We start from the raw sequence: 113,112 nt of genomic DNA on the forward strand, positions 1-113,112 counted from the left end.
CGGCAAATGGCTGATCGAAGCCATTGGCGCGCGGGACTACCCGGTGGTGCAAAACGGCATTCTGCTGATCGCCTGCCTGGTGATCCTGGTGAACTTCGTGGTGGATATCCTCTACGGCTTCGCCAACCCACGCATCCGTCACCAGCGCTGAGATCATGACCATGACTACCTCTACTCCAGTGTCAGCAGTCGATCAGAGCCTGCTGTACCCGTCCCCGTATAAAGAATTCTGGCAAGCCTTCTCCAAGAACAAAGGCGCGGTTGCCGGCCTGCTGTTCATGTTGCTGATCGTGTTCTGCGCGATCTTCGCTCCCTGGGTTGCCCCGCATAACCCCAGCGAGCAATACCGCGACTTCCTGCTGACCCCACCGGCGTGGCTGGAGGGCGGGCAGATGCAGTTCCTGCTCGGCACCGACGAACTGGGGCGTGACTTGCTCTCGCGCCTGATCCAGGGTTCGCGCCTGTCGTTGCTGATCGGCTTGTCATCAGTAGTGATGTCGCTGATCCCAGGCATCCTGCTGGGCCTTTTCGCCGGGTTCTTCCCGCGCTTGCTCGGCCCAACCATCATGCGCTTGATGGACATCATGCTGGCCCTGCCATCGCTGCTGCTGGCCGTGGCGATTGTCGCCATCCTCGGCCCTGGCCTGATCAACACCGTGATCGCCATCGCTATCGTGTCGTTGCCGTCCTACGTGCGTCTGACCCGCGCGGCGGTAATGGGCGAACTGAACCGCGACTACGTGACCGCCGCCCGCCTCGCGGGTGCCGGCCTGCCACGCCTGATGTTCATCACCGTGCTGCCTAACTGCATGGCACCGCTGATCGTACAAGCGACCTTGAGCTTTTCCTCGGCGATTCTCGATGCCGCGGCCCTGGGCTTCCTCGGCCTTGGCGTACAACCGCCAACCCCTGAGTGGGGCACCATGCTGGCTTCGGCCCGTGACTACATCGAACGCGCCTGGTGGGTCGTGAGCCTGCCTGGCTTGACCATTTTGCTCAGCGTGCTGGCAATCAACTTGATGGGTGACGGCCTGCGCGATGCGCTGGACCCGAAACTCAAGAACGCCGCCTGAGGAGATTCCCATGTCACTGTTAGAAATCAAGAATCTCAACGTCCGCTTCGGCGACAAGACCGCCGTACCGGTGGTCGATGGCCTAGACATTTCCGTCGACAAAGGCGAAGTACTGGCGATCGTTGGCGAGTCGGGCTCGGGTAAATCCGTGACCATGATGGCGCTGATGGGCCTGATCGAGCATCCCGGCATCGTTACCGCCGATGCGCTGAACTTCGACGGCAAGGACATGCTCAAGCTGAGCAACCGCCAGCGCCGCCAGATCGTCGGCAAAGACCTGGCGATGGTGTTCCAGGACCCGATGACCGCGCTGAACCCCAGCTACACCGTGGGTTTCCAGATCGAAGAAGTGCTGCGCCTGCATTTGAAAATGTCCGGCAAGCAAGCGCGCAAGCGTGCGATCGAGCTGCTGGAAAAAGTCGAAATCCCAGGCGCCGCCAGCCGCATGGACGCCTACCCGCACCAATTGTCTGGCGGTATGAGCCAGCGTGTTGCAATCGCCATGGCAATTGCCGGCGAGCCCAAACTGCTGATCGCCGATGAGCCGACCACTGCGCTGGACGTGACCATCCAGGCGCAGATCATGGAGCTGCTGCTGGCGCTGCAAAAAGAACAGAACATGGGCCTGGTGCTGATCACTCACGACCTCGCGGTGGTGGCTGAAACTGCCCAGCGCGTGTGCGTGATGTACGCAGGCCAAGCGGTGGAAGTCGGCCAGGTGCCGCAACTGTTCGACATCCCGGCGCACCCGTACAGCGAAGCGTTGCTCAAGGCGATTCCCGAGCACAGCCTCGGCGCCACGCGCCTGGCCACGCTGCCGGGCATCGTTCCCGGCCGCTATGACCGTCCGCAGGGCTGCTTGCTGTCACCGCGCTGCCCGTATGTGCAGGACTCCTGCCGCGCCCAGCGTCCAAGCCTTGACCCGAAAAGCAACAGCCTCGCCCGCTGCTTCTACCCGCTGAACCAGGAGGTGGCGTAATGGCCGTCGTACTTACCGCCCGCGACCTCACCCGTCACTATGAAGTGTCCCGTGGCCTGTTCAAGGGCCACGCCACCGTGCGTGCTCTCAATGGCGTGTCCTTTGAGCTGGAAGCCGGCAAGACCCTCGCGGTGGTGGGCGAGTCGGGTTGCGGCAAATCCACCCTGGCCCGTGCCCTCACGCTGATTGAAGAGCCGTCTTCGGGCTCGTTGAAAATCGCCGGCCAGGAAGTGGCCGGTGCCGACAAGGCCCAGCGCAAGCAATTGCGTAAAGACGTGCAGATGGTGTTCCAAAGCCCGTATGCGTCGTTGAACCCACGCCAGAAAGTCGGTGATCAACTGGCGGAGCCGTTGCTGATCAACACCAACCTGTCCGCCGCCGAGCGCCGCGAAAAAGTCCAGGCGATGATGAAGCAAGTGGGCCTGCGCCCTGAGCATTATCAGCGCTACCCGCACATGTTCTCCGGTGGTCAGCGCCAACGTATCGCACTGGCCAGGGCGATGATGCTGCAACCCAAAGTGTTGGTGGCGGACGAACCGACCTCGGCGCTGGACGTGTCGATCCAGGCCCAGGTGCTCAACCTGTTCATGGATTTGCAGCAGGAATTCAACACCGCCTACGTGTTCATCTCCCACAACCTGGCGGTGGTGCAACATGTTGCCGACGATGTGATGGTGATGTACCTCGGCCGCCCGGTGGAAGTAGGCCCCAAGGAAGACATCTACGCCCGCCCGCTGCACCCTTACACCCAGGCGCTGCTGTCGGCCACCCCGACCATTCACCCGGACCCGAACAAGCCGAAGATCAAGATCGTTGGCGAACTGCCCAACCCGCTGAACCCGCCACCTGGCTGCGCATTCCACAAGCGCTGCCCGTATGCGACCGAGCGATGCAGCAGCGAAGAGCCGCTGTTGCGACCATTGGATAATCGGCAGGTGGCTTGCCACTATGCGGAGCAATTCGTGGCCTGAAGCAACACTGTTCCCCTCTGTGGGAGCAGGCTTGCTCCCAATGGGCACGTGATATCGAGTTCTACCGCCCTTCCCGCCAGATTGCGCATCAGTCTGGCCGGAGGGGCTTTATTTTCGCGCAAACCCAGTGTGGCTCATCCGGGCAATTAAATACTGCTTTTTTTTAACACACTTATTTAGCGCATTATTTTTATTAGCCCATCACAAACGAAACAACGCCTTGAAAGCTTCACTCTCTTTATAGTTTCCGCCTCACTATTGAGACGCCATGACCTTAACTACGCCAACGCTCAGCACAGCACGGCACGGCACGGCACGGCACAGCACAGCAACTTAAACGCTATGTCGCACTCACCACAGAAACAGATTATGCCGACAGTCTAAGATACCCCTTTACTGTCCAACTGTTGGTTCCTTGTCTCGTAATAAAGTCAAAAGCAATCACAGCTTTTTTCCTCGAATTACTAAACATCCCACTTATCCTTCCGGAGACAGTCTCCAATGCAACCCCCCTCGAGTCAAACCCGGCAGACACCTCGGGGCTAACAGGCACGTCAAAGTCCGCAAAATCCAAGCGTTTCATAAAAATGATATGTACACCTGTTGCGTATTGACCCGTACTTGTATCGCGACCGACAAAAACAGCATACGGGTCACTCTCCGAACCAAAATACGCAAATTTATAACGAGGGTCTACGTAAGTACCATTATGACCGGTATATATGAATTCGCCTGTGGCATTACGCAAAAAACTTTCCATATCCTTAATCTCTGACATTACCTTATCTCCACCTTCCAGACGGATCAAATGCCGTCCTTGATTTGAAAGTAGGAGGCCTCTACCCAGACGTCAACTGTCAGACTCAACAGTTGACAATCGGCGCCCCCGGTGAAGTTTCACCACGTGAGTGCATTACGCATTCAACATCCTGTTAACACTGCTGTTGATCCAGACTCAGGCATGCGCATCGGTCTTGTCGGGGGGATTTTTCGTTTTTGCGCGGGACAGCGTATCTCAAGCGTATGGCTTTTTAACAAAACACACAGGGAAGAGTCCGCAGCCCTCCGCTCCTGCCCATGAGGGCCTTAAGCCAGAGCCATTTCGAAGTGTATAGATTGTAAATGCAATTTACTTTTGTTTGATAATCAATATCATTTGAGCACCAAGAGAGCGCTGGATGCTGACCCCAAACAAACGCAATTCAGACGCATCTCGTTCAATCGCCCCTCCTAAAGGACTTTGTGGATATGTCGTCTCACTTCAGGCTCAGCCATCTCTCGCTGGCGTTTATCGCTACCCTTTCGTCCCCCGCGCTGCTGGCGGAGGGTATGGAGAAAGAACGCGATAAAGTGCCAATCGAAGCGACAGACCTGCCTGTAGATGGCACGCCCCAGGCCTTGGTGCTGGGCGAGACGCGCGTGCTGGGCACCGCTGCCGAAGAACTCAAGCAAGCACCCGGCGTGTCGATCATCACCGCCGAGGACATCAAGAAACGCCCGCCCAGCAACGACCTGTCGGAGATCATCCGCCGCGAGCCAGGCGTCAATCTGACCGGCAACAGTTCCAGCGGCAGCCGCGGTAATAACCGTCAGATCGACCTGCGCGGCATGGGCCCGGAAAACACCCTGATCCTGATCGATGGCAAACCCTCCACCTCACGCAACGCCGTGCGTTATGGCTGGAGCGGTGACCGTGATACCCGTGGCGAAACCAACTGGGTGCCGGCCGAAGAAGTCGAGCGCATTGAAATCCTGCGCGGCCCGGCCGCCGCTCGTTATGGCTCCGGGGCCATGGGCGGGGTGATCAACATCATCACCAAACGCCCGACCGACCAATTGCACGGTTCGCTGACCGCCTACACCGCCTTCCCCGAAAATGACGCCGAAGGCGCAAGCAAACGTACCAACTTCAACCTCAGCGGCCCGCTGACCGACAGTCTCGCATTCCGTGTCTATGGCGGACTGAACAAGACCGACGCGGATGACGCCGACATCAACCGCGCAGCTCAAGCGACGCCTGATTCTTTGGTCGCTGGCCGCGAGGGCGTGCGCAATAAAGACGTCAATGGCTTGCTGAGCTGGCAATTCACCCCCGAGCAAACCCTCGACCTGGAAGCCAGCTATAGCCGCCAGGGCAATATTTTCGCCGGCGATACCATGCTCAACGGCGGTGGCGCATTCGTTGAAAGCCTGGTGGGCAAGGAAACCAGCGTGATTCAACGCAGCAGCTTCTCGGCCACGCACCGCGGCGAATTTGACTGGGGCTCGACCCTGGCCTCGCTGACCCACGACCTGACCCGCAATGAGCGTCTCAACGAAGGCCTGGCCGGATCCGGCGAGGGCGCGCCTTCGGCCAGCGCCGGGCGTTTCGAATCACGCCTGCGTAACACCCGGGCCACTGCCGAGGTCAACCTGCCCCTGAGCTTGGGTGCCGAACAGGTACTGACCCTGGGCAGCGAATACCTCTACGAGTCGATGAACGATCCAGGTTCGTTGCGCCCGCAAACTTATGACCCGGGCACCGGCGGCGTCCCCGCCATCCCCGGCGTCAGCCGCAACAGCACCAAGACCACCGCATCGAGCTATGCCTTGTTTGCCGAGGACAACATCGAACTGGGCAGCAAGACCATCATCACCCCTGGCCTGCGCTACGACGACCATGAAGAATTCGGCGGCAACTGGAGCCCCAGCTTCAACGCCTCGCACCAGTTGACCGATGAACTGAGCCTCAAGGGCGGTATCGCCCGCGCGTACAAGACCCCAAACTTGTATCAGTCCAACCCGAACTACCTGCTGTACAGCCGTGGCAATGGCTGCAATGCCAGCGAAGCGAATATGGGCGGTTGTTACCTGGTGGGTAATCGCGACCTGAAGCCGGAAATCAGCGTCAACAAGGAAATCGGCCTCGCCTTCGACAAGGGCACCTGGCGCACCAGCGCGACGTACTTCCGTAATGACTACAAGAACAAGATCAATGCCAGTAACGAGGCGGCGTTCCGCCTGGGCAATGGTCGCCGCGTGCTGGAGTGGGAAAACAGCGGGCCCGCCCTGGTCCAGGGGGTTGAAGGCAACCTGTTCGTAAGCCTGCGCAGCGATCTGGACTGGAACACCAACCTGACCTACATGATCGACTCCAAGGACAAGGACACCGGCGAGCCGTTGAGCATCATCCCCAAGTACACCGTCAACACCACGCTGGACTGGCAAGCCACCGACAAGCTGTCCTTCCAGGTCAGCGGCACCTACTACGGCAAGCAAGAAGCGCCGACACTCAACTCACGCAGCGCCAACAGCTATGACCGCAGCGCCCAGCAGGATGTCGACCCGTATGGGCTGATGGGACTGAGCAGTGGTTATGAGTTCAGCAAAAACTTGAGCGTGCGTGTCGGTATCAACAACCTGCTGGACAAGCGCCTGTCGCGCAAAGGCAATGCCGAGGATGCCGGTGCACAGACCTATAACGAGCCGGGCCGGGCTTACTTTGCGTCGGTAACAACGTCGTTCTGATCGCAATACGCGACCAATAAAAATGCCTTGGAGAACGTCTCCAAGGCATTGCTTGAGGCGCTTTCTTGTGAGCTGACCTAAGTCTGGCTATCGCCGTCCTCCGCGTCGTCAGTGGTGGAGTCGTCGTCGCCCTCGCTGCCGCCCTGGCCTTGATCGCCTGGTTCGGCTTCAGACTTGGCTAACTGCAAGTCCATGCTCTTACCACTCTGCTCCATCGCCGCGCTCTGCACCGGGTTATGCGCCCAGGCCGTCGACATCCCCAACGACAACAGCACCAGTACCTTCATCAACAGCACGATTCGCTGAAAAATACTCATGATCGATTCCCTCCACTCAGTAGGATCCCGCAAGGCAGCGGTCTACCGCCGCCAGTGTTTACGCTAGTCCCGACCCCACGTTTTCGCCAGGCATCAAGTTCGTCGTCGTCGAACCTGGCACTGTCGTGCCCTTTGTTATATGGGGTCTGAGCGTCCTCCTTTGGCGCCGGCTGGGCCTATGGAGCCTTACGGGAAAAACCGGTGAGTTCAGCACTTCCCGAAATGTTGACCTGCTCTCCTCCTATCCTATCCATGGCCGTCAACTGGTAGTCGAACTTTATATAAGCGCGCCCCGCCAGGGAGAACGACTTTATAACCAGCGTCCCTTCCGTCGCCGGCCAGCTGGCATGCGCTTCGCCAGGGTTGTACCACGCATAGACTTTATTGCCCTCTGCTATATCGTAGCTGCGCTCTTCGATATTGAAAAAGTCTAAATAGAAAAACACGCCGCGCCGAGCATCTTTGCTGCTCTCCCCACCGAAAGTAAAATCGGAGCCTTCAGAAAAGAAATACAACGTATCTGCGCTGAAACTTGGGCCGTCTTTAACATACGCGTTAAACGTTCCGGTGGTAGCCAACGCTGCAACAGTTCTCAGTGTTGCCGCGCCATCGAATACGAGCACTGTATCATCACCCTGAAATTGCTTCGCATTAAAGTGAAACGTAAAATCCACTCGAGGATTTTCAGGGAAAGAAATTTCTTTAATTTCCAACTCTCCGGCTTCGTCCTGCAGCGCTACCCACGAATAGCCTGCTCCGGCGTTATACCAAACTGAAATTTTACTTTGTTCAGAAATCTTATGAATGCCGGGTTTAATATTTTTATCACCAAATGAAAAATAAAGACTTCGGCCGTCCTCAGAAAATCCCGCCACTACAAAATTTTGCACATCAGATATAAATGAATACTCCACAGCTTTAAAACCATCCTGCCCACCAATACGTGCAGTTAACTCCCCTTCTATATCCGCCTTCGCTTGCCTGATCATGTCAACACCCTCTTTGCATAAAACCAATCAACGTATATGACTGAGCCTACGGTGTTTTATAGCCTGACAAGCAACATCCCACCACTGTCATTTCTGACAGTAAATCGATAAACCTCTGAAAACACATACAGGGGATGGGCCGGTTGGAGAGAGCAACTTAGGGGCGAGCCCTGGAAACTTTCAACTCATCTCATTGATTAAAAAAGGGCGAAGCCATTGCAGCTTCGCCCTCTCTCAAACGCTCAGACCTTAGTGGTGCTCGCGGGTTGCGCGGAATTTCACATCCGGCCAGCGCTCTTCCATCAGCGCCAGGTTGACCCGGGTCGGGGCCAGGTAGGTCAGGTGACCGCCGCCGTCGACCGCGAGGTTTTCCACAGCCTTGTTGGAAAATTCCTCTAGCTTCTTTTTGTCGCTGCACTCGATCCAACGTGCGGAATACACCGTGATCGGCTCGTAGGAGCATTCGACCTTGTATTCCTCTTTCAAGCGGCTGGCCACCACGTCGAACTGCAGTACACCGACGGCGCCGAGGATGATGTCGTTGCTGCGCTCAGGGAAGAACACCTGGGTGGCGCCCTCTTCCGCCAATTGCTGCAAACCTTGGCGCAGTTGCTTGGACTTGAGTGGGTCGCGCAGGCGCACGCGGCGGAACAGTTCCGGGGCGAAGTGCGGGATACCGGTAAAGCCCAGCGCTTCGCCTTCGGTGAAGGTGTCACCGATCTGGATGGTGCCGTGGTTGTGCAGGCCGATGATGTCGCCGGCGTAAGCTTCTTCGAGCTGTTCACGCTCGGAGGAGAAGAACGTCAGGGCGTCGCCGATGCGCACGTCCTTACCGGTACGCACGTGGCGCATCTTCATGCCTTTTTCGTATTTGCCGGAGCAGATACGCATGAAGGCGATACGGTCGCGGTGCTTGGGGTCCATGTTCGCCTGGATCTTGAACACAAAGCCGGTGAATTTCTCTTCAACCGGTTCCACGGTGCGCTCGTTGGCGACACGCGCCAGCGGGCGCGGTGCCCAGTCCACTACCGCGTCGAGCACGTGGTCGACGCCGAAGTTGCCCAAGGCGGTACCGAAGAACACCGGGGTCAACTGGCCGTCGAGGAATTCCTGCTGGTTGAATTCGTGGCAGGCGCCCTGCACCAGTTCCAGTTGGTCGACAAAACGGTCGTACTCGTCACCCAGATGGGCGCGGGCTTCGTCCGAGTCGAGCTTTTCAATGATCTTGGTTTCGGTACGTTCGTGACCATGGCCGGCGGTGTAGACAATGATGTAGTCGTCGGCCAGGTGGTACACGCCCTTGAAGTCGCGGTAGCAACCAATCGGCCAGGTAATCGGCGCGGCCTTGATCTTCAGGACGGCTTCGATTTCATCCAGCAACTCGATCGGGTCGCGGATATCACGGTCGAGTTTGTTGATGAAGCTGACGATCGGCGTGTCACGCAGGCGGCAAACGTCCATCAGCGCAATGGTGCGTGGCTCAACGCCCTTACCGCCGTCGAGGACCATCAATGCCGAGTCCACCGCCGTCAGGGTGCGGTAGGTATCTTCGGAGAAGTCTTCGTGGCCCGGGGTGTCGAGCAGGTTGACCATGTGGTCGCGATACGGGAACTGCATGACCGACGTGGTAATGGAAATACCCCGTTGTTTTTCCATTTCCATCCAGTCGGAGGTGGCATGGCGGTCGGATTTGCGCGATTTCACCGTGCCGGCTACCGCGATCGCCTTGCCCATCAGCAACAGCTTTTCGGTGATGGTGGTTTTACCGGCATCGGGGTGGGAAATAATGGCGAAAGTGCGGCGTTTCGCGACTTCGGCGGCCTGGTGGGTCATGGGAAATCGCCTGGCAGGTGAGTCAAAAAAGGGCGGCGAGTATAGCGCAAACGCGAGGGTACAGACCACCGTTGAGCCCATTGGGGGTGGCTAAATGCGCCCAAGTGTGGAACCTTTTAAAAGGTCGAGACGTCCACTCCCCTGCTACCGCACTCGGAACAGGGGCTGAAATATCAGCAAGTTAGCCTGACGAGGCTGCGCTCATGGCTTGATCGCATACTGCATTGCCAGTATCGGCGAGCTGCTTTTCGCGAACCTATTCGCCGACAGCCAGGAATGGCATTGCCGCCGGAGAATGTGTTCGCCGACAAAAGAAAAAAAGGAGTCCGCCTGTGGCTATTCGCTATGGCAAAGGGCTGATAGGAGGCGCGGTTGTCGTCGCGCTCCTGGCCCTGCTGGTCCACTGGATCGGCATCAACACGATCGAACTGTACCGCGACGATTTGTTGTTTTACCTGCAAGCTCACCTGATTCTTGTCCTAGTCTCCATGCTGGCAGCCCTGATTGTGGGCGTCCCCGCTGGTATCCTGCTCAGCCGACCCAACATGGTCGGGCGTGCAGAACGTTTCATGCAGATCTTCAACATCGGCAACACCGTCCCTCCCCTGGCCGTACTGGCCATCGCCCTCGGCGTCCTCGGCATCGGCAGCGGCCCGGCCATCTTCGCGCTGTTTCTCGCCTCCCTCCTGCCCATCGTGCGTAACACCTACGAAGGCTTGAAAAACGTCCAGGGTTCCCTCAAGGAAGCCGCCACCGGCATCGGCATGACGCCGCGCCAGGTGCTGTTTCGCGTGGAACTGCCCAACGCCGTGCCGATCATCATCGGCGGTGTACGTGTGGCCCTGGCGATCAACGTCGGCACCGCGCCGCTGGCGTTCCTGATTGGCGCCAACAGCCTCGGCAGCCTGATCTTCCCCGGCATCGCCCTGAACAACCAGCCGCAACTGTTGCTCGGCGCCGCGTGCACCGCGCTGCTGGCACTGCTGCTTGACGGCCTGGTGACCATGGCCAGCCGCCTCTGGCTGGAACGCGGGTTGCGCCCGTCTTAACGCCAGGAAAGGAATCGACATGAAAAAACTAAGCTTGATATTAGGCTGCGTCCTGCTGTTTGCAGGTATTGCGCAAGCCGCTGAAAAACCGCTGATTCGCATTGGCGCCCGGGTGTTTACCGAGCAGACCCTGCTCGCCGAAATCACCTCCCAGTACCTGCGCACCAAGGGCTACGACGCCCGTGTGACGGGTGGCCTGGGCAGCAACCTGGCACGCAGCGCCCAGGAAAGCGGGCAACTGGATCTGATCTGGGAATACACCGGCGTATCGCTGGTGGCCTATAACCACATCGACGAGAAGCTCGACAGCGAACAGTCATACGCCCGGGTCAAGGAACTCGATGCGAAAAAAGGCCTGGTCTGGCTATCGCCATCGCGTTTCAGCAACACCTACGCACTGGCGCTGCCGGAGAAAGTTGCTGAGGAACATCCCGAGATCAACAGCATCAGCGACCTCACCAAAGCCATGGCCGAAGACACCAAGGAACACCGCCTGGTCGCGCTGGACACCGAGTTCGCCAACCGCTCCGATGGCCTGGCGGGCATGGTCAAGCTGTACGACATGAACCTGACGCGCAAGAACACCCGGCAAATGGACGCAGGCCTGGTCTACACCGCGTTGCGCAATGGCCAAGTGTTCGCCGGCTTGGTCTACACCACTGACGGGCGCCTCAATGCCTTTAAATTGAAGCTGCTGGAAGACGACAAACATTACTTCCCCGACTACACCGCAGCCCCGGTGATCCGCCAGGAATACCTCGACAAGCACCCGCAGCTGGCCGCAGAGCTCAAGCCTTTGGCCAATCTGTTCGACGACGAAACCATGCGCCAGCTCAATGCACGGGTCGACGTCGACCATGAAAGCCCCTCCGCCGTTGCCGCCGATTTCCTGCGCCAACATCCAATCAACTAAAAAGGAGAAGACATGGAATTTTTGAACGCCTTTTCCCATCTTGATTGGGCCCAAGTCCTGCACCTGACCTGGCAGCACATCACCCTGGTCGGCATCGCCGTGATTCTCGCGATCTTTATCGGCGTGCCCCTGGGTATTCTGATGACGCGCTTCCCAACCCTCGCAGGTCCCTTGCAAGCCAGCGCCACGGTATTGCTGACCGTGCCATCCATTGCACTGTTCGGGCTGCTGTTGCCGTTCTACTCCAAGTTCGGCCAGGGCCTGGGGCCGATGCCGGCGATCACCGCCGTGTTCCTGTACTCCCTGCTGCCAATCATGCGTAACACCTACCTGGCCCTCACTGGCGTTGAACCAGGCATTCGCGAGGCCGCCAAAGGCATCGGCATGACCTTCGGCCAGCGCCTGCGCATGGTCGAACTGCCGATTGCCGTGCCGGTGATCCTCGCCGGTGTGCGCACCGCCGTGGTGATGAACATTGGTGTGATGACCATCGCCGCCACCATCGGTGCCGGTGGTCTGGGTGTACTTATTCTGGCTTCCATCAGCCGCAGCGATATGTCGATGCTGATTGTCGGCGCCGTGCTGGTCAGTCTCCTGGCCATCTTCGCCGACCTGCTTCTGCAATGGCTGCAACGCTCGCTGACTCCAAAAGGATTGCTCAAATGATCGAACTTCAAAACCTGTCCAAGACTTTTCAAAGCAACGGCAAGACTGTCACCGCCGTCAACGATGTAAGCCTGACCGTCAACGAAGGCGAAATTTGCGTATTCCTGGGGCCCTCGGGCTGCGGCAAGAGCACCACGCTGAAGATGATCAACCGCCTGATCAAGCCCTCCTCGGGCAAGATCCTGATCAACGGTGAAGACACCACTGACCTGGACGAAGTGACCCTGCGTCGCAACATCGGCTACGTGATCCAGCAGATCGGCCTGTTTCCCAACATGACCATCGAGGAAAACATCGTGGTCGTGCCCAAGCTGCTCGGTTGGGACAAGCAAAAATGCCACGATCGCGCCCGCGAACTGATGAGCATGATCAAGCTGGAACCCAAGCAGTACCTGCATCGCTACCCGCGTGAGCTGTCCGGTGGCCAGCAACAGCGTATCGGCGTGATCCGTGCGCTGGCGGCCGATGCGCCGCTGTTGCTGATGGATGAGCCGTTCGGCGCGGTCGACCCGATCAACCGCGAGATGATCCAGAACGAGTTCTTCGAGATGCAGCGCGCGCTGAACAAGACCGTGATCATGGTCAGCCACGACATCGACGAAGCCATCAAGCTGGGGGACAAGATCGCCATCTTCCGTGCCGGCAAGCTGTTGCAGATCGACCACCCGGACACGCTGCTGGCGCACCCGGCCGACGAGTTCGTGAGCAACTTCGTGGGTCAGGACAGCACGCTCAAGCGCCTGCTGCTGGTGAAGGCCGAAGACGCGGCGGACAACGCTCCGTCGGTGAGCCCGGAAACGCCGGTGGCCGATGCGCTGGAGCTGATGGACGAGCACGACCGCCGCTATGTGGTGGTCACCTGTGCCGAGAACAAGGCACTGGGGTATGTGCGCCGTCGCGATTTGCACCGTCAGACCGGTACCTGCGGCCAGTACCTGCGCGAGTTCAACGCCACGGCTGCCTACGACGAGCATTTGCGCATCCTGCTGTCGCGCATGTACGAGTTCAACCGCTCGTGGTTGCCGGTGATGGATGCCGAGCGGGTGTTCCTGGGTGAAGTGACTCAGGAGTCGATTGCCGAGTACCTGAGCTCCGGTAAGTCCCGTGGGGGCAAGACCAGTATTGTTTCGCCTGCCGAGACTGCGCTGGCCTGATCCGCCGCTAACGCAGGCAAGCCAGCTCCCACCGTTGAACTGCATTTATCTGTTGGAATGCATTCCCCTGTGGGAGCTGGCTTGCCTGCGATGAATACACCGCAAATTCATCTGATTCGCCCCATCCGGGGAACATCAATCCGTCACACCGGTCGGTTACATAAGTAGCTGGACTGGGTCCCGCGACGAACGCGTGCAAAAACGCGACATTTTTAGTTGATCCCACGCCCATCAAGCCCTAAAGTTCGCGCCGAACGTCCATGCTGGAAACGATCCATCCGGCTCAAGTACTGACGACGAGACAGCAAGGCCAAGGGAAGCTTAACCCATGGCCTTTTTGCTTTCGGCGACATGCCTTGGGAAGTAGGCGAACCAAAGTGGGGATACGGAGGACGTTCATTTGCACCCATTGCTAATTTCAGTTTGCCCCTAGGAGTCCCCAGCATGTCGATCAACGTCGAAGATTATTTCGCGCGCGCCACCTTTGACAAAATGAAGGCGTTCGCCGACAAGCAAGAAACCCCATTCGTGGTGATCGACACCGCGATGATCAGCCAGGCCTACGATGACCTGCGCGCCGGTTTCGAATTCGCCAAAGTGTATTACGCCGTCAAGGCCAACCCGGCCGTCGAGATCATCGACCTGTTGAAAGACAAGGGTTCGAGCTTCGACATCGCCTCGATCTACGAGCTGGACAAGGTCATGGACCGCGGCGTCAGCGCCGACCGTATCAGCTACGGCAACACCATCAAGAAATCCAAGGACATCCGCTACTTCTACGAGAAGGGCGTGCGCCTGTTCTCCACCGACTCCGAAGCCGACCTGCGCAACATCGCCAAGGCCGCGCCGGGCTCGAAAGTGTATGTGCGCATCCTCACCGAAGGCTCGACCACGGCCGACTGGCCTTTGTCGCGCAAATTCGGCTGCCAGACCGACATGGCCATGGACCTGCTGATCCTCGCCCGCGACCTGGGCCTGGTGCCTTACGGCATCTCGTTCCACGTCGGCTCGCAACAGCGCGACATCAGCGTGTGGGACGCGGCGATCGCCAAGGTCAAAGTGATCTTCGAGCGCCTGAAGGAAGAAGACGGCATCGAGCTGAAGCTGATCAACATGGGCGGCGGCTTCCCGGCCAACTACATCACCCGCACCAACAGCCTGGAAACCTACGCCGAAGAAATCATCCGCTTCCTCAAGGAAGACTTCGGCGACGACCTGCCGGAAATCATCCTGGAGCCAGGCCGTTCGCTGATCGCCAACGCCGGTATCCTGGTGAGCGAAGTGGTGCTGGTGGCCCGTAAGTCGCGTACCGCCGTCGAGCGTTGGGTGTACACGGATGTGGGCAAGTTCTCCGGCCTGATCGAAACCATGGACGAAGCCATCAAGTTTCCGATCTGGACCGAGAAGAAGGGCGAGATGGAAGAAGTGGTCATCGCCGGCCCAACCTGCGACAGCGCCGACATCATGTACGAGAACTACAAGTACGGCCTGCCGCTGAACCTGGCGATTGGTGATCGTTTGTACTGGCTGTCGACCGGTGCGTACACCACCAGCTACAGCGCGATTGAGTTCAATGGGTTTCCGCCGTTGAAGTCGTTCTACGTGTAAGAACGCCGCATATAAAAAACCCATGACAAGTCATGGGTTTTTTTGGCTTCAGGAAAAGGTCGCGGCACGCTGTTGATAGGCATTGGCCATGGCGCGAATCTGCGGCTCATTGGCCAGCGCCAACGCCTTGTGCGCCGTTCGCAGGAATTTGAGATTCCCATGCGCCAACGCCTTGCGCAGCCACTCCAGCGCAGCGTCGATTTGGCCTCTGTGCGCCAGCACCGCCGCATAACTGAACTGCCCCCGAAAATCCCCGGCTTCGGCGGAGCGCCGGTACCATTCAACGGCTGCCTCAAGATCCTTGGGGCAATACTGCCCATCTTCCAGATAACGCCCCAACAGATTCATCGACTTGGCGTGGCCCTGCTCTGCCGCCTGGCGATAAAGCGTCAGCGCCTGGGCCTGGTCTTGCACAACGCCACGGCCGGTCGCCAGCAGGTTGGCATAGTTGTACTGGCCCCAATCCAGGCCGGCCTCTGCTGCCAGCCGGTATTGCCGCGCAGCTGCCGCTTCATCGACGGCGCAACCCCAACCATGCTCCAGGCAACGCCCGGCCATATTGCGCGCCATCACGTGCCCGCCCTGCGCCGCAATCTGGAACCAGCGCAGCGCCAGCGCTTCATCGCGTGCAATACCGCGCCCTTCCAGCAGGATCTGCCCGAGCAACGCCTGGGCATCGACCACGCCTTCCTTGGCTGCGATCAGGATCGCCTGGGCAGCGCGCACCGGGGAATCATCAAGCATGGACTGCAATTGCTCGACGTTGAGCACTTCCTGGCGACGCAATAAAAAGCCCATTTCAGACCTCGACCCAACGGCGCAGCAGGTTGTGATAGGTGCCGGTGAGCTGGATCAGCGCCGGGTGCTCGGGCACGTCACGGGTCAGTTGCTGGATGGCGCCGTCCATTTCGAACAGCAAGGTGCGCTGGCTGTCTTCGCGCACCAGGCTTTGAGTCCAGAAGAATGAGGCATAGCGTGCACCGCGGGTCACGGCGTTGACCTTGTGCAGGCTGGAACCGGGGTACAGCACCATATCGCCGGCGGGGAGCTTGACCCGTTGCAGGCCGAAGGTGTCCTGGATCTCCAGTTCGCCGCCGTCGTACTCGTCGGGATCGCTGAAGAACAGCGTGGACGACAGGTCGGTGCGCACGCGCTCGTGGCTGCCTTTGGGCTGGCGCACCGCATTGTCGATATGGAAGTCAAAACTGCCACCTGCGGTATAGCAGTTGATCAGCGGCGGGAAGACTTTGTGCGGCAGCGCCGCCGACATGAACAGCGGGTTGCTCCACAACCGCTCCAGCATGGCTGCGCCGATCTCCTTGGCCAATGGGTGGCCTTCGGGCAATTGCAGGTTGTGCTTGGCTTTGGCGGACTGATGCCCGGCAGTGATTTTGCCATCGGCCCATTCGGCCTCTTCCAGGGCTTGGCGAATGCGCAGCACCTCCTCGCGAGAGAACAGGCCGGGAATGTGCAGCAACATGAGGCAATACCTGCGATCAGAGAGGCGCCAATGGTATTGATTCTTATCCGCCCTGTAAAACCCGGGGACGAACGAGAACGCAAAATCCGTAACGAAAAAGTGTAAAGAATGTAAATTCGATGCGAATAGCAATATCTCGCAATTGATACAAACTCTTGTTGGCCCTATATTCCGCGGCCTCACATCCTTGGGGAAGGGACACGTCATGTCGCGCACTACGCTAATAACAACCGCCAGTTCACCACGTATGCTGGCCTCGGCCATCGGCGTTGCCCTCAGCGCCAGCTCTGCCGCCCACCTGGCGCAGGCAGCAGAAAACACCGAGCAAAAAGGCGAGCGCAACCCTATCTCCCTCGGCGCCACCAACATTACCGGCCAGGACCAGGACAACACCTCCTATCAGGTGGAAAAAGCCTCGTCGCAGAAATACACCGCGCCGCTGGTGGACACACCGCGTTCGGTCACCGTGGTGCCGCAACAAGTACTCAAGGACACTGCCGCCACGTCGTTGCAGGACGCCTTGCGCACCGTACCGGGCATTACCTTCGGCGCCGGTGAAGGCGGCAACCCCCAAGGCGATCGCCCGTTCATTCGTGGTTTTGATGCCCAGGGCGACACTTACCTGGACGGCGTGCGCGACACCGGCGGCCAGAGCCGCGAGATCTTCGATATCGAGTCCATCGAAGTCAGCAAGGGCCCGAACTCCTCGTTCGGCGGCCGTGGTTCGGCCGGTGGTAGCCTCAACCTGGTGAGCAAAACCCCACAAGCACGGGACTTCACCAACGGCGGCTTCACCTACGGCTCCGACCAGACCCGCCGCTACGTGCTCGACGTGAACCGCCAGTTCCTCGACGACAGCGCCGCCTTCCGCCTGAACCTGATGAGCCACGAACAAAACGTGGCTGGCCGCGATGCGGTGAATTACGACCGCTGGGGTGTAGCCCCGTCGCTGACGTTTGGCCTGGGCACGCCGACCCGCGTCAACCTCAGCTATTACCATATGGAAAGCGACGACCTGCCGGATTCGGGGATTCCGTATGGCTATGGTTCCTCGACCGCCACCGCCCACGCGCACGACAAACCCAACGACGGCGGCGACAGCAACAATTTCTACGGTTTGAAAAGCCGCGACTTCCGCAAGACCCGCGCCGACATCAGCACGATCTCCATCGAGCACGACCTGAACGACAACATGACGCTGAAAAATACCCTGCGCCATGGCAGCACCGGCCAGGACTATGTGCTGACACAACCGGACGACAGCAAACTCAACGTCAACAAGTTCGGCACCGTATGGCGTCGTGCCAATAGCCGTGTTTCCACCACGACCACAACCACCAACCAGACCGACCTGTTCGGCAGCTTCCAGGCGTTGGGTTTCAAGCACAGCTACTCCACCGGCCTGGAATTCACCGGTGAAGAAACCCGTGTCAGCGGCTATACCGTCAGCCCCAACGCCAACCCGGTGTGCAACCCGGCCAAGGGCAGCCTGGGCGGCCAGTGCACCTCGCTCGGCAACCCGAACCCGGACGATGCCTGGAATGGCAGCGTTGCGCGCAACTACATGGGCACCAACACCAAGGCCACCAGCCGCGCCGCCTATGTGTTCGACACCATCGAGCTCGATCCGAAATGGCTGCTGAACGTGGGTTTGCGTTACGACACCTTCGATACCGAGGCCAACAGCAACGCCGTGGCCGGACGCTCCAAGATCAAGGACGACAGCCAGTTCTTCAACTGGCAGGCCGGCCTGGTGTGGAAGCCGCTGGAGAACGGCAGCATCTACGCGTCCTACGCGACCTCGGCCACGCCTGCCGGTGGCCTGATCGGCGAAGGCTCCGACGGCAACCCACTGTCAGCCGGTGCCGCCACCAGCGACTTGCAGCCCGAAGAAACCGTCAACTATGAACTGGGCACCAAGTGGGACCTGTTCCACGATCGCCTGTCCCTGACCGCAGCTATCTTCCGCACCGAGAAGAAAAACACCCGCATCCTGGTGGACGCTCTCACCTACCAGAACGCCGGTGAATCTCAGGTCGACGGCATCGAGTTGTCCGCCAGCGGCAAGATCACAGATCAATGGCAGTTGTTTGCGGGCTACAGCTACCTGGACAGCGAGCTGGTCAAATCCGGCCTGAACGGGCGTAACGGTGTAGTGAGTGCCGGCTCCAACAAAGGCAACCAGATGCCCAACACGCCGAAGAACTCCTTCAGCCTGTGGACCACCTACGACATCACGCCCAAGCTGACCATCGGCGGCGGTGCTTTCTATGTCGATCAGGTTTACGGCGATGTCGGCAACACCGTGTATGTACCCTCCTACACTCGCTACGACGCCATGGCCAGCTACAAGCTGACCAAGAACGTCGACCTGCAATTGAACGTGCAGAACCTGACCGACAAGACCTACTACGACAAGGCATTCTCCACGCACTTCGCCAACCAGGCGGCCGGTCGTACCGCCCTGTTGACCACCAGCTTCCACTTCTAAACGCAATTAATGCTCGACCCAAGGCCCCACGCATCGGATGCGTGGGGCTTTTGTGTGTAAAACAGAATTTTTCTCGATAACCCACGGCATAATGCGCGCCGTGACATCGATATCCAGATCAGCGAGGCGCTCTGACGTGTTGAAGAAAACCCTATTCCAGTTGCACTGGTTTTTCGGCATCACTGCCGGCCTGGTGCTGGCCTTGATGGGGATCACCGGGGCTGCGTACTCGTTCCAGGATGAAATCCTGCGGGCCCTCAACCCCACAGTATTGAACGTACAGAAACGCGAAGCCGGCGTACTGCCGCCTGCCGAGCTGGTGCGCAAGCTGGAGGCCACCGAAGGCAAGAGCGTCGCGATGCTGTGGGTAGAAAGCGACAGCGGCAATGCCGGCCGGGTGTCCTTCACCCCGCCACCGGGGGAGCGTCGTGGCCAGATGCGCTACTTCGACCCGTACACCGGCGACTACCTGGGCGACGCCGTCGGCCAGGACGTATTCGGCTTTATCCTGCAACTGCACCGCTTCCTCGCCATCGGCGACACCGGGCGCAATATCACGGGCGCCTGCACCCTGATCCTGGTGTTTTTCTGCCTCTCAGGTTTGTACCTGCGCTGGCCGCGCCAGGTAAAAAGCTGGCGCGTGTGGCTGACCCTGGACTGGCGCAAAAAGGGCCGCAGCTTCAACTGGGACCTGCACTCGGTGTTCGGCACCTGGTGCCTGCTGTTTTATCTGCTGGCGGCATTGACTGGGTTGTACTGGTCTTATGACTGGTACAACCAGGGCGTGACCAAACTGCTCTCCGATGCGCCGCAGAACGAGCGGATGCGCAAGCGCGGCCCGCCGCCCACAGGCCCTGCCCCGGTGGCCAACTACGAGGCGATCTGGAGCAGCATCTACAGCAACGCCGGCCCCGACCTGAGTGCCTACAATATCCGTATGCCGGCCGTCGCCGGGCAACCGGCCACCGTGTACTACCTGCTCAAGGATTCACCCCATGACCGTGCGCTGAACCAGATCAACCTGGACCCGGCCACCGGTGAGGTCAAATCCCATGACCGCTATGCCAGCAAGAGCCTCAAGGCTCAACTGCTGACCAGCGTCTATGCGTTGCACACTGGCAGTTATTTCGGCCTGATCGGGCGCATCGTGCTCACCGTCAGCTCGCTGCTCATGCCCCTGTTTTTCATCACTGGCTGGCTGTTGTACCTCGACCGTCGTCGCAAGAAACGCCAGGTACGCGAAGCCCGCCAAGGTTTGAGTGCCCCTCACAGCGGTGCGCCGGCCTGGCTGATCGGGTTTGCCAGCCAAAGCGGCTTTGCCGAACAGTTGGCCTGGCAGACTGCCGGGCAATTGCAGGCCGCCGGCGTTGCGGTCAAGGTGCAGCCCCTGGGCAGCGTCAGCCGCGACGACCTCAGCCAATCGCAACATGCGCTGTTTGTGGTCAGCACCTTCGGCGATGGCGAAGCCCCCGACAGCGCCCGTGGTTTCGAGCGCAGCGTGCTCGGCCAGGACCTGCCCCTCAAAGGCTTGAACTACTCGGTACTGGCCCTGGGTGATCGGCAGTACGAGCACTTCTGTGGCTTCGCCCGGCGCCTGCATTTCTGGCTGACCAACCAGGGCGGCAACCCGCTGTTTGCCCCGGTGGAAGTCGACAGCGGCGACGCAGTGGCCTTGCACACCTGGCAACAGCAACTGGGCCAGCTCACCGGTCACGCATCCGCGGCGGCCTGGCAGGCAGACCCGTACGAAAACTGGACGTTGAGCCAACGCCGCCTGCTCAACCCCGGCAGCGTTGGGGCCGATGTCTACCTGCTCGGCCTCACACCGCCCACGCCCAAGCGTTGGCTGGCTGGTGACCTGGTGGAAATTTTGCCGCGCAATTGCCCGTGGGCCGTGGAGCATTTCCTCGACGGCCTCGGCCTGGCCGGCAGTGACGGCGTGTTGATCGACGGCTTGGCACAAACGCTCGATCAAGCCCTGGCCAACCGTCAACTGCCGGACAACCGTGCACACCTGGTCGGCCTGCATGCCCAAGCCCTGGTGGACGCGCTGGTGCCACTGGGTATGCGCGAATATTCCATCGCCTCGATTGCCAGCGACGGCGTGCTGGAACTGATCGTGCGCCAGGAACGCCACCCCGACGGCAGTCTGGGCCTGGGCTCCGGCTGGCTGACCGAACACGCCGACATCGGTTCGGGTATCAGCCTGCGCCTGCGCCGCAACAGTGCCTTCCACCTGCCGGACGCTCCCGTGCCGTTGATCCTGCTGGGCAACGGCACCGGCCTTGCGGGCCTGCGCAGCCTGCTCAAGGCGCGTATTGCCGATGGCCAGCAGCGTAACTGGTTGCTGTTTGGCGAGCGCAATATCGCCCACGATTACCTGTGCCAGGACGAACTGCAAGGCTGGCTCGCCAGTGGCGACCTGGCGCTGCTGGACCTGGCGTTTTCGCGGGACCAGGAAGAGAAGATCTACGTACAGGATCGCCTGCGCGAATCGGCAGATGTGTTGCGCAAATGGCTGGCGGACGGCGCGGCGATTTATGTGTGCGGCAGTTTGCAAGGGATGGCGACCGGGGTTGATCAGGCGCTGGTGGATATCCTGGGCAGTGAGGCGGTGGAGCGCTTGATTGAACAGGGCCGCTATCGCCGGGATGTCTACTGACCCGTCAGGCAATGAAGATCAATTGTGGGAGGGGGCTTGCTCCCTCCCACAGTTTTAACTGCATTCCAATCAGGCAGGTTGCAGTTTTTGCTCAAACACCGAAACGCCATCGAGATCGCGCAAAATGACGGTCAACTCCCCTGTCTGCCCATCAATCTGCACTTCACCAAAAAACTGAAAGCCAGCAAACGGCGAGGTGTTTTGCGCAGGCGGCGCTTTCTCGAACACGACTTGCGGGCCAAAGGTTTTATCCAACGGATTCGGCCCGAAGCTGCCGGCATTCAGCGGCCCTGCCACAAACTCCCAAAACGGCTCGAAATCCTGGAACGCCGCCCGGTCCGGGTGGTAGTGGTGCGCCGCGCAGTAGTGCACATCGGCCGTCAACCACACATGGTTGCGCACCTTCTGCGCACGCAGAAAGCCAAGCAGTTCGGCAATCTCCAGCTCACGCCCTTGCGCCGGGCCGGGGTCGCCATTGGCGATGGCTTCCCAACGCGCCACGCCGGGGCTGACTTCACCGTCGGGCACGCCCAGGCCGATCGGCATGTCGGCGGCGATCACCTTCCATTGCGCCTGCGACGCCTTGAGTTCGCGCTTGAGCCAGTCCAGTTGCTGGCGACCGAGGAAGGGTTTTTCGCCGCCCAGGTTGTCATCATTCGGCCCACGATAGCTGCGCATATCCAGCACAAACACGTCCAGCAGCGGCCCGTAACTGAGCTTGCGATAAATACGCCCGCCGCCGTCGGCACTCTGGCGGCGCATCGGTGAATATTCCAGCCAGGCCTGCCGCGCACGGCCGACCAGGGTATTGATGTCGCGGGTCTGGTAACGCTCATCCAGTTGCTTGCTGGAGGACCAGTTATTGATCACCTCATGATCGTCCCACTGCCAGATCTGCGGCACCTGGGCATTGAAGCGGCGCACGTTTTCATCCAGCAGGTTGTAGCGGTAATTGCCGCGATACTCATCGAGGGTTTCCGCGACTTTGCTCTTGGCCTCGGTGGTGATGTTGCGCCAGATACGTCCGCCTTCGGTGGTCAACTGCGCGGGCACCGGGCCGTCGGCGTAGATGGTGTCGCCGCTGTGGATAAAAAAGTCTGGCAGGCGCAGGCGCATGGCTTCGTAGATACGCATACCGCCAATCTCCGGGTTGATGCCGAAGCCTTGGCCAACGGTGTCGCCGCTCCACACAAAGCGGATGTCGCGACGCTGTTGCGGCTCGCTGCGCAAGTGACCGAACCAGGGCTCGCTGGCGACGCCGGTCTGGGCGTCTTCGAAGTGAACACGGTAGAAGATCGACTGATCGACCGGCAAACCGGTGAGCTCGACACGGGCAGTAAAGTCGGTGCGGCTGTCGGCCAGGGGGGAAACCAAGCGGCGGGGATTGCTGAACACACTGCGCGTATCCCACTCCACCACCATCTTCGCGGGGCGGTCGCTGCGGCTCCAGATCATCGCACGGTCGCCGAGCAGGTCGCCCGATTGCACGCCATCCGTGAGTTGCGGCCGGTCCTTCACCGAAGCGATCACCGCAGGGGCCAGGCCCGGCAACAACAGGCCGGCGCCCACGGCTTGCATCACGCGGCGGCGGCCGAGATCGAAGTGGCTCATGCAGGTGCCCTCTTGAGTATCAAAAGGGCCACTTAAGCATGATGGGATGAAGCGAAGATGACACCGGCCTTACAAACAATGGAGATCCAAATGTGGGAGGGGGCTTGCTCCCTCCCACATTCTGAATCCCATCAGCCCCTGGCAGCAGTGACCGTCAGCTCCACGGCTTCCGGTCGCTTGAGCAGCGCATACACCAACCCCGTCAACACACTGCCCGCCACAATCGCCAGCAAGTACAACAAAGCGTGGTTCATCGCATTCGGAATCACCAGCACAAACAACCCGCCATGGGGCGCGGCCAACTTGCAGCCGAAGTACATCGACAGCGCACCGGTCAGCGCGCCACCGGCGATGCTGGCCGGGATCACGCGCAGCGGGTCTTTGGCCGCGAACGGGATCGCGCCTTCGGAGATAAAGCACAGGCCCAGGATCATCGCGGCCTTGCCGGCTTCGCGTTCAGTCTGGGCGAACTTGCGCCGAGCCAATAACGTAGCGATGCCCATGCCAATCGGCGGCACCATGCCGGCAGCCATGGTCGCGGCCATCGGTGCGCCGCTCGACGCCGCCAGCAGGCCGACAGAAAACGCATACGCCGCCTTGTTGATCGGCCCGCCCAAATCCACGCACATCATGCCGCCGAGCAAAATGCCCAACAGCACCGCGTTGGTAGTGCCCATGGTGCTGAGAAAATCGGTGAGACCCGTCAGCAAACGTGCGACCGGCGGGCCCACCAGGTAGATCATCACCAGGCCGGTGAACAGGCTGGCCAGCAACGGGATGATCAGAATCGGCTTGAGCGCCTCCAGGCTCTGGGGCAATTGCACCGCACGGCTGATCAGCTTGACGCAGTAACCCGCGACGAAACCGGCCAGGATGCCGCCGATAAACCCAGCCCCCAGCGTCCCCGCCAGCAAGCCGCCGATCATGCCCGGCGCCAGGCCAGGACGGTCGGCGATCGAGTAGGCGATGTAGCCCGCCAGCAGCGGCACCATCAGCAGGAATGCCTGGTCACCGACGCTTTTCAGCGCCGCAGCCAAAGTGCCTGGCTGCTCGAAAGCATGGATGCCGAACACAAATGACAAGGCAATCAATAAGCCCCCCGCCACCACCATCGGCAACATGTACGACACGCCAGTGAGCAGGTGCTTGTAGACCCCGGTTTTCTCCGACTTGGCCGGCGCGCCGCTGGCGGCGTTTTCCACCGCGCCTTCAGCCAGGGCTTTGTTAAGGATGGCTTCGGATTGCTTGAGGGCGATGCCGGTGCCACAGCGGTAAATTTTCTTGCCGGCAAAACGCTCGGTGGCGACTTCAATATCCGCCGCCAGCAACACCACGTCGGCCTCGGCGATGGCTTGCGGGCTCAGCGGTGTGCGGGCGCCGACCGAGCCTTGGGTCTCGACCTGCAAGTCGTAGCCCAAGCGCTTGGCGGTCTGCTGCAAGGCTTCGGCGGCCATGAAGGTGTGGGCCACCCCGGTCGGGCACGCAGTAATCGCGACGATACGCGGCGCATTCTTCGCCGATACCGGGGCGTCACTGGCGACATACACCTGGGCCTCTTCAGCGCCCCGGCGCAATACGCCTTCGACATCCGCCAGCGCTTGGGCCGGTGTGGTCTGGAACACGCGTTTGCCGACAAAACGCTGCATATCCACCGGCGTACTGCTGACCAGCAGTACCCACTCGGCATCATCGATCGTGGCTTGGGACAACTGACGTTCCGGGCGCTGCACATCAACGACCTCGACACTGGTGTGCAAGCCCATGCGCTGGGCGGCGGCGTCCAACAAGCGGGCGCACAGCACACTGGTGACCATGCCGTTGGGGCAGGCGGTAACAATGGCTAACTTCATCACAAACCCTCTTATTGTTCTGTCAGCGCGCGTACATCGACGCCGCTTTCCAGGCGCGCCAACTGCGCGTCATCGCTGATGCCAAAACCGATCTGCGTGACGGCCATCGCGGCAATCGCCGTAGCACGGCGCAAGGTGCGCTCGGGGGTATCGCCGCTGAGCAAACCGTGAAGCATCCCGGCCAGCAGCGAGTCGCCAGCGCCCACGGTACTGGCCACCGTCACCTTGGGCGGCGTGGCGTGTAGCGCCGCGCCTGGGCGGTACCAGGTCACGCCTGCGGCGCCGTCGGAGACCACCACATGCTCGACGCCTTGCTGATGCAATTGGCTGATGGCATCGGTGGCGTGACCCAAGGCTTCGGCCAACTCTTCAGTATTGGGTTTGACCAACCACGGGCCCGTCTCCAACCCCAGGCGCAGCGCTTCACCACTGGTGTCCAGGGCGACTTTCAACCCGAGGTCTTTCAACGCGTCCAGCAAACCTTTAAACCACTGCGGGCTGACGCCGCGCGGCAAGCTGCCGGCCACCACCACCGCATCAAACTCCGGGCCAATCATCGCGATCATCTTGAGCAGCGCTTTTTGCGCCTGCTCATCCACCAGCGGCCCCGGTGCATTGATGTCGGTGACACGCCCATCCTGTTCGGCAATCTTGATGTTGCTCCGGGTTTCGCCGGGGACACGGATGAAGGCATCGCCAAACCCGCGGCGCTTGATCAGCGCATTGAAAGCCTGTGGGTTGGCACTGCCGAGGAACCCGCCCACGCTGACGTAATGGCCTAGGTCCGCCAGCACCTGCGCTACATTCACGCCCTTGCCCGCCGCGTGGGTGAGCATCGCTTCACTGCGATTGACCTCACCAGGCTCCAGGCGCGCCAGGCGCACCGTCAGGTCCAACGCCGGGTTCAGCGTCAGGGTCAGAATCTTCGCCATCTACACGGCCTCCACTAGGGCACGCACCTCGGCGGGCGAACCCACCGCCAGTGCTTGTTGCGCCAGGCCCTGGGCCTCGCTCAGACTGAATTCGCGCACCCGCGCCTTCACTTCAGGAATGCTGCGGGCCGACACGCTCAACTCATCCACACCCAGGCCGACCAGCACCGGCACCGCCAGCGGGTCTGCCGCCAACTCGCCGCATACGCCGACCCATTTGCCGTGGGCATGGGCGGCGCGCACGGTGATGTCGATCAGTTGCAAGACCGCTGGGTGCAAGCCATCGGCCTGGGCCGACAGGGTCGGGTGGCCGCGGTCGATGGCCAAGGTGTACTGGGTCAGATCGTTGGTGCCGACGCTGAAGAAGTCGACTTCCTTGGCCAGTACCGGCGCCAGCAAGGCGGCTGACGGCACTTCGATCATGATGCCCAGTTGCAAATCGGCGACCGGGATTTCCAGGCGCAAGCGCTCGGTCATGTCGCGGGCGGCACGCCACTCATCCACGCTGCCGACCATGGGGAACATGATGCGCAGCGGCCGGTTATCCGCCGAACGCAGCAGTGCCCGCAATTGCGCTTCCATGATCTGCGGGCGTTGCAAGGTCAGGCGAATGCCGCGCACGCCAAGGAAGGGATTTTCTTCCTGGGCGATGGGCCAATAGGGCAAGGGCTTGTCGCCGCCCACATCGAGGGTGCGCACCACCAGCGGGCGACCGCCGAGCCCATCGAGGACGCGGCGGTACTCGGCTTCCTGGGTAGCCTCGTCCGGCGCCTGAGGGTGGGCCATGAAAATCAGTTCAGTGCGCAGCAGGCCAATGCCTTCGGCGCCCTGCTCCACCGCACTCGCCACACCGGCGCTTTCACCGATATTGGCGAACACTTCCACGGCGTGACCGTCACGGGTCAGCGCCGGCTCGTGGCGTTGAGCCGAGGCAGCTTGCAAGCGTTGTTCGCGGGTGTCGCGCTCCACGGTGGCGCGTTGCAGGGTAGCGGCGTCCGGGTCGACATGCAGGCGACCGCGCTGGCCGTCGAGCAGCAGTGGCGTACCGGCGCTCAGCAGCAGCACCGCAGCACCAGCACCGACCAAGGCGGGAATCCCCAGGGCGCGCGCGACGATGGCGCTGTGAGCGGTGGCACCACCGCGAGCAGTCAGAATGCCGGCTACGCGGGTCGGGTCCAGACGCGCAACGTCCGAAGGGCCGACTTCATCCATCACCAGAATGTAGGGCTCGCTGGGCTCCTGGGCGGTTTCGACGCCGCACAACTGCGCCAGCACGCGACGGCCGATGTCACGCAGGTCAGCGGCACGCTCGGCCAGCAAGGCATCCTGCAAGGCCTCCTGCTGCTTGGCGGCGGCTTCGATCACGCTCATCCACGCAGCTTCCGCGCTTTCGCCTTGCTTGAGGCGGGTGTCGACTTCGTCGGTCAGCTCCGGGTCGTCGAGCATCTCCTGATGGGTAATGAAAATCTCGCGGATGGCCTTGGCCTGGCTGCGCTCGATCAGGCCCTGGATATCTTTACGCACATCGCCCAGGGCGGTGTGCAGGCGCTGGCGTTCAGTGGCGGCAGACTCACCGCGCAGGGGGTAATCGAACAGCTGTGGAATCTGGATATGCGCCGGACCGATGGCGATGCCCGGCGCGGCGGCGATGGCCTGGATCTGACTGCCGCTCGATGGCGCGCTGAGCGCCGGCTCGATAGCCACCGGAGCAGGCTGGGCGCTCAGGGTCGGCAATGGTTCGACCTCTTCGCCAAGGCCCTCTTCGACCGCGGCCAACAATGCAGGCAGTGCATCGCCGGCAATCGTCGGCTCGGCGACAAACTCCAGCACCTGGCCACGACGCGCACCGAGGCTGAGCAACTTGCTCAAACTTTTGACCGATACCGCGCCCACCGGCCCATCAACGATGCGCACGCGGATATCGCCGTCAAAACTTTTCGCCAGTTGCGCAAGGATCTTGGCCGGGCGTGCGTGCAGGCCGTGGGCGTTGGCCAGGCTGATGCGGGCGCTGGGCCAGTCTGGCGGCAATTCGCCGCCCAGCACTTCCAGCACCGCACGGCTGCTGGTGGCACGCCCCAATTCCTGGCCGCGCCCTTCAATCAACAGGGCACACAAGCGTTCAAGCAAGGTTTGGTGGGCTTCGCCCAGGCTCGCCAGGCAGAACAGGCCGTGCAGCGGCTGGCCGAGGTAGCGCATGGGTTTGTCCGGCGTGACAAACGCCAGGCCCGGGCGCTTGACCGTCTGTTCGCTGTGCAACCACCACAGGCCATCGCCCAGGGGCAACGCGTCGACCTGTTGCAACACCGCAGCAAAACCATTGCTCACGCAGTCGGCCTGGCGCAGCAGGCGCGCACCGCGCCATACCAACTCTTCAAAATCATCGGCAGACACGCCCAGGCTGATCATCTGCGCATCCAGCGCCAGTTCCTGGGGCGCACCTTGCAACAGCTTCAACAACGCTTCGGCACTGCCGGCACGGCGCAACGCCTGGCCGAGATCGGTTTCACCGAGGGCACGGGTCAGCAGTTGCAGCAAGCGCAGGTGTTCGTCGGATTTGGCGGCGATGCCAATCGCCAGGTAGACGATCTGGCCATCACCCCAGTCCACCCCTTCGGGGAACTGCAGCAGGCGCACACCCGTGGTGAACACCTGGTCGCGGGTCTCTGGCGTACCGTGGGGAATAGCGATGCCCTGGCCGAGAAAGGTCGAACCCTGGGCTTCACGGGCTTGCAGGCCGCTCAGATACCCCTCGGCAACCAGGCCATCGGCCACCAGTTTGTCAGCGAGCAGGTGCAAGGCAGCAGATTTATCCACAGCCACCTGGCCCATGGATATCTGCTCTACAGTGAGCTCAAGCATGCCGTTCTCCTAGTTAGTGCGATGTGCGCACTAGGTATTGTTTTGAATAAATCAGCGCGAGACGTTCAAAAATAACTGACTGAGTGGTCAATTGGCAGTAGCCACTCAGCGGCGAACATCGTAAAAATACGCTTGCTGAAACGTTTAATCTAGAATTTATGGCAGATTACGCGTTAATTGCGCAAGCTTGAAGCACCACTCGGCACCTGTCGCGAAACATTGGTCGTGGGCTGGAATCGGTTACGATTGGACAAAATGTCGGGGCACGCTCTAAAAAACAAGGAAATCCCGGTTTGAAACTCAGTGATATTGCACGTCTGGCCGGTGTGTCCGTGACCACCGCCAGCTATGTCATCAATGGCAAGGCCGAACAGCAGCGCATCAGCAACGCAACCGTTGAGCGTGTGCGTGCCGTGGTCCAGGCCCATGGTTTTACCCCCAACCCTCAAGCCGCAGGGCTGCGCAGCCGGCATACGCGCACCCTGGGGTTCATCCTGCCAGACCTGGAAAACCCTAGCTACGCACGCATTGCCAAGCTGCTGGAGCAAGGCGCCCGGGCACGGGGCTATCAGTTGCTGATTGCCAGCTCCGATGACGAAGCCGACAGCGAACGCCAACTGCTGCAACTGTTCCGTGCGCGGCGTTGCGATGCGTTGTTCGTCGCCAGCTGCCTGCCGGCCAGCGATGACAGCTATCGCGACTTGCAAGCCAAGGGGCTGCCGGTGATTGCCATCGACCGGGTGATGGAGCCTGACCAGTTCTGCTCAGTGGTCAGCGATGATCACCAGGCCTGTCAGCAACTCACCAGCAGCCTGCTACAACCGCTGCCCAAGCAAATCGCGCTGATCGGCGCACGTCCCGAGCTGAGCATCAGCCAGGAACGTACTGCGGGTTTTCGTGAAGCGCTGCAAGACTTCACCGGCGAAGTGATCATCGAACAGGGCGAAGCCTTCAGCCGTGACTGTGGCCGACAGCTGATGGAGCAACTGCTGCAGCGCCTGGGGCATTTGCCTGACGCGCTGGTGACTACCTCCTACGTGCTGCTGCAAGGCGTGTTCGATGCGCTGCATGACTTCCCGCTCCGGTCGCGGCCGCTGCGCCTGGGCACCTTTGGCGACACCCAACTGTTGGACTTCCTGCCGCTGCCAGTCAACGCCATGGCCCAGCAACATCAACTGATCGCCGAGACCGCCCTGCGCCTGGCCCTGGCGGCCATCGAAGAAGAGCAGTACCAACCGGGTGTGCATGCAATTGGCCGCACGTTCAAGCAGCGCATTCACGAGGCCTGAACGTGGAGCTGATCGACACCCACACCCACCTGGACTTTGCGGACTTCGATCACGACCGCCCGCAAGTCCTCGCCCATAGCCGTGAACTCGGGATACGGCGTCTGGTGGTACTGGGGGTGTATCAGAAAAACTGGCAGCAGCTGTGGGATCTGGTGCAGCAGGACGACGGTTTGTTCGCGGCCTTTGGTTTGCACCCGGTGTATCTCGATGAGCATCGCCCTGCCGACCTGCTGGAGCTGGGTGACTGGTTGACGCGCTTGCACAGCCATCGGCAACTCTGCGCCGTGGGCGAAATCGGTCTGGATTACTTCCTTGAGCACCTGGATCGCGAGCGCCAGCAAAGCCTGTTCGAAGCCCAGCTGAAACTCGCGGCGGATTTCCAACTCCCCGCCTTGCTGCATGTACGCCGCAGCCACGCCGTCGTGATTGCCACGCTCAAGCGCATCCGTCTACCGAGGGGCGGGATTATTCATGCGTTCGCCGGCAGCATTGAAGAGGCCCGCGAGTACATCAAACTGGGTTTCAAACTCGGTCTGGGCGGCGCCGCCACTTGGCCCCAGGCCCTGCGCATGCACAAGGTACTGGCGCAATTGCCTCTTGAAGCCGTGGTACTGGAAACCGATTCGCCGGACATGGCCCCGGCCATGTATCCCAACCAGCGCAATAGCCCGCAACACCTGCCGGCTATCTGCACCGCCCTGGCTGAGCGTATGGGCATCAGCCCTTTATTGCTGGGTGAGACGAGCACACGCAATGCGTGCGAGCTGTTCAATTGGTAGCGGGCTGATGACCTGCAAGTTCAAGGTCATCCTTTGCCGATAACGGGCATAGCGCACGACCAGCAGATGAATCAACACCGCGACCAGCGAAATGTTCAACTGCCCGATCACGCTGAGCAGCCCCAACCACTCTGCGAACAACGCCATCAGCAAGGTCGCGCACGTCAGCATGATCATGCCGGGCCGCACCAGCGCCCATTGGTCCAGGGCGCGAAACTGACGCAACTGCTTGTGGCAGCACAACTGCAGGCCCGAGTGGCAGTACGCGCAGTCAAACGGTACTTCCATGGCGATGGCGTTCAGTTGCCAAGGCTTGAGTTCAAACGTCATGTTGCACTGGGCACAATGCCCTTTGATGCCGATTGCAGCGGCCATCGTCGTATCCCCTCGTGACCGTGACTGATGAAACAAATTCTCACCCATTCACGTTGCGATAAAACACAGCCCGGCAAATCAGGACAAATGCCACGTGATTCATGACCCCGTCCCACAGAAAGTTCTTACACCCGAAACGCGCCAATCAATTGCTTCAACTCAATGACCTGCGCCGACAACTGCCGGCTGGCCGCTTCGGTCTGTTGGGCGCCTTGTGCTGCATGTTCACCGGCGCGGTTGATTTGGACAATATTCTGGTCGATGTCGTGAGCGACCGCCGTTTGCTGCTCCACGGCAGCGGCGATCTGCTGGTTCTGGTCAACAATCATGCCTACGGCACCGAGGATATTTTCCAGGGCGTGCTGGACCTTTTCCGACTGCCCTACCGTGCCACTCGCCATTTCATGGCTACTGCCCATCGCCTTTACCGCTGCGCCGACGCCGCTGTGCAAGCGGCTGATCATTTGTTCGATTTCTCCGGTGGAATGCTGGGTACGCCGGGCCAGGGTGCGCACCTCATCGGCCACTACGGCAAAACCGCGTCCTTGCTCACCGGCACGCGCAGCTTCGATGGCCGCGTTGAGCGCCAGCAAATTGGTTTGCTCAGCGATGCTCTTGATCACCTCCAATACGCTGCTGATGGACTGGCTATCGGCCGCCAACTGATTGATCACCCGCACCGACTCATCGATCTCCAAAGCCAGGCGTGCGATGCCGCTTTGTTGAGATTGCACCAGCGCCCGCCCGCTGACGGTTTCATCATTGACGCTCTGTGCACTGTTGACCGCCGCCGCCGCGCTGCGCGCCACCTCCTGTGCGGTGGCAGACATCTGGTTCATCGCCGTTGCCACTTGCTCGATCTGGCTGCGCTGGCCGGAAACCGCCTGGTTACTCTGTGCCGAAATCGTCTGCACCTGGCTGGCCTGCAACTCGACCTGGCTGACCGTATGCCCGACGCGCTCAATCAGGTCGTGGATCTTGGCCACGGTGCCATTGAATACCTGGCCCAGGTCTCCCAGCTCGTCGCGGCTGTGGGCGACGAAAGTGACCGTCATGTCACCGGCCGCGACTTTGTCCATCATCGCCCCCAGGCTGCGCAAGGTAGTGCGGGTGGAGACAAAGAAACCTGCATACAAGTAGAAGATCAGCGCAAATACCGCCAACAGGGCCGCGACCAGCAACACCATGTGCAGGCGGTTTTGCGCCAGACGCTGCTCCAGTTGCTGGCCGATGAACGCTAAGGTGGCGTCATCGAGTTGATAGGTCTTGGCCATCAGTTGGCTGACGCCGTCGTAAAAACCTTGCCACGGTGTATCCAGGGTCTCGGCCATTACCACCTGTTCTTCGAACAACTCACTGCCTTGCTTGAGGCTGGCCTGGCTGGCTTGCGCCAAGCTATCGAGTGCTGCGTGCGCGGCGTTGCTGGCGCCCAGCGCGTCCTGCAGCTTCAAGCCGTATTCGCCCTGGAGCTTTTCCACCTGCTGCAGTAATTCGTCAAAGCGCGTACTGGAGGAGGAATTGATAAAGCCCTGGCCCAGGGAATACGCGCCCATCGCGCGGCCCTCACCGAGTATTTGGGTGACCTGTGGGGTGACCGCAGTAACCAGATCGCTAAGTTGGCGCAGGTCACTCTGCGCATCACGGCTCAAGCCGGCTTGGCTGGCGATGATTTGGCTGAGCATCTGGGCCTGGTTGAGTAACTTGCCGATCAACGCCGCTTTGTTGAGCAACGAGGTTTCCTGTTGCTGCGCCTTGAACGCGGCGATCAGCTCGTCGCGCTTGTTTTCAAAAACCTCGACTTGCTCGGGCTGCGTCGCCATGGCGTGCAAACCCTGCAGCCGCTCCAGCACACTTTGCTCCAGGGCAGTGATCTGCGCTTCAAGATCAGCCGCCTTGCCGGACTGCCCGAGGATGACGTTGATCTGCACCTGGTTGTTGAGCGTTTCCAACTCACGACGCAATGCCAGGCTGCTGCCAAGCAGGTCGAGACTTTGCAATTCGACACGGGTGCCCTGGAATTCGCGCCACGAGTCACGCACCAGGTAATAGTTGGTCGCCAGCATCGGCAGCAGGAACAGCACGCTGATCAGGCTGAACTTCATGCCGAAGCTCAGGCGGTTCATCAGCGCGACGGCAGGATAGAGCAAGCTCATCACAGGTGATCTCCCCTTCTTTTATTGTTATTGAGGCGCAGGGCGGCGGCAGATAGCCACTATTTGGCGCTCTGTCTGTATAGCTCAATTCGAAGGGAAGTTTTGTAACGTAAGGTTAACGGCAGATCCGGAGAGCACATGTAGGAGGGCTTGCCCCCGTAACCACGATGCGAAGCGAGCCGCTCTTGATCTTGATCTGCTTTTGATCTTGATTGTACGGACCGGACACATGGTTGACGGGTGTGCGGGGACATGGTGGACACTTTTCGGCGAGCCAACTTCGCCGGAAAGCCATCATGCCTTGGAACACGAGAGATACCATGAGCCTGAAAGAAGAGTTCGTTGCCTTAGCACGGCAGCCCGGCAGTAATAAAAGAGAACTGTGTCGACGCTTCGGCATCAGCCCGCAAACGGCCTATAAATGGCTCAAACGATACGAGATGCAAGGGCAGTCGGGGCTGCAAGAAAAGTCCCGAAAACCAGCTACCAGTCCCAAACTGACCAATGCGGCCCTGGAGGCGGAGGTCGTAGCGCTCAGGCAGGAACATCCGGCCTGGGGCGGACGCACAATCAGCAGCATCTTGAAAAAGCAAATTGCTCCCAGCACAGTAACTAACGTGCTGCACCGACACGACCTGATTCAGCCCGTTCAGAAGGAACAGGAAGCAAAGCTGAGATTTGAACACGATGCGCCTAACGACCTTTGGCAGATGGACTTCAAAGGGCATTTCGCAACTCAAGAAGGTCGATGCCATCCCCTGACCTTGTTGGATGATCACTCGCGATTCAATTTAGCTATTCAGGCGTGTGATAACGAACGCGGGGGCACAGTGAAGGAGAAGATGATTGAGGTATTCCAACGCTTCGGATTGCCCGCTCGTATCAATGTTGATAACGGTCCTCCATGGGGATCGCCGCGCAACCCCGGTGAAATCACAGAGTTAAGTATCTGGTTGATTAGCTTGGGAATCCGGATCAGTTTCAGTCGCCCCTATCACCCTCAAACCAACGGAAAGATCGAGCGCTTTCATCGATCACTCAAGGCGGAGGTGCTTAATGGACGGCAATTTTCCACGATCAAGGAGGCTCAAACCGCATTTGATCAGTGGCGTGAGGTTTATAACCTGCAGCGTCCTCATCAAGCACTGGACTACAAGGTGCCCATGGACCGGTATCGGTCCAGCCCTTGGGCTTACCCGCAGCAGTTATCACCCTTCGAGTACGGGCCGGATGATGTGTCGATCAAGGCGTATCACAGCCGATTTCGTTTTCAGAAACGCTATTTCAGCATCGCCAAGGGCCTGAATGGTCATCACATCGGAATACGACCTAACCCTGAAAAAGACGGTCTCTTTGATGTTTACTTCTGCCATCACTTTCTAAGAACGATCGACCTGAGCAAACCTGACTATGGCCCATAATGTGTCAACCATGTCCCCGCACATGTGTCCACCATGTGTCCGGTCTATACAATCTTGATCTTAAGCGCCCCGTCAAACCACGCTGGCCGGAATTCGACAGGGATTTGGGGGGTAAACCGGCAGGGATGCCGGTTTAGCCGCCCCGCGCCATGGATGGCGCGTGGCGGCGGCCCCCCAAATCACTGGCGGATTACGGGCACACCGAGCCTAAGCGAGGTGCCGAGTGGTGGGGCAAGAGCCCTTTGGTTACTTTGGGGCTCTTTTCCAAAGTGACCCGCTGTAAAAGCGGAACCAACCGTGGCCGTTACCGCAGGAATGGATATGTACTCGGTCTGATCCAGCACCCTGGTCGGCCCGGAGGCCGCCATCGGGAGCAAGCCCCCTCCCACAAGAGGTGTAGATCCCGGTGGTCATCGGGGACAAGCCCACCTCCCACAGTATTCAGGGCAATACAGTCCAGATGGCAAACCCGGCATACCACAACACCGCCGCACGCAGCAGCAGCTCCCACAACCGATCCAGGCTATTGATGCCGTCAGCCCCCACCACTGGAGGAGGGATTTCAGCCGCGGCCAGCCCGACCTTTTCCATCAACTGCGCCGCGCTGATGTCCCAGCTCAGCAGTTCGTGGAGCATCACCCGACTGACCCCGACAAAGTTGCCCACCAAAGCAAAGCTCGCCGCCAACAGGCGTACCGGCAACCAGTCAAACGCGTGACGCAACTGCGCGGCACGTTCGGCCACCAAGGGGTTCTGGCTATGTTCGCTGGCCAGCGCCAACAGCCGGTAGGCCAAAGCCGCCACCGGGCCCAGCAGGAAATACCAGAAAATCACCGCAAAAAAGCTCTGGTACGCCTGCCACAACAGATAGCCCTGGACCCGCTCCAGCAATTGCTCGCCAGTGTCGGCGCCAAGCTTCAGGTCGCGCTCGGCCACATGCTCTGCAGCTTGCAGGTCGCCACGTCGCCAGGCATCACGGAACGGCCCCAGCCCTGCCAATAAATCACCACGGCCCAGGCTATAGATCACCACCAGCATGTGCACCGGTAACGCCAACAGGCCATAGGCCACCGGCTCCAGTACCAACAACAACAGCGCCAGCAACGCTACCGGCAGCAGCACCAGTAGCGTCAGGATCAGCCAGGGTCGCTTGCCCATGCGCGGGCTCGACTCCAGCTTGGCCAGCTCACGCAGCCATCCACCGTCGCGCTGCAACCGCAGGCGCAAGGCCGAGAACTTCTCGATCCACACCGCCAGCACCAACACCAGGAAACTCATTGTTCGTGTCCTCCATCCTGCAGGGCGCCGAGAAAGCGCGCCCAATCAAAAGCGGGGCCCGGGTCGGTCTTGCGCCCCGGAGCGATATCGCTGTGACCACAAATACGTTGGCGAGTGATCTTTGGGTAAGCCTTGAGCAACTGGCGCGTCAGCTCGGTCAGCGCCGCGTACTGGGCATCGGTGAACGGCAGTTCGTCTGTGCCTTCCAGTTCGATCCCCAGCGAGAAATCATTGCACACCTCGCGCCCCTCGAAGCTGGAAATACCGGCGTGCCAGGCCCGGTCCCGGCACGAGACAAATTGCGTCACAGTGCCGTCACGTTCAATCAGAAAATGCGCAGACACGCGTAGGTGGTCGATACCGGCAAAGTAGGGGTGCTCTGACACATCCAGACGATTCTGAAAAAACTCTTGCACCTTGCCCGTGGCAAACTGCGCTGGAGGCAAGCTGATGTTATGCACCACCAACAGCGAGATTTCGCCTTCAGGGCGCTCGTTGAAGTTGGGCGACGGGCAATGACGGATGCCCTGGCACCAACCGCTGGCGGGGTCCAACTGCATACAGGCTCCTGAAATGAGACGAGGTGTTACCAGTATGCCGCGTTCCACCCTGCGGTTGCGATCACTTGCCGCGTTTGAGTTGACGCAGGTCGCCCATCACCGCAGCCAATGCACGCTCGAACAAAGGGCCATCATCCAGCGTGCGCAGCACACCACGCTTGAACGCATGGGCTAACTGGTCGGTAGTTTTTTCCAGAACCTTGAGCCCGGTGCGGCTGACGAAAATACAGGTATTGGCAGGCGGCATGATTGCCGTCAACTTGCAGCGCAGGGTGATTTCCTGATCGTGCTGAAACGCTACCCAGGCGCCGATCTGCAACTGCCTGGCCTTGAGCAGGTCGGGGTCATCATCGGGCAGCGGCGCAACGACGGACGGCGCACCGGTGCCAAGCGTGAAGGACTCACGGACTTCGACCAGCACTTCGGCGCCGTCGCCCCCGCAACACTGAACATGCATGGTCTGCAACCGCCGGAAAAATTCACGGGTGCTGAAAGAGTCGAACGCCGCAGCGGCCAAACCGTCACGCAACGCCTTGAGCAACGCGGGTAGTTGCTCAAGCAAATGCCGGCCCGCTTCGGTGTCTTCCCGCAGGCCGACGCTCCAGATCAACTCATCCAGGGTGCGCAGCGCTGCCTGCCATTGCAGCGACTGTCCGCCATGCTTGAGCATGGCCAATAGCAACACCTGGCTCCAGGCTTGCTGGAGGAATTGCACCACAAACTGCGGCAGAACCTTGCCCGCCAGCCTTCGATCAAGCACCTGCGCCACACGTTGGCGGGCAGCCTCGGTATGCAGGCGCTCCTGCTCGGCCTCTCGGGTATGGCGCTCAAGCAACTCGCTGCGCCTGGATTCATCAGCGGTAAACGCGCTGAATTGGGTCAGTAGCTGGGAGAAAATCGCCGGGTCTTCAACAAACTCATTCAATAAACGCTGCACGACCTGCTCGACACACAGGTACAGAGTATCGCGGGAGGCGTCTTCGGGCGGGCTCCAGCCCATGACGGCGCCCGCGATGTCATTGAGCAAGCGTCGCGCCGGATGGCGCGTGCAACTGAACAGGCTCTTGTCCAGCACGGCGACTTTCAGCAAGGGGATCTGCAAACGGGCGATCAGGCCCTTGAACGCGTCCGGCACGCTGCTATCACCGAGTATGAAGGCGAACAGCATAGCGAACAGATTGATTACATCTTCGTCAGCCTCTTCCAGGACCCGCGACTTGCCACTCTTGACGCTGACTCGGGTGAGCAGCTGTTCAAGCTGGTTACGCAGGTCGAAATCGTCTTCAACCTCGGGCTCGGGGACGTACTGCTGCAAATGCGACAGCAGGCGTAGCAGATCACGGGTGGCAATGGGTTGCGGCTCGGCACTGGCTTCGAGGGTCGGCGCCACGCTGCCACGCACGGCTTGCAGTAACTTCTGCAATGCGCTGAACGCTTGCTGGCCGCTTTTATCGAGCGGCGGGTCGACGATCGGCTGGCTGGCGCGTTGGTGTTCCCGGCTGGCGCGCCCGCCGGGACGACGGGATGGCACGGCCTTGAGTTCAGGCAGTACACCAACGGCGACCAGCAGTTGATTGGCTTCGCCATACAACAGGTCCGCGTCACTGAGCACGTATTTTTCAAAGAGCTTGAGCATGATCAGTTTGACGCGGATTTCCACCCCCAGGCTGCGCCCTGCCTGCAGAAAAAACTCACAGAGCAGTGCCGGGCCCAGTGGGTTCGCCTGGTCATCCAGGCGCCGGCCCAGCAATTGGCTCATGCGCGCGCTTAACTGTCCCAGGGCCAAGCCATCACGATGCCGCACCCGACTGAGCATCGCCTCAAGGGCTACGGCTTTTTCCATGTCGTCGGCACTGGTACCGGATACCGCTTCGTAGGACACCACCGGCACCAGGTGCAGATCGCCGCTTCCGGCCTGGCCCAGATTGGCGAAGGCGACAAACAGCTGCTCCATGAACACGCGTTCGAAGTTCTTGCGCTTGAGGCGCAGGTCGCGCATTGCTTCGAAAAAAATATGATGGTCGACGGTGCTTCGGGCCTTGTCAGCCATTTCGAACAGGGTGTCGTCGGCGTTATCGAACAGTTCCTGCAAACCCTGCTGCAATTGTTGCGCGGCCTTGTCACGCACCTGCAGCAACACCACCGGCAGGCGCGCGAGCGGCGATGGCGTGGCCTGTGCCCTGTTGATAGGCACCACCTTTCCGTCATTGTGCATCCTGGCCTCCTGAAACGGCGGTGTTGAGAGGGGCAAAGAACGGGGCAGGCACGGCAGTGCGCTGCATATAAACCGGCTACCACCTCGACGTCAAAGCTATGACGCCAATTGAAAGGCGCGAGATTATCTTGCAAAGGAGGGGGGTTGCGCCAGCAAACTCTGCCTTTACGCTGTAAATGAGCGGCGCGCTGGGTTCGAACGCACGCAGCCCCTATAATCCAGGCACTTTGTTTGTGGAGCCTGTTATGCCGAACCTCCGTCTTGCCGACCTCACCGCCGAAATCGAAGCCAACGTGCGCCGCGCACTGCTGGAAGACATAGGCAGTGGCGATATCACCGCGCAGTTGATCCCCGCCGAACGGCTGGCCAAGGCCACGATCATTACCCGCGAAGCGGCTGTTATTGCCGGTACGGCCTGGGTGGATACGGTATTTCGCCAACTGGACCCACGGGTCGCCGTGCATTGGCAGGTGGCCGACGGTGAACGTGTCAGCCCCAACCAGGCGCTGTTCCACCTTGAAGGCCCGGCACGCTCGCTGCTCACAGGTGAACGCAGTGCGCTGAATTTTTTACAGATGCTGTCAGGTGTAGCCACCCGAGCGCAGTTCCTGGCGGACTTTGTCGCCAGTACCCAGGTCAAGCTGCTGGACACTCGCAAGACATTACCGGGCCTGCGCCTGGCGCAAAAATACGCGGTCACCTGTGGCGGTTGCCACAATCACCGCATCGGGCTGTATGACGCGTTCCTGATCAAGGAAAACCATATTGCCGCCTGCGGTGGCATTGCCCAGGCGATTACGGCCGCCCACAAGATCGCCCCAGGCAAGCCGGTGGAAATCGAAGTGGAAAACCTGGATGAGTTGCGCGAAGCCCTGGCGGCGGGAGCCGACATCATCATGCTCGATGAACTGAGCCTGGTAGACATGCGCGAGGCCGTGCGCTTGAACGCCGGCAAGGCCAAGCTGGAAGCCAGCGGCGGGATCAATGAAAGTACCCTGCTGCCTATCGCTGAAACCGGTGTGGACTTCATCTCCATCGGCGCGATGACCAAGGATGTGAAGGCAGTGGATCTGTCGATGCGCCTGAGTATCTGAGTAGTTGCCAGCTGCAAGCTGCAAGAAGGCTGCGAGACAACTTGCCGCTTGCAGCTTGAAACTCGCGGCTGCTTTTAAACTACAAGATTATTCATCTCGCAGTACTCGTCCCATTCGACGCCCAGCACCTCGGCCGCCTCTTTATGCAAGGCCAACCGCGCAGCTTCGAATTCTTCCGGTGTCGAGGTGTACTTGAGGGTCAACTCCCAAGGCTGGAGGTTCTGGCTCTCTGCCTCGTCCTCGAATGCCCACTGAATCTGATCGCGCTGGTCGTCAGCGCTCAGGTCCTTGATCTCTTCTTTAAGCTGCGGCGACTCCTCAAGGTATTGCTTGAGTGCTTCTTCGTGACGCGCTTGCTGGGTTATCTCAGTCGTGGTCATGTCGTTCTCTTGGATCGAGGAATGGGGATGCATCTGGGTCATCAAGGTTGCGCAGATACAAAAGAGCGAGCACGAATGCCGACTCGTCTGGCCTTCAGAACCATTCTGGGATCATCTGAAAACATTGCCTTTGAAGCAGTGGTGCGCTTTTGCCCGAGACAGGAATCGAACCTGCGACCTTCGCGTTACGAGTGCGCTGCTCTACCGGCTGAGCTACACGGGCGGTGGGCTAAAGCTAGCACTGCATTGGTCATGCAGCAACTGACTCGCTCACCGCCCGGCGCCATCACGCGCCGTTGGCAGAGCAGCCCTTGGCAACGTACTGCGGATCCGCTGTGGTAGCACAGGTCCATCCGCTGGTTGCGTTGCGGGTCAAGGTGATGGTCTTGCCCAGCACGGGCGCTGGCGCATCGAGGATTTCACAGCTGATGGAGCCGGCGCCCGAGGCTACATCTCCTGTCACGTCGATCTTGCAATTGGCAGTGGGGCTGTTGCCACCGATCAACGACACAGTGGGCACAGTGCCCTGGTTGATGACGTCTTCATAACCGGCCTTCAACGCGCTGATTTCAGCCAGCCCCGCCGTAAACTTGGCCTTGGCCTGGTGCTTGGTGTACATGGGCAAACCGATGGTGGCCAAAATGCCGATGATTGCCACAACGATCAACAACTCGATCAAGGTAAAGCCTTTTTGACGCATCTCTTTCACTCTCCAGAATAAAACCATGACAAGGCGCGTCCTGCGCCCCGAAGTGTGCAACGGCGCCAGTGTACCCACCACCACGAAGCCCATCGCCTGCAAGACGCACATTCTGACACTTTATCCCATAACACCAGCCGTCCCGAATCCGCCACCTGACTACGCTATAAATTCTTCACTGCCGGGTGCGCAAACCGATATGAACGACACGTCAACGATCTATGCCTGGGAAGGTATCAACCGCAAAGGACGCAGGGTGACCGGGCAAACCGCTGGCGACAGCCTTGCGCTGATCAAGGCACAACTGCGCCAGCAAGGGATCTGCCCCGAGCGTGTGTGCAAGAAGCCTCGATCACGCTCGGCTTTCACCCCGCGAATCCTGCCAGCCGATATCGCCCTGTTTACTCGCCAGTTGGCGACCTTGCTCAAAGCCGGCATCCCGCTGCTGCAAGCCTTCGACATCATCAGTGAAGGTTTTGAAAACCCGCAGGTGCGTGAACTGGTCAAGGCGTTGAAACAACAGATCGCCAGCGGCAATAACCTGGCCGCAGCGCTACGCCTGCACCCGCGTTACTTCGATGACCTGTACTGCAACCTGGTAGCTGCCGGAGAACAGGCCGGTGCTTTGGAAACCCTGCTGGAGCGCGTGGCAATTCATCTGGAAAAAAGCCAACAGCTCAAAGCCAGGATCAAAAAAGCCATGACTTACCCTGTCGCAGTCCTGGTAGTCGCTACACTAGTCAGCACAGTGCTGTTGATACACGTCGTGCCTCAGTTCCAGCATCTGTTTGCCGGGGTCGACAGCCAACTGCCCGGGTTTACCCTGGGGGTCATTGCCCTGTCCGAGTTCTTGCAACAAGCGTGGTGGATACTCGTGCTGGGCCTGGTCGTGGGGGTGGGCGGGCTGCGCCACGCCTACCGCCGTTACCCTGGCTTTCGCCATTGTCTGCAAGGGCATTTGTTGAAAGCGCCCCTGGCAGGCAAACTGCTGCAAAAAACCGCCGTCGCCCGCTACGCCCGCACGCTTTCGACCACGTTTGCAGCGGGTGTCCCGCTGGTCCAGGCATTGGGCTCGGTAGCCGGAGCCGTCGGCAATGACCCCTTCAAACAGGCAATCGAACGTATGCGCCACGATGTATCCACAGGCATGCAGTTGAATCAATCCATGCACAGCTGCGGTTTGTTTCCCGGCATGGCGATCCAGATGACCGCCATTGGAGAGGAGTCCGGCACCCTGGACCGGATGCTGGAAAAAGTCGCGAACCACTACGAGTCGGACGTCGACACCCTGGTCGATAACCTCACCAGCCTGATGGAGCCGCTGATCATGGTTGTCCTGGGGGCCATTGTCGGCGCGCTGGTGATCGCGATGTACCTGCCGGTCTTTCAATTGGGTACGGCCTTTTGAGCCTGCTGCTGAGCGAGCAGCCCTGGGCGTTTGCCTGCATGGCACTGGTGCTCGGCCTGATCATCGGCAGTTTCATCAACGTGCTGGTCTGGCGCCTGCCCAAAATGCTCGAACGCGAATGGCGTGCCCAGGCGCATGAGGTCCTCGGCCTGCCAACCGAGCCCGCCGGGCCGGTGTACAACCTGATGCGCCCGAACTCCTGCTGTCCGCGCTGCAACCAGCCGATTCGGCCCTGGGAAAATATCCCGCTGCTCAGCTTCCTGATGCTCAGGGGTCGTTGCGCCCATTGCCGTGAGCCCATCAGCGTCCGCTATCCCCTGACCGAAGTGACGTGCGCGCTGATCACCGCCGCCGTTGCCTGGCATTTCGGCTTCGGCTGGCAAGCCGCTGCGGTGATGTTGCTGAGCTGGGGCTTGCTGGCCATGAGCCTGATTGACCTGGACCACCAATTGCTGCCGGATGTGCTGGTACTGCCGCTGCTCTGGCTGGGGCTGGTCCTCAACAGCGCTGACCTGCTGGCAATACTGCCCGATGCACTGTGGGGCGCGGTTATTGGCTACATGAGCCTATGGAGCGTGTTCTGGCTATTCAAGCTGGCTACCGGCAAGGATGGCATGGGCCATGGCGATTTCAAGTTATTGGCATTGCTGGGGGCCTGGGGGGGCTGGCAGATCCTGCCAATGACGTTGCTGATGGCCTCGCTGATGGGCGTGTTTGCAGGGCTGATCCTGCTGCGCTTGCGCAAGGTCCAAACGTCGACGCCGATGCCCTTTGGGCCGTGCCTGGCAATTGCCGGCTGGATTGCATTGCTCTGGGGTGGTCAAATAACCGACTTCTATTTGCAGTCTGTCGGTTTCAGATGACCACTTCTGTCGCAACACCCTGGATTCTTGGCCTCACAGGCGGCATTGGCAGCGGCAAAAGCGCTGCGGCCGAGCACTTTATCGACCTGGGCATCGACCTGGTGGACGCCGATCATGCTGCCCGCTGGGTCGTCGAACCCGGGCGGCCGGCACTGGCGCGCATTGCCGAGCATTTTGGCGACGGCGTGCTGCTACCCGACGGTCAGCTGGATCGCGCCGCGCTGCGCAAACTGATCTTTGAGGTACCGCAAGAACGTCTGTGGCTGGAAGCCTTGCTGCACCCGCTGATTGCCGAGGAAATTCGCAGCCACCTGGCACGCGCCCAGTCGCCTTACGCGATCCTGGTGTCACCGCTGCTGATCGAGTCCGGCCAATACAGCATGACCCAGCGCATCCTGGTGATCGACGTGCCGCAATCGCTGCAGATTCAGCGTACCCTGCAGCGCGATGGCATCAGCGAACAACAGGTGCAGGCGATTCTCAAGGCCCAATCGAGCCGCGAAGACCGCCTGAACCATGCCGATGACGTGCTGGTCAACGATAAGGACCTTGCCTGGCTGCACGGCGAGGTCGAGCGACTGCACCACTTTTACCTTACTTTGCGTGGAGGCCGATCATGAGCCAACCCTTGACCGTCGACTGCCCAACCTGCGGTGCACCCGTGGAATGGAAAGCGGCCAACCTCAACCGGCCGTTCTGCTCGGACCGTTGCAAACTCATTGACCTGGGTGCCTGGGCCGCAGAGGAACACAAGATCCCCGTGGCCCCGGATGCCGAAGACGAACTGTTTTCCGAAGACCTGCCGCCGCGCCACTAAGGCCGCATAAAGGCATATTCCTGCTGGTCGTCGAGGTTTTCTGCAAGGTATTGCAACTCGTCGGCCAGGTCTTCAAAACTGCGTACGCCCTTGCTTTGCTGCACCACGGCACTGAGCATGGCGCGTAAGGTCAAGCCGGGATCGAAACCGATTTCCTGCGCTGCGTCCTGGCTTCTGCGCAACTCCTGCCGTGCCCACTCGTACACACTCATGATCCGTGCTCCAGAAAAAATTTTGCAGAGCATGGACCTGCGCCGGTGCCAGGCATTTGACCTGGATCAACGCCGTGAATCGTCGTCCTTCCAGGGGGCCGAGAGATAGCGAGTTCGGTTGAAGGTCTCCAGCCATTCCGGGCAAAACACCACCAACGCGCTGACGACCATGCCGTTGATAAAGGCTTCAGGGAAGATGATCAGCCACAGGTAACCTACAAAGTCCTCCAACCATTCCGGCATCGCAAAGCGGCCGTCGAACCACAACAGGCCCAGGCCGGCCAAAAGACACAACAATGCCGACAGCGCCGCCGCGAAAAAGCCGGAACAGAAAATATACACAAAGGGGTTTCGCGGTTGCGCCCGCTCGACCAACAGCGCGCAGCTTTCGGTGACCAGCACCGGCAACCCGACCAGAAGCAGGCCGTTGACGCCAAGGGCGGCCAGATCCTGGCGCCCCAGCAATATCAAGCCGAACTGGGCAGCAAACCCACCGACGATTGCCAGCGGCCAATCCAGCAACAAGGTCACGGCGGTCATGCCGATAAAGTGGTACGAGACCCCGGTATCGAAATCCCGGCGCACCAGCCACAGCATAAACAACGCGAACACCGTACCGAACAGCAAATGCTGGCGCCGTCGGTCGGCGAACAATTCGACCCAAGGCGAGCGCAACATCGCCCACATCACCACCGGCGCATATAACAGCCAGCCAATGCCGAGGGTCATGGGCGCCAGAACAGCTGCACTGATCACAGATGCACTACCTCTACAAAAAGCTTGCTGCCGAGTGAGCAGTCTACACCTGCGTTTTAACATTGGTCTGGGTCGAAGCGAGATTCAAATGTGGGAGGGGGCTTGCTCCCGATTGCGGTGTGCCAGTCTAAGTAATTTTGACTGACCCACTGCTATCGGGAGCAAGCCCCCTCCCACATTTGGATCTCACTGGCATAGATACCCAGCTGTTTCAGCAGCAACTCGGTGCAAGCAGGACTTCCTGTGGTCATCATTTGAACGCTAAGCTGGGAATATGGATGACTCAGATTATTTGCGCCTGCTCACCGTAGCAGCCGAACAAGCCAATGCGTTTCTGTCCAATGCCCGCAAATGGGAGCGTGAGCGTTGGGTCTGCCAGCGCCTGCTGCAGGGCTTGAATGTGCCCTACCGCGTCGAAGAGTTTCACGCTGCGGGCCAGGAGCCGCCGGATGTATTGTTTCGCGACGCCAGTTTCGAGGTATTTTTCGTGCTGGACGAGGGACGCCGCCTGAACGACGAATGGCGCGATGAATTGCTGCGCAGGCGTAGCGCGTTCTCTTTGAGCCAACTAGTGCGGCGCGAAGCCAAGCCACGACGCATTCCCGCCCATGAGTTTTTGTTGCGCCTGGCACCGACACTGCGCAAAAAAGCACATAACTACAAAGAACGCGGCATGGACCTGGGGGAGTTGGACCTTATCGCTTTCACCAGCCTCAAACGCGAAGTGCTGGACCTCAACAGCCACTTTCCGCCGCCAACTGAATACCTGCGCCAGGGCTGGCGCTCACTGTCACTGGTGGGGCCAACCTTCGCGCGCGTACTGTTCGCACACCCGGACGCGCCGGACTTCTTGCGCAACAACCTGGGCCGCAGCATAGTGTTCGATGTGGGCATCAGCCTTTGAACCCTTGGCTGTAACGTGGCGCCCTTTTGCAACGTCTACCTGACGAGGCCTTTATGACCAGCCGCCTGAACCCCGATGACCAACAGCATGTCCAAGAGTACCTGCAACTCTCCCAGCACAGAGTCGAGCGCAAGCCTTTCCGGCCATGGCTGCTCCTTTGTGTGGTGCTGGTAGTGGTGATCGGGCTCGGCGTGCTGAGCCGCCTATTGAGTTACCTGACGCTATGAGCTGCCTTGCGCTCGCGGGGGTAACTGCTCCGATTTCTTTTAGCCTTGCGAGATATCCCCATGACCCATCGTATTATTATCGTCGGCGGCGGCGCCGGCGGCCTGGAGTTGGCTACCCGCCTGGGTAAGACTCTGGGCAAGCGCGGCAAGGCCAGCATCACGCTGGTTGACGCCAACCTGACTCACATCTGGAAGCCTCTGCTGCACGAAGTGGCTGCCGGCTCGCTGAACTCTTCGGAAGACGAACTCAATTACGTCGCCCAGGCGAAATGGAACCACTTCGAGTTCCAGCTTGGGCGCATGAGTGGGCTTGACCGTGAACAGAAGAAAATCCAGCTGGCCGCCACCCTCGATGAAGAAGGCCGCGAGCTGGTGCCCGCGCGCGTACTGGGCTATGACAGCCTGGTCATTGCCGTAGGCAGTACCACCAACGACTTCGGCACCGAGGGTGCGGCGCAGCATTGCCTGTTTCTCGATACCCGCAAGCAAGCCGAGCGCTTTCACCAACAACTGCTCAACCACTACCTGCGCGCCCATGCCGGACAAACCGATGCCGTTGAACAAATCAGCGTGGCCATCGTCGGTGCCGGCGCCACCGGGGTGGAGTTGGCCGCCGAGCTGCATAACGCAGCCCATGAACTGGCCGCCTATGGCCTGGACCGCATCAAACCGGAAAACATGCACATTACCCTGATCGAAGCCGGCCCGCGGGTATTGCCTGCCCTGCCGGAGCGGATCGGCGGCCCGGTGCATAAAACCCTGGAAAAACTCGGGGTGACCGTGCTGACCAACTCGGCGGTCAGCGAAGTAACCGCAGACGCGCTGATTACCAGCAGCGGCCAAGTGATCCCCGCCAGCCTCAAGGTATGGGCAGCCGGGATCCGCGCACCAGGTTTCCTCAAAGACATCGATGGCCTGGAAACCAACCGCATCAATCAGCTTCAGGTGCTGCAAACACTGCAAACCACCCGCGATGAAAACATCTTCGCCTTTGGCGATTGCGCCGCCTGCCCGCAACCTGGCACAGACCGCAATGTGCCCCCACGGGCCCAGGCTGCGCATCAGCAGGCTTCGTTGTTGGCCAAGTCGCTGAAATTGCGCATTGAAGGCAAGGATCTGCCGACCTACAAGTACACCGACTACGGCTCGCTGATCTCGCTGTCGCGGTTCTCGGCGGTAGGTAACCTGATGGGTAACCTGACTGGCAGCGTGATGCTGGAGGGCTGGTTGGCGCGGATGTTCTACGTGTCGCTGTACCGTATGCACCAGATGGCTCTGTACGGGTTTTTCCGCACGGCGATGCTGATGCTGGGCAGCAAAATTGGCCGAGGCACCGAACCGCGCCTCAAACTCCACTAACACTGTGGGAGGGGGCTTGCCCCCTCCCACAGGGGTTATGCGGAGAATTCAGGATTCGCGCGCGCAAAAAAAATCCCCGTATCTTTCGATACGGGGATTTTTAATATGGTCGGGGTAAGGGGATTCGAACTCCTGACATCCTGCTCCCAAAGCAGGCGCGCTACCGGACTGCGCTATACCCCGGTAAAAAAAAGGCGACCTTTCAGTCGCCTTCTTCGATCAGCGCTTTTGGCCTCTGATCTTAAGATTCGATTCCAGCCTGAACTGGTCTCAAAAATGGTGGGTCGTGTGGGATTCGAACCTACGACCAATTGGTTAAAAGCCAACTGCTCTACCAACTGAGCTAACGACCCAAATATGGTCGGGGTAGGGGGATTCGAACTCCCGACATCCTGCTCCCAAAGCAGGCGCGCTACCGGACTGCGCTATACCCCGATTTGAAATTGGCTCCGTGACCAGGACTCGAACCTGGGACCCAATGATTAACAGTCATTTGCTCTACCGACTGAGCTATCACGGAACTACATATTTCAAATTTACTGCTGTGTAACCTTCTCTTCGACCCTGTCCGTATCGCTACGTTAGCATCTCTGAGGCGCGCTATTCTACAATCTTAAAAACCCCTGTCAACCCTTTAAATTGCTTTTAAGACAATGATTTGCGCTTCTTTCTGATTTCTTCTTGGGGAGAAGAAACCCGTGGGCTGACGTTGCTGCGGGGCGCACTTTACAAGCCTTTGCCTTACAGTTCAACGCCCTATCGAAAAAAAAGGCCTCGCAATGCGAGGCCTCTTGTTATTACACCGGTTGCAGGTCTCAGTGGAAGACGATTTCGTCGTCTTTCACCGTTGCCGTGACGCGAGTGCCCGGCATAAAGCTGCCCGACAGGATCAACTGTGCCAGCGGGTTCTCGATCCAGCGCTGGATCGCACGCTTCAACGGCCGTGCGCCATACACCGGGTCGTAGCCCACTGCGATCAGCTTGTCCAACGCCTCGCCGCTCAGCTCAAGGTCGAGCTCACGCTCAGCCAGGCGACTGCGCAGGCGGCCCAACTGGATTTCGGTGATACCCGCAATCTGATCCCGTGCCAGAGGCTCGAAGATCACCACTTCATCCACCCGGTTGATGAATTCCGGGCGGAAGTGGGTGGTCAAGGCGTCCATCACCGCTGCGCGCTGGGCCTCGCGATCCCCCACCAGTTCCTGGATCTGTGCCGAGCCCAGGTTGGAGGTCATCACGATCACCGTATTGCGAAAGTCCACCGTACGCCCGTGGCTGTCCGTCAAGCGACCATCTTCCAGCACCTGCAGCAAAATGTTGAACACATCCGGGTGCGCCTTCTCGACCTCATCCAGCAGGATCACCGAGTAAGGCTTGCGTCGCACGGCTTCGGTCAGGTAACCGCCCTCCTCGTAGCCCACATAGCCTGGTGGTGCGCCGATCAGGCGAGCCACCGAGTGTTTCTCCATGAACTCGGACATATCAATGCGCACCATGGCCTCTTCAGTATCAAAGAGGAACTCGGCCAGGGCCTTGCACAGCTCAGTCTTACCTACGCCGGTCGGGCCGAGGAACATGAACGAGCCGCTTGGACGGTTCGGGTCGGACAAGCCGGCACGGGAGCGCCGTACCGCATTGGATACCGCCACCACAGCCTCTTCCTGACCGATGACGCGCTGGTGCAACAAACTTTCCATTTTCAGCAGTTTGTCGCGCTCGCCTTCGAGCATTTTCGAGACAGGAATGCCGGTCCACTTGGAGACCACTTCGGCGATCTCCTCCTCGGTCACCTTGCTGCGCAGCAACTGGTTCTCAGGCTTGCCGTGCTGGTCGACCATCTGCAGGCTGCGTTCCAGGTCCGGAATCACACCATATTGCAACTCAGCCATGCGGCTCAGATCGCCTTTACGACGCGCGGCTTCCAGTTCCTGACGGGACTGCTCGATTTTCTGCTGGATCTGCGCCGAACCCTGTACTTCGGCTTTTTCCGAGGTCCAGATTTCTTCGAGGTCCGAATACTCACGCTCCAGACGGACGATTTCTTCCTGAAGTTTTTCCAGGCGTTTCTTCGCTGCCTCGTCCTCTTCCTTCTTCAACGCTTGGGATTCTACTTTCAGTTGAATCAGGCGCCGATCCAGGCGGTCGAGCACTTCCGGCTTGGAGTCAATCTCCATGCGAATGCGGCTGGCCGCTTCGTCGATCAGGTCGATGGCCTTGTCCGGCAACTGACGATCGGTGATGTAGCGATGGCTCAGCTTGGCCGCCGCAATGATCGCGCCATCAGTGATCGCCACCTTATGGTGGACCTCATAGCGTTCTTTCAGGCCCCGCAGGATCGCGATGGTGTCTTCTTCGCTTGGTTCTTCCACCAGCACTTTCTGGAAACGCCGCTCAAGGGCCGCATCCTTTTCAATGTACTGACGGTATTCGTTGAGGGTGGTCGCACCGACGCAATGCAACTCGCCCCGCGCCAAGGCCGGCTTGAGCATGTTGCCAGCATCCATCGAGCCTTCGCCTTTACCGGCGCCGACCATGGTGTGCAGTTCGTCGATAAACAGAATGATCTGGCCTTCCTGCTTCGACAATTCATTAAGCAGGGATTTCAGTCGTTCTTCGAACTCGCCACGGAACTTGGCACCGGCGATCAGGGCCCCCATGTCCAGGGACAACAGGCGCTTGCCTTTCAAGCCGTCCGGCACTTCACCATTAATGATGCGCTGGGCCAGGCCCTCGGCAATCGCGGTTTTACCCACGCCAGGTTCACCGATCAGCACCGGGTTGTTCTTGGTGCGACGCTGCAGGACCTGGATGGTGCGACGAATCTCATCGTCACGACCAATCACCGGGTCGAGCTTGCCTTCTTCGGCACGCTTGGTCAGGTCGACGGTGTATTTGTCCAGGGCCTGTCGCGACTCCTCATGGTTGGGGTCGTTCACGGCCTCGCCGCCACGCAGGTTGTTGATAGCGTTTTCCAGGGCTTTCTTGCTCACGCCCTGCCCCAGCAACAATTTGCCGAGCTTGCTGTTGTCGTCCATGGCGGCGAGCAGCACCAGTTCGCTGGAGATGAACTGGTCACCCTTCTGCTGGGCCAGTCGGTCCGCCTGATTGAGCAGGCGCGCCAGGTCCTGGGACATATTCACGTCGCCGGTAGGGTTTTGGATTTTCGGCAGCTGGTCGAGCTCTTTGCTCAACTCCTTGCGCAGGCTGTTGATGTCAAAGCCCACCTGCATCAACAAGGGCTTGATAGAGCCACCTTGTTGCTCCAGAAGCGCCTGCATCAAGTGTGCCGGCTCAATCGCCGGATGGTCGAGGCCGACCGCCAGGGATTGGGAGTCCGATAAGGCCAACTGCAATTTGCTGGTTAAACGATCAATACGCATTAGTCACCTTCCTTTTGAGCAGGCCGGAGCTATGAACAAACACATCCTGAATGAAGAAACCTGCCAGATACCCTTATAGATGGGGTGGATTCTGGGGGTTTCAAGCGGCGGACGGTTGATACAGGTCAGGACAGTCTAGCGTTCAAGCCAGATAAGGGAGGCGAATCGGCCCGTACGCGGGCTGCGGCGATAAGAAAAGAAGCGTGGATCGGTCACGGTGCAAAAACCACCACCATATACAGCGGTGACACCGTTTGCTGCCAGACGCAGGCGCGCCAGCTGGTAGATGTCGGCCATGAACTTGCCGGGGTTGTGGCTGGGAACAAAGGCTTCAGTGGTGGCCGGCAGTTGCTGCATGAAGGCTTCACGTACTTCCGGGCCGACCTCAAAGGCTTGCGGGCCAATGGCTGGGCCGAGCCAGACCAGGACGTCTTCAGGAGCAGTATCCAGGCTTTCGAATGCAGCCTCCAGTACGCCAGCCGCCAAGCCACGCCAACCGGCATGGGCTGCGGCAACCCGGGTACCCGCCCGATTACAGAACAGCGCAGGCAGGCAATCGGCGGTCATGGATGTGCAAGCGATGCCGGGGGTGCTGGTCCAACTGCCATCTGCCTCGACAGTACGGCCTGGATCGGCCTCAACCACGTGAGTACCGTGGACCTGGCGCAACCAGGCAGGCCGGATATCGAAGGCGCCGCTCAGACGACGGCGATTTTCAAGGACTGCCTCAAGGCTGTCCTCGACGTGATCGCCCAGGTTAAGGCTGTCGAACGGCGCCAGACTGACGCCGCCCGCACGAGTGGTGACGCAGGCTTTGACCTGAGACGGCGCGGGCCAGTCAGGAATCAGCCAGTCACTCATCCGATAAACGCCTCACGATCCTGCTTGAGCAGCGACAACAACCAGACCAGGTCGTCTGGAAGTGGCGATTCCCAGCTCATGCGCTTACCGCTCGTCGGATGATCCAGTTCCAGGAAGCGTGCGTGCAGTGCCTGGCGCGGGAAGGACTTCAGCGATTCGACCATTGTCTGGCTTGCCGCTGGCGGAATACGGAAGCGCCCACCGTAGGCAGGATCGCCGACCAACGGGAAGTTGATATGCGCCATGTGCACGCGAATCTGGTGAGTGCGCCCGGTTTCCAGCTTGACCCGCACATGGGTGTGGGAGCGGAAACGCTCCAGCACACGGTAGTGGCTGACGGCTTGCTTGCCGCCTTCCATCACCGCCATACGCTGGCGCTGCTGGCCGTGGCGACCAATCGGTGCGTTGATCTTGCCCCCGGCCACCACCACACCGATCACGATGCACTCGTAGATCCGGCTGACGCTGCGACTCTGCAACTGAGTAACAAGCTGCGTCTGCGCCTGAATGGTCTTGGCCACCACCATCAAACCGGTGGTGTCCTTGTCCAGACGGTGCACGATGCCGCAGCGCGGGACATTGATGATGTCCGGGACGTGGTGCAACAGGGCATTGAGCAAAGTGCCATCAGCGTGCCCGGCAGCCGGGTGAACCACCAGGCCAGCGGGTTTGTTGATGACCAGGATGTCTTCGTCTTCATAGACGATATCCAGCTCGATGTCCTGGGCGACCCATTCTCCCTGGGCTTCCTGCTCGGCAGTCAGCTCAAGAATCGCACCGCCATGGACTATGTCTCGCGGGCGGATAACCGCTCCATCCACAGTCAGGCGGCCGTCTTTGATCCAGGCGGAAAGGCGCGAGCGCGAGTGCTCAGCGAATAATTGTGCGGCGACTTGATCGAGGCGTTGGCCGCCCAATTCGGACGGCACCTCTGCGCGAAGTTCAATTTTATCGGACATGCTCAGACTAGGCGTGGCACAGCCTTTGGTTTCGGCTGCGCGCTTGTGGTTAAATACGGCGTCTTTTGCCCCGAGGCTTTCAACGGGGCGCTCATCATAACAGGACGGCCCCGCCCAAGACAGCGGCCGTCATAGGGACGCAAGCCGCCATGCAAGTGAAACACCTGCTGCTGATCGCCATCCTCGCCATGACTGCTGCTTGCTCGTCAACAAAGGACGTCGTCGACGAAAACCTGAGCGAAGTCGAGCTGTACCAGCAAGCTCAGACAGACCTGGACAATAATAGCTACACCAGCGCCACAGCGAAGCTGAAGGCATTGGAGTCGCGCTACCCATTCGGCCGCTATGCCGACCAGGCCCAGTTGGAGCTGATCTACGCCAACTACAAGAACGCCGAGCCGGAAGCTGCCAAGTCCGCTGCCGAGCGTTTTATCCGCCTGCACCCACAGCACCCGAACGTGGACTACGCCTACTACATGAAGGGCCTGACCTCGTTCGACCAGGACGTTGGCCTGCTGGCGCGCTTCCTGCCGCTGGACATGACCAAGCGTGACCCGGGCGCTGCACGCGACTCCTACAACGAGTTCGCCCAGCTGACCAGCCGCTACCCCAACAGCCGCTACGCGCCGGACGCCAAGCAGCGCATGATCTACCTGCGCAACCTGCTGGCCTCCTACGAAATCCACGTGGCTCACTACTACCTGACCCGTCAGGCCTACGTAGCTGCCGCCAACCGTGGCCGCTATGTTGTGGAGAACTTCCAGGAAACCCCATCCGTGGGCGACGGCCTGGCGGTGATGACCGAGGCTTACCAGCGTCTGCACCTGGACACGCTGGCGACCACCAGCCTGGAAACCCTGAAGCTCAACTACCCAGATCACCCAAGCCTGAAAGACGGCCAGTTCGTGCCTCAGGTTGCCGAAGCCGACAACCGTTCGTGGCTGAGCAAGTACACCTTGGGCCTGATCGAGTCTCGTCCGCCACTGCCGCCGGGTGAAACCCGCGCCAACCAGGACGTGATCAAGCAGTACCAGGACGCCAAGGATGCCATCCCTTCGGACCTCAAGCCTCACGACGAGAACGGCGACGTTATCGAAGAAGAGGAGCCGCAGGCCCTTGGCAACAACGAAGACCGTTCGTGGTTCAGCTACATGACCTTCGGTGTGTTCGACTGATTGTTCGACGCAACGCAAAAGGGAGCTCTGAACGAGCTCCCTTTTTTATGAGCGAGTATTTATTGCGCTGTGCGCCTGTGGCCAGCTTGGCTAAACTGGCGCATTCCTTGTCGAGAAACTGCCCATCATGCTTCGTCTACTGTTCTGGATTGCCGTCATTGCTGCCGCGGTATGGTTCTGGCGCAAATTCAAAAACCCTGCAGCCCGCCAGCAACGACCTGCCGAGCCGAACGCAGCGCTGATGGTGCGATGCGCCCACTGCGGCGTGCACCTGCCGCAGGATCGCGCACTGAGTTCGCGCCAGGAGTGGTACTGCACCCAGGCGCATCTGGAACAAGGGCCGAAGTCTATCCAGCGTTGAGGCGACCTGCCGGGGCATAAGGCGCCGGATCAATGATCGGAGCCCGCCCCAACAGCAAGTCGGCGAACAACTGGCAGGAGGCCGGTGCGAGTACCAGGCCATTGCGGTAATGCCCGCAATTGAGCCACAAGCCCTGAAAGCCGGGAACCTCTCCGATATAGGGGATACCTTCCGGCGAACCGGGCCGCAACCCCGCCCAATGCCCGACCACCTCGGCGTCCGCCAAGGCGGGGATCAGTTCCACCGCAGACGCCTTGAGGCTCGCCAACGCAGTTTCGGTCGGCGTCTTGTCGAACCCCTCATGTTCCAATGTGCTTCCAATCAGAATGTGCCCATCGCGGCGGGGGATTGCATAGCGCCCCTTGGCCAGGACCATGCTGGATAAAAAGTCGGACGCGCACTTGTACAGGATCATTTGGCCTTTGACCGGCTCCACGGGAAGGGTCATGCCCAGTGTGCTCAGCAACTGCCCGCTCCAGGCCCCGGCGGCGAGCACCACCTGATCGGCAAAAACCGGTCCCGTCGCAGTGTTCACCCCCACCACGCGATTGTTGTTCTGCACAAAACCCGACACTTCGCAGTGCTCGTGAATCGTCACATCCGGCAACGCCAGCAGCGCCGCTTTCAAGGATTTTACCAGGCGCGGGTTGCGCACATTGGCCACATCGGCCATGTAGATCGCCCGGGAGTAACCGCCTCCCAGCGCCGGCACGGCATCATGAGCCTGGGACACGTCCACCTTGCTCAATGGCCGCCCTTCACGCGCAGCCCAGGCCAGTGCATCAGCTTCATCATCCAGGTCAAGCCAGTACAAACCCGTGGTATGGACCTCGGGATCGACACCGGTCGCAGCAAACAAACGCTGTGCCAGCTGCGGATAGAAATCCTGGGACCAATGGGCCAATGCAGTCACGGCCGGGCTATAACGCCATGGATACAACGGCGAGACAATTCCGCCACCTGCCCAGGAAGACTCCTGCCCAAGCCCCGCACGCTCCAGCAGCATGACTGCCCGCCCTTCTCTGGCAAGGTTGTACGCCGTCAACAGCCCGATTACTCCGCCGCCGACAATCACCACTTGCTGTTGCTTTGCCATCATCTGATCCCGCCGATAAACAGGGAAAGGCGCGCCCGGCGCCCACTCTTCAAGCACTCTCATCACTGCCCCCAGCAGACTTTGCGCGACATTTCAGGCGCCGCTCCCGGGTTGCTTCGCATACCGGTGCTGCTCAAGCTGAAAGCTGCACACGCGTCGTCCGCCATGACTGAGTCCACAGCAGGCGTAGCGAGCAAGTCGAAATCCTGGGGGTTTAAAATCGCACTGATTCTATAGTGATCGTTGCCCGCAATGACGCCGCCCGCATCAATAAAAGTGCCATCTCTGGTATATGCGCGCTCCAGATGCTGGGCTTGCTCGCTCAACAACGCGACGATTTGCGCGCGATACACCTTTTTTACCTGGCCGATGTACCCGGGATACGCAATGCCAGCCAACAACGCAACGATCGCCACGGCGATCAATAACTCCATCAGGGTAAAGCCCTGGCTATCCATGCCCATCCCATTGCTCCTTATTGAAGTTGCCGCCATGAAATCCGTCGAAACCTGACGTTGCCGCCCTCCTCCACCCGGGCATAAACCGACTCCAACACCGTGCGCGATTGGCCTGCAAGGCCCACGGCAGTGATGCGAAAGAGCGCTGCCCGTGTACCGGGCGGCAAATGAGCCAGCCCTGCTCCTTCCCCCAGGGATTGAACGCCATAAAATCCGCCCCTCAAGGCCAACCAGGTGACCGCTGAGACAGGGTTTGCCCCGGCGCCAGTCAAGGAAAATGCTTCATTGGGCGGCGCACACGTAATAACCGAGTGGCACACAGGCATCGCAGGGCCGCCCCTCTGCACAACCGACTCCCCCCGCCGCAAACCGCTTTCAGCAGACTGAAAGGATTGATTACGCTGCCACAGGCTACTCGCGACTTTTTGCTGGGCGACCGCCCCCTGTATCGACGACAGCCCCACCTGCGATAACAACAGCAGGAATACCAGACTGATCAGCAGCACCATCCCGTTCTGCCGTACCCGAATACCGCCTAGCATCGACATCACCCCTAACCCAACCGATTTCGCAGCGCCGCGACGACACTGTAGGTCTGGTCCTTAACCCGCCCAGCTGGGTCTTGCAGAGTCAAGGAGATACGCACACTACGTACCAAAGAACTGTCAGCCGGATGGCTGTCGTAACGCACCACAACCGTTGATGCAGGTTCAGCCGCCAAGCCAAAACTGATGTCGAATGTCCGCACGTTATCAATCAGTACCGCCTTTGCCGGTGCTGCCGGAGTACTGACCTTCAACTGGCCCGATTCATAGGTGTACGTAAGCTGGCGTACGCCAAAGCGGATCAGGCCAGGTGCGGCGGCAGGCGCTGCCCCCTCATACGCATGGGCCGTCTCCTTGCAGTCGGACAACACCGTCCAGTCGGGCTTGCCAGCGCCGTCACCGACGTGCGCGGTGACCAGCGTCAGCGACCTTGAACTTCCCGACGCGTCCCAGCTTATCGGTCGGTCGAAGGCGGCCGGGGCGTTGTCGATAACGGTGGCTGCCAAACATCCCAACATGCCTGCCTGACGAATGTCCTGTGTGATCTTGCCCAGGGCAAGCCGCGCATCATCCTGCAGCACCATGGCGGCCTGCTGGCTGTCGTGAGTCAATCGTGAACTTATGAGCACCTGACTCACCCCCAACACCAGCACCAGCCCGACGGCGAGTGCGAGCAACAACTCCACCAGGCTGAAACCTCGGGCATGGCGATTCATTGCAAGGCTCCCTGCTCACTCGTGACTCGGCTGGTCAGCGTGAAGGTTTCCCGTGCTCCTGGGGTGCCTGCTGAGCGGCGATCCTCCCAACTGATGCTGATGGTGACCTCATGCCCGCTTACCGCCACGGAACCCTTGGCATCCTTGCCAGCAAAACCAATGATATTGGCCTCGAAATCGTGCAGGTCCAGGTCGCGCACACTGGCGGCCGAAGTGTTGGGCGGCCCCGACTCGTCCCTCCCCCACGTGTAATCCGCACCAGCATTGGCGCGAATTCGGTCGAGCATGTCGTAGGCGATAAAGCTGGCTTGGCTGATCATCCTGGCGCTGTCGGTGTACTTGAGCGCGTTGAGCTGAAGCATTGCAGCGCCCATCAGGCCGACAGCCAGGATCAACAGCGCTATCAGCACCTCGATCAGCGTCATGCCGGATTGGTGCCGATGCGCGGAACGCAGAAAAAATCGATTCGGGCGGGCAGGCATTACCATCGTCATCCATGTCGAAGGCCGGAAAAAAGCAGGCAAACCCTGCTGTGCGATCCAAGACTAGCGGCGGATTTCGAGCAGCGCTGCTGCCGGAACAAAGGGAAATACTTTGGACATAAAGGCCATCACCCAGCATTCGGGGCCAGGCGCTATACCTAGGTCTGCAGCTCGAAGATTCACTCGCGTCCACGGAGGGAACGCACATGTCACAACGAGGGTTCACCCTGATTGAAATGCTGCTGGGGCTGATCGTCACCAGCTTCCTCGCGCAATTGGCCGTACCCGGTTTCAAAGGTTTGCTTGAATCGCAGCAACGACAAAACGTGGCCCAATCACTTGCCGCCGGGCTGCGTTACGCGCGCATGGAGGCCATCACACGCAATCAGGCGGTGGTCATTCATGCAAACGACAGGGACTGGAGCCTGGGGTGGCGCGTGATACTGGATGCCAGTGGACGCGGCCATCAGGACGACGACAACCCGGTGCTGCTGGAGCGCCAGGGCGATGGTCGCGTGCCAGTGGCAGGTAATGGCCCGGTCACGGACCAGGTGCGTTTCAGCGGCTTGGGAGAACCGGTTTTCGCCGGCGGAGGCTTCCGTGCCGGCACCGTGCATGTGTGCGACACGAGCCAGGCACAGAGCCTGTATCAGATCGTGCTGGCCCCCAGCGGTCGCATCAGTCTGCGCAGTGACAAGACCGAGCAGGCATTATGCCGAGCCGATGCCGGCATTGTTGGCGTCAGAGCAGCGAGCGGACCCGCAGTTCCTTCGGCATCGAAAACGTGATGTTCTCTTCACGACCTGCCAGCTCATCGGCGCCAGTAGCGCCCCAGGCCTGCAACTGCTGGATCACGCCGCGTACCAGCACTTCCGGTGCGGAGGCGCCTGCCGTGATGCCGATACGCTCGACACCATCGAACCAACTGCGCTGCATGTCTTCGGCACCGTCGATCAGGTACGCCGGCGTAGCCATGCGCTCGGCCAGTTCACGCAGGCGGTTGGAGTTGGAGCTGTTAGGGCTGCCGACCACCAGCACTACGTCACACTCATTTGCCAGTTGCTTGACCGCATCCTGGCGGTTTTGCGTGGCGTAGCAGATGTCGTCCTTGCGAGGGCCGCCAATGGCCGGGAACCGCGTGCGCAGGGCATCGATTACGCGGCTGGTGTCGTCCATGGACAAGGTGGTCTGGGTCACGAAGGCCAGGCGTTCCGGATTGTGCACCTGCAAGTTGGCGACGTCTTTCTCGTCCTCGACCAGGTAGATAGCACCGCCGTTGCTGGCGTCATATTGGCCCATGGTGCCTTCGACTTCCGGGTGACCGGCGTGGCCGATCAGGATGCACTCACGACCGTCGCGGCTGTAGCGCGCCACTTCGATATGCACCTTGGTCACCAGTGGGCAGGTGGCATCGAACACCTTGAGGCCACGGCCTGCCGCTTCGGTCCGTACAGCCTGGGAAACACCGTGGGCACTGAAGATGACGATCACGTCGTCGGGCACCTGATCGAGTTCTTCGACAAAGATCGCCCCGCGCGCGCGCAAGTCTTCGACCACAAATTTGTTATGGACGACTTCATGGCGCACATAAATCGGCGGCCCGAAGACTTCCAGGGCGCGATTGACGATTTCGATCGCCCGGTCCACGCCGGCGCAGAAGCCACGGGGGTTGGCGAGTTTGATTTGCATGCTGTGCCTCGTGTATTGCAGCCACATTGAGTCGATTTGACACTGACTCAACCGACAATGGAGATCAAAGGTGGGAGGGGGCTTGCTCCCGATACAGGTATATCAGTCTGAACATTTAGCTGATACACCGCTATCGGGAGAAAGCCCCCTCCCACATTTTAGACCGCGTACGGTCGGTTACAGCGCTTTGACGTCGATAATCTCGACGTCAAAGGTCAACGTCTTGCCGGCCAACGGGTGATTGAAGTCGATGGTCACTTGCGCGTCATCAAATGCTTTCACCACGCCAGGCAATTCAGTGTTCGCCGCATCATTGAAGATCACCAGCAAGCCTTCCGACAGGTCCATGCCTTCGAACTGCGAACGCGGGATGATCTGCACGTTTTGCGGGTTGGGCTGGCCGAAGGCGTTTTCCGGCAGGATCTGCAGGGTGCGCTTGTCACCGGCCTTGAAGCCGAACAGCGCCGCTTCAAAACCCGGCAGCAGGTTGCCGTCGCCAACCTTGAAGGTCGCCGGCGCTTTGTCGAAGGTACTGTCGACCGTGTCGCCATTCTCCAGGCGCAGTGCGAAATGCAAAGTGACTTCCGTGTTCTGGCCGATGCGTTGCTCAGCCAATACCTGATCAGTCATTGACGGTTTCTCCGGTTTTCTTGCTCTTGAACATATCCAGCGCCAGCATGATTGCGCCGACGGTGATGGCGCTGTCGGCAAAGTTGAACGCCGGGAAGTAGTGGCGGTTCTGCCAATGCACCAGGATAAAGTCGATCACATGGCCGAGGGCAATGCGGTCGTACAGGTTGCCCAGCGCACCACCCAGCACCAGGGCCAAGGCGATCGCCAGCCAGGTGTCATCACGGCCCAGGCGTTTGAGCCAGACCACGAGTACCGCACTGACCACCACGGCGATCAGGGCGAACAGCCAGCGCTGCCAGCCGCCACTGTCAGCCAGGAAGCTGAAGGCGGCGCCGGTGTTGTAGGCCAGGGTCCAGCTGAAGTAATCCGGGATCACCACAATTTGCTGGAACATTTCCAGGGAGCCCTCGAAGTGAGCCTTGCTGACCTGGTCAATGACCAGGACCAGCAGGCTCAGTACGAGCCAGCCCAGACGTCCGAAACGACTGGCTGCATTAGGCATAGTGGCGAACCTCGCCTTCACCGCTGATGTTGTCGACACAACGACCGCAGATTTCCGGGTGCTCAGGGTTCACGCCGACGTCTTCACGGCAGTGCCAGCAACGAGCGCACTTGGGGAAGGCCGACTTGACCACTTTGAGCTTAAGGCCAGGCACCTCGGTAGCCACCGCATCTGCCGGAGCCTGGGTAAACGGCGCCAGGCTCGCGGTAGAGGTGATCAGCACGAAGCGCAGCTCGTTGCTCAGCTTGGCCAGGTCGGCGGTCAGGCCGTCCTCGGCAAACAGGGTGACTTCGGCTTGCAGGTTGCCACCCACGGCCTTGGCGGCACGCTGGACTTCCAGTTCCTTGTTCACCGCAACCTTGACGGCCATCACGCCTTCCCAGTACTCGCGGCCCAGTTCGAAGTCGGCCGGCAGTTCGGTCAGGCCTTCGTACCAGGTGTTGAGCATGACGGACTCGTTACGCTCGCCCGGCAGGTACTCCCACAGTTCGTCAGCGGTGAATGCCAGGATCGGTGCGATCCAGCGCACCAGCGCTTCGCTGATGTGGTACAGCGCGGTCTGCGCCGAACGGCGCGCCTTGCTGTTGGCGCCAGTGGTGTACTGGCGGTCCTTGATGATGTCGAGGTAGAAACCGCCCAGCTCCTGCACGCAGAAGTTGTGGATCTTGGAGTAGACGTTCCAGAAGCGGTATTCGCCGTAGTGCTCCTGCAACTCGCGCTGCAGCAACAGGGTACGGTCCACAGCCCAACGGTCGAGGGCGAGCATGTCTTCGGCCGGTAGCAGGTCGGTAGCCGGGTTGAAGCCGGTCAGGTTCGACAGCATGAAGCGTGCGGTATTGCGGATACGACGGTAGGCGTCGGCGCTGCGGGCCAGGATCTGGTCCGACACGGCGATTTCACCCGAGTAATCGGTGGAAGCCACCCACAGGCGCATGATGTCGGCACCCAAGGTGTCGTTGATCTTTTTCGGCTCGATCACGTTCTTCAGCGATTTGGACATCTTGCGGCCCGTCTCGTCGACGGTGAAGCCGTGGGTCAGCAGTTCGCGGTACGGCGCATGGTTGTCGATGGCGCAACCGGTGAGCAACGACGAGTGGAACCAGCCACGGTGTTGGTCCGAACCTTCCAGGTACAGGTCGGCACGCGGGCCGGTCTCGTGGCCCATCGGGTGTGAACCACGCAGCACATGCCAGTGAGTGGTGCCCGAATCGAACCACACGTCGAGGGTGTCGCTGATCTTGTCGTACAGCGGCGCTTCGTCGCCCAGCAGCTCGGCAGCGTCCAGCTTGAACCAGGCTTCGATGCCTTCCTGCTCGACACGCTGGGCCACGACTTCCATCAGCTCGACGGTGCGCGGGTGCAGCTCACCGCTTTCCTTGTTCAGGAAGAACGGGATCGGCACGCCCCAGTTGCGCTGGCGGGAGATGCACCAGTCCGGACGATTGGCGATCATCGAGTGCAGGCGCGCCTGGCCCCAGGCCGGGACGAACCGGGTGTCTTCGATGGCCTTGAGCGAGCGTACACGCAAGGTGTCGCCGCTGGTCGGCTCTTTGTCCATGCCGATAAACCACTGCGCCGTAGCGCGGTAGATCAGCGGGGTCTTGTGACGCCAGCAATGCATGTAGCTGTGCTGGATGGCGGCGGTTTGCATCAACGCACCGACTTCACGCAGCTTTTCGATGATCGGCTGGTCAGCCTTGAAGATGAACTGACCACCGAAGAACTCGAGCGAAGGCACGTATACGCCGTTGCTCTGCACCGGGTTGATGATGTCGTCGTTGACCATGCCGTACTTCTTGCAGATCACGAAGTCGTCCACGCCATAGGCAGGCGAGCAGTGGACAATGCCGGTACCCGAACCCAGCTCGACGTAGTCAGCCAGGTACACCGGCGACAGACGGTCATAGAACGGGTGACGGAAGTTGATCAGTTCCAGCGCGGAGCCGGTGGCGGTGGCGATCACCGAGCCTTGCAACTCGTAGCGGGCAAGGCACGACTCGACCATTTCTTCGGCCAGCACCAACAGGCGATCACCGACATCCACCAGGGCGTAGGTGAATTCCGGGTGCACGTTCAGCGCCTGGTTGGCCGGGATGGTCCACGGGGTAGTGGTCCAGATCACGATGGCAGCCGGCTTGGCCAGGCTTGCCAGGCCGAACGCCTCGGCCAGCTTGGTGTCATCGGCAATCGGGAAGGCCACGTCGATGGTCGACGACTTTTTGTCTTCGTATTCGACTTCCGCTTCGGCCAGGGCCGAACCGCAGTCAAAGCACCAGTTCACGGGCTTGAGACCCTTGAACACGAAGCCGCCCTTGACGATTTCAGCCAAGGCACGGATTTCACCGGCCTCGTTCTTGAAGTTCATGGTCTTGTAGGGGTTGTCCCACTCGCCCAGCACGCCCAGGCGAATGAATTCGGACTTCTGCCCTTCGATCTGCTCGGTGGCGTAGGCACGGCAGAGTTCGCGGGTCTTGTCCGCGCCCAGGTTCTTGCCGTAGGTCACTTCGACTTTGTGCTCGATCGGCAGGCCATGGCAGTCCCAGCCCGGAACGTACGGCGCGTCAAAGCCCGACAGGGTTTTGGAGCGCAGGATCATGTCCTTGAGAATCTTGTTCAGCGCATGACCGATATGAATCGTGCCGTTGGCATAAGGAGGGCCGTCGTGCAGGACGAATTTCGGACGATCCTTGCCAATTTCGCGCAACTTTCCGTACAGGCCAATACTGTCCCAGCGCTGCAGGATCTGCGGTTCGCGCTGTGGCAGGCCGGCCTTCATTGGGAAGGCGGTGTCCGGAAGGTTTAGCGTGGCTTTATAGTCGGTCATTTAAGGCTCTTCGGTTAGCGATGGGCGCTAGGTGCGGCTAGTGCACGGGCGGCGGCGACATCCGCATTGATCGCCGTTTTCAACGCCTCCAGGGAGGCGAAACGCTGCTCTTCACGCAGCTTCTGGTGGAAAACCACCGTCAAACGCCGGTCGTATAAATCACCGGCAAAATCCAAAAGGTGAACTTCCAGGTGGGCCTTGCCATCACCTGCAACCGTGGGCCTGACGCCTATATTGGCGACTCCCGGCCACGATTGGCCGTCGATGTCGACGCTGACCAGGTAAACCCCGGTCAACGGTACACGACGGCGCTTGAGTTGCACGTTGGCAGTTGGCGTGCCCAATTGGCGCGCCAGCTTCTGGCCGTGCAGTACCCGCCCGGCAATGCGGAACGGGCGACCGAGCAAACGCTCGGCCAGGTCGAAGTCGGCGGCAGCCAGGGCGTTACGCACCTGGGTGCTGCTCACGCGCAGGCCGTCCAGTTCGACGGTTTGCGCGGCTTCGACGGTAAAACCCTGGTTGACGCCAGCATGTTGCAGGAAATCGAAGTCCCCGACCCGGTCACAACCGAAATGGAAGTCGTCGCCGACTTCCAGGTGTTGTACACCCAGGCCGTCCACCAGGATGCGGTCGACGAACTCGGCGGCGCTGAGGCTGCGCAAGCGCTGGTTGAAAGCCAGGCAGAGGACGCGGTCCACGCCCTCCTCCGCCAGCAGTTGCAGCTTGTCGCGCAAGCGCGCCAAACGGGCCGGCGCTGTTTCCGGGGTAAAGAACTCCCGCGGTTGTGGCTCGAAAATCACCACGCAGCTGGGCACACCCAACTCGACCGCACGCTCGCGCAACCTTGCCAGGATAGCCTGGTGGCCACGGTGAACACCGTCAAAGTTGCCAATAGTGGCGACGCAGCCCCGATGCTCGGGGCGCAGGTTGTGGAGACCTCGAACCAGCTGCATAACGCGCTTCTTGCTCATAAAGTGGTCGATTATAACCACACCCGGCCCCGGACGACAGGCAACAGCGCAGGCCAAATGGGTCGAATCGATAAAACAATCGTTTTATCGCGGCAAAGTCTCTATCCCAGCGACTTGCGATTGAAATCCCGCAGGCGGAAACCCTGCAACAGCAACATCCCGAAGTACACCACCACGCCCGCCACCACCAACACGCCCAAGCGCATAAAGCGCTCCAGCATATCGCCATCGCCCCAGGCCGGCATCACGTGCATCAAGCCCACCAGCACGGCGGACATCGCAGCCACCGCCACGAGCAACTTGAGGGTAAACATCCCCCAACCCGGCTGTGGTTGATACATCTGCTGTTTGCGCAGTTGATAAAACAGCAGGCCAGCATTGATACAAGCTCCGGCACTGATCGCCAGCGCCAGCCCGGCATGGGCCAAAGGACCGATAAATACCAGGTTGAGCAGTTGCGTGACAATCAGCGTGAAAATCGCGATTTTCACCGGCGTACGGATGTTTTGCTGCGCGTAGAAGCCCGGTGCCAGCACCTTGATCACAATAATGCCGAGCAGGCCGACAGAGTAGGCAACCAGCGCGTGCTGGGTCATCAAGGCGTCATGCGCATCGAATTGCCCGTATTGAAACAGCGAGACCGTCAGCGGCTCGGCCAGGATTCCCAGGGCCAAGGCGCACGGCAACACCAGCAGGAAGCACAGACGCAGGCCCCAATCGAGAATGCGCGAATACTCCTGACGATCCTTGCTGGCGTAGGTGCGTGCCAGGGTGGGCAGCAGGATCGTGCCCAATGCCACGCCAAGCACACCGGATGGCAACTCCATCAAGCGGTCGGCGTAGTACATCCACGATACCGAGCCGGATACCAGCAACGAGGCAAACGCGGTGTTGATGATCAGGGAAATCTGACTGACCGATACCCCGAGTATCGCCGGCAGCATATTGCGCATCACGCGCCAGACGCCGGTGTCCTTGAGGTTCAGGCGTGGCAGTACGAGCATGCCGATTTTTTTCAGGTGCGGCAGTTGGTACAGCAACTGCGCCAGGCCGCCGGCCAGGACCGCCCAGCCCAGGGCCATGACGGGCGGATCGAAATACGGCGTAAGGAACAGCGCAAAAATAATCATGCTGACGTTCAGCAAGGTCGGCACAAAGGCCGGTACCGAGAAACGATTCCAGGTATTGAGGATCGCCCCGGCGAGCGAAGACAGGGAAATCAGCAATATATAAGGAAAGGTCACCCGCAGCAGATCAGTGGTGAGCGCAAACTTTTCCGGCGTATTGGCAAAACCGGGCGCCGTGGCCCAGATCACCCAGGGCGCGGCGAGCATCCCGACGATGGTTACCAGCATCAGTACCAGCGTCAGCAAACCCGAGACGTAGGCGATGAACGTACGAGTCGCCTCCTCACCATGCTGGGTCTTGTATTCGGCCAGAATCGGCACGAACGCCTGGGAAAACGCGCCTTCGGCAAAGATCCGTCGCAGCAGGTTTGGGAGTTTGAAGGCAATAAAGAAGGCATCCGTGGCCATACTGGCGCCAAAGATGCGCGCCAGCAGAGTGTCACGCACAAACCCCAAAACCCGGGAGATCATCGTGATAGAGCTGACCGCAGCCAACGATTTGAGCAGATTCATTGAAAGAGTTTGCGCCTATAGATAAAGAGCAGGCGAACAAAGCGCCCACTTATGCGATACTGCGCGCCTGCAACAGCACAGAGCCAAAGCTCGCGAGTTTACAGGTCAAGCGCCGGAAATAAATCACCCGCCTCTTCAGATCGACCACTCAGCAGTTCGCATCAGCCGCCCTTGACAACCCATCAAGTCATCGGCATGATTCGCGGCCTATTTTGTTTGCTATTTCCTAAAAAGTCTTTCGAGGAGCTCGACGGTGGCCAACACACCTTCCGCCAAAAAACGTGCAAAACAGGCTGAGAAGCGTCGCAGCCACAACGCCAGCCTGCGTTCCATGGTTCGTACCTACATCAAGAATGTAGTTAAAGCCATCGACACCAAAGACGCTGAAAAAGCTCAAGCTGCTTACGTTCTGGCCGTGCCAGTTATCGACCGTATGGCCGATAAAGGCATCATCCACAAGAACAAGGCCGCTCGCCATAAGAGCCGCCTGAATGGCCACATCAAGGCTCTGAGCGTTCCTGCTGCAGCCTAAGTGGTAACAACTGCCACGTAGCCCAGGTTGCGTAACAGTTAAGAAATGCCCCGTACCGAAAGGTCCGGGGCATTTTTGTTTGCCCACGGAATCATCACAAATCCCCTTGTGGGAGCAAGCCCCCTCCCACATTAAAACGCAAAAAAAACGCCCCGAACCAGTCGGGGCGTTTTTGCTACCGATTGATCAAACCACAATCAATGGTGGTGACCGCCTTCACCGTGGACGTGGCCGTGGGCCACTTCTTCCTGGGAAGCATCGCGGATGGCAACGATTTTCACTTGGAAGTTCAGGCGCTGGCCAGCCAGAGGGTGGTTGCCGTCGACAGTCACATCATCGCCGTCCAGGTCACGGATGGTGACGATCTGCATTTGGCCGTCCGGCGCGGAAGCGTGAAACTGCATGCCCACTTCCAGCTCGTCAACGCCTTCGAACATGCTGCGGCTCAACGTGCTGACCAGCTCGGCGGAGTATTCGCCGTAGGCATCTTCAGGTTCTACGGCAACGGTCAGTTCGTCACCGACGTTCTTGCCTTCCAGGGCTTTTTCCAGGCCTGGGATGATGTTACCTGCGCCTTGCAGGTAGACCAGCGGCGCGCCGCCGGCTGAGCTGTCGATGACCTCACCAGCGTCGTTGGTCAGGGTATAGTCGATGGAGACAGCCTTGTTAGCGGCGATCGTCATGGGGCGAGACCTTTTGCATAAGAATGAAGAACGGACAAGTCTAAACAAGGATTTGTCCGAAAGCGAACAGAACCCGGACAGACGGGGCCGACCAACGGTCTCGACGATCACCGGATTCCGCCAGGACGAAGACCTGCACTGGGTTGCCGAGCTGTCCTGCGGCCACACCCAGCACCTGCGCCACCAGCCACCGTGGCAGTCGCGCGCCTGGGTCCTGGACCCCGCGCAACGCCTTGAAAAAATAGGCCAACCCTTTGCGTGCGGCTGGTGTGCGCAAGTGCGCGAATAACGATAACCTTGACGCCTGATTCGCGGTAGGCGCCCATGCATAGGGCGCCACCCAAGCCATGCACCTCCAGAGAATTCGCATGCAGACTTTTTTTATCGCGCCCACCGATTTTGGTGTGGGTCTGACCTCCATCAGCCTTGGGCTGGTGCGCACCCTGGAACGGGCCGGCCTTAAAGTCGGCTTCTTCAAACCGATTGCCCAGCCACACCCGGGCGATACCGGCCCGGAGCGCTCCACTGAGCTGGTGGCACGTACCCACGGCCTGAAGCCACCACAACCCCTGGGCCTGGCCCATGTGGAACGAATGCTCGGCGACGGCCAACTCGATGAGCTGCTTGAAGAAATCATCACCCTGTATCAGCAGGCCGCCGTAGGCAAAGACGTGCTGATCGTCGAAGGCATGGTGCCGACCCGCAGCGCCAGCTACGCCGCGCGGGTCAACCTGCACCTGGCCAAGAGCCTGGATGCGGAAGTGATCCTGGTCTCGGCGCCGGAGAACGAAGTGCTCACCGAGCTCTCTGGCCGGGTGGAATTGCAGGCCCAACTGTTCGGCGGCCCCAAAGACCCGAAAGTATTGGGCGTGATCCTCAACAAAGTGCGCACCGACGAAAGCATGGAGGCATTCTCGGCGCGCCTTAAAGAGCACTCGCCGTTGTTGCGCAGCGGCGATTTCCGCCTGCTTGGCTGCATCCCCTACCAGCCCGAACTCAATGCCCCGCGCACCCGCGATGTCGCCGACCTGATGGGTGCGCAGGTCCTCAACGCCGGCGACTATGAAACCCGGCGCATGACCAAGATCATCATTTGCGCCCGTACCATGCGCAACACCGTAGAACTGCTCAAGCCCGGCGTCCTGGTGGTCACCCCCGGCGATCGCGACGACATCATCCTCGCCGTCAGCCTGGCCGCGATCAACGGCGTGCCACTGGCCGGGCTGCTGCTGACCAGCGACACCCTGCCCGACCCGCGCATCATGGACCTGTGCCGCGGCGCCTTTCAGGCCGGATTGCCAGTATTGTCAGTGAGCACCGGCTCGTACGATACCGCCAACCAGCTCAATAGCCTTAACAAGGAAATCCCCATCGATGACCGCGAGCGCGCGGAGATCATCACCGACTTCGTCGCCAGCCACCTCGATGCACGCTGGCTGCACCAGCGTTGCGGTACGCCACGGGAGATGCGCCTGTCGCCGGCGGTGTTCCGCTACCAGTTGATCCAACGGGCCCAGGCCGCCAACAAGCGCATCGTGTTGCCCGAGGGCAGCGAGCCGCTGACGGTGCAAGCCGCCGCCATCTGCCAGGCCCGAGGCATTGCCCGCTGCGTGCTGTTGGCCAAACCGGAGGATGTCGAAGCGGTCGCCCGTGCCCAGGGTATCGAGCTACCCGAGGGGCTGGAGATTCTTGACCCGGACCTGATTCGCCAGCGCTATGTCGAGCCGATGGTTGCCTTGCGCAAGACCAAGAGCCTCAACGCCCCCATGGCCGAGCAACAGCTGGAAGACACAGTGGTGATCGCCACCATGATGCTCGCCCTGGACGAAGTGGACGGCCTGGTCTCCGGCGTCATCCACTCCACCGCCAATACCATTCGCCCGGCCCTGCAACTGATCAAGACCGCGCCGGGCTGCACCCTGGTGTCGTCGGTGTTCTTCATGCTGTTCCCCGAGCAGGTGCTGGTATACGGCGACTGCGTGATGAACCCGCACCCGAGCGCCGCAGAACTGGCGGAAATCGCCCTGCAAAGCGCCGACTCGGCCGCCGCGTTCGGCATCACGCCACGCGTGGCGATGATCAGCTATTCCAGCGGTGATTCGGCCAGCGGCGAAGAAGTGGAAAAAGTCCGCGAAGCCACCCTGCTCGCCCACGAACAGCAAAGCTCGCTGCTGATCGACGGACCGCTGCAATACGACGCCGCCGCCAATGAAAGCGTGGCCCGGCAATTGGCGCCCAACAGTCAGGTGGCGGGCAAGGCTACGGTGTTCGTGTTCCCCGACCTGAACACCGGCAACACCACTTACAAAGCCGTGCAACGCAGCGCCGATTGCGTGAGCCTGGGGCCGATGCTCCAGGGCCTGCGCAAACCGGTCAACGACCTGCCGCGCGGCGCCCAGGTAGACGACATCGTGTACACCATCGCGCTGACTGCGATCCAAGCCGCCAACCGACCTATGGATATCTAAATGCTGGATTTTCTACCTGCCGCCGTACGCGGGGTGATCGCTTCGCTGTTGCTGGCGCTGAACACGATCCTGCTGTGCTCGTTCCTGTTTATTGTCGCGCTGTTCAAGGCACTGCCCTTCGCCAAGCGCTTCAGCGAATGGCTGATGAACCACACCCACGAAGCCTGGGTGACCAACAACAAAGGCTGGATGAACCTGGTGCGCCGCACACGCTGGCACCTGAGCGGCCTTGAAGGCCTGGACTATCAGCATTCGTATCTGGTGACCAGCAACCACCAGAGCTGGGTCGATATCATGGTGCTGCAATACGTGCTTAATCGGCGCATTCGCCCGCTGAAGTTTTTCCTCAAGCAAGAGCTGATCTGGGTGCCGGTGATTGGTTTGGCGTGGTGGGCACTGGGCTTTCCGTTCATGAAGCGCTACACCAAGGCTTATCTTGAGAAGCACCCGGAAAAGAAAGGCAAAGACCTGGAAACCACCCGCAAGACCTGTGCGAAGTTTCGCGACAACCCCGTGGGGATTTTCAACTTTGCCGAAGGCACACGGTTTACACCGGGCAAACATGCGCAGCAAAACTCCCCATTCCGCTATTTACTCAAGCCCAAGGCCGGCGGTATTGCGTTTGTGCTGGATGCCATGGGGGAGCAGCTCAAATCACTGGTGAATGTGACCATTCACTACCCTGCCGGGCGTCCCGGCTATTGGGATTTGCTGTGCGGGAATGTGAAGGAGGTGGTGGTGCAGTTTGAAGAGGTGCAGATCCCGGCTGAATTCATTGGCAAGAATTATGAGCAGGATGGGGAGTACCGGTTAGCGTTCCAGGGCTGGATCAACCGGTTGTGGGAAGACAAGGATGCGTTGCTGGAGCAGTTGCACAAAGACTTTCCAGCCAGCCGCTGATCAACATGTGGATGCAATTCAATGTGGGAGCTGGCTTGCCTGCGATAGCGGTGGATCAGCAAAGGATAAATAAACTGACAGTCCGCCATCGCAGGCAAGCCAGCTCCCACATTGACCGAGTCCACATTTGAGAATGTGTAAAAAGCCCGCCACCGATCACTCGGTGGCGGGCTTTTTTGTGCGGCAATAAAGCCTAGATCGCGCCGTGCTGACGCAACAACTCCAGCACTTGCTTGACGCTGTCTTCCAGCGACAAGGCCTGGGTATCGATCACCAGGTCGGCATTCAACGGCACGTCGTACGGGAAGGACTCGCCAGGGATGTTATCCCCACCGGCCGCGTACAAACCTTGCGGATCACGCTCGGCACATACCAGCGGCGACGCCTGCACATAGACGGTCAAGAGGCGATCACTGCCAATCAGCGCCTTGGCCTGTTCACGGCCTTCGGCATCCGGCGCGACAAAAGCCGCCAGGGTCAGCAAACCGGCTTCGTTGAACTGACGCGCCACGTGAGCCGCACGGCGCCAGTTCTCGGTGCGCCCGGCACGGTCCTGAGGCAAGCCTTTGTTCAGGTCATGCCGCAGGTTCTGGCCGTCCAGCACGAATACCGCACGCCCCATGTCGAACAGCTTGCGCTCAACCGCATAGGCCAACGTGCTCTTGCCGGCGCCCGACAAGCCGCTGAACAACACGGTGGCCGGCTGCTGGCCGAAACGCAGGGCACGTTCTTCAGTGGCCACGTGTGCCAATTTGTCGTGCTGCGCTGCACCGCCCTGGCTGGCCGGTGGCGCGATGATCATGCCCGCGGCCACGGTGCCATTGGTCAGACGGTCGATGACGATAAAGGCGCCGGTGGTGCGATTGCTGTCATAGCCATCCAACGCAATGGCGGCATCAAGGCTGACCTTGACCCGGCCAATTTCGTTGAGCTGCAGCGAACTCGCCGGGCCTTCGGCCAGGGTGTTCACGTCCACGCGATGCACGATGCTGGTGATAGAGCCCGGCACGTAGCTGGTAGCGCGCTTGATGTCGTATTTCTTGCCCGGCAGCATCGGTTCTTCAGCCATCCACACGAGCATGGCGTCGAACGCATCGGTCACTTGCGGCACATTGTCGGCATGCACCAACAGGTCGCCACGAGAGATATCGATCTCGTCTTCCATGGTCAGGGTGACGGCCTGGCCTGGGCCGGCGTGCTCCAGCTCACCTTCGAAGGTGACGATGGATTTGACCCGGCTGCGTTTGCGTGACGGCAGCACCACGACTTCGTCGCCTTTGTGCACGATGCCGCTGGCAAGAGTGCCGGCAAAACCACGGAAGTTCAGGTTCGGGCGGTTGACGTACTGCACCGGGAAACGCAGGTCGGTGTAGTTGCGGTCGTTGGCGATCTCGACGGTCTCGAGGATCTCCATCAGCGACTGGCCGGTGTACCAGGGCGAACGCTCGCTCTTGTTCACCACGTTGTCGCCCTTGAGCGCCGACATCGGCACGAAGGCCAGGGTACTTGGCTTGAACGCGATGCCTTCGGCGAACTTCAGGTAATCGGCCTTGATCGACTCGAATACGCTTTGGTCAAAGCCGTTGATGTCCATCTTGTTGACGGCCACCACGATGTGCTTGATGCCCAGCAACGAGGCGATAAAGCTGTGGCGACGGGTCTGGGTCTGCACGCCATAGCGGGCGTCGATCAGGATGATCGCCAGGTCACAGGTGGACGCACCGGTGGCCATGTTGCGGGTGTACTGCTCATGGCCCGGGGTGTCGGCGATGATGAACTTGCGCTTGGCGGTGGAGAAGTAGCGGTAGGCAACATCGATGGTGATGCCCTGCTCACGCTCGGCCTGCAGGCCGTCGACCAGCAAGGCCAGGTCGATGTCATCGCCGGTGGTGCCGGACTTCTTCGAATCGCGGGTGATGGCTTCCAGGTGATCTTCGTAGATCATCTTGGAGTCGTGCAGCAGGCGCCCGATCAGGGTGCTCTTGCCGTCGTCGACGTTGCCGCAGGTCAGGAAGCGCAACATCTCTTTGCGCTCGTGCTGGCCCAGGTAGGCGAGGATGTCCTCGCTGATCAAATCAGATTGATGCGACATGACAGCCCCTTAGAAATAGCCTTGACGTTTTTTATCTTCCATGGAGCCGGCGCCATCGTGGTCGATGACCCGGCCCTGGCGCTCGGAAGTTCGCGTCAGGAGCATTTCCTGAATGATGTCCGTCAGCGTCTCGGCTTCGGACTCCACCGCGCCCGTCAACGGGTAGCAGCCAAGGGTACGGAAACGGACCTTCTTTTTGACGATGCGGGCTTTGTCTTCGTCGGACAGGTGTTCGAGGATGCGGTCGTCGTCGATCATGATCAACGTGCCGTTCTTCTCGATCACTTCGCGCTCGGCGGCGAAGTACAGCGGCACGATCGGGATGCCTTCCAGGTAGATGTACTGCCAGATATCCAGTTCGGTCCAGTTGGACAACGGGAACACGCGGATCGACTCGCCCTTGTTGACGTTGCCGTTGTAAACGTTCCACAGCTCCGGGCGCTGGTTCTTCGGGTCCCAGCGATGCTTGCTGTCGCGGAACGAGTACACGCGCTCTTTGGCACGGGACTTCTCTTCATCGCGACGGGCGCCGCCGAACGCTGCGTCGAAACCATGCTTGTCCAGGGCTTGCTTGAGGCCCTCGGTCTTCATGATATCGGTGTGCTTGGCGCTGCCGTGGGTGAAGGGGTTGATACCCTGCGCCACACCATCCGGGTTGACGTGAGTGATCAGGTCCAGACCAAGCTCTTCGACCATTTTGTCGCGGAACTTGTACATTTCCTGGAATTTCCAGCGCGTGTCGACGTGCATCACTGGGAACGGCAGCTTGCCCGGGAAGAAAGCCTTGCGTGCCAGGTGCAACATCACGGCGGAGTCTTTACCGATCGAGTAGAGCATCACCGGGTTGTCGAACTCGGCGGCGACCTCGCGGATGATGTGGATGCTTTCCGCCTCCAGCTGTTTCAGATGCGTCAGTTTGTCGACCATGGTTACTCACGGAAAAACGATCTTATGGACGGCCAGGCGGGCCGTGTTCGAGCGGGGCATGCTAGCACAGCACCTTCTTCTATTCAGGGCGCCATCTAGATCGAAACGGTATATGAATATACCGGCCAGTTTGGCCGCAAATAGACTCAAGTGTGGGAGGGGGCTTGCTCCCTATAGCAGTGTGTCAGTTAGTACATTTCAATGATCCATCGCCATCGGGAGCAAGCCCCCTCCCACATTCAGTCGCGCTCTAAGGCTCAGATCGGGTTCGGGCAGTCGATAAATAGATGCTCCAGGGCAAAGCGTCGCGCCAGGTAATCGCCCAACGCCTGCACCCCATAGCGCTCGGTGGCGTGATGACCGGCAGCAATGAAGCTGACGTCGTTTTCACGGGCGCTGTGGAAGGTCTGCTCGGAGGCCTCACCGCTCAGGTACAGGTCGACCCCGGCGGCAATCGCCTGGTCGATATAGCCCTGACCACCTCCGGTGCACCAGCCGACGCGGCGGATCATCTGGCTGCCTTCGATCAACAGCGGTTCGCGCCCCATCGCATCCTGCACACGGCGGGCGAAATCACGCGGTGACAAGGGTTCGGCCAGCGACCCGACCAGTCCGACCACCTTGGGGTTGCTCGGGTCCAAAGGGCCTTCGACCGTGATGTCCAGTTGTTTGGCCAGCTGCGCGTTATTGCCCACCTCAGGGTGCAGGTCCAATGGCAGGTGATAGGCCAATAGGCTGATGTCGTGCTTGAGCAGGGTTTTCAGGCGGCGCTGCTTCATGCCGGTGATACACGGGCTCTCGCCCTTCCAGAAATAACCATGATGCACAAGCACCAGATCGGCCCCGGCTTCGACGGCGGCGTCCAGCAGCGCCTGGCTTGCGGTCACACCGCTGACGATGCGCATCACCTGCGGGCGGCCCTCGACCTGCAAGCCATTGGGGCAATAATCGGCAATTTTGGCACTGCCAAGGTAGCGGTCGGCTTCCTCGACGAGGGTGGTAAGGGGGACGGCCATAAAAGACTCCTAAATATCCGGTTCGCAGGCATCGCAGCCTCGTATAATGCGCGACATTATGGGCGCTCGCCCGCCCCCTGCAACCTGTCAGGACTTACTTGATGCTCAAGGCACTGCGTTTTTTTGGATGGCCATTGTTGGCTGGCGTGCTGATCGCGATGCTGATTATTCAGCGTTATCCCCAATGGGTGGGCCTGCCTACCCTGGATGTGAACCTGCAACAAGCACCGCAAACCAACACGGTGGTGCAGGGCCCGGTCACCTATGCCGACGCGGTCACCATTGCGGCCCCTGCGGTGGTCAACCTGTACACCACCAAGGTCATCAACAAACCGGCACACCCGCTGTTCGAGGACCCGCAGTTTCGCCGCTACTTCGGTGACAACGGCCCCAAGCAGCGCCGCATGGAGTCGAGCCTGGGTTCCGGGGTAATCATGAGCCCCGAAGGCTACATCCTCACCAATAATCACGTGACTACCGGCGCCGACCAGATCGTGGTCGCCCTGCGTGATGGCCGCGAAACCCTGGCCCGTGTGGTGGGCAGCGACCCGGAAACCGACCTCGCAGTACTGAAAATCGATTTGAAGAACCTGCCATCGATCACCCTCGGTCGCTCCGACGGGTTGCGCGTGGGTGACGTAGCACTGGCTATCGGCAACCCGTTCGGCGTGGGCCAGACGGTCACCATGGGCATCATCAGCGCCACCGGGCGCAACCAGTTAGGCCTTAATAGCTACGAAGATTTCATCCAGACCGACGCAGCCATCAACCCGGGTAATTCCGGCGGTGCGCTGGTGGATGCCAATGGCAACCTGACCGGCATCAACACGGCGATTTTCTCCAAGTCCGGCGGCTCCCAAGGCATCGGTTTTGCGATCCCGGTGAAGCTGGCGATGGAAGTGATGAAGTCGATCATCGAACACGGCCAGGTCATTCGCGGCTGGCTGGGCATTGAAGTGCAACCCTTGACCAAGGAACTGGCCGAGTCGTTTGGCCTGACCGGACGCCCAGGCATCGTGGTCGCCGGAATCTTCCGTGATGGCCCGGCACAGAAAGCCGGCCTGGAGTTGGGCGATGTAATCCTCAGCATCGACGGCGCTCCGGCCGGTGATGGCCGCAAGTCGATGAACCAGGTAGCGCGGATCAAGCCGACCGACAAGGTGGCGATCCTGGTCATGCGTAACGGCAAGGAGATCAAGCTCTCGGCGGAAATCGGCCTGCGTCCGCCACCGGCGACCGCACCGATAAAAGAAGAGCAGTAGCCGATACGCCCAAGTGCCCGTCCGCGGGCACTTGCAAGGCCATTTTTGCGGCGACTCATTCTCATTGGGCATGTTATATTGTTTCAATATCGCTATTGGAACGCTCTATCATGCCGTCTCGAAAGTTTGTGCCCTTGGCCGGCCTGGCCTTGGGTTTGCTGCTCGACCCTGCCTACGCCGAAGAAAACACCCTGGAACTGGACACCATCAGCGTAACCTCCGAGGCGTATGAGTCCGCCACCGGCCCGGTCCAGGGCTATCGCGCCACCCGCTCTGCCAGTGCCACCAAAACGGATACCGCCCTTCGCGACATACCGCAATCGATCAGCGTGATCCCCGCCACGGTGCTCAAGGACCTGGGCAGTACCAGCGTGGAGCGCGCCCTGGAATTTGCCGGCGGCGTATCCAAGCAAAACAACTTCGGTGGCCTGACCCTCTACGAATACAGCGTGCGCGGCTTCACTACGTCTGAGTTCTACCAGGACGGTTTCAGCGCCAACCGCGGTTACCCCAGTACCCCGGACGCGGCAAATATCGAACGCATTGAAGTTCTCAAAGGCCCCGCCGCCAGCCTGTATGGGCGTGGCGATCCTGGCGGCACGGTGAACATCGTCACCAAGAAACCCCAGCCCGAAGCGTTCACCACCTTGCAAACCAGTGCTGGTAGCTGGGACCGCTACCGCACTGCGCTGGATGTGAATACGCCGCTGGACAGCGAAGGGCGCGTCTTGTCACGGGTGAACCTGGCGGTTGAAGACAAGCACAGTTTCCGCGATCACGTGGACGCTAAACGAGTGTTCGTCGCGCCGTCGCTCAGTTGGCAGTTGACCCCGGACACCCAGTTGCTGGTCGAAAGCGAATTCGTGCGCCACAGCTCCACCTTCGACCGGGGCATCGTCGCCGATACTGGCATGTCCCATTCCACCTTTCTGGGCGAGCCCAACGACGGCAATATTCGCAACCACAACAACCGCATCCAGGCCGCGTTGGAACACCACCTCAACGACGCCTGGAAGCTGCGCCTGGCCAGCCACTACAAGCAGGGCAGCCTGTGGGGCGATGCGTCGGAAAGCCGTGCGCTGAATGGGGACGGTCACACCGTCAACCGTCGCTACCGTGAACGCTCGACCGGTTGGCATGACAGCATCACCCAGCTGGAATTGCGTGGGCTGTTCGATATCGGCAGCTGGCAGCATGAACTGCTGATCGGCACCGAATACGAGGATTACCGCAAAAAGGAGCGCGTGACAGCAATCGGCGGCGACTACCCTATCGACATCTATAAACCGGTCTATGGCCAGGCCAAACCCAATGGCGCACGCTCCGGCACCGACTTCTTCGAACAGACCAAAAGCCACGCGCTGAACCTGCAAGACCAGATCATCTTCACCGACCGCCTGCGAGGCATGATCGGTGCGCGCTTCGAGCACTTCGAACAGAGCACCGACAACTTCGCCCGCAACCACGCCAAAAACCGCCAGACCCACGACGCCCTGACCCAGCGCGCCGGCCTGCTCTATCAGCTCACACCGCAAGTCGGGGTATTTGCCAACGCATCCACCTCGTTCAAGCCGAACAGCGGCCTGGATGCCGGCGGCAAATCCTTCAAGCCAGAAGAAGGCGTGGGCTATGAGGTGGGTATCAAGAGCGAGCTGTTTGACGAGCGCCTCAGCGCGACGCTCGCGGCCTTCCATATCGAAAAGGAAAACGTGCTCACCCTGGACCCGGCAACCAACACCGACCGCGCCATTGGCAAGGCCCGTAGCCAGGGGTTTGACCTGCAGGTGACCGGGCAAGTGACCGACGCCATACGCGTGATCGGCGCCCTGGCCTATATCGACGCCGAAGTGACCAAGGGCGACAAAACCATCCCCACGGGCAGTCGCATTCTCGGGGTCGCCAAGCGCAGCGGCAGTCTGTTGGGCGTTTATGAATTCCAGGACGGGGCGTTGCGCGGTTCAGACCTGGGGGCGGCGTTTACTTATGTGGGTGACCGCTCCGGTGAGGCGGGCACAGGCTTCGAACTGCCGGCCTACCACACCGTGGATTTGCTGGCCCATTACAAGGCCACGAAGAATGTCACCGTGGGGCTGAACCTTAACAATCTGTTCGATGAGAAGTACTACGAGCGGTCCTATAGCCGCTATTGGACCAACCCTGGTGAACCGCGCAACCTCACCGTCAGCCTGACCCTCAATCTCTGACGAGCATAAAACTAAATGTGGGAGGGGGCTTGCTCCCGATAGCAGAGTATCAGGCAGTATATCTGTCACTGATCCATCGCCATCGGGAGCAAGCCCCCTCCCACATTTTGATCTTCATCCGGCCCAGGTTATAGCGTCGTCGGTGCCCGTTCGCACAGCGTATTGAGCGCCGCCGCCCATTGCGGGTCATCATTCAAGCACGGCACCAACACCAACTCCTCGCCCCCCGCCTCGCGGAACTGCTCCCGCCCGCGATCACCAATTTCTTCCAGGGTCTCGATGCAGTCGGCGACAAACGCCGGGCACATCACCAGCAGCTTCTTCACGCCCTGCTGGGCCAGCGCCTCCAGGCGGGCCTCGGTGTAGGGCTCGATCCACTTGGCCCGGCCCAGGCGCGACTGAAACGCCACCGACCACTTGCCATCGGGCAAACCGGCACGCGCGGCAAAATCCCGGGCGACGCTGAAGCATTGGGCGCGATAGCAGGTGGCGAGCACCTCTGGCGATGCGTTCTTGCAGCAGTCGGCATCCTTGAAGCAATGCCCGCCGGTAGGGTCGAGCTTTTTCAGATGGCGCTCGGGCAGGCCATGGAAACTGAGCAGCAAGTGATCGAAATCCTGCTCCAGGTAAGTGCGTGCGCTGGTTACCAGAGCATCGAGGTACTCGGGCTGGTCGTAAAAAGGCTGCAGGATCGAAAACTGGATAGCGAGTTTCTTGTCGCGCACCACGCGCCTGGCTTCTTCTATCACCGTGGTCACGGTGCTGTCGGCAAATTGCGGATACAGCGGCGCCAGTGTCACCTTGCCGATACCCTGGGCGGCCAGCCGTGTCAGGGCGGTTTCCAGCGACGGCTCGCCATAACGCATTGCCAGTTCCACAGGGCCCTGGGTCCACTGCGCAGTCATCTGCTGTTGCAGACGACGGCTCAAGACCACCAACGGCGAGCCCTCATCCCACCAGATCGACGCATAAGCATGGGCAGACTGCTCCGGGCGCTTGATCAGGATCAGCGACACCAGCAAACGCCGCACCGGCCATGGCAGGTCGATCACATAAGGGTCCATCAGGAACTGATTGAGGTAGCTGCGCACATCGGCCACCGAAGTGGACTTTGGCGAACCCAGGTTGACCAGTAACAACGCGTGATCGGTCATGCAACATCCTATCTTTAGAGGCGGCTGGACAGGTCGTCCAGAGCCGCACGCAACTCAGTGAACTGGAAAGTGAAACCCGCCGCCAGCAGCCGTTCAGGCAAGGCCTTCTGCCCGCCCAGCAACAAACCAGACAATTCGCCTAACCCAACCTTCAGTGCAAACGCCGGCATCGGCATGAACGCCGGGCGGTGCAAAACCTGGCCGAGGGTCTTGGCAAACTCGCGATTACGCACCGGGTGTGGCGCGCAGGCATTATAAGGACCGCTGGCGTCAGTCTTGTGCAGAAGAAAATCAATCAGGGCGATTTGATCCTTGATATGCACCCATGGCATCCACTGCCGACCATTACCGATCGGCCCGCCCAGCGCCAGTTTGAAGGGCAGCAACAGGCGCGACAAAAAGCCGCCCTGCGCCGACAGCACCAGGCCGGTGCGCACCAGCACCACGCGAACGCCCAGGGCGTCGGCACGTTGGGCGGTTTCTTCCCAGGCAATACACAACTGGCTGGGGAAATCGTCCAGCACCGGCCCGCTGGCTTCGGTCAATTCGCGCTCGCCGCCGTCGCCATACCAGCCCACGGCGGAGCCGGAGATCAGTACCGCCGGTTTCTGCTCCAGGCTGTCGATCCAGGCCAGCAGGGTTTCGGTGAGACTGATTCGACTGCTCCACAGCAATGCCTTGCGCTTGTGGGTCCAGGGCCGGTCAGCGATGGGGGCACCCGCCAGGTTGACCACCGCGTCCACCGCGCCAATCACCTCTTGCAGGCGAGCCACCCCAAGCACCTGTGCGCCGCAGAGCCTGGCGACCGTTTCCGGTTGCCGGCTCCACACCGTCAGGCGATGACCCTGGGCGAGCCAGTGTTGGCAAAGTTGACGACCAATCAGGCCGGTACCGCCGGTCAGCAAAATATGCATGGGACTCTCCTCATGTAACGTTCGCCGCCACTCACTGGTCTATTTTATAAGCAGGGATCAATTTGATAATCGAGCGTGACGCGCGTTCAAGCCTGAGCTTAACCATAGGTCACGCCACACAATCAGGCACGCCAAAACTTATACCAAAAAACAATATTGTACAGCTATTGGTGTCGGCGTAGTCTGTACCCAACGGTAAAACGAGGCCTCCCATGACTGTCCCCATCGCGATCATCGGCACCGGCATAGCCGGTCTCTCCGCCGCCCGAGCGTTAAAAGACGCGGGCCACACCGTACAACTCTTCGATAAAAGCCGCGGCAGCGGTGGCCGCATGTCCAGCAAGCGCAGCGATGCCGGCGCGCTGGACATGGGCGCGCAATACTTCACCGCCCGCGACCGGCGCTTCGTCAACGAAGTGCAGCGCTGGCAAAGCAATGGCTGGGCCGAACAGTGGAAGCCCCAGCTGTACAACTTCAAGTCCGGCCAACTGACGCCTTCCCCCGATGAACAGATCCGCTGGGTCGGTACACCGCGCATGAGCGCCATCACCCGCGCCCTGCTCGATGACCTGCCGGTGGAGTTCGGTTGCCGCATCACCGAGGTGTTCCAGGGCACACAGCACTGGAACCTGCTCGACGCCGACGGTGAGAGTCACGGCCCCTTCAGCCATGTGATCATCGCCACACCGGCCCCTCAGGCCACTGCCCTGCTGGCCGCTGCCCCCAAGCTGGCAAGTGCCGCCGCCGGGGTGAAAATGGACCCGACCTGGGCCATTGCGCTGGCCTTCGACAAGCCCCTGGATACACCGATGGAGGGCTGCTTCGTGCAAGACAGCCCCCTTGACTGGTTGGCGCGCAACCGCAGCAAACCGGGGCGCGACACCACCCTCGACACCTGGGTGCTGCACGCCACCAGCGCCTGGAGCAAGGCGCACCTGGACCTGTCCAAGGAAGCGGTAATCGAGCACTTGCACGGCGCCTTCGCCGAACTGCTGCACAGCGCCATGCCCGCGCCGTCATTCAGCCTGGCGCACCGCTGGCTCTACGCTCGCCCGTCGGGCAGCCATGAGTTCGGCGTACTGGCCGATGCCGACCTGGGCCTTTTCGTCTGCGGCGACTGGTGCCTTTCGGGCCGGGTAGAAGGCGCCTGGCTCAGTGGCCAGGAAGCGGCGCGACGCTTGATCGCACACCTGCAATGAACCGCCTCAACCCCAGCAAGCTGCTGCTGTCGAAATGGACGGCAGCACAGCCACGCAACAAGGAAAAACACTTTCTGGTCACCGAATTGTTTCGTGATGACGAAGGCACGGTGCTGGAAATCGAGTTGCAAGCGGTGCTGACTCACCGTGCCGAACGCCTGCCATGGCAGACCCTGCAAAACGCCGAGTGCTGGAAAATCGGCTGGAAGTAACGCTGCAAAAAACCTATACAAACTATTTGACTTGTACAACATCGAATCTATGATGAGACGTAGTTGTACAAACTTTATAAGTTGTACAGGATTATTGCAGAGGTTTTGGGTATGTCGAGTAGTACAAAACCGAAGATCGCCATCAGCGCCTGCCTCCTTGGCGAGAACGTGCGCTTTAACGGTGGGCATAAACAGTCGCTGCTGTGCACCCAGACACTCAGCGACTACTTCGACTTCGTGCCGTTGTGCCCGGAAGTTGCCATCGGGATGGGCATCCCCCGCGAGCCAATCCGGCTGGTAGGCGACCCTGCGCAGCCGCAAGCCGTTGGCACGGTAAACCGTGAACTCAACGTCACGCAGCCACTGCACGACTACGGCCAGCAAATGGCCCAGGCACACACCGACCTGTGCGGTTATATCTTCATGCAGAAGTCGCCATCGTGCGGCCTGGAGCGGGTCAAGGTGTACCGCGCCAACGGCACGCCCGTTGACGGTGGCGGCCGCGGCATTTACGCCCAGGCGTTTTGTGCGCGCCACCCTAACCTGCCGGTAGAAGAAGACGGCCGGCTGAACGACCCTGTGTTGCGGGAAAATTTCCTGACCCGCGTATTCGTGTATGCCAGCTGGCAACAACTGCTGGCCGAGGGGCTCACCCGCCACGGCTTGCTGACGTTTCACTCGCGCTACAAGTACCTGCTGATGGCCCACAGCCCGGCGCATTACAAAAGCCTGGGCCATTTGCTCGGCAGCATGGGCAAGGACGTCGATCTCCAGGCTCTGGCCCACGGCTACTTCGGCGAGCTGATGACGGGCCTGAAAAAGTGCGCCACCCGCGGCACACACAGCAATGTGCTGCAACACATCAGCGGCTACCTCAAGCAGGTCATCAGCGCCGATGACAAACAGGAAATGCAAACCGTGATCGGCCAGTACCGTCAAGGCATCGTGCCGCTGGTAGTGCCACTCACCCTGCTCAAGCATCACTTTCGCCAACACCCGGACCGTTACATCGCGCAGCAGGCCTACCTGCAACCGCACCCGGAAAACCTCAGCCTGCGTAATGCGATATAACCCATGAAAGCTGCCCTGCTTGACGAACCCGGCGAAGACATTGCCCTGGCCCTTGAAAACGGCTGGTTGCCAATCCGCGAAGTGGCGCGCCAGACCGGCGTCAACGCCGTGACCCTGCGCGCCTGGGAGCGCCGCTACGGCCTCATCGTGCCCCAGCGCACGCCCAAGGGGCACCGGCTGTTCAGTGCCGAACACGTACAACGCATTCACGCCATCCTCACCTGGCTCAATCGAGGCGTGCCGGTCAGTCAGGTCAAAGGCTTGATCGACTCAGCCCACGCCCGCCTCGAGCCCATGGAAAACGAGTGGCACGCCCTGCGCCAGCATTTGGTGGATGCCATCAGCGAACTGGCCGAACGCCGGGTCGATGACGCCTTCAACCAGGCCATGGCGCTCTACCCGCCACGCACCTTGTGCGAGCAATTGATGCTGCCGTTGCTCAAGGAGCTGGAACAAAGATGGCAGGGTCAGTTCGGCGCGCAGATGGAGCGGGTGTTTTTCCTGTCGTGGCTGCGCAGCAAGTTCGGCGCGCGGATTTATCACAACAATCGCCAACTCCACGGCGCGCCGCTGCTGCTGGTCAACCATTCCGACTTACCGCTGGAACCGCACCTGTGGCTCAGTGCCTGGCTGGCCAGCAGCGCCGACTGCCCGGTGGAAGTATTCGACTGGCCGCTGCCTGCCGGCGAACTGGCCCTGGCGGTGGAACACATGCAACCACGCGCCGTGCTGTTGTATTCGAGCAAGACCCTCCATTTGTCGACACTGACAAAACTATTGGCCGGCGTCAGTTGCCCAATAGTGATTGCCGGCCCGACGGTGCGCATTCACAACGCCGAGTTGTCCGTACTCACCCGCGACATCCCTGAATTGTTCATGGCCCAAGACCCGTTATCGGCCCACCAATTATTGATCCAGCGTGGAATCGTCTAAATGCATCTGATCTGGCTGCGCACCGACTTGCGCCTGCACGACAACACGGCCCTTGCTGCTGCATGCCAGCGTGGCCCCGTCGCGGCCATTTACCTGATCACTCCCGAGCAGTGGCTGGCCCACGATGACGCGCCGTGCAAAATCGATTTCTGGCTGCGCAACCTGCAGCACTTGAGTCAGGCGCTGGGCGAACTGAACATCCCTTTATTGATCCGCTACGCCGCGACCTGGGACCAGGCGCCTACTGCACTGAGCGAACTGTGCCGGGAATTGTCGGTGGAGTCTGTGCACGTCAACGAGGAATACGGCATCCACGAGAGCCAGCGTGATGCTGCCGTGGCACAGACGCTGCAAACGCAGGGAATCACGTTTCACAGCTACCTGGACCAACTGTTTTTCCAACCCGGTAGCGTACTGACCAAGACCGGCACCTATTTCCAGGTGTTCAGCCAGTTTCGCAAGGTTTGCTACAACCGCCTGCACAGCGCCCTGCCGCGCCAGGTGGCAACGCCGAAAACTCAGGCCAGGCTCGACGTGAAAAGCGATCCGGTGCCGACCACGGTCGACGGTTTCGAGTCGCCCAGCGAAACTTTGCGCGCCCTGTGGCCAGCCGGTGAAGACGAGGCGCGCCGCCGCCTCGACGCCTTCACCGACGAGCAGATCAGCTATTACAAGGACGAGCGCGACTTCCCGGCCAAACCCGGTACCAGCCAGCTTTCGGCCTACCTCGCCGCCGGTGTGGTTTCGCCGCGCCAGTGCTTGCACGCTGCGCTGCAAACCAATCAGGGCGAGTTCGAAAGCGGCGACATCGGCGCCATCACCTGGATCAACGAGCTGCTATGGCGCGAGTTCTATAAACACATCCTGGTCGGCTACCCACGGGTGTCCCGCCACCGCGCCTTTCGCCCGGAAACCGAAGCGCTGGCCTGGCGCAATGCCCCCGAAGACCTCGCGGCCTGGCAACAGGCGCGCACGGGTTTGCCGATCATCGACGCGGCCATGCGCCAATTGCTGGAAACCGGCTGGATGCACAACCGCCTGCGCATGGTGGTAGCGATGTTCCTGACCAAGAACCTGCTGATCGACTGGCGCGAAGGCGAGCGCTTTTTTATGCGCCACCTGATCGACGGCGACCTGGCGGCCAATAATGGCGGTTGGCAGTGGAGCTCATCGACCGGTACCGACTCGGCACCGTATTTCCGAATTTTCAGCCCCTTGAGCCAATCGGAGAAATTCGACGCCGACGGTATTTTCATCAAGCGCTGGCTGCCGGAACTGGCCACGCTGAATAAAAAAGAAGTGCATAACCCGGCAGCGGCTGGCGGTTTGTTTGGCGTGGCGGATTACCCCCGCGCCATCGTCGACCTCAAAGCCTCTCGGGAACGCGCACTGGCTGCCTTTCGCCGCCTGCCTTCACGTCAGGAGATGGCCGATCATGAATGACTTCCTGCGCCGCTTCGCCGAAGCCTTCGCTACGCTGGACAAGCACAACCTGCACCTGCTTGGCCGTTTGTACAGTGATGACATTGTATTTGCCGACCCGCTGCATGAAGTCCATGGGTTGCCCGAACTGCAGCGTTATTTCGCGCAGCTGTACAGCAACGTCAACCAACTGGATTTCGAGTTTCAGGGTTTCGACCAGACGGCCGAAGGCGAAGGCTACCTGCGCTGGACCATGATTTTTTGTCACCCGCGCCTGGCCGCAGGCAAGATGATCCGGGTACAAGGCTGTTCCCACTTGATGTGGCGCGACAAGGTCTACCAGCATCGCGATTACTTCGATGCCGGCGCACTGCTTTATGAACATGTGCCGATTCTCGGCGGCGTCATCAGTTGGCTGAAAAGGAGAATGGGATGAGCCTTGCATCGCCCCGCCGTTATTGGCTGACCGGCGCCAGCAGTGGCATCGGCGCCGCATTGGCCGTAGAACTGCTCAACAGTGGCGCCCATGTGGCCCTCAGTTCCCGCACCAAAGGCCCGCTGGAAGCACTCGCCCATCGCTATCCAGGGCAAGTGCTGGTGGTGGCCGGCGACCTGACCAACAGCCAGACTGTGCGCGAGATCGGTGAACACATCACTCAAGTCTGGGGCGCACTGGACACGGTGCTCCTCAATGCCGGCACCTGTGAATATGTCGACGCCCGGCAATTTGACGCTTCGATCATCGAACATGTGGTGCGTACCAATCTGTTGGCCAGCAGTTACTGCATCGAGGCCGCGCTGCCGCTGTTGCGCGCCGGGCGTAACCCGCACCTGGTGGGCGTGGCCAGCGCCGTGACTTACCTGCCGATGCCACGCGCCGAAGCCTATGGCGCATCCAAGGCCGGCCTGCGTTACCTGTTCGAATCCCTGCGCATCAGCCTGTCGCCGGAAAACATCGACGTCACCGTGATCAGCCCAGGCTTTGTCGACACACCGCTGACCGAACGCAATGACTTCCCGATGCCCCTGAGCTGGTCCGCCGACAAGGCGGCGCGGCACATCTTTGCAAAACTGGAAAAACGCCCGCTGGAGATTGCCTTCCCGGCCATGTTCATTGCCACCCTGTGGCCGCTGTCGAAGCTGCCCAACCGCGCGCAATTGATCATCGGCAAGCGCATGTTGCGCAGCCCGCCACCGAAAAAGGATGATCTGTGAAGATCGCCATTGTCGGCAGCGGTATCGCCGGGCTGACCAGCGCCTACCTGCTCAGCCGCCGCCACGACATCACGGTGTTCGAAGCGGGCGACCGCATCGGCGGGCACACGCACACAGTCCACGTTACCGTAGAGGGCGAACGCTATGCCGTGGACACCGGCTTTATTGTGTTCAACGACTGGACCTACCCCAACTTCATCCAATTGCTGGGCCAGATCGGCGTGACGTTCAAACCCACCGAAATGAGCTTTTCGGTGTGCGACCAAAGCAGCGGGTTCGAGTACAACGGCAACAACCTCAACAGCTTGTTTGCCCAACGCCGCAATATTCTGTCGCCCGGGTTCTGGGGCATGTTGCGCGATATCCTGCGCTTCAACCGCCAGGCGCCTTTGGACCTGCAAGAGCAGCGTATCAGTGCCGAGATGACCCTCGGTGACTACCTCGCAGCCGGCGGTTACGGCCAAAGGTTTATCCGCCACTACATTGTGCCGATGGGGGCTGCGATATGGTCAATGTCCCTTTCGGACATGCTCGGTTTCCCGCTGCAATTCTTCGTGCGCTTCTTCAAGAACCACGGCTTGCTATCGATCAACAACCGGCCGCAATGGTGCGTGATCGAAGGCGGTTCAAGCGGCTACATCGAACCGCTGACCCGCAGTTTTCGCGAGCGTGTGCGCCTCGGCTGCCCTGTGCATAAAGTGCAACGCATCGACGGTGGGGTGGTTATCCACAGCCCGGACGGCAGCGAAACCTTCGACCGGGTGGTATTGGCCTGCCACAGTGATCAGGCCCTGGCCTTGCTTGAAGACCCGAGCCAGGCCGAACAAGAGATCCTCGGCGCCCTACCCTACGCCGACAACGACGTAGTGCTGCACACTGACACGCGCTTGCTGCCTGACCGCAAGCTGGCCTGGGCCAGTTGGAATTACCGGCTGACCGGCCACTCGCAGAATCAGGCCGCCGTCACCTACGACATGAACATCCTGCAGGGCATCGACAGCGACACTACCTTTTGCGTCAGCCTCAACCAGACGCAAATGATCAACCCGCTGAAGATCCTCGCGCGCTACACCTACGCCCATCCGCAGTACAGCCTGGCTGCCGTGGCCGCTCAAGCACGCTGGGAAGAATTGCACGGTACCCGCAACACCTTTTATTGCGGCGCGTACTGGGCCAACGGCTTCCACGAGGACGGCGTGGTCAGCGCCCTGCGCGTGGCCCAGGCGTTCGGGGAAAGCCTGTGAACAGCGCCCTGTACAGCGGCTGGATCGCCCATCGCCGGTTTACGCCCAGGGCCCACGCCTTTCGCTACCGCATCGGCCTGCTGTATCTGGACCTCAGCGAACAGGATGCAGTGCTCGGGCTTTCACCTCTGGCCGGCACTGGTCGCCTGGCGCCTTTCGGCTTTCGCCAGCAGGATTACCTGCGTGAACTCACGCGCCACGGCATGAGCTTGAGCGATGCGGTGCGCCATGAAGTCGGCAAAGCTCTGGGGCGTACACCCCAGGGCGCTATCTGCCTGCTGACCCAGGCCCGCAGTTGGGGCCTGGCGTTTAACCCGGTGAGTTTCTTCTACTGCTTCGAGGCCGACGGGCAGTTGGCCGCGATCCTGTGTGAAGTAACCAACACGCCATGGCGCGAGCGTTATCACTACGTGCTGCCGGCCCAGCCCCTCGACGCCGATAAGCATCAGCACTTCGCCGTGGCCAAGGCGTTCCATGTGTCGCCCTTCTTACCGCGCGACCTGGAATACCGCATGAGTTTCAGCCCGCCATCTGCCCGGCTCGGCGTGCACATGGCCGACTGGCAGGGCACGCAAAAGGTTTTCGACGCCACCTTGAGCCTGGAAAAACATTCACTCAGCCGCGCAAGCCTGCATCGCTATTTGTGGCGCTTCCCTTGGATGACCGCCAAGACCTGCCTGGCAATCTACTGGCAAGCCTTGCGCCTGCTGCTCAAGCGCACACCGATTTTTTCCCACCGGGCCGCCGATGGCGCCTCTCGCACCGCCGTCGGGTACACCAAGGATCGCCGCCATGAAATCCCCTAGCTTATCGGTCAAGGCTAACCGCCTGAACGTCAATGGCATGACCGCTGCGCTGTTGCGCAAGGCGGTGCTGCGCCAGCTCAGCCAACTGCGTCACGGCCAGTTGGTGGTGATCGAAGACGGCGAGCGACAAGTGTTCGGCGCACGGGAAGCGCACCTGTTAGGCGAAATTCAGATTCTCGACTCGGCGGTATGGGGCCTGGTAGCCGCCAATGGCTCGATCGGCGCCGGCGAGGCGTTTATCCATGGTTACTGGACCAGTCCCGACCTCACCGCCGTGGTCCGGGTGATGGCCAGCAACCTGGACGTACTCGACGCCATGGAAGGTGGCCTGGCACGCATGGCCCGCCCGTTCACCCAAGGCCTGCACTGGCTCAACCGCAACACACGCAAGGGCTCGCAGAAAAACATCGCCGCCCATTACGACCTGGGCAACGACCTGTTCGAAGAGTTTCTCGACCCGACCATGATGTACTCGGCGGGGCAGTTTTTGACACCCGATGACAGCCTGGAACAAGCGCAACTGAACAAGCTGGAGCGCATCTGCCAGAAACTGGCGCTCAAGCCCAGCGACCATCTGCTGGAAATCGGCACCGGCTGGGGCAGCATGGCGTTGTATGCGGCGCAGCATTACGGCTGCAAGGTCACCACCACGACCCTGTCCAAGGAACAATTCGCCTACACCGAAAAACGCATTCATACGCAGGGCCTGCAAGATCAAGTGACCTTGCTGCTCAGCGATTACCGCGACCTCACTGGCGAGTATGACAAGCTGGTGTCGATCGAGATGATCGAAGCGGTGGGGCATCGGTTCCTGCCGACCTATTTCAAACAATGTGCGCACTTGCTCAAGCCCAACGGCCTGATGCTGCTGCAAGCCATCACCATTCGCGAACAGCGCTTTGAACAGGCCAAGCGCAGCGTCGACTTCATCCAGCGCTACATTTTCCCCGGTGGCGCCCTGCCCTGTGTCCAGAACATGCTGCACATCGTCAGCCGCGACACCGACATGAACCTGCTGCACATGGAGGACTTCGGCCTGCACTACGCCCGTACCCTGCGCCTGTGGCATGAAAACTTCCGCCGCGCCCATGGCCGTCTCATGGAACTGGGCTACGACGAGTATTTCCTGCGTTTGTGGGAGTTCTACCTGTGCTATTGCGAAGGCGGGTTTATGGAACGCACCATCGGTACCGCACAACTGCTGCTGGCCAAACCCGCGGCGATCAACCCGCCATTGCTTGGGCGCTTCAGTGCTTAAAACCCTGGCCAATGCCGTGCTGTTCCAATGCGGCTGGTTTGCCTGCGTACTCGGCGGCGACAGCCCATGGCTGCTGGCGGGGCTGGCGGTATTGAGCGTGCACCTGCTGTGGATAAGTTCGCTGGCGGATGACGGCCTGCTCGTGCTCAACGTGACACTGGCAGGCACACTGCTGGACACGCTGTTGCGCACCCTGGGCGTTTTCCACTTCAGCGAGCCCGGGCCGTTGATTCCATTCTGGTTGATCGTACTGTGGGCGCTGCTGGCCACGACCCTGCGCCATTGCCTGGCCTGGAGTGCACGGCCCTGGTGGCTGGCCGGCCTGTTGGGCGCAGTGGGTGGGCCTTTGTCTTATTACGCCGGCAGCCAATTGGCCGGCGTGGGTTTTGGCTACGGCACGGCAGCGACTCTGATCGGCCTGGCGCTGTTATGGGCCATGCTGTTCCCCTTGCTGCACGGGCTCGCGCGCAAGCTCGAACACTGACGCTTGTCCGAGCATTCATACACGTTTAACGCACTTGCCTTACACTGCGCGGCTATGACCAACATCCCCCATATCCAAATCACTGAACCGGCCGTCACCTGCTCGACGTGCGCGGCCTGCTGCTGTCAGCTGGAAGTCATGCTGATCACCGACACCGGCGTGCCGCAGCGCTTTATCGATACCGATGAGTGGGGCGGCGAAGTGATGCTGCGCCTGGACGACGGCTGGTGCGCGGCACTGGATCGAGACACGATGATGTGCACGATCTATGCGCTTCGACCGCTGATTTGCCGGGAGTTCGAGATGGGAGCGCCGGAGTGTCTTGAAGAGCGGGAAGGCATCGCGACGGTCTACCGCTGATCCTGCGATGAGCAAAGATCTAAATGTGGGAGCAGCTCGCGAAGGCGGAGGGTCAGTCTATGCATGTGCTAGCTGATACACCGATTTCGCGAGCAAGCCCGCTCCCACAGGGGGGGCTTCGTTGTTGTTGAATTACAACGGCATGGTGTAGTGCAACGAGTAGCTCTCTACCCCGTCGTTATTGCTGCTGATGCCGGCGTTGGAATAGTGCGTGGCGCGAATGCCCACTTCATGCCCACCGGTAAACCGCAGGCCGAAACCCAGGCGGTCTTCGAACTGAAAGGCTTGGCCGATGTTGTTGTCTTCCAGCCGGGTACGGGAGAACACCGCCACGCCGATACCGGCTTCGATGTAGGGCTTGACTGACTGGCCGGCAAACTCATACACAAACACCGGCGAGAACGACAGGCTGCTGGCACCTGCACGGTCATCACCTTCCCAATACGTGTAGGCGCCGCTCCAGTAGCCGGTCAGACGGCCAACATCGCTTTGCATCCAGCTTTTATCCCAATCCGAAGTCAGGCCCAGTCGATAGGTCAACGTCGAATCACTGGTACTCCCCAACCCGAACTCCAGGCCGGCGGCCTGGGCTGAAACAGAGTGTCCCAACACAGCGGCCGCAATCGCAGCCAAACAGAACAAGCGCTTCATAAGAAACATCCTTCCGAACGAAGTTATAGAGTTTTAAACAGGCTAACTGGCTATAGAAGCTGACGTAGAGCCGGAAGTTCAGCTTTTATCAGCACCATTTCACGAAATTTTCACGAGCCAAAGCTTCGCACAACTCCGGGATGTTTCCAAAGTGTCGGTAGGATATTTCTTAGGTGAGTCAGATCGCCGCTGGTCCAGAACTGTGCAGTATCGGGATTGCCAACTGCCAGCAGGTCGCGCCCATCCAGCAAGCGCTTGAGCTGGCGCGCCACCGCGGCGCCGGTGTCGATCAGGATAATGCTGGGGGGCAGCATCTGCGCCAGGAGCGGCTTGAGGAAGGGATAGTGGGTGCAACCCAGGATGATGGTGTCGCAACCGGCGCTGAGCAGTGGCTCGATATAGCCCTGCAACAGTATGTGCAAAGCCGGGCTGTTCAGGTCACCGGCTTCAATCAGCTCCACCAGGCCCGGACAGGGTTGGGTCACCACTCGTACATCAGTGGCGAAGCGGTCGAGCAAGGCCGCGAATTTGGCGCTTTGCAGCGTGCCGGTGGTGGCGAGCACACCCACCACGCCGCTGCGGGTAGCGGCAGCAGCGGGCTTGACCGCAGGCTCCATGCCGACCAAGGGCCAATCTGGGTAGTCCTGACGCAAATCGGCAACGGCGGCGACCGTTGCGGTGTTACACGCGATCACAAATGCCTTGGCGCCGCGCTCGCGGAAAAATTCGGCGACGGTTCGAGAACGCTCAAGGATGAACGCCGGAGTCTTCTCGCCATAGGGGATATGCCCGCAGTCGGCCACGTACAGCAGCGATTCATGGGGCAATAACTGCTGGATTTCTTCCAGCACCGTCAGGCCGCCGACGCCGGAGTCGAACACACCGATGGGCGCGCCCTTAACCATGCCGGGTTCCACACACACTGCAACCCGGGTCGCGCTTGACGCGCAATTCGCGAAAACGCGTGGTCAAGGCGTCGATCAGCAACAGGCGACCCACCAGCGGCTCACCGAAACCAGCCAGCAGCTTCAAGGCTTCCAGCGCTTGCAGGCTACCGACCAGCCCCACCAACGGCCCGACCACACCGGCTTCGCTGCAGGTCAGTTCGGTGTCGCTGCCGTGCCCGTATAAACAGTGATAGCACGGGCTGTCGGCGCGACGCGGGTCGAACACCGACAATTGCCCCTCAAGGCGAATGGCCGCGCCACTGATCAATGGCTTGCCCGCCACGACGCAGGCCGCATTCACCGCTTCGCGGGTAGAGAAGTTGTCGCTGCAATCGAGCACCACATCCACTGCGCCGATTGCAGAGACCAGCGAGTCAGCATCCAGCGCCACCCGATGGGGGGTCAGGGTGATTTCAGGGTTGATCGCGCTCAGGCGACGCATGGCCGAATCGACCTTGGTCTGCCCAACGCTGTGGGTGTCATGGATGATCTGGCGTTGCAGGTTGGTCAAATCGACCGTGTCAAAATCCGCCAGGTGCAGCTCACCTACACCGGCAGCGGCGAGGTAGAGCGCAACCGGAGCGCCCAGGCCACCGAGGCCGACGATCAACGCGCGGCTCTGTTTCAGGCGCAACTGGCCGTCGATGTCGACATGCTGCAACAGAATCTGCCGGCTATAGCGCAACAGCTCCTGATCGGTCAGCACGGTCGGTGCCCCAGGGTGATGCGTTCGTGACCGCCAAGATCGATACGACTGTGTACGCCTTCAAAACCCTGGTTCAACAACAAGTCACGCACAGCCAAGGCCTGGTCGTAGCCGTGCTCAAGCAACAGCCAGCCGCCAGCATTCAGATGGGCCGGTGATTGATCGATGATCAGGCGCAAATCGTCCAGGCCATCAGGCCCGGCCACCAGGGCGCTCGCCGGCTCAAACCGTACATCCCCCGCCACCAGGTGCGGATCGTTGTCAGCAATGTAGGGCGGGTTACTGATGATCAAGTCGAAGCGATCGCCTTGCAGGGCGCTGAACCAATGGCTGTTGAGCACCGTGGCGTTATTGAGGTGCAGGCGCTGGCGGTTGCGCTCGGCCAGGGCCACCGCTTCGAGCACGCGATCAACGGCGGTGACCTGCCAGGCCGGGCGCTCGCTGGCTAACGCCAAGGCAATGGCGCCACTGCCGGTGCCCAGGTCCAGGACATTGGCCGGGGTAGCAGGCAGCAGTTCCAGAGCGGCTTCCACCAGCAATTCGGTTTCCGGACGCGGGATCAGCGTGTGCGGTGCGACCTCCAGATCCAGCTTCCAGAAGCCTTGCTGGCCGAGGATATAGGCCACCGGCTCGCCGCTGCGGCGGCGCTGCAGGTAGTCGGCAAAGGTCAGGGCGTCTTCGCTGCTGACGATCTTTTCCGGCCAGGTGTGCAGGTAGCTGCGGGACTTGCCCAGGGCGGCGGCCAGCAGCAGTTCCACATCCAGGCGCGCGGTGGGCGAATCGGGCAGGTCGGCCGCACGTAGCAGGCTGGCTATGATGGTCATTTATTCACCTATCGCGGCTAGTTGATCCGCCTGATATTCGGCGAGCAACGGCTCGATTACCGCATCCACGCCACCGGCGAGAATCTCATCCAGGGAATAAAGGGTGAGATTGACACGATGGTCGGTTACCCGGCCTTGGGCAAAGTTGTATGTTCGGATGCGCTCCGAGCGATCGCCCGAGCCCACCAGCAGCTTACGCTCGCTGGCAATCGCGTTGGCGGCGGCGCTGGTTTGCTGGTCGTTCAATTTGGCCGACAGCCAGGACATGGCCCGCGCCCGGTTCTTGTGCTGGGAACGTTCTTCCTGGCATTCCACCACGATGCCCGACGGCAAGTGGGTAATCCGAATCGCCGAGTCGGTCTTGTTGACGTGCTGGCCACCGGCGCCCGACGAGCGGTAGGTGTCGACACGCAAGTCCGCGGGGTTGATCTCGATGGCTTCCTGCTCGTCCGGCTCAGGCAACACCGCCACGGTGCACGCCGAGGTATGGATACGGCCCTGGGACTCAGTCGCAGGGACACGCTGCACACGGTGGGCGCCGGATTCGAACTTCAGCTTGCCGTAGACGTTGTCACCTTCGACCCGAGCAATGACTTCTTTATAGCCACCGTGTTCACCTTCGTTCTCGGACAGGATCTCGACCCGCCAGCCGCGTCGTTCGGCGTAGCGCGAATACATGCGGAACAGGTCGCCGGAGAAAATCGCCGCCTCGTCGCCACCGGTACCGGCGCGGATTTCGAGGAACACGTTGCGCCCGTCGTTGGGGTCCTTGGGCAGCAGCATGCGTTGCAGGTCGCCTTCCAGTTCGGCGAGTTTTTCCTTGGCCTCGCGGACTTCTTCCACGGCCATTTCACGCATGTCCGGGTCATTGTCCTTGAGCAGCGCCTGGGCGCCTTCGAGGTCAGCCTGCACTTTGGTGAGATGTTTGTAGGTGGCTACAATCGGCTCAACTTCGGCGTACTCCTTGGAATAAGCGCGAAACTTGGCCTGATCAGAAATGACCTCGCCGTCGCCGAGCAAAGCGGTCAGTTCTTCGAAACGGTCCTGGAGCACGTCCAGTTTATTGAGCAGTGACGCTTTCATTGCGGTTTTTTATCCGAAGAGCTGTCTGACGCGCCCTCACCGAGGGCAAAGAGTTCCTGAGCCATGGCCAGCGCATCGAGGCGGCCTTCGGCGGTAAGCTTTTTCAACTGAACGCTGGGTGCATGGAGCAGTTTGTTGGTCAGGCCACGGGCCAATTGCATCAGCACCTCTTCGGCGCTGCTGCCGTTGGCGAGCAGACGCTGGGCCTTGAGCAACTCTTCATCACGCAGGCGTTCGCCCTGCTGACGATACGCCTTGAGCACATCCACCGCCGCCAATTCACGCAGGCGCACCATGAAATCTTCAGCACCGGTGCTGACCATCTCCTCGGCGGCCTGGGCGGCCCCCTGGCGGCTCTTGAGGTTCTCGGCGACCACTTCATGCAAATCGTCGACGCTATAGAGGTAAACGTCGTCCAACTCGCCGACTTCGGGTTCGATATCCCGGGGAACGGCGATATCCACCATGAAGATCGGCTTGTGCTTGCGCAGTTTCAACGCGCTCTCGACCGCACCTTTGCCGAGGATCGGCAACTGACTGGCGGTGGAGCTGATAACGATATCACTGCGCACCAGTTCAGCCGGAATGTCTGACAACAGCACGGCATGAGCACCGAACTGTTCAGCGAGGATACTCGCCCGTTCGAGCGTGCGGTTGGCGACAACGATGCGCTTCACGCCTAAATCGTGCAGGTGCCGGGCTACCAGGGTAATGGTTTCACCGGCACCGATCAGCAGCGCCTGGCTGCGCTGCAAATCGCTGAAAATCTGCTTGGCCAGGCTGACAGCGGCAAAGGCCACCGACACCGGGTTTTCGCCGATAGCCGTGTCGGTACGCACCTGCTTGGCCGAATTGAAGGTGGCCTGGAACAGGCGCCCCAGCAGCGGACCGACCGTGCCGGCCTCACGCGCTACAGCATAGGCAGACTTCATCTGGCCAAGAATTTGCGGTTCGCCCAACACCAGCGAGTCGAGACCGGCCGCCACACGCATCATGTGACGAACTGCCGCATCCTCTTCATGCACATAGGCACTGGCGCGCAGGTCATCGAGGCTCAAATGGTGATAATCGGCCAGCCAGCGCAGTACCACATCCGCGCAAAGATGTTCCTGCTCTATATAGAGCTCGCTGCGATTGCAGGTCGAAAGGATCGCAGCTTCGCGGCTGTCGGTGAGCCGGCAGAGCTGCTGCAAGGCCTCAACCAACTGCTCTGGCGTAAACGCCACGCGCTCGCGCACGTCTACGGAGGCAGTCTTGTGGTTAATACCGAGTGCGAGGAAGGCCATTCAATATCGCTGATGATGTCGGGAAGCCGACAATTGTCCTACTTCGAAAGATCCAGAACAACCACCGTCGTCTATTGTCCTAATGCGTTATGCCTATAAAGGCCTCCACTGAGACTCGGTTATGTTTGGCCGAAGGCTTGTGTCATGATGATCCGACCGCAGGTTAGTCGTCCTCTTCCTATATGAATAGATCTTCCGCGTTGCTCCTTGCTTTTGTCTTTCTCAGCGGCTGCCAGGCCATGGCACCCGTGTCGCCGGAGGCTACGCCGCCGGTAGAAGACACCTCCCCCGCCCCTGAAAAGCCCAAGGTTTATTCCTCGTTCAGTGAAGAAACGATCTACAGCCTGCTGACCGCGGAACTGGCCGGCCAGCGTAATCGTTTCGATATTGCGCTGGATAATTACGTGACCCAGGCCATCAACACCCAGGATCCGGGCATTTCCGAGCGTGCGTTTCGCATCGCCGAATACCTGGGCGCCGACCAGGCTGCGCTGGATACGTCGCTGATCTGGGCAAAAAATGCCCCCGACGATCTGGAAGCCCAGCGCGCCGCCGCCGTGCAACTGGCGCGCGCGGGCCGCTATGACGACTCTATGGTCTATATGGAGAAAGTCCTGCAGGGCAAGGGCGACACGCATTTCGATTTCCTGGCGCTGTCGGCCGCCGACACCGATCAGGACACCCGCAATGGCCTGATGAAGAGCTTCGACCGCCTGCTGCAAAAGCATCCGAAGAACAGCCAGCTGATTTTCGGCAAAGCCTTGCTGTTGCAACAGGATGACGAAGCCGACGCCGCACTCAAATTGCTTGAGCAAAACCCGCCGGAAGACGGCGAGATCGCGCCAATTCTGCTGCGAGCACGCCTGCTGCAGAACCTCAACCGCGGCAAGGAAGCGATTCCTCTGCTGGAAAAAAGCATCAAGAAATACCCGGACGACAAGCGCCTGCGCCTGACTTATGCGCGAATGCTGGTTGAGCAGGACCGCATGGAAGACGCCAAAGTGCAGTTCGCCAACCTGGTCCAGCAATACCCCGACGACGACGAACTGCGCTATTCGCTGGCCCTGGTGTGCCTGGAAGCCAAAGCCTGGGATGAGGCCAAGGGCTACCTGGAACAGTTGATTGAACGTGACAGCCATGTCGACTCGGCGCACCTGAACCTGGGCCGCATTGCTGAAGAACGCAACGACCCGCAGGCCGCCCTGCTCGAGTACGCCCAGGTCGGCCCCGGCAATGACTACCTGCCCGCCCAGTTGCGCCAGGCCGACATCCTGATGAGCAATGGCCGTACCGACGAAGCGGAAAAACGCCTGGCCGCGGCCCGCGATGCCGAGCCGGACTACGCCATCCAGCTGTACTTGATCCAGGCCGAGACCTTATCGGCCAACAAGCAGGGCGAACGCGCCTGGAAGCTGCTGCAACAGGCGTTGTTGCAATATCCCGACGATTTGAACCTGCTGTACACCCGCGCCATGCAGGCTGAAAAGCGCAATGACCTGGCCCAACTGGAAAAGGACCTGCGCCTGATCATCAAGCGCGACCCGGATAACGCCATGGCACTCAACGCCCTGGGTTACACCTTGTCCGACCGCACCACGCGTTACGCCGAAGCCAAGGTACTGATCGAACAGGCCCATGCGCTCAACCCTGAAGACCCGGCCGTACTCGACAGCCTGGGCTGGGTGAATTACCGCCTGGGCAACCTCGACGAGGCCGAGCGCTTGCTGCGCCAGGCACTGGAGCGCTTTCCCGATCAAGAAGTTGCCGCACACCTGGGCGAAGTGCTCTGGGCCAAGGGCGAGCAACGCGAAGCACGACAAATCTGGGAAAAATTCCTCAAGGAACAACCCGAAAGCCCAATCCTGCGCGGCACCATCAAGCGCCTGACCGGATCCGAGACCCTTTAAGCTTATGTTCTTTCGCCACATTATCGTCTTCAGTTTTATCGCCCTGCTCGCCGGTTGCGCGGGCGTAGGCACCCGTGAATCCGTTGAAGGCCAGGGCAACCCGGCGCAATGGCAACAACACAAGGATCAGCTCAGCAGCATCGACGGCTGGCAGATCGAGGGCAAGGTCGGGGTTCGCGCGCCGAAAGATTCCGGCAGCGGCACCCTGTTCTGGCTGCAACGCCAGGATTATTACGACATTCGCCTCTCGGGCCCGCTGGGCCGGGGGGCGGCTCGCCTGACGGGCCGGCCGGGGCAAGTGAGCCTGGAAGTGGCCAACCAGGGCCGCTATGAAGCGACCTCCCCGGAGGAACTGCTGGAGCAGCAGATCGGCTGGAAGCTGCCTGTCTCGCATTTGGTCTGGTGGGTGCGCGGTCTTCCAGCGCCCGAGAGCAAAAGTCGCCTGAGCCTCAATGGCGACAGTCGCCTTGCCTCCCTGGAGCAGGACGGCTGGCAGGTGGAGTACCTGAGCTACGTGCAACAGAACGGCTATTGGCTGCCCGAGCGCATCAAGCTGCACGGCACCGACCTTGATGTCACGTTGGTGATCAAGGACTGGCAACCGCGCAAGTTGGGGCAATAACGTGACAGAACGCCTGACCCTGCCCTCGCCTGCGAAACTCAATCTGATGCTGCATATTCTTGGTCGCCGTGAAGATGGCTATCACGAGCTGCAGACCCTCTTTCAGTTCCTCGACTATGGCGATGAGCTGACCTTCGCCGTACGCGACGATGGCGTGATCCAGCTGCACACCGAATTCGAAGGCGTGCCCCACGACAGCAATCTGATCGTGAAGGCGGCGAAAAAACTTCAGCAACAATCCGGCTGCCGGCTCGGGATAGATATCTGGATCGACAAAATCCTGCCCATGGGCGGTGGCATCGGGGGCGGGAGTTCGAATGCTGCAACGACGTTGCTGGGGCTGAACCACTTGTGGCAACTGGGCTGGGACCACGATCGCCTGGCTGCGCTGGGCCTGGCGCTGGGCGCGGACGTCCCGGTTTTCGTGCGTGGGCACGCCGCGTTTGCTGAGGGCGTAGGGGAGAAACTTACCCCTGTAGAGCCCGAAGAACCCTGGTATGTCGTGCTTGTGCCGCAAGTATCTGTAAGTACAGCAGAAATTTTTTCAGATCCGTTGTTGACACGTAACTCTTCTCCCATTAAAGTGCGCCCCGTTCCCAAGGGAAACAGTCGAAATGACTGCTTACCGGTTGTAGCAAGGCGTTATCCAGAGGTACGTAACGCTTTGAATTTGTTAGGTAAATTTACCGAAGCAAAATTAACCGGAACTGGAAGTTGTGTGTTTGGGGGCTTCCCAAGCAAAGCTGAAGCTGATAAAGTCTCGGCCCTTCTTACAGAGACCCTTACAGGGTTTGTAGCAAAGGGAAGCAACGTTTCGATGTTGCATCGCAAGCTGCAAAGTCTGCTCTAAAGGAATCGAGTGTTAGGCACTCGTTGCAACAGATACAGGGGCGTCGCCAAGCGGTAAGGCAGCAGGTTTTGATCCTGCCATGCGTTGGTTCGAATCCAGCCGCCCCTGCCATTTTCTAATACTCATCCAGGTTACCCTCAGCCTCTAGGTACTGCGCGTGTCCAAGATGATGGTCTTTACGGGGAATGCCAACCCCGATCTGGCTCGACGTGTCGTACGTCAGCTGCATATCCCTCTCGGTGACATCTCTGTCGGTAAGTTCTCCGACGGCGAAATTACAGCCGAGATCAATGAAAATGTCCGCGGTAAAGACGTCTTCATTATTCAGCCGACCTGCGCTCCGACCAACGATAACCTGATGGAACTCGTCGTGATGGCTGATGCCTTCCGCCGCTCCTCAGCGACTCGAATCACAGCTGTAATCCCTTACTTTGGTTATGCCCGTCAGGATCGCCGTCCGCGTTCCGCACGTGTGGCTATCAGCGCGAAAGTCGTTGCTGACATGCTGACCGTGGTAGGCATCGACCGTGTTCTCACGGTTGACCTGCACGCTGACCAAATCCAGGGGTTCTTCGATATTCCGGTAGATAACATCTACGGCTCCCCCGTTCTGGTGGATGACATCGAAGACCAGCGCTTTGAAAACCTGATGATCGTGTCCCCGGACATTGGTGGCGTCGTGCGTGCACGGGCCGTTGCCAAATCCCTGGGCGTGGACCTCGGGATCATCGATAAACGCCGTGAAAAAGCCAATCACTCTGAAGTGATGCATATCATCGGTGATGTCGAAGGGCGTACCTGTATTCTGGTTGATGACATGGTCGACACCGCCGGCACCCTGTGCCACGCGGCGAAAGCCCTGAAAGAGCACGGTGCTGCAAAAGTCTTCGCCTACTGCACACACCCTGTGCTGTCGGGCCGAGCGATCGAGAACATCGAGAACTCCATGCTGGACGAACTGGTGGTGACTAACACCATCCCGTTGTCCGCTGCTGCTCAAGCCTGTTCGCGTATCCGTCAACTGGATATCGCACCGGTAGTTGCCGAAGCGGTTCGCCGCATCAGCAATGAAGAATCGATCAGCGCGATGTTCCGTTAAGGGTCAAACCTTCGGAGCACCTCACTGACGAAAAGCGCCCCGCCCCAACATACTGTTGGGGCGGGGCTTTTTTGCCCATATCGCCTTTAGCGCTGGTCGCAAACGCTGGGGCGAATGTGGTTATTTTGGAGATACAACATGAACGATTTTACTCTGAATGCTGAAGTGCGTTCCGACCTGGGGAAAGGTGCGAGCCGCCGCCTGCGTCGTCTCGCAAGCCTGGTTCCAGCTGTAGTTTACGGTGGCGACAAAGCCCCTGAATCCATCAGCATGCTGGCCAAAGAAGTTGCCAAACTGCTCGAAAACGACGCTGCCTACAGCCACGTTATCGAACTGAACGTTGGCGGCAAAAAGCAGAACGTTATCATCAAGGCCCTGCAGCGCCACCCTTCCAAGGGCCACGTACTGCACGCTGACTTCGTACGCGTTGTAGCCGGTCAGAAACTGACCGCTATCGTACCTGTGCACTTTGTTGGCGAAGAAGCTCCAGTCAAGAAAGGTGGCGTTGTTTCTCACACCACTACCGAGCTGGAAGTAAGCTGCCTGCCGAAAGACCTGCCTGAGTTCATCGAAGTCGACCTGTCGGCTGCTGAAATCGGCACCATCATCCACCTGTCCGACCTCAAGGCCCCTAAAGGCGTTGAGTTCGTTGCACTGGCTCACAACGACGACAAGGCTGTTGCCAACGTCCACGCGCCACGTGTTGTAGCAGAAGATGAAGCCGGCGAAACCGCTGCCGAGTAATACACTCTGCAACGAAGGAGCTTGAGGGAACATCGCGGACCGAAACGTAGCGAGAAAGCGGGCAACAACGCGAAGTTTATCTCTGGATAAGTGAGCTCCTGTCGTCCACTTTCGCCGCACGCTGGTGTAGCGATGTTATCCACAACTCCAAAGGAAGGGCCCCTGTCGTGACTGCCATTAAACTGATCGTTGGCCTGGGAAATCCAGGCGCCGAATACGAACAGACCCGGCATAACGCGGGGGCCCTTTTTGTTGAGCGCATCGCCCACGCCCAAGGCATCAACCTTGTGGCCGATCGCAAATATTTCGGCCTGACCGGGCGCTTTTCGCACCAGGGTCAGGATATTCGTCTACTGATTCCCACCACCTACATGAACCGCAGCGGCCAGGCTGTCGCGGCGCTCGCGGGCTTCTTCCGGATCAAACCCGAAGAAATCCTGGTGGCCCATGACGAACTGGACCTGCCACCCGGCGTTGCCAAGCTCAAGCAAGGCGGCGGACACGGCGGGCACAATGGCCTGCGCGACATCATCGCGCAGCTGGGCAATCAGAATACCTTTTACCGTCTGCGGCTCGGCATTGGCCACCCAGGCGTTGCCAGTATGGTTTCAAATTTCGTCCTGGGTCGTGCGCCACGCGCCGAACAGGAAAAACTCGATGCCAGCATCGATTTTGCCCTCGGCGTGCTGCCGGATATCTTCGCCGGTGAATGGAACCGCGCGATGAAAAACCTGCACAGCCAGAAGGCCTGACTTTTACCCGAGGGGAAACACCATGGGATTCAATTGCGGCATCGTCGGCCTGCCCAACGTCGGCAAATCCACCCTGTTCAACGCCCTGACCAAGTCCGGTATTGCGGCGGAGAACTTCCCCTTCTGCACCATCGAACCCAACAGCGGCATCGTGCCGATGCCGGACCCACGTCTGGAGGCACTGGCGGCGATCGTCAACCCCAAGCGCATCCTGCCGACCACCATGGAATTCGTCGACATCGCGGGTCTGGTCGCTGGCGCATCCAAAGGTGAAGGCCTGGGCAACAAGTTCTTGGCCAACATCCGTGAAACCGATGCCATTGCCCATGTGGTCCGCTGCTTTGAAGACGAGAACGTGATCCACGTTTCCAACAGCGTCGACCCCAAGCGCGACATCGAAATCATTGACCTGGAACTGATCTTCGCCGACCTCGACAGCTGCGAAAAGCAACTGCAGAAAGTCGCGCGTAACGCCAAAGGCGGAGACAAGGACGCAGTGGTCCAGAAAGGCCTGCTGGAGCAGTTGATCGCTCACTTCACCGAAGGCAAGCCGGCACGCAGCCTGATGAAGAGCATGGGCACCGATGAGAAGGCTGTGATCAAGGGCTTCCACCTGCTGACCACCAAGCCTGTGATGTACATCGCCAACGTCGCCGAAGACGGCTTCGAGAACAACCCGCTGCTCGACGTGGTCAAGGCCATTGCCGAGGAAGAAGGCGCCATTGTTGTTCCGGTATGCAACAAGATCGAAGCTGAAATCGCCGAGCTCGATGACGGCGAAGAAAAAGATATGTTTCTTGAGGCCCTGGGCCTTGAAGAGCCTGGCCTGAACCGTGTGATCCGCGCCGGCTACGAGATGCTCAACCTGCAGACCTACTTCACCGCCGGTGTCGAAGAAGTTCGCGCCTGGACCGTCAAGGTTGGCGCTACCGCGCCACAAGCTGCCGGCGTGATCCACACCGACTTCGAAAAGGGCTTCATCCGCGCCGAAGTGATCGCCTACAACGACTTCATTCAGTACAAGGGTGAAGCCGGTACCAAGGAAGCCGGTAAATGGCGCCTGGAAGGCAAGGAATACGTCGTCAAGGATGGCGATGTAATGCACTTCCGTTTTAACGTGTAAGTACCATCCGCGGTATTGACTGCGGGACCAGAAAAAGCCGATGCATTGCATCGGCTTTTTTGTGGGCGAGCGCTTATGATAAAAGACTTATATCCAAAAAAAACAGACTCTCAGAATATTCCTACTTACCAATCGACCGATTAACTCCGCACTTATTCCTGCAACCAACAAACGTTAACTTACCATCATTTTCCTACATCACTCCTCCGCTTAAACCTCTCTACACCGAGTGACAACTTTTATAATCTACGTTCTACTGAAATGGCGCTTGCACACCGTATTTGCAACAGTGAAGTAATAGCGAACAGGGAGTATCAATTCATGTCGACCTACGTCCAGAAGGATAATAAAACAGACGTTTCACTCATCGAAGGTCCGGAAATTGAAACCACGCTTAACAACACTGCCGCGCTCAACGTTGACATTCTGTTGCTGGGAGAAACCGGCACCGGAAAAGACACTCTTGCACAGCGGATTCATCGTTTATCGGGGCGACGCGGTAATTTTGTTGCCGTGAACTGTGCGGCCATTCCAGAAAGCCTCGCGGAAAGCCAGTTGTTCGGTGTCAACAGCGGGGCTTATACCGGGGCAATACAATCAAGGGCTGGATTCGTCGAAGCTGCCCACTTGGGTACCTTGTACCTGGATGAGATCGACAGCATGCCCCTGAACCTGCAAGCCAAGCTCCTGCGCGTGCTGGAGTGCCGTGGGGTGGAACGCCTGGGCTCGACTCGGTTGATCTCCGTGGACATGCGCGTCATCGCATCAGCCCAGCAGTCGCTACAAATCATGGTCGAACAAGGCGCCTTCAGGCGTGACCTCTACTTTCGTTTGAATGTGGTCAACATCGAGCTCCCCGCCCTGCGAGATCGGCGCGAACGCATCATTCCGTTGTTTCTGGAAATGGTTCAGGAAGAAGCGGAGCAGTTCAAATGCAGTGCCCCATCGGCTCCTGACAGCCTGCTGCATCAACTGCTCTGTCACTCCTGGCTGGGTAATGTGCGCGAACTACGTTCGACGGCGAAACGGTTCGTCTTGGGCCTCCCGCCGCTCTCAACTCCCGTATGCAGACAGCAACCGCCGCAGACGGACCTGAAGACACGCCTTCAACAGATTGAAAAAGCATTGATCGAAGAATCCATGTACCGCCACCACCACTGTGTAGATACCGTAGCAATTGAGTTGGGGGTCGCTAAGCGCACGCTGTATTACAGGATGAAACAATTGAATATATCACTGGCATAAGCTCAATTGTTGCTCTTACAGCTAACAAGCAGGCCATAAAAATCCTGTATTGCCAGAGATCCAATCAAACAACCGTCCGAGAAAACATTTAGTAACATCGCCACATGGAAACATCTGGAACGCATTACTTATACGGGCCACACAGTCGTTGCCAGGAGCAAATCTCTGTAACACGTAGACGTTGCCGTGATTTGACCGATGGAAAGATAAAGACCCAAAAAAACCATAGTAGGATTTTTATATGAATATTGGTGCAGGAATTGGTTCGAGCTCTGTAACGCAGACATCTTCAGGGAATATGCTTGGAGCTGGAGGCGCGACCGAGGGCTCAGCCGAAGCTATCTTCGAGAAAATGAAGGCTGATGCAATAAAAAATGGCTGGAAGAGTGCTGAAGTAAAAAATATTCAAGCATTGATCCGGTCGGGCTCAGGTCAATAATTACGAGGTGATCGATTACCTTTCAGGCTTTCCAGCCCGAAAGGTAATCATCCAACCAGCCCGACAGAGCATTTTAGTGCTCTAGAGCCGCTGTCCACCCTGAATGAGTAGACACTCCATGCAAATAGTAAACGACCGCTTTTCACAGAAAAGCAGCAATACCGAACACGACCGTACGCCACCGGAACAATCGGCAGGCGGTACGGACGTCAGTTTTTTCACGTCACTGTTCGAAGGCTCCCATCCCATAAGCACAATTTCCGCCAAGCCTGAAGTCTCACTCCTTTTGACAGAGGCATCAAAGCACCTCAGCAACTCAAGAGATGGCTTCGCAAAAATAATCCGCTCCACCAAAAAAGGAATCGATGTTGAGGCCATCGGAAATTACCCACGCGAGTTACATAACGCACAACTGACAACACAGCTGATGGTGAAATGTCTTGCCAAGACAACGCAGTGCATTGACAAGATCAGCAACATGCAGTCTTGAGCATGAATAACTCTCTGCTTGTCGCTTTAGTTTTGAGTATGACTTTTATATTGAGCGGATGTGGTGACCGGGTAGAACTGCATCGCCAACTGTCCGAACAAGAAGCCAATGAGGTTGTAGCCGAATTGGCTGATAAACATATTCGCGCGCAAAAGGTACCGGCCAAAGACGGGGTCGTCGTAACGGTTAATACAAGCGACATCGGGCGCGCCGTACGTACCTTGGAAGCCGCCGGCCTTCCCCGGCTCGCCCGGACCACTATGGGGGATACCTTTCGCAAGGAAGGGGTAATTTCCACCCCCCTGGAAGAGCGTGCCCGCTACATCTATGCCTTGTCTCAAGAGCTTGAAACCACGTTATCCAAGATCGACGGCGTCATCGTCGCACGTGTGCATGTGGTATTGCCTGAACGCATAGCGCCGGGAGAACCGGTCCAGCCCGCATCCGCTTCCGTATTCATCAAGCATGATCCACGCCTGGACCCCGACAACATCCGCGCCCGGGTCCGCAGAATGGTGGCGAGCAGTATCCCGGGGATGACCACCGCAGTGGATAACCCGCAAAAACTCACCGTGGTGTTTGTACCAGCCTCCACTTATCAGGAACAACAACGCCTGGTGTATTTCGGCCCCTTCCTGGTGCCCGGCGACGATCTCGGATTCTGGCGAGCCAGCATCATGATCTTGCTGCTCGGTCTGGCTTCGGCCGTGGCAGCCATGATCTTCCTGCAAGCGCGGCGCAAACGTCCTCATCTGGAGCCAGCGCTTACAGGAAACTCAACGGGGCCAACGCATGGCACCTAGACCCGATCATCTGATGCGTGAGCAACTGGCCTGGGCTCAATGGTGGGCTTTTCCCTGGAAGCAGGCCCACGAAGACTGGAAAGGCGACAAGTATCGTGCGATTGAAAGGCTTTTTTATCGCGGTCGGTCAGCGCCAGAGGACCTTACGGGTTTTGTCGCCTGCTTGCCGGCTGCACCACATGCCACTGTGCTTCGGTTGGCCCTGGCCTCCACGGACCAACTCAACCTGGCGCTCGCATTGGCTAACCACACGTTCAATCCCCAGGCAGCATCACCCTTGAGTGAAGATCATCATGAGTGGTGCATGCGCCTCTCCATGGCGCTGCACCCTTCCATGCTGCCCCCACATTCCGATCCGCTGCGACTACTTCATAGCTGGGTTGAGCCCGCTACCTGGCAGCGCCTTCGATTGCGTTTCCCACGTACACGTGTGAGCGAGGCTGAAACAGCAGACGCCCCACTCGAAAGTGCGAGCAGCCGATTGAACACCCTCTGGCAGGCCGTCGTCTGGCGCGTCGCAAGCATGGCGAGCGACAACATGCCCCTGTCTCGCAAGGATGAGGAAAGCAGCGATGTTATGCCGACATACTATTGAGTTACGCAAGGACGCATCCGGCACGCGCGCCAACCTTATCCCGCGCGAAGAGCTAGCCAATTGGGAACAGGCCAACCATCTCTTGAGCCACGCCAATGCCCAGGCCGACGAATTGATACGTATGGCCGAAAAAAAATGCGAGGCCATGCTTGAACAAGCCTCACTGGAAATCTGGCAACGCGCCGACGCTCAGCTCAAGCAATGGGAACGCGACCGTCAATCGATGTGCGACAACCTTGAACACTACGCGACCGCCATCACCAACCAGGCCATTCGCTGCCTGCTCGACGAAACAACTGCCCCGCAACGGCTCGCAGCGCTGTTGAAACAATTGCTGGATAGCCAAGTTCAGGAAGTCAGTGCGACGTTGCTCTGTCATCCCCATGATCTTGAGGAGATAAGACAGGGCCTTGCCCGTCACAAGAGCAGATTCTGGAAGTTAAACGCCGACGACACGGTTCATCCTCAAACACTCGTATTGAAAACAGATGAGGGGGACTTCCGTATCAGCTGGAATGCCATGCTCGACACTTTTTTCAACCAGGGCAAAGAGTACTCGATCGAGATCTAATCCTACGAGCACAGAGACTTTATTTATATTCACCCCTTAGAACTGACTGTTTAAATTCGCCCTTCAATATAGCTATCAGAGAGAAACCATGGATTTTTTCAAAGAGCTGACTCACTCGATTGCCAGAAATAAAACATCTACATACAAGGAGTTCAAGTCCGGTTTTGAAGAAAGCCTGATGGCCGAAGACAGCGAGTTGTTTCACAACTTAGTAACGCGCAGGGAGGTTACCTTTGCGCTTTATAGTGAGCACGGTAAAACGGTCAATCAGATGCTCAAAACAACCATTGAAAGTTTTCAGTAAATGAAAGCGCTCGTGGGCGACTGGTTGAGCGGCAGGGAGGAAAAAATCGCCCTATTTGAAGGTGACGACGAAGTCACCTTGCGACGTCAGGGCGACGCCGTTTTATTGGGTGTTCAACTGACCTCAGCGGTGACAGATAACTCAGCCTTGCAAGACTGGCTGCGCCTGGGTGCGGCCAGCTTGAACCATTTCCAGGGTGCCTTGGCTCAAAAAGCTGACACAGGTGCGCTATGGCTGATTCAACGTCTGCGCACCGACCGTGGTGAAACCCACGTACTGGATTGCCTCGAGACCCTGCTGAACCAACGCGACACGTGGCGCGCCATCGTTGCGCGTCTTGTTCGTCCAGCCCAAAACCTCAAACCCACCCCGCTACGTTCACGCTCGTACTAATCAGAGAACTGTCTATGCCTAACAAGACCCATAAGGGCGGCCGCTTGTGCCTTGACTCGCCTGATGCTTCATTCAAAAGAGCCCATTGGCGGAATGTATTCCTGTTTTCCTGGCTGCTGGTTTCAACCCAAAGCGCGTTAGCGGCGATCCCCGCCGAATGGAAGAACACCGCCTACGCTTATGAAGCCGAGCATAAGCCAGTTCGGGACGTGCTCGACGACTTCGCCCAAACCTTCGGTACGCAACTGCAAATCGAGGGCCTGCTGGAGGGCACCGTCAACGGCAAGATACGCGCCAATACCCCACAATCCTTGCTCGACCGGCTGGGAGTAGAACATCGCTTCCAATGGTACCTGTACAACAACACACTCTACATCAGCACCCTGGACCAGCAGGAGTCCGCGCGCCTGGAGGTTTCCTCTGAGACCATTGCCGACCTCAAGCAGGCGCTCACTGATATTGGCCTGCTCGATAGTCGCTTCGGCTGGGGTGAGTTGCCCGAGGATGGCGTCGTGCTGGTCTCCGGACCTCGGCGCTATATCGAACAAATCAAGCAGTTCAGCAGCCAACGCCGCACCGTGGATGAAAAACAGACGGTGCTGAGCTTCCCGCTGAAGTTCGCCAACGCCGCTGATCGTCAAGTGGATTACCGCGGCCAGAAGCTGACCATTGCCGGTGTTTCCAGCATTGTGCAAGGGCTGCTGGAGCCCCGTTCAAATCCGATCTCCTCGGTGCTGAGCCAGCGCCCTTCCTCACAGCCCGCGCCTATTGCGCCGAATGTTGCCCGCTTGAGCAACCCCATGCTGGGGCAGATACTCGGTACAAACAGCAACACCATGCCATTGGATATTGGCGCCACACTCCCCCCGCGTGCACCGATACCCAGCAGCCGGATTCGCGTCGAAGCCGACATTCGCAATAACGCAGTCCTGATCTATGACCTGCCAGAGCGCCAGGCCATGTACCGCGAGTTGATCGCTCAACTCGATGTGGCGCGCAAACTGGTGGAGATCGACACGATCATTCTGGATATCGAGCGTACGCAGTTGGATGAGTTCGGCGTGAACTGGGGGTTTCAGAACAGCCGGTTCCGTGCAGGTTCGTCATCCCAACAGTTGTCGCTTGAGAATCGCGAACGTTTCTATGCCGACATACGCGCCCTGGAAGCCAAGGGGCTGGCGACTATGGTTTCCAACCCGTCCGTGCTCACCCTGGAAAACCAGCCGGCGGTGATCGACTTCAACCGCACTCAATACCTGACGCCCGGACGTGAAAACGCCACCATCTTGCCAGTCACTGTCGGTACCAGCGTCCAGGTCGTGCCCCGCGTCATCACCAGCAGGGGAAGCCATCAGATACATCTGGTCGTGGATATCGAGGACGGCACGTTCGACGAATCCAACCCCAACCGTAGCCTCAGGGACCTTGATGTTCGCCGCGGTAACGTCAGCACCCAGGCCGTCATGGCGGAAAAGCGCTCTATGGTTGTAGGTGGCTTTCACGTCACGGAAAGCACCGACAGGCAAAACAAGGTGCCGCTGCTGGGCGATATCCCGCTGCTGGGCAAAGCGCTGTTCTCTTCCAGCGAAAGGCAGAACAATCGGCGTGAACGCCTGTTTATCATCACGCCGCGCGTCATCGGCGACCAGGCCGATCCGTCTCGCTATTTGCCCCAGGCAGATCAGGCCCAACTGCAGGCGGCGCTGACACCGCTGGCCAGGCGTAACGCCCCTCACCAGCCGGTGATCAAGCGTAGCGACGTGATCAGCACCCTGGCGCACCTGGCGACTGGGCAAGTGCCCAAGGCCTTCAAGTTGGCGCCAATGCCCCTGGGGTTGAACACGCTGTGCAGTACCCGCGACCTGCTCGCACTGAGTACCGAGCGCAGCCAATGGTATGCAGGCCCTGAGTACAACGTTGCAGTCGTAGTACTACGCAACCAGTTCAACCGCAATGTGCGCATCGATGAAAAAGAATGCAGCAACTCGCAAACGCTTGCCGTCACCGTGTGGCCACACGCCTGGTTGAAACCGGGAGAGGAAGCCGAGGTATTTATTGCCATGCGTCCGGTGGTGAAGGATGAACATCTCAGCGTACCGCGCCCCACCTTGATTACGCCCTCTCAAAAGGTCCGCCCATGAAACATCAATTGTTGTGCGTCACTCTGATCGGTGCGGCGCTGCTTGTCAGCGCATGCACCCCCACGTGCCAAGGCGACTCCTGCTCACGCCCGCAATCGACCGCACAAAAGATGGTGATCTGGTGGCCATCTCACATGCGCGTCGAGCCCGGCCCTTCCGGGGAGCGAGCGGATTACCAGACGATATCGCTGGAACGATGAGCATCAAGGAAATACCCGACGAACCACGCCAGGTATTTCTGGAGAACCTGGTGAGCGGCGCTGCCACTCACCAGGTTCTCACTTGCGGCATCGAGGTGCGCGCGCTCAACGCGGGTAATCGCCCTGGGCTGGCCTTGCATGTCGCTCGCGAAGCGTTGCAGGCCGGGCAATTACAACGCGTATTGCAGCGCCGCTTTGAGCAGCCGCACGTGTTTGATGGCTGTTTTATCTATCTCGATACCCAGGGTGCCTTGGTGATCTGGCACGCACTGCCCGCCTCTCACTGCAATCCGGGCAGGCTCCTCAGCAGGATGCTCTCACTGGCCAATCTCAGCGCACTGGACCCAGGCTCCAGTCGCTGATCAGCGCTGATCAAGCTCAGGCAGTTCCAGCGTTTCGCGCTTGGCTTCGTCATCCAGCTCGCGCAAGGTGCGGTAGATCAACGCTACGGCCTGCAAGGTCTCGCGGGGAATGCTTGCACCCAGCTGCTTGGTATGGATCGTGCGGGCCAGCCACACACATTGAATCACCGGGACCTCGGCGACCTTTGCGCGCGCGATCAGTTTTCGCGCTTCGTCGTCCGTGCCCTTGCTGATCAGCAGGGGCAAAGGTGTCTCGCCTGGGCGGTAGTACAGCGCGACTGCAAAGTGCGTAGGGTTGACCACCAACATGTCGGCTTCTTCCAGCTTGGGCAGCTTGACCTTCGGCTCCTCTTGCGCCAATTCATGCGCCAACTGGCGGCGCTGGCCTTTCACATGGGGGTCGCCCTCCATGTCCTTGTATTCTTTGACGACCTCAACCTGTGTCATGCGCATACGCTTGGCGAAGAAGTGCTTTTGCAAAGTCAGATCGATCAGCGCCAACACCAGCAACAGCCCCAGGCAGGCATGCAGCAGGTGACGGAACAACGCGATCAGCGCCAGCAGATAACTCTGCAGGTCGCTGTTGGCAAGGTTGATCAACGCCCCCAACGCGGGCCAGACCACCACGTACACAATCAGGCCCAGCAAGAACGCCTTGGCGATGCTCATCAGCAGATTCATTAACGACTGGGCAGAGAACATCTGCTTGATCTGGCTGATAGGGTTGAGGCGATTGAAATCCATCTTCAGCGTGTCCGGCGCGAACAGCAGGCCGAACTGCATCCAACTGGCAATCAGCTTCGCGGCAATCGCAAGCCCGGCCATCAACAGAGAGAACGAAAAAAACATCACCAGGCCCTCCACCAGCACTTCTTCCAGCACCCGCGCAAACGGCTGGCCCAAGCGTGAAATCGGCAACACCAGCAGTTGCTGAAAGCGCTGCAAGCTGGTTTCGGCAGTGAACAAGGCGACCTCACTGATAGCCGTCAGCGCCAGCAGCTTGCTCACATCCTGGCTTTGCGCGACCTGACCTTTCTTACGTTGGTCACGCAGTTTCTTGGCGGACGCCGGGTGCTTTTTTTCACCCGAATCACTCACGGCGCCGAGACCTTGAACAAAAGCCCCAGGTAGTGCTTAAGGTCACCCAGCTGGCTCATACGCCCGACAATAAGATCCTGTAACAGCGCGAAGTACAGCAACAAAATACCGATTCCCGCCAGGCATTTGACCGGCGGCGCCAAGGTACTCACTTGCAATTGCTGGCTGTAGACCCCCAGCAACGCGATACCGAACTCCAACAGCAACAACACGGCAATAAAGGGCGCGGCATAAAGCATCATGTGCATGAATGTGTCACTGAGCAGCCCGACAAATACGCTCATGGCATTAGCTGCTGGAAGCGGAAACCACACGGTGGGTGGCCAGATCAGGTAACTGTCCCAGATCACCTGGGTGAGTGCGCCCAACCCCAGGATGGCCATCAGCAAGTAAATCGCCAGTTGCTTGAACATGTGCCCGATCGGCGTCGCGTCCGGCCCCAGTGACGGGTTGAGTTGGCCACCGGCCAAGGCTCCACGCTGGTTGTCCAGCAGCGCTCCCACCGACTCGAACATCCAGAACGGCATCGCCAACAACACCCCCAGCAGCAACCCCAACGCTACCTCCTTGAGCATCAGCGCACCGAGCATCAATGCTGAATAGTCCTGCCCCGCCAAAGCAGCATGAATACCCGGAGCGGGCAACAACGCCATGACCATCACGATGGTGTGCCGGGGCAGGCCGCGCACATGTTGAAAACAAAACGCCGCCACCAGGATGCCACAGGGGTAGATACGCGCCATGCCGATCAACAGGCTGGGGAGATACTCAAGATAAAGCAGCACAGGCAACGCCTTAGTTCAGGGCCGAACGGCCGATCATTTCAAACGTCAGGTTGATCAGCTGGATCAACTCCACGCCAATCCAGCGGCCCGTGAGGATCAGGGTGATACCCACCGCCACTAGTTTGATACCAAAGGGTAATGTCTGGTCCTGGATCTGCATCAGCGCTTGTACCAAAGAGGTCAGCACCCCCACCACCACCGCCACGATCAGCGGCGGTGCAGACAGTACAACCACCAGCAACATGCCCTGCTTGAACAGCACGATAGGTTCCATACGCCACTCAGAGATAGGAAAGGAACAGGCTGTCGAGCAACCGCGACCAGCCAGACACCAGCACGAACAGCAGCAGCTTGAGCGGCAGGGAAATGGTCATCGGCGAGACCATCTGCATACCCAGCGCCAGCAACAGGTTGGAAACAATAAGGTCGATCACGATGAAGGGGATATAGATCAAGAACCCGATCTCGAACCCCGCCTGCAATTGCGAAAGCACAAAGGCCGGGATCAGCAGGATAAGATCCTCACGCTGTACCTCCTGAGCCATTTTCGCAGGCCACAGACGTGCGGTATTGTCCAGTAGATGGGTCAGCACATCCGCGTCCACATTACGCAGCATGAATGCACGCAAGGGGTTGATGGCCTCATTGCCGGTATGCAGAAACGTTTGCACGTTGCTCATGTCCAGAGGCGACGCCTTGATATTCTCGGC

General features: G+C 59.6%; 111 protein-coding genes and 6 tRNA genes (2 of these 117 only partly in view). 63 read left to right on the forward strand and 54 right to left on the reverse strand.

Going from position 1 to position 113,112, the window contains the following annotated elements:
• The 4 genes in view from QMK52_RS02970 to QMK52_RS02985 are tightly spaced (at most 10 nt apart) and all read left to right on the forward strand, a layout consistent with a single transcriptional unit that may run on beyond the window.
• On the forward strand, positions 1-151 hold the 3' end of the coding sequence (locus tag QMK52_RS02970; RefSeq protein ID WP_003171721.1) for an ABC transporter permease subunit. The gene continues 860 nt to the left of window position 1, outside the view; only the last 151 of its 1,011 coding nucleotides appear in the window; its start codon lies beyond the left edge, outside the window; its stop codon occupies positions 149-151.
• A gap of 10 nt (positions 152-161) precedes the next feature.
• The gene (locus QMK52_RS02975; protein WP_005784738.1) at positions 162-1,073 is read left to right on the forward strand and encodes an ABC transporter permease subunit; all 912 of its coding nucleotides are present in this window, start codon (positions 162-164) and stop codon (positions 1,071-1,073) included.
• Between the two features lie 10 nt (positions 1,074-1,083).
• On the forward strand, positions 1,084-2,052 hold the full coding sequence (locus QMK52_RS02980; protein ID WP_005784736.1) for an ABC transporter ATP-binding protein: 969 nt from the start codon (positions 1,084-1,086) through the stop codon (positions 2,050-2,052).
• Positions 2,052-3,023, forward strand: a complete 972-nt coding sequence (locus QMK52_RS02985; protein ID WP_005784734.1) for a peptide ABC transporter ATP-binding protein — start codon at positions 2,052-2,054, stop codon at positions 3,021-3,023. Before QMK52_RS02980 ends, QMK52_RS02985 begins: the two co-directional genes overlap by 1 nt.
• A 367-nt stretch (positions 3,024-3,390) precedes the next feature.
• On the opposite strand, the gene QMK52_RS02990 is transcribed toward QMK52_RS02985, so the two are convergent.
• Positions 3,391-3,831, reverse strand: a complete 441-nt coding sequence (locus QMK52_RS02990) for a hypothetical protein (RefSeq protein WP_157264113.1) — start codon at positions 3,829-3,831, stop codon at positions 3,391-3,393.
• Positions 3,832-4,271: 440 nt separating this feature from the next.
• Between QMK52_RS02990 and QMK52_RS02995 the strand changes: the two genes are divergently transcribed.
• Positions 4,272-6,530: a TonB-dependent siderophore receptor gene (locus tag QMK52_RS02995; protein ID WP_005784732.1), complete on the forward strand. Its 2,259-nt coding sequence runs from the start codon at positions 4,272-4,274 to the stop codon at positions 6,528-6,530.
• Positions 6,531-6,607: 77 nt separating this feature from the next.
• Here QMK52_RS02995 and QMK52_RS03000 read toward each other — a convergent pair whose 3' ends face one another.
• The 3 genes from QMK52_RS03000 to QMK52_RS03010 form a co-directional block, all read right to left on the reverse strand.
• A complete protein-coding gene (locus tag QMK52_RS03000) occupies positions 6,608-6,847 on the reverse strand; it encodes a hypothetical protein (protein ID WP_005784730.1) in 240 nt (79 codons plus the stop codon).
• A 176-nt stretch (positions 6,848-7,023) separates the two neighbouring features.
• Complete coding sequence (locus tag QMK52_RS03005) at positions 7,024-7,836, reverse strand: hypothetical protein (protein WP_005784728.1); 813 nt, start codon at positions 7,834-7,836, stop codon at positions 7,024-7,026.
• A 249-nt stretch (positions 7,837-8,085) separates the two neighbouring features.
• Positions 8,086-9,669 (reverse strand): peptide chain release factor 3, encoded by a 1,584-nt coding sequence (locus QMK52_RS03010; RefSeq protein WP_005784726.1) that lies wholly within the window; start codon positions 9,667-9,669, stop codon positions 8,086-8,088.
• Between the two features lie 332 nt (positions 9,670-10,001).
• On the opposite strand from QMK52_RS03010, the gene QMK52_RS03015 reads away from it, so the two are divergent.
• The 5 genes from QMK52_RS03015 (at position 10,002) to QMK52_RS03035 (ending at position 15,059) form a co-directional block, all read left to right on the forward strand.
• A complete protein-coding gene (locus tag QMK52_RS03015; protein WP_005784724.1) occupies positions 10,002-10,718 on the forward strand; it encodes an ABC transporter permease in 717 nt (238 codons plus the stop codon).
• A gap of 19 nt (positions 10,719-10,737) precedes the next feature.
• On the forward strand, positions 10,738-11,631 hold the full coding sequence (locus tag QMK52_RS03020) for a glycine betaine ABC transporter substrate-binding protein (protein ID WP_194440122.1): 894 nt from the start codon (positions 10,738-10,740) through the stop codon (positions 11,629-11,631).
• 12 nt (positions 11,632-11,643) lie between these two features.
• The gene (locus tag QMK52_RS03025; protein ID WP_005784720.1) at positions 11,644-12,297 is read left to right on the forward strand and encodes an ABC transporter permease; all 654 of its coding nucleotides are present in this window, start codon (positions 11,644-11,646) and stop codon (positions 12,295-12,297) included.
• Positions 12,294-13,451: a betaine/proline/choline family ABC transporter ATP-binding protein gene (locus tag QMK52_RS03030; protein ID WP_005784718.1), complete on the forward strand. Its 1,158-nt coding sequence runs from the start codon at positions 12,294-12,296 to the stop codon at positions 13,449-13,451. Before QMK52_RS03025 ends, QMK52_RS03030 begins: the two co-directional genes overlap by 4 nt.
• A gap of 444 nt (positions 13,452-13,895) precedes the next feature.
• Entirely contained in the window at positions 13,896-15,059 is a 1,164-nt protein-coding gene (locus QMK52_RS03035; protein WP_005784717.1) for a type III PLP-dependent enzyme, read from the forward strand.
• A gap of 48 nt (positions 15,060-15,107) precedes the next feature.
• Here the strand turns inward: QMK52_RS03035 and QMK52_RS03040 are convergent, their stop codons facing one another.
• Positions 15,108-15,857 carry a tetratricopeptide repeat protein gene (locus tag QMK52_RS03040; RefSeq protein WP_005784715.1) on the reverse strand — a complete coding sequence of 250 codons (750 nt, stop codon included), beginning with the start codon at positions 15,855-15,857 and terminating at the stop codon, positions 15,108-15,110.
• A gap of 1 nt (position 15,858) precedes the next feature.
• Positions 15,859-16,539, reverse strand: coding sequence for a Fe2+-dependent dioxygenase (locus QMK52_RS03045; protein WP_194440121.1), 681 nt, complete (start codon positions 16,537-16,539; stop codon positions 15,859-15,861).
• A 205-nt stretch (positions 16,540-16,744) separates the two neighbouring features.
• On the opposite strand from QMK52_RS03045, the gene QMK52_RS03050 reads away from it, so the two are divergent.
• Both QMK52_RS03050 and QMK52_RS03055 read left to right on the forward strand, forming a co-directional pair.
• A complete protein-coding gene (locus QMK52_RS03050) occupies positions 16,745-19,030 on the forward strand; it encodes a TonB-dependent receptor (protein WP_005784711.1) in 2,286 nt (761 codons plus the stop codon).
• A gap of 136 nt (positions 19,031-19,166) precedes the next feature.
• Positions 19,167-21,692 carry a PepSY domain-containing protein gene (locus QMK52_RS03055; RefSeq protein WP_005784710.1) on the forward strand — a complete coding sequence of 842 codons (2,526 nt, stop codon included), beginning with the start codon at positions 19,167-19,169 and terminating at the stop codon, positions 21,690-21,692.
• Positions 21,693-21,761: 69 nt separating this feature from the next.
• Here the strand turns inward: QMK52_RS03055 and QMK52_RS03060 are convergent, their stop codons facing one another.
• The 4 genes from QMK52_RS03060 to ptsP form a co-directional block, all read right to left on the reverse strand.
• Positions 21,762-23,303, reverse strand: coding sequence for an alkaline phosphatase D family protein (locus QMK52_RS03060; protein ID WP_005784708.1), 1,542 nt, complete (start codon positions 23,301-23,303; stop codon positions 21,762-21,764).
• A 131-nt stretch (positions 23,304-23,434) separates the two neighbouring features.
• On the reverse strand, positions 23,435-25,153 hold the full coding sequence (locus QMK52_RS03065; RefSeq protein ID WP_148853452.1) for a PTS fructose-like transporter subunit IIB: 1,719 nt from the start codon (positions 25,151-25,153) through the stop codon (positions 23,435-23,437).
• 11 nt (positions 25,154-25,164) lie between these two features.
• On the reverse strand, positions 25,165-26,085 hold the full coding sequence (gene pfkB, locus QMK52_RS03070) for a 1-phosphofructokinase (RefSeq protein ID WP_320403798.1): 921 nt from the start codon (positions 26,083-26,085) through the stop codon (positions 25,165-25,167).
• Positions 26,086-28,944, reverse strand: coding sequence for a phosphoenolpyruvate--protein phosphotransferase (gene ptsP / locus QMK52_RS03075; protein WP_320403799.1), 2,859 nt, complete (start codon positions 28,942-28,944; stop codon positions 26,086-26,088).
• Between the two features lie 293 nt (positions 28,945-29,237).
• Here ptsP and cra point away from each other — a divergent pair, with 293 nt between their 5' ends.
• On the forward strand, positions 29,238-30,233 hold the full coding sequence (cra, locus tag QMK52_RS03080) for a catabolite repressor/activator (protein WP_005784701.1): 996 nt from the start codon (positions 29,238-29,240) through the stop codon (positions 30,231-30,233).
• Between the two features lie 2 nt (positions 30,234-30,235).
• On the forward strand, positions 30,236-31,012 hold the full coding sequence (locus tag QMK52_RS03085; protein WP_320403800.1) for a TatD family hydrolase: 777 nt from the start codon (positions 30,236-30,238) through the stop codon (positions 31,010-31,012).
• Here the strand turns inward: QMK52_RS03085 and QMK52_RS03090 are convergent.
• Positions 30,959-31,387, reverse strand: coding sequence for a hypothetical protein (locus tag QMK52_RS03090; protein WP_032803252.1), 429 nt, complete (start codon positions 31,385-31,387; stop codon positions 30,959-30,961). The two genes, QMK52_RS03085 and QMK52_RS03090, sit on opposite strands and share 54 nt — an antisense overlap.
• Positions 31,388-31,512: 125 nt before the next feature.
• On the reverse strand, positions 31,513-33,543 hold the full coding sequence (locus tag QMK52_RS03095) for a HAMP domain-containing methyl-accepting chemotaxis protein (RefSeq protein ID WP_320403801.1): 2,031 nt from the start codon (positions 33,541-33,543) through the stop codon (positions 31,513-31,515).
• Positions 33,544-33,836: 293 nt separating this feature from the next.
• Between QMK52_RS03095 and QMK52_RS03100 the strand changes: the two genes are divergently transcribed.
• Entirely contained in the window at positions 33,837-34,961 is a 1,125-nt protein-coding gene (locus QMK52_RS03100) for an IS481 family transposase (RefSeq protein WP_216091764.1), read from the forward strand.
• Between the two features lie 441 nt (positions 34,962-35,402).
• On the opposite strand, the gene ampE is transcribed toward QMK52_RS03100, so the two are convergent.
• From ampE to QMK52_RS03115, 3 genes are all read right to left on the reverse strand, one after another.
• Positions 35,403-36,239, reverse strand: a complete 837-nt coding sequence (gene ampE / locus QMK52_RS03105) for a regulatory signaling modulator protein AmpE (RefSeq protein WP_005784695.1) — start codon at positions 36,237-36,239, stop codon at positions 35,403-35,405.
• Positions 36,236-36,799: a 1,6-anhydro-N-acetylmuramyl-L-alanine amidase AmpD gene (ampD, locus tag QMK52_RS03110; RefSeq protein ID WP_005784693.1), complete on the reverse strand. Its 564-nt coding sequence runs from the start codon at positions 36,797-36,799 to the stop codon at positions 36,236-36,238. Before ampD ends, ampE begins: the two co-directional genes overlap by 4 nt.
• A 61-nt stretch (positions 36,800-36,860) precedes the next feature.
• Positions 36,861-39,014: a DUF1631 domain-containing protein gene (locus QMK52_RS03115; protein ID WP_005784691.1), complete on the reverse strand. Its 2,154-nt coding sequence runs from the start codon at positions 39,012-39,014 to the stop codon at positions 36,861-36,863.
• A 245-nt stretch (positions 39,015-39,259) separates the two neighbouring features.
• Here QMK52_RS03115 and nadC point away from each other — a divergent pair, with 245 nt between their 5' ends.
• Positions 39,260-40,108 carry a carboxylating nicotinate-nucleotide diphosphorylase gene (gene nadC, locus QMK52_RS03120; protein ID WP_005784689.1) on the forward strand — a complete coding sequence of 283 codons (849 nt, stop codon included), beginning with the start codon at positions 39,260-39,262 and terminating at the stop codon, positions 40,106-40,108.
• Positions 40,109-40,182: 74 nt separating this feature from the next.
• On the opposite strand, the gene QMK52_RS03125 is transcribed toward nadC, so the two are convergent.
• From QMK52_RS03125 to QMK52_RS03135, 3 genes are all read right to left on the reverse strand, one after another.
• Positions 40,183-40,488 (reverse strand): DUF6388 family protein, encoded by a 306-nt coding sequence (locus QMK52_RS03125; protein WP_005784687.1) that lies wholly within the window; start codon positions 40,486-40,488, stop codon positions 40,183-40,185.
• A 150-nt stretch (positions 40,489-40,638) separates the two neighbouring features.
• Positions 40,639-40,711 (reverse strand) — tRNA-Thr (locus tag QMK52_RS03130).
• A gap of 63 nt (positions 40,712-40,774) precedes the next feature.
• Positions 40,775-41,188, reverse strand: a complete 414-nt coding sequence (locus tag QMK52_RS03135) for a pilin (RefSeq protein ID WP_005784685.1) — start codon at positions 41,186-41,188, stop codon at positions 40,775-40,777.
• Between the two features lie 199 nt (positions 41,189-41,387).
• Between QMK52_RS03135 and QMK52_RS03140 the strand changes: the two genes are divergently transcribed.
• From QMK52_RS03140 to yacG, 4 genes are read left to right on the forward strand one after another with little or no spacing between them, the layout of a single operon-like run.
• Entirely contained in the window at positions 41,388-42,596 is a 1,209-nt protein-coding gene (locus tag QMK52_RS03140) for a type II secretion system F family protein (protein WP_194440117.1), read from the forward strand.
• Positions 42,593-43,459, forward strand: a complete 867-nt coding sequence (locus tag QMK52_RS03145; RefSeq protein ID WP_194440116.1) for a prepilin peptidase — start codon at positions 42,593-42,595, stop codon at positions 43,457-43,459. Before QMK52_RS03140 ends, QMK52_RS03145 begins: the two co-directional genes overlap by 4 nt.
• Positions 43,456-44,079 (forward strand): dephospho-CoA kinase, encoded by a 624-nt coding sequence (coaE, locus tag QMK52_RS03150; RefSeq protein WP_032877844.1) that lies wholly within the window; start codon positions 43,456-43,458, stop codon positions 44,077-44,079. Before QMK52_RS03145 ends, coaE begins: the two co-directional genes overlap by 4 nt.
• Positions 44,076-44,276 carry a DNA gyrase inhibitor YacG gene (gene yacG / locus QMK52_RS03155; protein WP_005784677.1) on the forward strand — a complete coding sequence of 67 codons (201 nt, stop codon included), beginning with the start codon at positions 44,076-44,078 and terminating at the stop codon, positions 44,274-44,276. The genes coaE and yacG overlap by 4 nt, the downstream gene beginning before the upstream one ends.
• Here the strand turns inward: yacG and QMK52_RS03160 are convergent.
• Positions 44,273-44,488: a hypothetical protein gene (locus tag QMK52_RS03160; RefSeq protein ID WP_003171680.1), complete on the reverse strand. Its 216-nt coding sequence runs from the start codon at positions 44,486-44,488 to the stop codon at positions 44,273-44,275. The two genes, yacG and QMK52_RS03160, sit on opposite strands and share 4 nt — an antisense overlap.
• A 66-nt stretch (positions 44,489-44,554) precedes the next feature.
• Entirely contained in the window at positions 44,555-45,244 is a 690-nt protein-coding gene (locus QMK52_RS03165; protein ID WP_005784673.1) for an energy-coupling factor ABC transporter permease, read from the reverse strand.
• A gap of 274 nt (positions 45,245-45,518) precedes the next feature.
• Between QMK52_RS03165 and QMK52_RS03170 the strand changes: the two genes are divergently transcribed.
• The 3 genes from QMK52_RS03170 to QMK52_RS03180 are packed head-to-tail and all read left to right on the forward strand — an operon-like array spanning position 45,519 to position 47,734.
• The gene (locus tag QMK52_RS03170) at positions 45,519-46,148 is read left to right on the forward strand and encodes a DUF1780 domain-containing protein (protein WP_003188431.1); all 630 of its coding nucleotides are present in this window, start codon (positions 45,519-45,521) and stop codon (positions 46,146-46,148) included.
• A 53-nt stretch (positions 46,149-46,201) separates the two neighbouring features.
• Positions 46,202-46,375 carry a DUF3094 family protein gene (locus QMK52_RS03175; RefSeq protein ID WP_005784671.1) on the forward strand — a complete coding sequence of 58 codons (174 nt, stop codon included), beginning with the start codon at positions 46,202-46,204 and terminating at the stop codon, positions 46,373-46,375.
• A 60-nt stretch (positions 46,376-46,435) separates the two neighbouring features.
• Positions 46,436-47,734 carry an NAD(P)/FAD-dependent oxidoreductase gene (locus QMK52_RS03180; protein WP_005784669.1) on the forward strand — a complete coding sequence of 433 codons (1,299 nt, stop codon included), beginning with the start codon at positions 46,436-46,438 and terminating at the stop codon, positions 47,732-47,734.
• Positions 47,735-47,840: 106 nt separating this feature from the next.
• On the opposite strand, the gene QMK52_RS03185 is transcribed toward QMK52_RS03180, so the two are convergent.
• From QMK52_RS03185 to rluD, 7 genes are all read right to left on the reverse strand, one after another.
• A tRNA-Pro gene (locus QMK52_RS03185) sits at positions 47,841-47,917 on the reverse strand.
• A 94-nt stretch (positions 47,918-48,011) separates the two neighbouring features.
• Positions 48,012-48,087 (reverse strand) — tRNA-Lys (locus QMK52_RS03190).
• 5 nt (positions 48,088-48,092) lie between these two features.
• Positions 48,093-48,169: transfer RNA gene (locus QMK52_RS03195), tRNA-Pro, on the reverse strand.
• Positions 48,170-48,178: 9 nt separating this feature from the next.
• Positions 48,179-48,254, reverse strand: a tRNA-Asn gene (locus tag QMK52_RS03200).
• Between the two features lie 295 nt (positions 48,255-48,549).
• Positions 48,550-51,114: an ATP-dependent chaperone ClpB gene (clpB, locus tag QMK52_RS03205; RefSeq protein ID WP_005784667.1), complete on the reverse strand. Its 2,565-nt coding sequence runs from the start codon at positions 51,112-51,114 to the stop codon at positions 48,550-48,552.
• A gap of 135 nt (positions 51,115-51,249) precedes the next feature.
• Positions 51,250-51,975, reverse strand: coding sequence for a peptidoglycan editing factor PgeF (pgeF, locus tag QMK52_RS03210; protein ID WP_320403802.1), 726 nt, complete (start codon positions 51,973-51,975; stop codon positions 51,250-51,252).
• Complete coding sequence (rluD, locus tag QMK52_RS03215) at positions 51,972-52,934, reverse strand: 23S rRNA pseudouridine(1911/1915/1917) synthase RluD (protein ID WP_320403803.1); 963 nt, start codon at positions 52,932-52,934, stop codon at positions 51,972-51,974. Before rluD ends, pgeF begins: the two co-directional genes overlap by 4 nt.
• A gap of 149 nt (positions 52,935-53,083) precedes the next feature.
• On the opposite strand from rluD, the gene QMK52_RS03220 reads away from it, so the two are divergent.
• Positions 53,084-54,109 carry an outer membrane protein assembly factor BamD gene (locus tag QMK52_RS03220; RefSeq protein WP_005784660.1) on the forward strand — a complete coding sequence of 342 codons (1,026 nt, stop codon included), beginning with the start codon at positions 53,084-53,086 and terminating at the stop codon, positions 54,107-54,109.
• A gap of 127 nt (positions 54,110-54,236) precedes the next feature.
• The gene (locus QMK52_RS03225) at positions 54,237-54,470 is read left to right on the forward strand and encodes a PP0621 family protein (RefSeq protein ID WP_005784659.1); all 234 of its coding nucleotides are present in this window, start codon (positions 54,237-54,239) and stop codon (positions 54,468-54,470) included.
• Here the strand turns inward: QMK52_RS03225 and thiO are convergent.
• The 5 genes from thiO to pilV all read right to left on the reverse strand — a co-directional run bounded on the left by thiO (position 54,457) and on the right by pilV (position 57,767).
• Positions 54,457-55,566: a glycine oxidase ThiO gene (gene thiO, locus QMK52_RS03230; RefSeq protein WP_005784658.1), complete on the reverse strand. Its 1,110-nt coding sequence runs from the start codon at positions 55,564-55,566 to the stop codon at positions 54,457-54,459. The genes QMK52_RS03225 and thiO overlap by 14 nt on opposite strands.
• A gap of 62 nt (positions 55,567-55,628) precedes the next feature.
• Entirely contained in the window at positions 55,629-56,030 is a 402-nt protein-coding gene (locus QMK52_RS03235) for a type IV pilin protein (protein WP_005784657.1), read from the reverse strand.
• 11 nt (positions 56,031-56,041) lie between these two features.
• Positions 56,042-56,572, reverse strand: a complete 531-nt coding sequence (locus QMK52_RS03240) for a PilX N-terminal domain-containing pilus assembly protein (protein WP_032803250.1) — start codon at positions 56,570-56,572, stop codon at positions 56,042-56,044.
• A 5-nt stretch (positions 56,573-56,577) separates the two neighbouring features.
• Entirely contained in the window at positions 56,578-57,285 is a 708-nt protein-coding gene (locus QMK52_RS03245; protein ID WP_320403804.1) for a prepilin-type N-terminal cleavage/methylation domain-containing protein, read from the reverse strand.
• Positions 57,282-57,767: a type IV pilus modification protein PilV gene (gene pilV, locus QMK52_RS03250; protein WP_005784655.1), complete on the reverse strand. Its 486-nt coding sequence runs from the start codon at positions 57,765-57,767 to the stop codon at positions 57,282-57,284. Before pilV ends, QMK52_RS03245 begins: the two co-directional genes overlap by 4 nt.
• A 206-nt stretch (positions 57,768-57,973) precedes the next feature.
• Here pilV and QMK52_RS03255 point away from each other — a divergent pair, with 206 nt between their 5' ends.
• Positions 57,974-58,555: a GspH/FimT family pseudopilin gene (locus QMK52_RS03255; RefSeq protein ID WP_320403805.1), complete on the forward strand. Its 582-nt coding sequence runs from the start codon at positions 57,974-57,976 to the stop codon at positions 58,553-58,555.
• Here QMK52_RS03255 and ispH read toward each other — a convergent pair.
• The 6 genes from ispH to murJ form a co-directional block, all read right to left on the reverse strand.
• A complete protein-coding gene (gene ispH, locus QMK52_RS03260) occupies positions 58,509-59,456 on the reverse strand; it encodes a 4-hydroxy-3-methylbut-2-enyl diphosphate reductase (protein WP_005784653.1) in 948 nt (315 codons plus the stop codon). The two genes, QMK52_RS03255 and ispH, sit on opposite strands and share 47 nt — an antisense overlap.
• Before the next feature lie 177 nt (positions 59,457-59,633).
• A complete protein-coding gene (locus tag QMK52_RS03265) occupies positions 59,634-60,071 on the reverse strand; it encodes an FKBP-type peptidyl-prolyl cis-trans isomerase (RefSeq protein WP_198287284.1) in 438 nt (145 codons plus the stop codon).
• Between the two features lie 7 nt (positions 60,072-60,078).
• Positions 60,079-60,591, reverse strand: a complete 513-nt coding sequence (gene lspA / locus QMK52_RS03270) for a signal peptidase II (RefSeq protein WP_005784650.1) — start codon at positions 60,589-60,591, stop codon at positions 60,079-60,081.
• A complete protein-coding gene (ileS, locus tag QMK52_RS03275; protein WP_320403806.1) occupies positions 60,584-63,415 on the reverse strand; it encodes an isoleucine--tRNA ligase in 2,832 nt (943 codons plus the stop codon). The genes lspA and ileS overlap by 8 nt, the downstream gene beginning before the upstream one ends.
• A gap of 14 nt (positions 63,416-63,429) precedes the next feature.
• Positions 63,430-64,368 (reverse strand): bifunctional riboflavin kinase/FAD synthetase, encoded by a 939-nt coding sequence (gene ribF, locus QMK52_RS03280; RefSeq protein ID WP_003188404.1) that lies wholly within the window; start codon positions 64,366-64,368, stop codon positions 63,430-63,432.
• Between the two features lie 119 nt (positions 64,369-64,487).
• Positions 64,488-66,026: a murein biosynthesis integral membrane protein MurJ gene (gene murJ, locus QMK52_RS03285; RefSeq protein WP_194440037.1), complete on the reverse strand. Its 1,539-nt coding sequence runs from the start codon at positions 66,024-66,026 to the stop codon at positions 64,488-64,490.
• A 253-nt stretch (positions 66,027-66,279) separates the two neighbouring features.
• Here murJ and rpsT point away from each other — a divergent pair, with 253 nt between their 5' ends.
• A complete protein-coding gene (gene rpsT / locus QMK52_RS03290) occupies positions 66,280-66,558 on the forward strand; it encodes a 30S ribosomal protein S20 (RefSeq protein WP_003188401.1) in 279 nt (92 codons plus the stop codon).
• Between the two features lie 197 nt (positions 66,559-66,755).
• On the opposite strand, the gene QMK52_RS03295 is transcribed toward rpsT, so the two are convergent.
• Positions 66,756-67,241 carry an FKBP-type peptidyl-prolyl cis-trans isomerase gene (locus tag QMK52_RS03295; RefSeq protein WP_003188398.1) on the reverse strand — a complete coding sequence of 162 codons (486 nt, stop codon included), beginning with the start codon at positions 67,239-67,241 and terminating at the stop codon, positions 66,756-66,758.
• On the opposite strand from QMK52_RS03295, the gene QMK52_RS03300 reads away from it, so the two are divergent.
• The 3 genes from QMK52_RS03300 (at position 67,210) to QMK52_RS03310 (ending at position 70,609) form a co-directional block, all read left to right on the forward strand.
• Positions 67,210-67,530: a DUF3565 domain-containing protein gene (locus QMK52_RS03300; protein WP_087945220.1), complete on the forward strand. Its 321-nt coding sequence runs from the start codon at positions 67,210-67,212 to the stop codon at positions 67,528-67,530. The two genes, QMK52_RS03295 and QMK52_RS03300, sit on opposite strands and share 32 nt — an antisense overlap.
• A gap of 79 nt (positions 67,531-67,609) precedes the next feature.
• A complete protein-coding gene (gene pta, locus QMK52_RS03305) occupies positions 67,610-69,709 on the forward strand; it encodes a phosphate acetyltransferase (protein WP_320403807.1) in 2,100 nt (699 codons plus the stop codon).
• A complete protein-coding gene (locus tag QMK52_RS03310; RefSeq protein WP_005784643.1) occupies positions 69,710-70,609 on the forward strand; it encodes an acyltransferase in 900 nt (299 codons plus the stop codon).
• Between the two features lie 193 nt (positions 70,610-70,802).
• Here the strand turns inward: QMK52_RS03310 and cysN are convergent, their stop codons facing one another.
• The 3 genes from cysN to QMK52_RS03325 form a co-directional block, all read right to left on the reverse strand.
• A complete protein-coding gene (gene cysN / locus QMK52_RS03315; RefSeq protein WP_194440035.1) occupies positions 70,803-72,701 on the reverse strand; it encodes a sulfate adenylyltransferase subunit CysN in 1,899 nt (632 codons plus the stop codon).
• Between the two features lie 9 nt (positions 72,702-72,710).
• Positions 72,711-73,628: a sulfate adenylyltransferase subunit CysD gene (cysD, locus tag QMK52_RS03320; RefSeq protein WP_005784641.1), complete on the reverse strand. Its 918-nt coding sequence runs from the start codon at positions 73,626-73,628 to the stop codon at positions 72,711-72,713.
• 257 nt (positions 73,629-73,885) lie between these two features.
• Positions 73,886-74,644, reverse strand: a complete 759-nt coding sequence (locus QMK52_RS03325) for a Nif3-like dinuclear metal center hexameric protein (protein WP_005784640.1) — start codon at positions 74,642-74,644, stop codon at positions 73,886-73,888.
• 101 nt (positions 74,645-74,745) lie between these two features.
• Here QMK52_RS03325 and algW point away from each other — a divergent pair, with 101 nt between their 5' ends.
• Together algW and QMK52_RS03335 are read left to right on the forward strand one after the other, a co-directional pair.
• Entirely contained in the window at positions 74,746-75,906 is a 1,161-nt protein-coding gene (algW, locus tag QMK52_RS03330; RefSeq protein WP_005784639.1) for a Do family serine endopeptidase AlgW, read from the forward strand.
• Positions 75,907-76,016: 110 nt separating this feature from the next.
• Entirely contained in the window at positions 76,017-78,110 is a 2,094-nt protein-coding gene (locus QMK52_RS03335; protein WP_320403808.1) for a TonB-dependent siderophore receptor, read from the forward strand.
• Between the two features lie 128 nt (positions 78,111-78,238).
• Here the strand turns inward: QMK52_RS03335 and hemH are convergent, their stop codons facing one another.
• Both hemH and QMK52_RS03345 read right to left on the reverse strand, forming a co-directional pair.
• A complete protein-coding gene (hemH, locus tag QMK52_RS03340) occupies positions 78,239-79,264 on the reverse strand; it encodes a ferrochelatase (protein ID WP_320403809.1) in 1,026 nt (341 codons plus the stop codon).
• A 14-nt stretch (positions 79,265-79,278) separates the two neighbouring features.
• A complete protein-coding gene (locus QMK52_RS03345; protein WP_005784636.1) occupies positions 79,279-80,178 on the reverse strand; it encodes a TIGR01777 family oxidoreductase in 900 nt (299 codons plus the stop codon).
• Positions 80,179-80,390: 212 nt separating this feature from the next.
• On the opposite strand from QMK52_RS03345, the gene QMK52_RS03350 reads away from it, so the two are divergent.
• From QMK52_RS03350 to QMK52_RS03405, 12 genes are all read left to right on the forward strand, one after another.
• Positions 80,391-81,377 (forward strand): NAD(P)/FAD-dependent oxidoreductase, encoded by a 987-nt coding sequence (locus QMK52_RS03350; protein ID WP_005784635.1) that lies wholly within the window; start codon positions 80,391-80,393, stop codon positions 81,375-81,377.
• Positions 81,374-81,589 carry a TIGR02450 family Trp-rich protein gene (locus QMK52_RS03355; RefSeq protein WP_005784634.1) on the forward strand — a complete coding sequence of 72 codons (216 nt, stop codon included), beginning with the start codon at positions 81,374-81,376 and terminating at the stop codon, positions 81,587-81,589. The genes QMK52_RS03350 and QMK52_RS03355 overlap by 4 nt, the downstream gene beginning before the upstream one ends.
• 111 nt (positions 81,590-81,700) lie before the next feature.
• Positions 81,701-82,660 carry a YbgA family protein gene (locus QMK52_RS03360; protein ID WP_005784633.1) on the forward strand — a complete coding sequence of 320 codons (960 nt, stop codon included), beginning with the start codon at positions 81,701-81,703 and terminating at the stop codon, positions 82,658-82,660.
• 3 nt (positions 82,661-82,663) lie between these two features.
• Positions 82,664-83,593, forward strand: coding sequence for a MerR family transcriptional regulator (locus QMK52_RS03365; protein WP_320403810.1), 930 nt, complete (start codon positions 82,664-82,666; stop codon positions 83,591-83,593).
• Positions 83,594-85,036, forward strand: a complete 1,443-nt coding sequence (phrB, locus tag QMK52_RS03370; protein WP_320403811.1) for a deoxyribodipyrimidine photo-lyase — start codon at positions 83,594-83,596, stop codon at positions 85,034-85,036.
• Complete coding sequence (locus tag QMK52_RS03375; protein ID WP_005784630.1) at positions 85,029-85,451, forward strand: nuclear transport factor 2 family protein; 423 nt, start codon at positions 85,029-85,031, stop codon at positions 85,449-85,451. The genes phrB and QMK52_RS03375 overlap by 8 nt, the downstream gene beginning before the upstream one ends.
• A complete protein-coding gene (locus QMK52_RS03380) occupies positions 85,448-86,230 on the forward strand; it encodes an SDR family NAD(P)-dependent oxidoreductase (protein ID WP_005784629.1) in 783 nt (260 codons plus the stop codon). The genes QMK52_RS03375 and QMK52_RS03380 overlap by 4 nt, the downstream gene beginning before the upstream one ends.
• Positions 86,227-87,474, forward strand: coding sequence for an NAD(P)/FAD-dependent oxidoreductase (locus tag QMK52_RS03385; protein WP_320403812.1), 1,248 nt, complete (start codon positions 86,227-86,229; stop codon positions 87,472-87,474). Before QMK52_RS03380 ends, QMK52_RS03385 begins: the two co-directional genes overlap by 4 nt.
• Positions 87,471-88,280, forward strand: a complete 810-nt coding sequence (locus QMK52_RS03390; RefSeq protein WP_320403813.1) for a DUF1365 domain-containing protein — start codon at positions 87,471-87,473, stop codon at positions 88,278-88,280. Before QMK52_RS03385 ends, QMK52_RS03390 begins: the two co-directional genes overlap by 4 nt.
• Positions 88,267-89,538, forward strand: coding sequence for an SAM-dependent methyltransferase (locus tag QMK52_RS03395; RefSeq protein WP_194440028.1), 1,272 nt, complete (start codon positions 88,267-88,269; stop codon positions 89,536-89,538). The genes QMK52_RS03390 and QMK52_RS03395 overlap by 14 nt, the downstream gene beginning before the upstream one ends.
• Positions 89,531-90,022 (forward strand): DUF2878 domain-containing protein, encoded by a 492-nt coding sequence (locus QMK52_RS03400; RefSeq protein WP_005784625.1) that lies wholly within the window; start codon positions 89,531-89,533, stop codon positions 90,020-90,022. Before QMK52_RS03395 ends, QMK52_RS03400 begins: the two co-directional genes overlap by 8 nt.
• Positions 90,023-90,076: 54 nt before the next feature.
• Entirely contained in the window at positions 90,077-90,382 is a 306-nt protein-coding gene (locus QMK52_RS03405) for a YkgJ family cysteine cluster protein (RefSeq protein ID WP_032803249.1), read from the forward strand.
• A 132-nt stretch (positions 90,383-90,514) separates the two neighbouring features.
• On the opposite strand, the gene QMK52_RS03410 is transcribed toward QMK52_RS03405, so the two are convergent.
• The 6 genes from QMK52_RS03410 to hemA all read right to left on the reverse strand — a co-directional run bounded on the left by QMK52_RS03410 (position 90,515) and on the right by hemA (position 95,879).
• Positions 90,515-91,033, reverse strand: coding sequence for an acyloxyacyl hydrolase (locus QMK52_RS03410; RefSeq protein WP_005784623.1), 519 nt, complete (start codon positions 91,031-91,033; stop codon positions 90,515-90,517).
• Between the two features lie 110 nt (positions 91,034-91,143).
• On the reverse strand, positions 91,144-91,938 hold the full coding sequence (murI, locus tag QMK52_RS03415; protein ID WP_194440027.1) for a glutamate racemase: 795 nt from the start codon (positions 91,936-91,938) through the stop codon (positions 91,144-91,146).
• On the reverse strand, positions 91,931-92,686 hold the full coding sequence (locus tag QMK52_RS03420; RefSeq protein WP_194440026.1) for a molybdopterin-synthase adenylyltransferase MoeB: 756 nt from the start codon (positions 92,684-92,686) through the stop codon (positions 91,931-91,933). The genes murI and QMK52_RS03420 overlap by 8 nt, the downstream gene beginning before the upstream one ends.
• Complete coding sequence (gene prmC, locus QMK52_RS03425) at positions 92,680-93,510, reverse strand: peptide chain release factor N(5)-glutamine methyltransferase (protein WP_194440025.1); 831 nt, start codon at positions 93,508-93,510, stop codon at positions 92,680-92,682. The genes QMK52_RS03420 and prmC overlap by 7 nt, the downstream gene beginning before the upstream one ends.
• On the reverse strand, positions 93,511-94,593 hold the full coding sequence (gene prfA, locus QMK52_RS03430; protein WP_032878002.1) for a peptide chain release factor 1: 1,083 nt from the start codon (positions 94,591-94,593) through the stop codon (positions 93,511-93,513).
• On the reverse strand, positions 94,590-95,879 hold the full coding sequence (hemA, locus tag QMK52_RS03435) for a glutamyl-tRNA reductase (RefSeq protein WP_005784616.1): 1,290 nt from the start codon (positions 95,877-95,879) through the stop codon (positions 94,590-94,592). Before hemA ends, prfA begins: the two co-directional genes overlap by 4 nt.
• Before the next feature lie 182 nt (positions 95,880-96,061).
• Between hemA and QMK52_RS03440 the strand changes: the two genes are divergently transcribed.
• From QMK52_RS03440 to QMK52_RS03530, 19 genes are all read left to right on the forward strand, one after another.
• Entirely contained in the window at positions 96,062-97,786 is a 1,725-nt protein-coding gene (locus QMK52_RS03440; protein WP_005784615.1) for a tetratricopeptide repeat protein, read from the forward strand.
• A gap of 4 nt (positions 97,787-97,790) precedes the next feature.
• Positions 97,791-98,408: a lipoprotein insertase outer membrane protein LolB gene (gene lolB, locus QMK52_RS03445; RefSeq protein ID WP_005784614.1), complete on the forward strand. Its 618-nt coding sequence runs from the start codon at positions 97,791-97,793 to the stop codon at positions 98,406-98,408.
• A gap of 1 nt (position 98,409) precedes the next feature.
• Entirely contained in the window at positions 98,410-99,258 is an 849-nt protein-coding gene (gene ispE / locus QMK52_RS03450; RefSeq protein WP_005784613.1) for a 4-(cytidine 5'-diphospho)-2-C-methyl-D-erythritol kinase, read from the forward strand.
• Positions 99,259-99,294: 36 nt separating this feature from the next.
• Positions 99,295-99,369: transfer RNA gene (locus tag QMK52_RS03455), tRNA-Gln, on the forward strand.
• Positions 99,370-99,415: 46 nt separating this feature from the next.
• Entirely contained in the window at positions 99,416-100,357 is a 942-nt protein-coding gene (locus tag QMK52_RS03460) for a ribose-phosphate pyrophosphokinase (RefSeq protein ID WP_003208392.1), read from the forward strand.
• Positions 100,358-100,495: 138 nt separating this feature from the next.
• Entirely contained in the window at positions 100,496-101,101 is a 606-nt protein-coding gene (locus tag QMK52_RS03465) for a 50S ribosomal protein L25/general stress protein Ctc (RefSeq protein WP_005784612.1), read from the forward strand.
• A gap of 167 nt (positions 101,102-101,268) precedes the next feature.
• Positions 101,269-101,853: an aminoacyl-tRNA hydrolase gene (gene pth, locus QMK52_RS03470; protein WP_005784610.1), complete on the forward strand. Its 585-nt coding sequence runs from the start codon at positions 101,269-101,271 to the stop codon at positions 101,851-101,853.
• A gap of 22 nt (positions 101,854-101,875) precedes the next feature.
• The gene (ychF, locus tag QMK52_RS03475; RefSeq protein ID WP_005784608.1) at positions 101,876-102,976 is read left to right on the forward strand and encodes a redox-regulated ATPase YchF; all 1,101 of its coding nucleotides are present in this window, start codon (positions 101,876-101,878) and stop codon (positions 102,974-102,976) included.
• 321 nt (positions 102,977-103,297) lie between these two features.
• Positions 103,298-104,221 (forward strand): sigma-54-dependent Fis family transcriptional regulator, encoded by a 924-nt coding sequence (locus QMK52_RS03480; RefSeq protein ID WP_005784606.1) that lies wholly within the window; start codon positions 103,298-103,300, stop codon positions 104,219-104,221.
• Between the two features lie 241 nt (positions 104,222-104,462).
• Positions 104,463-104,660, forward strand: a complete 198-nt coding sequence (locus QMK52_RS03485) for a hypothetical protein (protein ID WP_005784604.1) — start codon at positions 104,463-104,465, stop codon at positions 104,658-104,660.
• A gap of 118 nt (positions 104,661-104,778) precedes the next feature.
• Complete coding sequence (locus QMK52_RS03490) at positions 104,779-105,150, forward strand: hypothetical protein (RefSeq protein ID WP_032803245.1); 372 nt, start codon at positions 104,779-104,781, stop codon at positions 105,148-105,150.
• A 2-nt stretch (positions 105,151-105,152) separates the two neighbouring features.
• Positions 105,153-105,953 carry a type III secretion system inner membrane ring lipoprotein SctJ gene (gene sctJ / locus QMK52_RS03495; protein WP_005784601.1) on the forward strand — a complete coding sequence of 267 codons (801 nt, stop codon included), beginning with the start codon at positions 105,153-105,155 and terminating at the stop codon, positions 105,951-105,953.
• A 13-nt stretch (positions 105,954-105,966) separates the two neighbouring features.
• The gene (locus QMK52_RS03500; protein WP_232289404.1) at positions 105,967-106,548 is read left to right on the forward strand and encodes a type III secretion protein; all 582 of its coding nucleotides are present in this window, start codon (positions 105,967-105,969) and stop codon (positions 106,546-106,548) included.
• Positions 106,526-107,119, forward strand: coding sequence for a type III secretion system stator protein SctL (gene sctL / locus QMK52_RS03505; RefSeq protein ID WP_194440023.1), 594 nt, complete (start codon positions 106,526-106,528; stop codon positions 107,117-107,119). Before QMK52_RS03500 ends, sctL begins: the two co-directional genes overlap by 23 nt.
• A gap of 88 nt (positions 107,120-107,207) precedes the next feature.
• Positions 107,208-107,423 (forward strand): hypothetical protein, encoded by a 216-nt coding sequence (locus tag QMK52_RS03510; RefSeq protein WP_005784596.1) that lies wholly within the window; start codon positions 107,208-107,210, stop codon positions 107,421-107,423.
• Positions 107,424-107,816: a hypothetical protein gene (locus QMK52_RS03515; RefSeq protein WP_005784594.1), complete on the forward strand. Its 393-nt coding sequence runs from the start codon at positions 107,424-107,426 to the stop codon at positions 107,814-107,816. It begins immediately after the preceding gene.
• Between the two features lie 14 nt (positions 107,817-107,830).
• Positions 107,831-109,957, forward strand: coding sequence for a type III secretion system outer membrane ring subunit SctC (gene sctC, locus QMK52_RS03520; RefSeq protein WP_005784592.1), 2,127 nt, complete (start codon positions 107,831-107,833; stop codon positions 109,955-109,957).
• Entirely contained in the window at positions 109,954-110,157 is a 204-nt protein-coding gene (hrpT, locus tag QMK52_RS03525) for an HrpT family type III secretion system protein (RefSeq protein ID WP_005784590.1), read from the forward strand. Before sctC ends, hrpT begins: the two co-directional genes overlap by 4 nt.
• Positions 110,154-110,519 carry a hypothetical protein gene (locus QMK52_RS03530; protein WP_005784588.1) on the forward strand — a complete coding sequence of 122 codons (366 nt, stop codon included), beginning with the start codon at positions 110,154-110,156 and terminating at the stop codon, positions 110,517-110,519. Before hrpT ends, QMK52_RS03530 begins: the two co-directional genes overlap by 4 nt.
• On the opposite strand, the gene sctU is transcribed toward QMK52_RS03530, so the two are convergent.
• The 4 genes in view from sctU to sctR are tightly spaced (at most 10 nt apart) and all read right to left on the reverse strand, a layout consistent with a single transcriptional unit that may run on beyond the window.
• Complete coding sequence (gene sctU, locus QMK52_RS03535) at positions 110,520-111,617, reverse strand: type III secretion system export apparatus subunit SctU (RefSeq protein WP_194440022.1); 1,098 nt, start codon at positions 111,615-111,617, stop codon at positions 110,520-110,522.
• Positions 111,614-112,402 (reverse strand): type III secretion system export apparatus subunit SctT, encoded by a 789-nt coding sequence (gene sctT / locus QMK52_RS03540; protein ID WP_005784584.1) that lies wholly within the window; start codon positions 112,400-112,402, stop codon positions 111,614-111,616. Before sctT ends, sctU begins: the two co-directional genes overlap by 4 nt.
• Before the next feature lie 10 nt (positions 112,403-112,412).
• The gene (gene sctS / locus QMK52_RS03545; protein ID WP_005784582.1) at positions 112,413-112,676 is read right to left on the reverse strand and encodes a type III secretion system export apparatus subunit SctS; all 264 of its coding nucleotides are present in this window, start codon (positions 112,674-112,676) and stop codon (positions 112,413-112,415) included.
• Between the two features lie 7 nt (positions 112,677-112,683).
• Positions 112,684-113,112, reverse strand: partial view of a type III secretion system export apparatus subunit SctR gene (gene sctR / locus QMK52_RS03550; RefSeq protein WP_005784580.1) — the 3' portion only. 225 nt of this gene lie beyond the right edge of the window; only the last 429 of its 654 coding nucleotides appear in the window; the start codon falls outside the window, past its right edge; the stop codon is at positions 112,684-112,686.

Source organism: Pseudomonas sp. P9_2, from assembly GCF_034008255.1.
In the GTDB taxonomy this organism is placed as follows: domain Bacteria; phylum Pseudomonadota; class Gammaproteobacteria; order Pseudomonadales; family Pseudomonadaceae; genus Aquipseudomonas; species Aquipseudomonas synxantha_A.

What these genes read in the sequence shown, in the direction of transcription:
- sctL (WP_194440023.1), top strand. Translation starts at nt 106,526, where the DNA reads ATGTTATGCCGACATACTATTGAGTTACGCAAGGACGCATCCGGCACG.
- lspA (WP_005784650.1), bottom strand. Translation starts at nt 60,591, where the DNA reads ATGCCTAATGCAGCCAGTCGTTTCGGACGTCTGGGCTGGCTCGTACTG.
- pilV (WP_005784655.1), bottom strand. Translation starts at nt 57,767, where the DNA reads ATGCCTGCCCGCCCGAATCGATTTTTTCTGCGTTCCGCGCATCGGCAC.
- QMK52_RS03295 (WP_003188398.1), bottom strand. Translation starts at nt 67,241, where the DNA reads ATGACGATCGCCGCTAACAAGGCTGTCTCCATCGACTATACCCTGACC.
- hrpT (WP_005784590.1), top strand. Translation starts at nt 109,954, where the DNA reads ATGAAACATCAATTGTTGTGCGTCACTCTGATCGGTGCGGCGCTGCTT.
- QMK52_RS03125 (WP_005784687.1), bottom strand. Translation starts at nt 40,488, where the DNA reads ATGACCACGACTGAGATAACCCAGCAAGCGCGTCACGAAGAAGCACTC.
- ribF (WP_003188404.1), bottom strand. Translation starts at nt 64,368, where the DNA reads ATGCAGCTGGTTCGAGGTCTCCACAACCTGCGCCCCGAGCATCGGGGC.
- QMK52_RS03235 (WP_005784657.1), bottom strand. Translation starts at nt 56,030, where the DNA reads ATGGGCATGGATAGCCAGGGCTTTACCCTGATGGAGTTATTGATCGCC.
- QMK52_RS03090 (WP_032803252.1), bottom strand. Translation starts at nt 31,387, where the DNA reads ATGGCCGCTGCAATCGGCATCAAAGGGCATTGTGCCCAGTGCAACATG.
- QMK52_RS03245 (WP_320403804.1), bottom strand. Translation starts at nt 57,285, where the DNA reads ATGAATCGCCATGCCCGAGGTTTCAGCCTGGTGGAGTTGTTGCTCGCA.
- QMK52_RS03510 (WP_005784596.1), top strand. Translation starts at nt 107,208, where the DNA reads ATGGATTTTTTCAAAGAGCTGACTCACTCGATTGCCAGAAATAAAACA.
- QMK52_RS03115 (WP_005784691.1), bottom strand. Translation starts at nt 39,014, where the DNA reads ATGCACAATGACGGAAAGGTGGTGCCTATCAACAGGGCACAGGCCACG.
- QMK52_RS02995 (WP_005784732.1), top strand. Translation starts at nt 4,272, where the DNA reads ATGTCGTCTCACTTCAGGCTCAGCCATCTCTCGCTGGCGTTTATCGCT.
- QMK52_RS03100 (WP_216091764.1), top strand. Translation starts at nt 33,837, where the DNA reads ATGCCTTGGAACACGAGAGATACCATGAGCCTGAAAGAAGAGTTCGTT.
- nadC (WP_005784689.1), top strand. Translation starts at nt 39,260, where the DNA reads ATGCCGAACCTCCGTCTTGCCGACCTCACCGCCGAAATCGAAGCCAAC.
- QMK52_RS03040 (WP_005784715.1), bottom strand. Translation starts at nt 15,857, where the DNA reads ATGGGCTTTTTATTGCGTCGCCAGGAAGTGCTCAACGTCGAGCAATTG.
- rluD (WP_320403803.1), bottom strand. Translation starts at nt 52,934, where the DNA reads ATGTCCGATAAAATTGAACTTCGCGCAGAGGTGCCGTCCGAATTGGGC.
- lolB (WP_005784614.1), top strand. Translation starts at nt 97,791, where the DNA reads ATGTTCTTTCGCCACATTATCGTCTTCAGTTTTATCGCCCTGCTCGCC.
- QMK52_RS03240 (WP_032803250.1), bottom strand. Translation starts at nt 56,572, where the DNA reads ATGTCGATGCTAGGCGGTATTCGGGTACGGCAGAACGGGATGGTGCTG.
- QMK52_RS03030 (WP_005784718.1), top strand. Translation starts at nt 12,294, where the DNA reads ATGATCGAACTTCAAAACCTGTCCAAGACTTTTCAAAGCAACGGCAAG.
- QMK52_RS03515 (WP_005784594.1), top strand. Translation starts at nt 107,424, where the DNA reads ATGAAAGCGCTCGTGGGCGACTGGTTGAGCGGCAGGGAGGAAAAAATC.
- QMK52_RS03380 (WP_005784629.1), top strand. Translation starts at nt 85,448, where the DNA reads ATGAGCCTTGCATCGCCCCGCCGTTATTGGCTGACCGGCGCCAGCAGT.
- algW (WP_005784639.1), top strand. Translation starts at nt 74,746, where the DNA reads ATGCTCAAGGCACTGCGTTTTTTTGGATGGCCATTGTTGGCTGGCGTG.
- hemH (WP_320403809.1), bottom strand. Translation starts at nt 79,264, where the DNA reads ATGACCGATCACGCGTTGTTACTGGTCAACCTGGGTTCGCCAAAGTCC.
- QMK52_RS03395 (WP_194440028.1), top strand. Translation starts at nt 88,267, where the DNA reads ATGAAATCCCCTAGCTTATCGGTCAAGGCTAACCGCCTGAACGTCAAT.
- pgeF (WP_320403802.1), bottom strand. Translation starts at nt 51,975, where the DNA reads ATGAGTGACTGGCTGATTCCTGACTGGCCCGCGCCGTCTCAGGTCAAA.
- sctJ (WP_005784601.1), top strand. Translation starts at nt 105,153, where the DNA reads ATGAATAACTCTCTGCTTGTCGCTTTAGTTTTGAGTATGACTTTTATA.
- QMK52_RS03255 (WP_320403805.1), top strand. Translation starts at nt 57,974, where the DNA reads ATGTCACAACGAGGGTTCACCCTGATTGAAATGCTGCTGGGGCTGATC.
- QMK52_RS03345 (WP_005784636.1), bottom strand. Translation starts at nt 80,178, where the DNA reads ATGCATATTTTGCTGACCGGCGGTACCGGCCTGATTGGTCGTCAACTT.
- ileS (WP_320403806.1), bottom strand. Translation starts at nt 63,415, where the DNA reads ATGACCGACTATAAAGCCACGCTAAACCTTCCGGACACCGCCTTCCCA.
- QMK52_RS03360 (WP_005784633.1), top strand. Translation starts at nt 81,701, where the DNA reads ATGTCGAGTAGTACAAAACCGAAGATCGCCATCAGCGCCTGCCTCCTT.
- murJ (WP_194440037.1), bottom strand. Translation starts at nt 66,026, where the DNA reads ATGAATCTGCTCAAATCGTTGGCTGCGGTCAGCTCTATCACGATGATC.
- QMK52_RS03440 (WP_005784615.1), top strand. Translation starts at nt 96,062, where the DNA reads ATGAATAGATCTTCCGCGTTGCTCCTTGCTTTTGTCTTTCTCAGCGGC.
- prfA (WP_032878002.1), bottom strand. Translation starts at nt 94,593, where the DNA reads ATGAAAGCGTCACTGCTCAATAAACTGGACGTGCTCCAGGACCGTTTC.
- QMK52_RS03325 (WP_005784640.1), bottom strand. Translation starts at nt 74,644, where the DNA reads ATGGCCGTCCCCCTTACCACCCTCGTCGAGGAAGCCGACCGCTACCTT.
- pta (WP_320403807.1), top strand. Translation starts at nt 67,610, where the DNA reads ATGCAGACTTTTTTTATCGCGCCCACCGATTTTGGTGTGGGTCTGACC.
- phrB (WP_320403811.1), top strand. Translation starts at nt 83,594, where the DNA reads ATGCATCTGATCTGGCTGCGCACCGACTTGCGCCTGCACGACAACACG.
- prmC (WP_194440025.1), bottom strand. Translation starts at nt 93,510, where the DNA reads ATGACCATCATAGCCAGCCTGCTACGTGCGGCCGACCTGCCCGATTCG.
- QMK52_RS03365 (WP_320403810.1), top strand. Translation starts at nt 82,664, where the DNA reads ATGAAAGCTGCCCTGCTTGACGAACCCGGCGAAGACATTGCCCTGGCC.
- yacG (WP_005784677.1), top strand. Translation starts at nt 44,076, where the DNA reads ATGAGCCAACCCTTGACCGTCGACTGCCCAACCTGCGGTGCACCCGTG.
- QMK52_RS02975 (WP_005784738.1), top strand. Translation starts at nt 162, where the DNA reads ATGACTACCTCTACTCCAGTGTCAGCAGTCGATCAGAGCCTGCTGTAC.
- QMK52_RS03170 (WP_003188431.1), top strand. Translation starts at nt 45,519, where the DNA reads ATGGATGACTCAGATTATTTGCGCCTGCTCACCGTAGCAGCCGAACAA.
- ptsP (WP_320403799.1), bottom strand. Translation starts at nt 28,944, where the DNA reads ATGCTTGAGCTCACTGTAGAGCAGATATCCATGGGCCAGGTGGCTGTG.
- cysD (WP_005784641.1), bottom strand. Translation starts at nt 73,628, where the DNA reads ATGGTCGACAAACTGACGCATCTGAAACAGCTGGAGGCGGAAAGCATC.
- QMK52_RS03225 (WP_005784659.1), top strand. Translation starts at nt 54,237, where the DNA reads ATGCTTCGTCTACTGTTCTGGATTGCCGTCATTGCTGCCGCGGTATGG.
- QMK52_RS03405 (WP_032803249.1), top strand. Translation starts at nt 90,077, where the DNA reads ATGACCAACATCCCCCATATCCAAATCACTGAACCGGCCGTCACCTGC.
- QMK52_RS03220 (WP_005784660.1), top strand. Translation starts at nt 53,084, where the DNA reads ATGCAAGTGAAACACCTGCTGCTGATCGCCATCCTCGCCATGACTGCT.
- QMK52_RS03310 (WP_005784643.1), top strand. Translation starts at nt 69,710, where the DNA reads ATGCTGGATTTTCTACCTGCCGCCGTACGCGGGGTGATCGCTTCGCTG.
- QMK52_RS03500 (WP_232289404.1), top strand. Translation starts at nt 105,967, where the DNA reads ATGCGTGAGCAACTGGCCTGGGCTCAATGGTGGGCTTTTCCCTGGAAG.
- QMK52_RS03010 (WP_005784726.1), bottom strand. Translation starts at nt 9,669, where the DNA reads ATGACCCACCAGGCCGCCGAAGTCGCGAAACGCCGCACTTTCGCCATT.
- QMK52_RS03020 (WP_194440122.1), top strand. Translation starts at nt 10,738, where the DNA reads ATGAAAAAACTAAGCTTGATATTAGGCTGCGTCCTGCTGTTTGCAGGT.
- QMK52_RS03480 (WP_005784606.1), top strand. Translation starts at nt 103,298, where the DNA reads ATGTCGACCTACGTCCAGAAGGATAATAAAACAGACGTTTCACTCATC.
- hemA (WP_005784616.1), bottom strand. Translation starts at nt 95,879, where the DNA reads ATGGCCTTCCTCGCACTCGGTATTAACCACAAGACTGCCTCCGTAGAC.
- clpB (WP_005784667.1), bottom strand. Translation starts at nt 51,114, where the DNA reads ATGCGTATTGATCGTTTAACCAGCAAATTGCAGTTGGCCTTATCGGAC.
- QMK52_RS03410 (WP_005784623.1), bottom strand. Translation starts at nt 91,033, where the DNA reads ATGAAGCGCTTGTTCTGTTTGGCTGCGATTGCGGCCGCTGTGTTGGGA.
- QMK52_RS03490 (WP_032803245.1), top strand. Translation starts at nt 104,779, where the DNA reads ATGCAAATAGTAAACGACCGCTTTTCACAGAAAAGCAGCAATACCGAA.
- pfkB (WP_320403798.1), bottom strand. Translation starts at nt 26,085, where the DNA reads ATGGCGAAGATTCTGACCCTGACGCTGAACCCGGCGTTGGACCTGACG.
- coaE (WP_032877844.1), top strand. Translation starts at nt 43,456, where the DNA reads ATGACCACTTCTGTCGCAACACCCTGGATTCTTGGCCTCACAGGCGGC.
- sctS (WP_005784582.1), bottom strand. Translation starts at nt 112,676, where the DNA reads ATGGAACCTATCGTGCTGTTCAAGCAGGGCATGTTGCTGGTGGTTGTA.
- QMK52_RS03045 (WP_194440121.1), bottom strand. Translation starts at nt 16,539, where the DNA reads ATGTTGCTGCACATTCCCGGCCTGTTCTCTCGCGAGGAGGTGCTGCGC.
- QMK52_RS03300 (WP_087945220.1), top strand. Translation starts at nt 67,210, where the DNA reads ATGGAGACAGCCTTGTTAGCGGCGATCGTCATGGGGCGAGACCTTTTG.
- QMK52_RS03025 (WP_005784720.1), top strand. Translation starts at nt 11,644, where the DNA reads ATGGAATTTTTGAACGCCTTTTCCCATCTTGATTGGGCCCAAGTCCTG.
- murI (WP_194440027.1), bottom strand. Translation starts at nt 91,938, where the DNA reads ATGGTTAAGGGCGCGCCCATCGGTGTGTTCGACTCCGGCGTCGGCGGC.
- QMK52_RS03035 (WP_005784717.1), top strand. Translation starts at nt 13,896, where the DNA reads ATGTCGATCAACGTCGAAGATTATTTCGCGCGCGCCACCTTTGACAAA.
- QMK52_RS03335 (WP_320403808.1), top strand. Translation starts at nt 76,017, where the DNA reads ATGCCGTCTCGAAAGTTTGTGCCCTTGGCCGGCCTGGCCTTGGGTTTG.
- QMK52_RS03160 (WP_003171680.1), bottom strand. Translation starts at nt 44,488, where the DNA reads ATGAGTGTGTACGAGTGGGCACGGCAGGAGTTGCGCAGAAGCCAGGAC.
- QMK52_RS03065 (WP_148853452.1), bottom strand. Translation starts at nt 25,153, where the DNA reads ATGAAGTTAGCCATTGTTACCGCCTGCCCCAACGGCATGGTCACCAGT.
- sctC (WP_005784592.1), top strand. Translation starts at nt 107,831, where the DNA reads ATGCCTAACAAGACCCATAAGGGCGGCCGCTTGTGCCTTGACTCGCCT.
- QMK52_RS03060 (WP_005784708.1), bottom strand. Translation starts at nt 23,303, where the DNA reads ATGAGCCACTTCGATCTCGGCCGCCGCCGCGTGATGCAAGCCGTGGGC.
- ispH (WP_005784653.1), bottom strand. Translation starts at nt 59,456, where the DNA reads ATGCAAATCAAACTCGCCAACCCCCGTGGCTTCTGCGCCGGCGTGGAC.
- QMK52_RS03175 (WP_005784671.1), top strand. Translation starts at nt 46,202, where the DNA reads ATGACCAGCCGCCTGAACCCCGATGACCAACAGCATGTCCAAGAGTAC.
- QMK52_RS03000 (WP_005784730.1), bottom strand. Translation starts at nt 6,847, where the DNA reads ATGAGTATTTTTCAGCGAATCGTGCTGTTGATGAAGGTACTGGTGCTG.
- QMK52_RS03530 (WP_005784588.1), top strand. Translation starts at nt 110,154, where the DNA reads ATGAGCATCAAGGAAATACCCGACGAACCACGCCAGGTATTTCTGGAG.
- QMK52_RS03005 (WP_005784728.1), bottom strand. Translation starts at nt 7,836, where the DNA reads ATGATCAGGCAAGCGAAGGCGGATATAGAAGGGGAGTTAACTGCACGT.
- ampD (WP_005784693.1), bottom strand. Translation starts at nt 36,799, where the DNA reads ATGCAGTTGGACCCCGCCAGCGGTTGGTGCCAGGGCATCCGTCATTGC.
- cysN (WP_194440035.1), bottom strand. Translation starts at nt 72,701, where the DNA reads ATGTCGCATCAATCTGATTTGATCAGCGAGGACATCCTCGCCTACCTG.
- QMK52_RS03135 (WP_005784685.1), bottom strand. Translation starts at nt 41,188, where the DNA reads ATGCGTCAAAAAGGCTTTACCTTGATCGAGTTGTTGATCGTTGTGGCA.
- QMK52_RS02985 (WP_005784734.1), top strand. Translation starts at nt 2,052, where the DNA reads ATGGCCGTCGTACTTACCGCCCGCGACCTCACCCGTCACTATGAAGTG.
- QMK52_RS03180 (WP_005784669.1), top strand. Translation starts at nt 46,436, where the DNA reads ATGACCCATCGTATTATTATCGTCGGCGGCGGCGCCGGCGGCCTGGAG.
- QMK52_RS03375 (WP_005784630.1), top strand. Translation starts at nt 85,029, where the DNA reads ATGAATGACTTCCTGCGCCGCTTCGCCGAAGCCTTCGCTACGCTGGAC.
- QMK52_RS02980 (WP_005784736.1), top strand. Translation starts at nt 1,084, where the DNA reads ATGTCACTGTTAGAAATCAAGAATCTCAACGTCCGCTTCGGCGACAAG.
- QMK52_RS03355 (WP_005784634.1), top strand. Translation starts at nt 81,374, where the DNA reads ATGAACCGCCTCAACCCCAGCAAGCTGCTGCTGTCGAAATGGACGGCA.
- ampE (WP_005784695.1), bottom strand. Translation starts at nt 36,239, where the DNA reads ATGAGTTTCCTGGTGTTGGTGCTGGCGGTGTGGATCGAGAAGTTCTCG.
- QMK52_RS03050 (WP_005784711.1), top strand. Translation starts at nt 16,745, where the DNA reads ATGTCGCGCACTACGCTAATAACAACCGCCAGTTCACCACGTATGCTG.
- QMK52_RS03140 (WP_194440117.1), top strand. Translation starts at nt 41,388, where the DNA reads ATGAACGACACGTCAACGATCTATGCCTGGGAAGGTATCAACCGCAAA.
- QMK52_RS03465 (WP_005784612.1), top strand. Translation starts at nt 100,496, where the DNA reads ATGAACGATTTTACTCTGAATGCTGAAGTGCGTTCCGACCTGGGGAAA.
- QMK52_RS03485 (WP_005784604.1), top strand. Translation starts at nt 104,463, where the DNA reads ATGAATATTGGTGCAGGAATTGGTTCGAGCTCTGTAACGCAGACATCT.
- thiO (WP_005784658.1), bottom strand. Translation starts at nt 55,566, where the DNA reads ATGGCAAAGCAACAGCAAGTGGTGATTGTCGGCGGCGGAGTAATCGGG.
- QMK52_RS03350 (WP_005784635.1), top strand. Translation starts at nt 80,391, where the DNA reads ATGACTGTCCCCATCGCGATCATCGGCACCGGCATAGCCGGTCTCTCC.
- ychF (WP_005784608.1), top strand. Translation starts at nt 101,876, where the DNA reads ATGGGATTCAATTGCGGCATCGTCGGCCTGCCCAACGTCGGCAAATCC.